Origin of the sequence: Paenibacillus sp. FSL K6-2393, from assembly GCF_038002545.1 — a bacterium.
In the GTDB taxonomy this organism is placed as follows: domain Bacteria; phylum Bacillota; class Bacilli; order Paenibacillales; family Paenibacillaceae; genus Paenibacillus.
On record NZ_JBBOCU010000002.1, the window covers coordinates 519043 to 634385 of the forward strand.

Below are 115343 nucleotides of genomic sequence, written 5' to 3' on the forward strand. Positions count from 1 at the left end.
TCAGGTATGAAAGTAAAACGCGATGCAGCAGGTAATGTGGTTGAGTAATCTTTGAACTTGCGCATACAGCGAAAGAGGCGGACTTAGGTCCCGCCTCTTTACGCGGTTTGCTCTAAAATAATCCCATATTTTGCATTAATTCTACTATAGAAGGATGGTTGTTATGGAACAGACCGAAGGGGGAACGGTAATGAATAACAAGTTGAAACCGCGCCGGCCCTTAAAAGAGAAACATTATTGGGAAGAGTGGACGGGACGGATCTATACGTCGATTTGTGTCGTTTTCCTGATCGTTGTCATGTTTTCCATTGTTTATTTTGTAGCGTCCAAGGGACTATCGACATTTTTCCAAAATGGAATAAGCATAAGTGAATTTCTTGGTGGGAAAACGTGGAATCCAACTGGAGAGCCTGCGTTCTACGGGGCATTGCCGTTCATCACAGGTTCTTTCATTACAACCTTGCTTGCAGCATTGATCGCAAGTCCGCTTGGCCTGTGTGCAGCACTCTTCATGACAGAGATTGTACCGGGTAAAGGGAAAAAAATCTTGCAGCCTGCGATTGAGCTCTTGTCCGGAATTCCATCCGTTGTGTACGGATTTATCGGTCTGAGTGTCATCGTACCTTTGTTGCGCAGTATCTTCGGTGGAACAGGCGTCGGGATTGCAGCCGGATGTCTTGTTCTCGCGGTAATGATACTTCCTACGGTGACAAGTATTATGGCAGATGCCTTGTCCGCGTTGCCAAAAGGATTGCGAGAATCCTCCTACGCACTGGGGGCCACTCGCTGGCAAACCATCTACCGTGTCATTATTCCAACGACTTTGCCAGCTTTGTTGACAGGTGTCGTTTTGGGTATGGCTCGTGCGTTTGGTGAAGCTCTTGCTGTACAGATGGTTATCGGTAATGCACCGCATGTTCCAACATCCTTGCTCGAATCAGCTTCAACATTAACAAGTGTAATTACTCTCAGCATGGGTAACACCACGATGGGTTCTGTTCATAACAATGCACTGTGGAGTATGGCGCTTGTCCTGTTGGTGATGACATTTGTCTTCGTCATTCTGGTTCGCCTGCTTGAAAGGAGAAACCGGGTATGAAAATGAAGGCAAAGACGGTAGATAAAATTGCAACATCCGTTATCGTTGTACTGGCCCTGTTCATTGTTATTCTATTGCTCGGTCTGCTTGGCTTCATCATGTATAGAGGCATTGGACATATTAGCTGGAACTTCCTGACAAGCGCACCACAGTTGCTTAAGGGTGGCGGCGGGATTGGTCCACAGCTCTTCAACTCCGTATTCTTGCTTGTCTTGACCTTGATTGTTACCATCCCACTCGGATGGGGCGGCGGAATTTACATGGCGGAATACGCCAAACCAGGCAAGATTACCAGCTTCATTCGTCTGGTCGTTGAAGTGTTGTCATCATTCCCATCCATCGTTATCGGTTTGTTTGGTCTTTTGCTGCTAGTAAATCAATTTGGTCTTGGTTTCTCCCTGATCTCGGGTGCCTTGGCTCTGGCGATCTTTAACTTGCCACTGATGGTACGGACAACGGAACAGGCCTTCCGGGCCGTTCCGAAGGAACAGAAGGAAGCAGGTCTGGCGCTTGGACTGTCCAAGTGGAAGATTATTACTTCAATTCTGCTACCTGTGGCATTGCCGAGCTTGATTACGGGTACGATCCTAGCATCGGGCCGGATCTTCGGTGAAGCAGCCGCGCTGATGTTCACCGCAGGTATGAGTAGTCCGCCATTGGACTTTACAGATTGGAATCCAACGAGTCCAAGATCACCGCTTAATCCTTTCCGTCCGGCAGAGACACTTGCTGTCCATATCTGGAAAGTGAATAGTGAAGGTATTGGGCCAGATTCCAAAGAAGTGGCAGCAGGGGCGTCCGCCGTGCTTGTCATTCTCGTGCTGGCGTTCAATCTAAGTGCACGCTGGATCGGTCGGGTTGTATTCCGCCGCATGACAGCTTCGAAATAAGGAGGAACCAACATGGCCATACCTTTTGGTACGGAACAGTTAAGCATATATTATGGACATTTCCAGGCAGTCAAGCAGATTAGCCTGACGTTTCCTGAAGCAAGCGTAACGGCTCTTATTGGGCCGTCTGGGTGTGGTAAATCCACGTTCCTCCGGTCGCTGAACCGGATGAACGACGAGATTGCCGGTTCCCGTACAGAGGGACATATCTGGATGGACGGTAACGATCTGAATGAGCCTGGAACCGATGTAATCAAGCTTCGCCAGAAGATTGGCATGGTGTGGCAGAAGCCGAATCCTTTTCATAAGTCCATCTACAACAATATCGCGTTTGGCCCCCGCTACCGCGGTACGAAGAGTAAGAAGGCACTGGATGAAATTGTGGAAAAAAGCTTGCGTCGTGCTGCGCTCTGGGACGAAGTGAAAGACAGGCTGAACGAGTCAGCTCTGTCTCTCTCGGGTGGACAACAGCAGCGTCTGTGTATCGCCCGCGCCCTGTCTGTTGATCCGCAGATTCTGCTGCTCGACGAGCCTGCATCTGCACTTGACCCGGTATCTACGGGTAAAGTTGAAGAGTTGATTACCGAGCTCAAGAAGGAGCTGCGGATTGTTATTGTTACCCATAACATGCAGCAGGCGGCGCGCATCTCGGATTATACAGCTTATTTCTATCTGGGAAGCATGGTTGAGCACGGGGATACAGAGCATATTTTCACGAACCCGGACAATCGTCTGACGCAAGAATACATTATGGGTCGTTTCGGTTAATTGGATCATGGAGTGTAACATAGAGCAATAGACAGAGAGATTAAGAAATAATAGAGACAAAAGAAAGCACAATGCCTGGACGGTTGTTCGGGGGTTGTGCTTTTTTAATTTATAATTTTAGTGGGATTTTCTGTATGCGGGATAAACATTATGCTACGATATTTAGTGTGAAGAGAACGTTTACATGACTTCGAAGGAGATGTTGATAATCACTACGAATCAGATGTCTTACGACCATATGGCAGCTCAGATTATACAGAACTACACTATTGAGAAACCTGTCGTTTCATATATTCGCCACAATGAGAATCTGACATATCATGTCGTCGATGAAGCAAGCGGGAAGAAGTATCTGTTACGTATCCATCAAGCCGCATATACAAGTATGACAGGCATTCAGCATACGCTTCCTGCGCTGAAGGCAGAGATGAACCTGCTTCATGAGTTAAATGCAACGACGGAATTGCGCGTGCAGCATCCGGTACGGAATGTATCGGGAGACTGGGTCACGGTATGGAAAAGTGAAGCGGGTAAAGAAATCTGCTGTACAGTACTGGAGTGGATTGAGGGAAGGGACATCCAGCAGGGAGAACGCCTGACAACAGAGCAGATCTATGATCTTGGGGCACAACTGCAGATGCTTCATCAATATGGGCGTGAGCAGAATCAGACAGATCGAACAAAGGTGCGGCCGGCATATGGCAACATCCATGAGAACTTGGTCATGCTAGGGCAGCTAGAGGAAGGCGTCCGACTGGGGATTTTTACAACGGAAGACTTCGACCTGCTTCGTGAGACGTTTGAGAACATTAATGAACAGTTAGAAACATACCCGCAGCACGCAGGAACATGGGGGATCATTCATGGGGATATTACTCGCAACAATCTGCTGATAACGGATCAGGGCATATCTATGATTGATTTTTGTCTATACGGGTATGGGTACTATCTTTTTGATGCTGGAGGAGCAGCACTTATGTTCAACCGGGAGGAACGAGATATATTCTTATCCGGTTATACCAAACAGATCGCACCACTGACGGATCGTGATATCCGATTAATGGAAGGATTCATGTTGATTTTTACACTGGGTTATTATGCCTTTCAGATGGCGAATGAGTCGAGGCACGAATGGATGAAAGATCGCATGCCGAAGCTATGCAGCAAGTATTGCAGACCTTATGTACAGAACGAGAGCATATTTTATGAACTGTGATTTATAATCCAGATGTGCAGACTCGGATGGGTTAGTGAGCAGTGTGGATCAAAGATTATGGTTGCCTGAATACCCGAACGGTTTCATGGACAATATCATAAATAATAGTAAGCACATCATTGATTGAAGTAGAACGAAATGAGCTGTTTAAAAGATCTTTTTAACGTATTAATGTAATGAAAGCTGACAAAATATTCTGGTTATCATCGCTTCAATAGGAAATGAAGGAAATACACCCAAAGAAATCGTTAAGTTTGTTGACACTGATCTTCCGGTCGATTAATCTTAATGAAGAAGAAATTAATGACTTCCATGACTGTTCTGACATAAGCTCAGAATGGTTCCATATAGCGGATGATAACGAGCGGGAGAGACCTGGGTTAGCCGAGCACAATGGCTAGTATTCAGGCACCGAAGGAGCAAGCTGCTGCGCACCCGGCGCAGTGGTTAATCTCTCAGGTAAATGTACCATCGTTGGACGCAACTCTGGAGAGTGCGCGAACTGCGCCACCCAAGGGGTATATGATCAGTGGGACCGGTGAACTTGTCTGTAATCGCAGGCAATGCACCTTGTCGTGAGACACTGCTGATCGTGAAACTCTCAGGTATCGAGGACAGAGAGAGGGCCTGAGGCCTTCTTCTGTCCTTTTTTGATGTCATCATTCAGTAAATAAGGAACAATATGGATTAGATTCTGGATGGAAATGACGAATACAATTGGAGGGTTATAAAGTGCGATTTAAAGATGTTTTCTCAATTATTGGTCCGTCCATGACAGGGCCTTCAAGTTCACATACAGCTGGAGCGGCAAGGTTAGGGAGAATTGCTCGTCAGTGGCTTGGATGTACGCCAGAACGTGCCCGGCTGACGTTATATGGTTCATTCGCTGACACGTATCAGGGGCACGGAACAGATCTGGCACTGATCGGCGGTCTTTTGGACTATGTCACAGACGATCCACGTATCCCGGATGCAGAGCAATACGCAGAGGAAGCAGGCATGGAGGTTGAGTTTTATACAAGTGGCCTGCCTGCTCCTCATCCAAATACGGTCAAAATTGAGTTATGGCATGGAGAACGTGCCTGCTCCTTAATCGGTGCATCCATTGGTGGTGGCAGTGTATCGGTGCATGCGATGAATGATTTTCGTGTTCAGATTAGTGGTGAGTTTCCAACACTTGTTCTGCGACATGCGGACAAAGCAGGGGTGCTTGCATCTGTAACGTCCACGATCAGTTCATCCGGGGTTAACATCGGGTATATGCAGGTGGACCGGAAAGCCCGTGATGGCGAAGCGCTTACCGCGATGGAAATGGATGGTGTGCCTAATCCCGATATGCTCAGGCGTCTAAGGGAGCTGGACCATGTGCTGGACATTCGTGTTATCGATTTGAAGAGAGGAGTTGATTCGGATGCGGTTTAAACATTTGCACGAACTGAATACGATCTGTACAGCAGAATCCAAAACCATTGCTCAGCTGATGATCGAGGAGCAGGTTCAGGAGACCAATACACCGGAAGCGGATGTTGTGAAACAGATGTCTGAATATTATCAGGTGATGAAGGAAGCGGTACGCAAAGGGTTAACGGAAGATACGACATCACGCAGTGGGTTAACGGGTGGAGACGGTAAAAAAATGGCCGAGTACATTCGCAAGGGTGAGACTTGCTCAGGAGATGCTTCCGCACTTGCCATGGCGTATGCCCTGTGTGTATCTGAAGTGAATGCCTCCATGGGTCGGATCGTGGCAACACCAACAGCCGGTTCCTGCGGCATCATCCCCGGTGTTTTTATTAGCTCACAGGAGCGTTTTGGCTGGACGGACGAACATTTGGTGAACGGGTTGTTCTGTGCGGGAGCGATTGGTTATGTTATTGCCAACAATTCATTTATCTCCGGGGCCGAGGGTGGCTGTCAGGCGGAAGTGGGTTCCGCGATCGGCATGGCTGCGGGTGCCATGGTTGAACTGCGTGGAGGTACACCGGAACAGGTCGTTCATGCCGTTGGTTTGGCGTTAAAAAATACACTGGGCCTTATCTGCGATCCGGTCGCAGGCCTTGTTGAAATCCCGTGCATCGTCCGTAATGGACTGGGTGCGGTTACGGCGCTGGCTGCGGCTGACATGGCCCTGGCCGGAGTGCGTAGTGCCATTCCGTCAGACGAAGTCATCGACGTCATGCTGGAAGTAGGCAGTGCGATGCCGAGCCGCCATCGGGAGACAGCCCAGGGCGGACTGGCCCAGACACCAACCGGCCGCAAAATGATGCAAAAGCTGGCTAAACCAAAGGCAAAGCGTGCCGAGCCTGAGCAGGAGTCGAAGCCAGCGGATTCTGACACAACTACAAGTGGGGTGGACAATGCTCAAGTGGACAAGGATACTCAGGTTTAAGCTGAACCGGGACCACCGATATATAAATCAGTGACATTATTATGTATAACGGCGAATACAAAAATACAAAAACAAGCGTCCGCGAACCCGAATCCGGGTTATGCAGGACGCTTGTTTTATGCTGCCAGATGAAGCGAAGTTAGGATACTTATATCAGATGAATGTGTATTATGACTCTAGTTCTGGCTCACAGCCGTACTCAGTACGGCATATCCATACGCAGGCAGTTCAATGGCGAGTACGCCATCTTCCTTGGCGGTACGATGGTTTCCGCCGAATAACTCGGTCCATTCTTCGTCACCGGCCTCCAGCTCGACAATAGCCGTCTCTTCTGATCGATTGAACAGAACCAGAATGCGTTCCTCCTCATTTTGCCGCTCAAATACCAGTTGGCTGCCATCGGGACGAGCCTGCAGGAAACGAACGGTGCCTTCTGCACGCAGGGCAGGATGAGCATGACGCAGGGAGATTAGTTTCTGATAAAAGTCGAGCAGCTCCCGGTCCTGCTTCGCTTCGTCCCATTCCATGCATTTACGGCAGCCCGGATCATGTTCGCCGTCCATGCCAATCTCGTCTCCGTAATAGATGCACGGAGCACCCATGTAACTGAACTGGAATAACGCAGCCAGCTTCATCTTGCGTTGGTCGCCTTCACACAACGTGAGCAGCCGTGGGGTATCGTGGCTGTCCAGCAAGTTGAACGCCACTTCGCTGGCCTGAAGCGGATAACGGGATAACTGTCGTCCGATGGAGTTCGCGAACTGTTCTGCGTGCATTGTATTTTTCACAAAGAAAGCATTTACGGCATCGGTAAACGGATAGTTCATGGACGCATCGAACTGGTCGCCTTGCAGCCAGGCAGAGGACTCATTCCATACTTCGCCCAGAATATAGGCATCCGGATTAGCCGCTTTGACTACACGGCGGAAATCACGCCAGAATGCATCATCCACTTCGTCTGCCACATCCAGCCGCCATCCGTCCGCACCCACTTCCTTGATCCAGTACTCGGCAACCTCCAGCAGATAGGCCTTAACCTCGGCATTCTCCGTATTCAGCTTTGGCATATGCGCTTCGAATCCGAAGGTCTCATACGTAGGAATGCCGTCCTTCACGTCCAGCGGGTATTCATGTACATGGAACCAGTCCTTATATTTGGATTGTTCTCCGTTCTTCTGCACATCCACAAACGGCGCAAATGTCTTCCCGGAATGGTTAAACACAGCATCCAGAAGTACACGAATTCCACGTGCATGGCATAGCTCGACCAGTCGTTTCACGGTATCTGCGTCACCAAAGTGCCGGTCTACCCGCAGGTAGTCCTCAGTATCGTATTTGTGATTGGTGGTGGCTTCGAAGATGGGTGTGAAGTAGATCGCATTAATGCCAAGATCGCTGATGTAATCCAGATGGTCGATCACGCCCTGAAGGTCACCGCCGAAGAAATTGAAAGGTGTTGGCTCGCCACCCCACGGCTCTACCTTTTCCGGACTAATATCCGGGTTGCCGTTGGCGAATCGTTCGGGAAAAATCTGATAGAACACCGCATCCTTAACCCATGCAGGGGGTGTGAATACAGCTCCGGCATGAATATAAGGGAACTGGAACATACGACCCGGATCGTCCGGCTCTTCTTCCTGGAAGTCCGTCTCGGTCATCCAGATCTGTTCTTCGCCGCTTTTGAGCAGAAAAGAGTATTTGAGTCGGTGGTAGGGAGGTTTCACTTCACCCTCGTAGTAATCGAACATGGAGTCAGAGGTGAACTTGGTTAGGGGAACCAGCGCTTTGGTTGCATCCCACGCATATTTATCCCCGGTCAGGGCATGTACCTCGGTCAGGTCATTCTTTTTGGCACGCAAACGCAGATGGATTGTATCTTGGTCATAGGCATAGGCCCAGTTTCGTTTCGGTTGATGATAGATGGCTTCCAGCAGCATAATGAATTTCCTCCCGTCAGGTGTGGATATAGTATGTACTTGGTAGACTTGATTAATATGACATTCCCCACGTTAATGAATACGCTATAATTAGAATGTGTGGTAACGTAAAGGACTTTAACATTGTTTCAACAAGACATGAATCCATATGTTATAGACATCTTTTACCATGATGATGCTCAGATATATCATTAACCCAATGGGGGCAGAAAGGAAACGAATATTCGGATGAAAACCAAACTGTTATATATTGAAGATGATACGGAAATTGCGACTTGGGTCAGAGCCGATCTGGAGGAGCGCGGTTATGAGGTGGTATGGCTCGGCAGTGGTGAAGGTGCAGCGGAGGCTGCTGTCGGTTGCTCACTCATTATTCTGGATGTCATGCTGCCTGGGCTGGATGGATTTACGGTGGGACAGCGACTGAAAAAAGAACATCCCGCCGTGCCCATTGTCATGCTCTCGGCCAGAACGTCCATTGACGACAAGTTGCACGGTCTTGATTTTGCCGATGACTATGTGACCAAACCATTTCACCCCGATGAACTGGCTGCCCGGATTGAAGTACAACTGCGTAAGGCAGGAACGGCGGTATCCACGGATGCTGCCCTGAAGCTGGATCATCTCTCCATCTATGAGAAGGACAACCGGATCGTCAATGAGGAGACGGGAGATGAGATTATTTTATCGGGAAAACAGTTCCACATCTTCGCCTACCTGCTACGACATATGGGCATGATTCGAACCAAAGAGCAGATCTATGAAGCCGTCTGGAACGAGCCCTATCTGGATGGGGACAAGACTTTAATGGTACATATTCGGCATCTACGCGAAAAGCTGGAGCTTGATCCGGCCAATCCTGTAGTTATTCAGACGGTCCGTGGTGTGGGATATCGTGTGAAGAAGCCATGATTCGGTGGTTCAGAGAACGGAAGATCATGAAGGGAGAACGAAGTATGGATCAAAAGCAATCCGGGCGGCGCAAGCTTCGCTTTGGGCGGTCCTTGATGTCCAGATACATCCTACTGATCTTGGCGGCTGTATTATTTGTGCCCGTTGTCCTTCCGATCATATCCGTTATATATATTGTCGTAGTGAATAACACGAATACGAACCGCGACGCGCCTTACGGTGATGTTACCCGGATCAGTAACCTCTGGTCACGTGAAGCGAAGAACCTGGATGGTGCTTCGGATGAAGAGATTAAGGCCCGGTTGGAGCAATTACATGGCTCGTATCCCAAATCTTCCATGTATCGTGTGAATGTGAGCGGTGAGACCCTCTTTATTCTCGGTGGTGAAGATGTAACGCTTCTGAAATCCACGTCGCCGGATGGCAGAACAGACACGACATTGAGATGGTCACTGGATTCCGGGCAAACGACAGAGACTCATATTCCATCCTTATGGAATGTAAACAATACGGTGCAATTCATGAAAGAAGCCTCCTTTCGCGATCCACTGACCGTAGTTGCATATATTGGCGGAGCTGAGCAGGACAAAGGACAGGGATTCATGATCATTGAAGTGCCGCGGTCACTTCTGCAAATGAATCAGAGTAACTGGCCGATGGAACTCTTGTATCTTGGTATCGTAATGACCCTCATCTTTCTGATCTTCATCATTATGTCGATTCTCTTCTTCGCACGCATTCGCAAACGACTTATTCGTTTGCAGACGGCCATGATGACCACAGGCAAGGAAGGCCTCCCGCTTCCGGTAGATATCCGCCGGTCAGACGAGATTGGTCAACTGGAAGAATCCTTCAATCAGATGGTGCATCAACTGTCCGACAGCCGCCACCGTGAACGAGAGGAAGAACAATTGCGCAAACGTCTCATTGCGGGGCTTTCTCACGATCTGCGTACCCCGCTAACGGTGATTCGTGGACATATGCATGCTTTGCACAAGGAAGAGCTGAGCGAGCAAGGTGACCGTTCATTACATCGCATGGAAGCAAAGATGGAGGACCTCGGTGGGCTCATTGACAACATGTTATCCTACAATTTGCTCACGAGTGGGAAGTATACACTGAAGCTGGAAGAGAAAGATATACTGCGGATCGTCAGGGAAACGGCGGCCGCCTGGTACCCGGTCTGGGAGAAAGAGCAATTTGAGATTGATATTGACCTGCCAGAGGAACCATTGATCTGGCATATGGATGAACAGGGCATGCGCCGTATTCTTGATAATTTGTTCCAAAACGTGATCCGTCATGCCGCCAGCGGGAAATATATTGGTATATCAACTCAGGAGATTCAGGGTGAGACGGCCGTCGTTATTCAGGACCGGGGTCCGGGAATGCAACCGAATTCCGACACAAAAGGCACAGGTCTAGGCTTATCCATTGTAGACCTGTTGATTCGTGAGATGGGTCTGCGCAAGCGGGTAGACAGTTCCGATACGGGTGTCCAGACATATATCTACAGTGGTAAGGGAAACAGGGAAACAACAAACCGCTGAAATAGCTTTTTTAAACTAAACTTAAACTGGAGACTACTTTGGTTTTAACCTTGGAAGGTTACGATAGTTCCGAGGTGATCATACAGTGAGTGAAAATATTATTCAAACGGCGAATTTATGGAAAACATACCGGGACCGTGCAGCGGTCCGTGAACTTGATCTGCATATTAAAAAGGGAGATATCTACGGCTTCCTCGGTCCCAACGGTGCCGGCAAAACAACAACGATTCGCATGCTTCTCGGCTTGATTAAACCAACCAAAGGCGTGATCCGTATCTTCGACAAGGATATCCGCAAGGATCGCATGGATATTTTGCGCCGTGTGGGTTCCTTGGTCGAATACCCGTCCTATTACGGACATCTGAACGCAGTAGAGAATCTGGAAACTTTGCGCCGCATCATCAATGTACCAAAATCAAGAATTGCTGAAGTGCTGTCCATTGTAGATCTGACCAAGGATGCCAAACGTTCAGTGAAGGGATATTCCCTTGGGATGAAGCAACGTCTGGGTATTGCCAGCGCTTTGCTGGGTGAACCGGAACTGCTGATTCTGGACGAACCAACGAATGGTCTTGATCCTGCCGGTATTCAGGAGATTCGGGAACTGATCAAACGCATGCCTCTGGAACATGGCATTACCGTTCTGGTTTCCAGCCACTTGCTGAGTGAAGTCGAACAGATGGCAAGTCGCGTTGGTATTATCCGTGAAGGCAAGATGGTGCTTCAGGATACCATCGCAAGTCTGCATAGTCAGACGGGTAGCTCTATCCGGTTAACGGTTTCCGAGCCGGAAGAGGCTATGAAGCTGGCGAGAGAACAGGGACAATTTGGTCAGCAACAAGGTTCTGCGTTAACGTTCCCTTATATGGATAACAGTTCAGTGGCACTGCTTGTGCGCCGATTAATTGAGCAGGATCATGATGTGTATCGTGTAGAGGAACAGCGTCAGTCGCTGGAAGATCTGTTCATGCGGGTCATTGGCGAGGGGGCTTCCATATGACCGGGCGTGCATTATCATCAGACTGGCTCAAGATTCGGGGGAAAGGGATCTGGTTTCTTGTCTTTCTGGCCCCTCTTGGATTAACAGCGATGCAGGCGCTTAATTTTGGCTTACGGCTGGACTATCTGAAAGAGCAGTATGCAGATAACCTGTGGGGCGGATTGCTGGGCAATGTGGTGGTCTTTGTGCCCTTGTCTCTGATGCTGGGAGCAACCATTCTCAGCTCCATGATCGCTAATGTTGAGCATGAACAGGGATCATGGAAACAGCTGCTCGCGATGCCGATTCCCAGACCAGCCGTGTATTTAGCCAAGTTCCTGCTTGCTTGTGTGCTGCTGGTGATCTCCTGCCTGCTGTTAACCGCAGGAATTGTGGGTCTGGGTCTGATCCTCGGATTCCATGCCAGCGAAATACCTTGGACACATGCGATCAAGCTGGGGCTATTGCCTTTGGCTGGTGCACTTCCCGTGTTGTCACTGGAGTTGTGGCTCACGATGGTTAACAAGAATCAGGCACTTCCCGTCACCCTGGGCATCGTTCTCGCGATAACGGGCATGTTCGCACTCAGTATCTCACCGAACTTTCCACTCGCTTGGGCGCAGATGGCCTGGAATGGACCCAATCCATATCTGTATGCAGGCATGGGGGCAGGTCTAGGGTTATTGATTCTGTTGCTGGGTATGGTGCACTTTAGCCGGAAGGATGTGGCCTGACATGAGCTTTGCGACAACTTACTTCCGAATTTTGTCCGCTGAACGATTGAAAATGGGCAAGTCCCCCATATGGCTTCTGATTCTGCTGAGTCCACTCATTGCGCTGCTCATCGGACTGTTGTCTACTCCATCGGGAAATTGGCAGGTATTGATGAACACGATGGTTTTCCTGCACGGATTGTTATTATTACCGATGCTGACTGGCGTGTTTACGTCCTTTGTCTGCCGTTTTGAACATGCAGGTGGAGGGTGGAAGCAGATGCTGGTTTTACCGCTCACACGTTCAGGCGTATATGCAGGTAAACTGACGATTGTGCTCATGCTTCTGGCGGGTACACAAGTATTATTGCTGATGTCCATTCTGCTGGCAGGCATGATTCACGGCATTACGATGCCTGTACCTTGGGGATTCTTGGCGAGCAAACTGCTGCTTGGGTTGCTAGCTTGTGTACCCTTGGCTGCCCTGCAGATGTTCGTTTCATTGGTGTGGAGCAGCTTTGCCGCACCGCTCGCACTGAATTTTGCACTAACCATACCGAATATTCTCATTGTAAACTCGGCGACATATGGGCCGTATTATCCATGGGCACAACCGATGATTCTGATGACACCCGTGGACGGCGCGGGTTTCGGAGCCTACAACGTGCCACTGATGACGATGCTGGCGGTTGTTGGAGGCAGTGCTGTTATTTTTATTGGAATCGGCATGATGTATTTTGCGAAAAAAGAAATATGAATAATCCGTTACACATTTGGTTATCGTAGATCAAAATCCTCTTTAAGCAAAACATGCAAAGCTCTATTGTATGTATGCTTCAGGAGGATTTTTTCTAATGTCTGACCCACCCATCATGAATGGTCAACTCCCGAATGATTTTGGCTGGTGCCCCGGCTACAAGTGTATTTTCGGGTACATCTTTGGTCACCGTGCTTCCTGCTGCCACAACTGCATTTCTGCCAATGGTCACTCCGGGCAAAATAAGCGCGCCTGTACCAATCCAGGCATTATCTTGAATCACAATCCGCTTGGCAGTCTGGCTCCCGTCATCCAGAGAGTCAATCCGGTGATAGGCACTGTCGAATATGCTAGTTCGAGGACCAATCATGACGTTATTGCCGATGGTCACTTCAACGTTAGCGGCAATCCCGACTCCTGCATTAATCATGACGTCATCGCCAATCGTTAATCGCGCGCCTTTGACTACGGTTAACTGGGTTCCCCATGGTTTGCCTATAATGTTAAGCCGTTTTCCCACCTGCAAGTCACCCAATCTATTCAGATAAACCTTACCCCTGATTCGTGGCAGCAGGCCCATAGCGGGCTGGATTTTACCAAAGATGGCCAAGCCTCTTAGTTTACCGTAAGCAATTTTAACTCTGTTGGGCAGCATGATTCATCCGTCCTCTCCGTAGTTGAAAATCGTTTTTTTAACGATTATAGCCTTTTTGATACAAATTGTATCGTTAATTTTATATCCAGGCATCGCAAGAGCAGATGATCTCTCTTTCCTTGAGAAGATTTGCTTTAGGCGGGGGGCGGGTTTATCCTCTCAACTCCCTAACGAATCTAAGGAGTCTTATTCAAGGATTTGAAGTGATCTCAGAAATCTAAGAAACCTGAGACATGTTATATCCAATGAAACGACCGTTTGCAGCGTTTATGACAGGAGATTATGGGGATTAACGTGTCTGATGTTCTTTAAAATTTAAAAAGGCCACATGGACACCAAATAAGATGTCCTGAGTTCTTTAGAAAATCGTTTAGCCATTCGCCAGAATCAGCTGACTTGGAATTGAACTTTAAGCTTGTTAGAGGCTTACATTGATTCTTGTATAACTTGTCTTTCCTTGAAGACGTCTCCTGCGTAAAATCAAAATTTCCAAGTATTACATCACACATCATGTGAATTGGATCATAGATTGTAAGCAAAATGAGACGAGAATCTGGTAAAATAAAAAAAGCTGTTTCTAGGCTGGCTTACGTGGTTATTCGAGGGTAGGCCCATTTCTGTAAGGGATAATCCATCCCTGTTGTTAGATGAAGATATTGGCTGAGAAAAGAGGGGTAAGCCATGGATATTAATAAAACGGAAACCCTGAAGCGCATTATTTCTGAGGGAAGTTCTTACCAATCACTGTTTTTTAACCATCCGGATGCCATTTATGTGATGGACATCCATGGAAACTATATTGATGCTAATCCCTCGGTAGAGCGGATATCAGGGTATACACTGGATGACTTGATTCGTATGAATCAGAGTGAGATCTGTCCTCCAGACAGTGAAAATTCACGGAAAGAATATATTAAAGAAGTGCTGGCTGGACGTTCAGTCAGTAATTCCATTACTTTTTATCATAAAGATGGTTCCCTGAAACAGGCAGAGATCACGTATGTGCCTATAACGGAGGGAAACGAAGTTGTAGGAATCTATGGTATTGCCAAAGATGTTACCGATATCCTGGAAGTGCAACGTGAGCTTAAGGAGGCACAGGAGAAATATCAGGTGCTGGCTGACCATGCGCAAGATCTGATTACGACTTGTTCTGCGGATGGAGAGTTGTTATATGTCTCCCCTTCCGTGTACGCCTTGCTCGGTTATAAGCCGGAGGAAGTCACGGGCAAGTCCTTCAAGGATTATTGTTATCCGGGAGACTATCCGGACCCTATGGATCTTTCCAAGATCGGCAATGGCTGCAAGATGCGTGTGTTGCACAAGAAGGGACACTATATCTGGATGGAGACATTGGCGAAACCTGTGGCTGGAGAGCGTGGCAAGAGTGTCCAGATTGTAAGCATCAGCAGGGATATCACCCAGCATAAGGATGCGGACAGACGTCTTCGGGAAAGCCGTCAGCGATACAGATCGTTGTTCGAACATAACCCGGCAGCTGTGTATTCATTGAATCTGGAAGGTAAATACAGCGCAGTGAACAGCAAACTGGTGCAAATGCTGGATATTCCGCGAAATAAGCTTATTGGCCAATCTTTTTTATCCAATCTGGATAAATGCGAAGTGCAATACGGCAAACATTATTTTGAAATGGTGAAGCAAGGCGAACCGCAATATTATGAGACACGAATCGTCAATTCAAGTGGTCGGAAGATTGAAGTATCTGTTACGAATGTGCCCATTATTGTGGATAAGGAAATGGTAGGCGTCTATGGGATCGTGTCCGATATTACCGAGCGCAAGGAATATACGGAACGGATTCAGGAGCTTAGCAAGCAACATGAGCTGATTCTCAACACGGTTACGGAAGGAATATTTGGTTTGGATGCGGATGGAATCACCATGTTTATGAATCCAGCAGCAGCTTCGATGTTCGGTTATGAGGCGAAAGAATTCATTGGCAAAAACTCACATCCAATCATCCATCACACCCGTGCAGACGGAAGTCATTTGCCACAAGAAGAGTGCCCGATCCACATGACCGTGTTGGATGGACAGAGACGTTCGATCAAGGAAGATGTGTTCTGGCGTAAAGATGGCAGCAGCTTTCTGGTGCAGTATCAGGTGACGCCGATTATTGAACAGGGACAGATTCAGGGTGCTGTGGTTGTGTTTAATGATGTGACTGGCGAACGTGAAATTGTACGTGCCAAAGAAACAGCTGAGCTGGCAGCTCAGGCCAAGTCAGAATTTCTGTCGATGGTTAGCCATGAGATCCGGACACCGATGAACGGGATCGTGGGGATGACAGAATTGTTGATCGGTACCGATTTATCGGAAGAACAGCGTGAATATGCCGAGATTATTCGAGACAGCGGCGATGCTCTGCTGAACATCCTTAATGATATTTTGGACTTCAGTAAGCTGGAATCCGGGAAAATGGCACTGGCTTATGAACCATTTGCATTACGCAAGATGCTGGAACAGGTTGCCGAGCTGTTTAAACCGCGTGCAGATGAGAAACATCTGGAGATCAGATATCGCCTCAATCCAAGCATCCCTGAGTTCATGGTCGGTGACGCTATACGTATCCGGCAGATTCTGGTGAACTTGGTTGGCAATGCGCTCAAGTTCACAGATCAGGGAAGCATTGATGTTAACGTGGATATTATCAAGGGCAGAAAGCCTGAAGACAGCGTTCTTGATTTTGCGGTGCAAGATACGGGAATTGGCATCCCGGCTGACAAGCTGGATCAGTTGTTTCAGTCCTTCTCTCAACTACACCCGGTGATTAACCGGAAGTATGGTGGTACCGGACTGGGACTGGTCATCTCCAAGCGACTCGTGGAGATCATGGGAGGCAGCATCAGTGTCGAGAGTATAGAAGGGGAGGGCTCAACCTTCCGGTTTGCTGTTCCTGCGGCGAGTGTAGATGCTTCAGCAGAACAGACAGCAAGTCAATTCCATCATGATCGTACACGTCAGAGTGATAAGGTCGCCATGCGTATTCTGGTGGCGGAGGATCATCCGGTGAACCGGAAGATTTTGCGAGAATATCTGGAGAAGCTCGGATACCAGGCAGATGTGTGTACTAATGGCGTGGAGGCAATTGATGCCATCTCTCAGAATGCTTATGATATTGTCCTGATGGATATTCATATGCCTGTGATGGATGGACTGAAGGCGACAGACCTGTTACACCGCCTAATTCCACAGGATCGCATACCTCCAATCATCGCAGTTACAGGCAATGCCAAACGCGAAGATAAGGAAGCTTGTCTGGAGATTGGTATGCGTGACTTCATTAGCAAACCGGTTATGCTGAGTGAGTTGAAGCGGGTGTTACAGCAATGGGGACCAAGGGACGAACCTCAACTTGCACCGAATTGAACAACTACTCAAATCAATTTCATAACTCACTAAAATAGATTTCTGTAACTAAATATAGACAAAATGAACCGTTTTGATCTATATCTAGCCTTGATTGAAGCAGCTGAAGGTATTATGAAATTGATTCATCTGGCTGTGAAAAATAATAAACGTAAACACGCCAATAATCCTCCACTGATGGAGTGTTATTGGCGTGTTTGCGTTGGCAGGCTTTTGAAGTTGAGCCGAAGCATACAAAAGTGGAGTAGTATACAAATGGCTTATACCAGTGTCAGACGATTGATGTTACCAGATAGGATTTCACAGGAATTGTTGAATTTCTCACGTTCCGTTGCATCCAGATTCAATTCGATAATCTCCTGAATGCCATTGCCACCGATGATTGCAGGAACACCGACGCAGACGTTGTGTTGCTCGTACTCTCCGTCCAGAATAGCCGATACGGCGATGATCTTGTGTTCGTCATTGAGGATGGAACGAGTGATGTGCGCGAGGGCATTGCCGATTCCGAATTGGGTAGAACCTTTACGGGTAAAGATTTCCCAACCGGCATCCTTCGTTTTGCGTGCAATATCGTCCAGATCCAGATGTTTGAAGCGCTCCTTGTGCTGATCCATGATGTGCATAATCGGTTTGCCACCGATGGTCACATGAGACCAGGCTACGAACTGGGATTCTCCATGCTCCCCGAGGGCATAACCGTGCACACTGCGTGGATCGATGGAGAAGACTTCAGACAGCAGCGTTTTAAGCCTTGAAGAGTCAATGGACGTTCCTGTGCCGATGACATGCTCACGCGGCAGACCAGATAATTTCCATACCATATAAGTTACTATGTCAACCGGATTGGCAGCGACGACAAAAATCCCGTTAAATCCACTTTTCATGATCGGGACCACGATGTCTTTGGCAATCGATTCCGCTTCCTCCAGAATATCCAGCCGTGTCTGTCCTGGCTTGGGATTCGCTCCGGCAGTTAAGACAATAACATCCATATTGCCACAATCCGCGTACGTGCCTGCATATACCTTGGTGCGGTTATGTGTGAAGTCCATACAATGGGAAAAATCCAATGCCTGTGCTACAGCACGGTCATACGTCCGGTCCACCATCATAATTTCCCTGCATATCGATTGATTAATCATGGAATACGCACAACTCGAACCGACAAGACCCGCCCCGATCACCGCTACTTTGCCTGATTTGCCTAACACTGCCGTTCAGCCCCCATTTAGATTGATATTTATCCGTTACTAATGCGTCCTATGTTAAGTATAGTCCTTTATTTTATGCTGGAATGTACTTCTACGTTACATAAGATAACACATGGAAAAGCTGTGCAGCAATGATATCCGCTATCGCGGGAGCGTATTGGAGTAACGGAGTTAACAAAATTGACATGAATAATTCCTAATCATATGATTTGACGGCGTTTGCAACTGTGTCATTCGACATGACAGCATTCATGCTCATTGTCGGAATGGGGGTTATTTGTGCGGATCATATACCTGACAAAACTTCTTAGGAATCCGCAGAAACAGAACAAAACCGCCAAAGGGATCTGCCGAGAAGCTGACGAATACATACGGACAAGCAAAAGATAAGCCATACTTGATCCATGAGACAGGTTGCCCCGATCCGATGACGGTTCCAAAAAAAAGGAACGCTGAAGCCATAATGTTTTTATCCAAGAATCAATTTCATAACTCACTAAAGGTATTATGAAATTGGTTCCCAAAAGACTTCATTCCGGGAGGGAATTAATGATGATTGAAGAAGCAGGAGCAACGACGGAAACGGCCAAGAGCCTGGGCATAGGTGCCAGTACTCTTCGTAAATATGCGGCGGCACTGGAAGAACAGGGATACCGGTTCGAACGGTCCGCCAACAAATCCAGACTATTCAAGTCCGACGACATCGAGTGCATTGAACGCCTGATGACTGAACTCCGAGAGCATAATCTGCCCCTGGCTGATGCTGTGGTGACTGTATTGGCTCCAGAAGTACCTGTAGCTGCAGTAGAAGTAGATGTACCGGTGATGGGGATTGAAGGTCTGTCAGAGACGGAATGTGCAGCAACATCAATGTCATCCGTATTCCCTGAAGAACCTGAAATAATGGGTAATCTGAGATCCTATGAAGGTCTGGGGCAACTGGTAAGTGAGGTGACTTATGGTGCTGTAGAACAACAGCAGGATGATCGGGTACAGTTGCTGCAACAGCGGGTCGATGAACTGGAGCTGACCCTTCAGCATCTGGCGGAGACACATATGGCGCTCCAGGAACAGATGGAGAAACAGCGCCTGTGGATGAACGAGAAGCTGGAGGAAGAGCGAGATCGCGAACTCGTGACCAACTTGCGCAGCTTCCAGGGAAGAAAACGCAAACCAAAAGGAGTATCCCTGCGTATGTTGTTCGGGTTCCTACCCAAGAAGCATAAGGAAGCTTGAATGACAGGCTCTTGCTCATCGTGATTTTGCATTATGGGCCTGATATAATAAGCTCCATACAACATGAAGACTGGCAGCGGACTGCTCAGTATAGATAAAGACTGAGTGGATCAGGAAGCTGGCGTGGGAGGATCTGTGGAGCTGCGACGAAGTTGGCAAAGATTGCTCGGACTATGGACGGATCGTCCTCGGCGGGAAGGCACGACCATTGCTGAGCGTTATACAATAAAGGAATTGCTGGGTATGGGGAGCTATGGGCTGACATACCTGTGTACAGATGACCAGAATGGCAGGGAAGTGGCGTTGAAGGAGTCCAAACCTAGCAAGGGCAGACTCTCTGCGCACCTGTTGGAGCGGGAGGCGGACGTGATGAGGCGTCTGCATCATCCGGCGATCCCTGATCTATTGGATGTGTTCACATCCGGGAGACGAAGTTATATCGTTACCGAGTATATTCGTGGACAGACGCTGGAAGATTGCATATTTGAGCAAGGTCTTCGATATACGGAGCGGGAATGTCTGGAATTGGCAGGACAACTGCTGGTTCCGGTGGCTCATGTGCATGAGCAGGGATATATTCATGGAGATGTGCGGATTCCCAATGTTATTTTACGTGAAGGGGCGGTACATCTAATTGACTTTGGCCTGGCGAGACGCTTGGGGGAGCCGTTGTTGCCGGAGCTGAAGCGACGTATGCGTGAAGTCCCTGAGCCTGAAGATGAGCGGGCTACACCGGATCATGATTTGCAGGATATCGGCCACTTTCTTCTCTTCATGCTGTATTCGGCTTATGAGCCAGAGAAGGGCCGTGAACCCGCCAGCTGGCAGGAGGAACTTAAGCTTACGCCGGAATTGCACCAGATGCTGGAGCGACTCCTTGGACTCCGTCCAGGTTATGAGGGTGGGGCGACAGAGTTACAGGCGGAGATTGCGAATGTGTTGCTGAAATTACAATGAAATAAGCTCTGTAGGTGGACCTATATTTGTTATCCGTGACCTCTTCGTATGATATCTATAGGGGTCTTTTTCCTTTTTGCTATATAGAAACAAATAAAGGGGTGTTCTGCTGGCCGTAAGTACGGCTAGCGAACACCCCTTTATTACATATTCATTTATTGTAGCGTCTAATAAGCTGGCACGATCATTGCTCTTTAAAAGCAGTCGTGAGAGCAGCTTAGCTGGAGCTGTATTTTCTGCTTTTGTAATAACCGGAGCCACTGCGGCTGTCCCGGTATTTCACATCTGAAGAAGAATAGCGCTTGTAGGAACGCTTGCCTGAAGAACTGCTGTGACGTTTATAGGAGCGCCTGTCCGAGGAGCTGTAACGTTTACGGTGAGATGAAGATTTGGAATCGATAAGTTTGCCGATAATCTTTTTGAACATGAGCTTTCACCCTTTCGACTTCAACTGTTTTAAGCATATACGTGGCTAGATCAGAAGGGGTTTCGATTTTTTCATGGATAATTGTATTCATTGGACAGGCGCTTGGCGTATAATAGGATGTTGCTGATTGCACGGAATTTTTTATTTTGAGTGTTTAGCGTTACAATAGAGGACAGGATAAGATTTTAACGGACAGGAGTAGTTATTATGATTACATTGAAGACCAAAGAACAGATTGAATATATGAAAAAAGCCGGAGAAATTCTCGCCGCATGCCATAGAGAAATTGCAAAGATGATTCGTCCAGGCATTACGACACAGGAGATCGACCAGTTTGCAGAAGCTTTTATGAAGAAAAATGGCGCTACGCCGGAACAAAAGGGATATAACGGATACCAATATGCGACATGTGCGTCGGTTAATGATGTGATCTGTCACGGGTTTCCGGGAAAATATGCACTGAAAGACGGCGATATCGTTACAATCGACATGGTGGTTAATCTAAATGGCTGGCTGGCGGATTCGGCTTGGTCATATGCCGTAGGTGAAGTGACTCCGGAAGCACAACATCTACTGGATGTAACCAAAAACTCTCTGTACAAAGGCATTGAACTTGCCGTGGTGGGCAACCGGATCGGAGATATCTCCAATGCGATTCAAGTCTATGCAGAAGGTGAAGGCCTATCGGTTGTGCGTGAGTTTATCGGACACGGCATTGGTGAGAAGATGCATGAGGAACCACAAGTCCCTCACTACGGTCCGCCTCATCGGGGTCCGCGTCTCAAGGAAGGCATGGTTATTACGATCGAACCAATGCTGAATATTGGTACGTTCCGAAGTAAGCTGGATTCAGATGGATGGACTGCTCGTACTATGGATGGAAGTCTGTCTGCCCAGTATGAACATACGATTGCGATTACGGCGGATGGTCCAGTGATTTTGACAGCACAATAATAGCCAAAAGCAGCTACAATGTGACGATATTTGCATATTTCAAGGCGGCCCACGTTTGTGATCCGCCTGTTTCGGTTTAAACTATTAAGAAGTGATAACACAGAGCCAGTGGTAAGTGATCTCAGCTGACAAGGGTTAACCTTGCGTCCACTTGGCAACAAGGAGGTAATTTTGGTGTCTTTAAATAAACAGATCGTACTTGCGTCTCGTCCCGAAGGTGCCCCTTCCAGAGAGAATTTCAACTTCATTGATGCACCTCTTCCTGAACCGGAAGCTGGGCAAGTTCTGGTACGTACATTATATTTGTCGGTCGATCCGTATATGCGGGGCCGCATGAAAGATACAAAGTCGTATGCTGCACCGTACGCGTTAAATGAAGTGATCAAGGGTGGAGCCATTGGGCAGGTTGTAGAATCTTCGGAACCCAATCTGCGCAAAGGAGATCTCGTATCCGGTATGTGGGGCTGGCAGCAATATGCCGCAGTGAATACGGGGGATCTGTCGCTGATCGATACGGAAGAAGCACCAATCACCGCTTACCTGGGTGCGCTAGGCCTGACGGGTCTGACGGCTTATTTTGGTATGGAGGACATCGGCAAACCGAAGGACGGCGAAACGGTCGTTGTATCGGGAGCAGCCGGAGCGGTAGGCATGATTGCAGGTCAGATTGGTAAAATTGTGGGAGCACGCGTGGTTGGTATTGCAGGCTCTGATGAGAAATGCGCTTATTTGAAAGAAAAGCTGGGCTTCGACGTGGTGTTGAACTACAAGAAGGAGCAGGATATGTCAGCGGCCATTGAACGGGCTTGCCCGGATGGTGTAGATGTCTACTTTGACAATGTGGGCGGTGACATCTCGGATGCAGTCTTGCGCCACATCAATCGGAATGCACGTATTCCGTTATGCGGTCAGATCTCATCCTATAATCTGGAGAAACCGGATATAGGCATGCGTCCACAGACGTTGCTGTTAACAAATACAGCATTAATGAAAGGTTTCCTGCTGGGTGACTATACGAAATCCTTCAAAGAGGGCCGCGCCAAGTTGGCGAAATGGATCAAGGAAGGTCATATCCAGTATGAAGAAAACATTGTTGACGGCTTCGAACAGACGCCGGAAGCATTCATGGGCCTCTTCTCGGGAGATAATCTGGGCAAGCAGCTGGTTAAGGTTGCAGATCCTGAATAGATATTGAATGGTTTACATGTACAATTAGGTTGAAAACGAAAAGACACGTTCTGCACACCGAGGGTGCAGCAGAACGTGTCTTTTTTATCTGTAAATCTGTGCGTGGTCTATGTAGGGTGACTAGTGTTCGGCGACCAGCACTTCTTTGTAGTGTTTGTACATATATACACGCCAGCGTACAATCATGCCAAAAGCCAGCAGGAAAAACAATCCGCCCGTTTGCGGAATACTTACATATCGCTGGATGACTTCATGCAGGATCAGGCGTACGGCCAACAATCCAAGCAAGATAAAAGCAAAGCTGCGAGAACGTGTGGCAAAAATTTCTTCACCTACTCGTTCAAACCGTGTACTGCGAATGAGGGGATAGGAAAAGAGGAACCAGCCCACCAGAAACGCAATGAATGCCCAGAGTAGAGGAACATGAGTCTCAGGTACAACAAACATGAGAAATCCTGTGCTCATGCCGAGCGGAGGAATAAGGATTTTACGAATGGTCACCGGTCTGTGACTGGCTTTCATGCGGATGAAGATGGCAAGCAGTGCCATGACAAGCATGCCCACGGTTGCTCCGATTTGCAGGTAGTACGGACTGATTTGAGCCACGTAGAACTCCCTCTTTCTGGAATAATATGTTATCCGGAGATCCGGAACCCAGTACGAATTGCCGGAATTTTCAGTTCCTATTATATCACAAACGTAGAAAGCCGATAGAAAGCTTAGTGTATCATATACCCGATATGTATTCACAGGGTGTATTTGAAAATTTTGTATTATTGTGCCCGTTGTAAGGCCGTTTATTCGATTAAGGGGAAATCATGCAATGATTGGACAACAATGGATGTATATCAAGCTTATCGGCTCACATCATAGAGGGTGGCTTATGGGTAATACAGATTGGTTAGTACATGTGGTCAGCCTTGTGTGTGCAAGTGTACTAGCTTTTTTGCTGGTTATCTACGGTTACATCTTATGGATGAAATATAGCAGTAGGCGCAGGGAAAAGGTTAAGACAGCACTGATGCAGGAATTACTTTCCGAAGATTCGGTGTTACAGCGGTATTTGGGCCAAGGAGAAGTAAAAGTAGACTTATTGAATATGAGTGGAGATCAACAGAGCGTTTTGCAGCAGCTGTTATTGCAACGGCTTGCTCAAGGTCCGGTAGAGCACGAGACTCTGCGAATTCGTCTGTTATCCTGGCAAGTCTTTGGAAGTTCATACCGGTCGGTTCTGAAGAAGGGAAAGTGGAGTGAACGGGTTAACACGTTGTTATATATTGAACAGTTTCATATGATAGAGCTTCTGCCCAGGTTAGAGGATATGCTGCGGGTTACTTCCTGTACGCCGCTTGAACGCTTCATCATTTTGCGCATATATGCCCGAACCGGTTATTTCAGAATCGTGAAGGAATTGTTGCGTGAGCAATATGTATGGTCCGATTCGCAGTATCTGCAGATTCTGCTGTTGCTTACCGATTCATCCTGGACTCGTCTGAAGGATCATTTCAAGGATGTACCTTATCAGGTCCAGTGTAATATCGTCCATGCCATTCGTATTCGGGATGACCAGACGGAGGGTGCTGTTGTTCTACTGGAGAAGCTCATTCTTGGAGAGGATGCGCTGCTGCGTACCCTCGCTTATCAGGCATTGGCTCAAGTGGGCAGAGGGCGTGAAGAGTTGCTGAAGGGGCTATTGCTGGTATGGAACGAATCTGGTGAGGAAAGGCAACGCTCGGAAAGACTAACAGTGACCCGGCTTATGGGTACTGTTCATGCGGATGCTTTTATTCCTAGACTGAAGATAATGATGGGTGATCCTTCTTTTCAGATCCGACAGGAAGCGGCGAATTCTCTTGCCCGGTACGAGCAGGGACTTGAAGAACTCCGGGAAACGGCTGTAAACCATCCGGATAAATATGCAAGGCAGATAGCGGAGGAAACGCTGGAAAGGATGCAGTATGGACGAAAGATGGATTGAGATGTTGCAGAGTTTTGTTTTGGCATGTTACGAGGGGGTATTTATCTATCTGGTGTTAGCGATTGTGATGTGCAGTGTTCTGGTAGTTGCTGCCGCTCGCACATTGATTCGCCAGAGGGATCTGGACCCGCTGCAATATCATGAGATGTTGGATGAAGAACTGGCTCCTGCGGTATCCCTGCTTGTCCCGATGCGTAATAGAGAGAATACGATCATACAGCGAATTAATTGTCTGCTGGATATTCAGTATGCACGCTATGAGGTTATTATCATTAATGATGGATCAGAGGATGGAACAATGCCACGGTTAATAGAAACCTATGATCTAGTGCCCATTCGGAGTAAAGTTCATTATTCGGGACTCGGCCAGGAGACGGCTCAGATTAAATGTGTCTACCAATCCAGGTTGCATCATCGTCTGATTGTGATCGACAAGGAATATGGAGGACGAATGGACTCCCTGAATGCAGGCCTGAATATCTCGCAATATCCTTATATCGCCTCTGTTGGACCCTGGACAGTTCTGGAACGGGATGCATTGGTGAAGATTATGAAACCCGTTATGGATGCTCTCCCAGGAGAAGAGGTCGTTGCTTGTAGTGGACGATTAGATCTCATGGCCCCCAGAAATACGGATCATGCAGATTTAACGGATAACAGCACAAGACTTACGGGCAGTACGTTGTATGTAATGCAGACCATTGAATACGTGCGTGCTTTTTTGATTAGTGGTGTGGGACTTGTTCGTTACAACATTAATGTGCTTTTATTTACGGCCCAAGTATTCGGTGTATTCAAAAAGAACCGGGTGTTGGAAGTTGGGGGTTACAAGCGCGACGACCAGGTCGCTCACATGGAACTGGTGATGCGGTTACAGAAACATATGAAGCAGATCCGGGAACATGGCCGTATTATATATATTCCCGATCCGATCTGCAGGGTAGAAGTACCCGGTACATGGCGTCAGCTGTGCAGACAGCGTATCGGTTGGCACATGCAGCTTGCAAGCAGTCTATGGACTCAGCGGAGCATGATCTTTAATCCGGCCTATGGCTGGATGGGGATGGTATCCATCCCTTATTTTATTCTGATCGAATTGTTGGGGCCTGTGATGGAACTGGGAGCGATTTTGCTGTTCATTGCAGGCATAGGGCTACAGTTGGTGGATATCAACCTATGCATCATTCTCGCTTTGCTGCTCACGCTCTATGGTTCACTGTTGTCCGCTGGTATGGTAATGTTCGAAGTATGGTGTTCACGCAAAGCGTACACGTCCAGAGCAGTGACGCGTCTGTTATTGTATGCTTGTTCGGAGACGTTCTGGTTCAGACCGCTGAACAATATATTCCGTATGTTTGGCATTTTGCAGGCTATGGGATTGCGGAAGACAGAGGAAAAGGACAGCAGACATGGATTAGGGTAATCTAACGACCGATCCTGACAATACCTTGGAACAGAGCAAGGAGGAATACGCTTTATGAAAAAAAGTTACAGGCCAGCCACGATGTGGACGCTGGCTTGTTTTACAGTGGTATCGGTGGTGCTGGTTGTCCCCTGGATTATGTGGCAATCTCAGGCCCCTGTTCCACTGAACATTATGATTATTGACAAGAGCAGACCGGACTTGTCCTATCAGGGGCACAAGGGATTGGTCTGGCTTTTGAATCAACAGAAGATTGTACAGCACACAGGGGAATACTACTCGTATGAAGAGGATTATTACGGCTATGATCTTCAGGACGGGCTTCCACGAATGAAACAAATGCTGCCTGATGAGGTGACAGACACGGATCTGATCTATTTGACGGCGAATCGCAGTAGTCTGTCTGCACAGAAGAGTGCAGGGAAACAAGGCGGAATCTATGAAGGATTAACGATATATGATGTGCAGAAGATCCGCGAGGCTGCGTATAAAGGGGTAACGATTGTCGCCGAATACAGTGCCTTGGCAAATACGGCTTCGAAGATGACCAGGGAGCAACTTTATCCCAGTTTGGGAGTGAACAGCAGTGGATGGCAAGGGAAATCGGTATCTAATCTGCAAAGTATAGAAGAAGTCCCCCGGTGGGTTCGGGCGAATTATGAGCAGCGGGAGAAGAAGAAATGGTCATATTCCGGAGCGGGTATGCTGCTGATACATATGGATGGACAGGTCATGGTACTGGAGAAAGGTCCGGATGTGAAGACAGGCAATATACAGATTGCATTTACACCGGAAGGCAGCGATTGGAGCGGTATAACCCAGGATATACATTACAATGGCTGGTTCGATATCATTGTGCCGCAACAGAAGAATTCCATACTGGCCTGGTATAAGACGGATTTGACGAAGGCAGGCGAGCAGAAACTGGGGAATGCAGGAATACCCGCGGAATTTGCTGCACTTGTCCGCTACGATGACTATAATCGGTCGTATTACATGGCAGGGTCATTTGGTGAGATGAAGCATTATTCCTTCTGGCGCCGAATCCGGGGATGGGAGGTCGTCCGGTCCAAGCTTACGCCAGATCAGAAAGATATCCCTGACATGTTCTACTGGAAGGTGTACGTGCCCGTGATGAAGCATATTTTGAATGAAGTGCAGGATGGACGGCAGCAATGGCCATAGGGTGGGTGTAAAGAAAAACGTTCGGATGGAGAGCAGGTAGTGAAAGGCCGTTCTTCTGGAGTGAGGACCGGGAGATGTACATATTAGAGAAGCGCGTACATGTGAGGGGCAGGAGTTTTGAGCGGAGCACGATATGTATCAGGCGGAAATTGAATTGCAATGTGTAATGCGATGCCGCTATGGCATCATGAACTGAAGTAACATATGTAGCAGACTCTAACGAACTTAGCACGTCTTAATCGGCCTAATTTGCTACGTTGGTAGATCTAACGAATCACAGACACGTTAAATGACGGAATATGCTCATTTTGTCTGTCCTACTGCCAGTTTTCTGCGAAATAGGATGTGTGGAGTTCGTTAGATTTTTCTATCCGCTCTAATTGGCGTTATAGCGTGTCCTGGGTTCGTTAGATTTTGGCAAGAAGGTGGAACAGCAACGTAAAAAGGACTGCAGAGGATCTGCAGTCCTTTTTCATGATGCAATACGTGCCTTACTAGTCCTGGTGAAGATGCCGGAGTCCGTGCAGAAATGCGGATACGGTCAGACGCAGACTTTCGTCCGGATCAAAGTTCATGCCGAAGCCGCCCTGTGCCTCAATGGAGGCAAATCCATGGCAGAGGCTTCGCAAACCACGAACGGCGTGCAATGCTTCCGCTTCGGTGAGCGGGTAGGGCTGCAAGCTGTGCAGCAGCAACTCCAGCGTGGCTGTGCTGGCCGCGGCGAGCTGTGGCTCCTCGCGGTCCGGGGCATGAAATGAGGCTTCGTAGAGCCCGGGGTGCTCGCGGACGAAGCCAATGTATGCCGCAGCGATGGCCTGGATGGCATCGTCGCCTGTGCGGTCAGCGATAGCCTCGGTTAATGCGCGGCTGAGCTGTTGTACGGACATCAGCGCCATTTCCTGGCGAAGCCCGGGAAGTCCGCTGATGTGGTTGTAGAGCGACGGCGAGCGCACATCCAGCCGCTGTGCCAACGCGGCGAGTGTCAGCGCCTGAAAGCCGTCGCTGTCAGCAAGCTGGATCGCGGCGCTGAGCAGAGCGCCGCGATCCAGCCCTTGCCGGGGGCTCATAGTTGCCCTCCGGCAAGATCAAACCGCTGCTGTGCATCAGCGGTTGCCGCGCGCATGGCGGCAGCGGGCTGGCGCAGCATCCGTCCGTGGCCTACAGCCAGCACGGACGGTTCCAGCTCCGCCAGACGCTTCGCGCTGGCCAGAGCCGCTTCGCGGTTCCACGTCGCCAGCGCGGGGAACGGGAAGAGCGGGCGCACGCGGCCGGATACGGCAAGGCCGCCTTGCAGCTGGTACGCGTCGCCAGCGATGAGCACGCGGCTGCGCGTATTCATGAAGGCCATATGCCCCGGCGTATGGCCTGGTGAGGCAATGGCGACCAGTGACCCAATATGATCACCGTCATCCAGCAAGTGGTTTGGCTGGGTGCGCACCGCTTTGGGCTTAGGCACCCCGCCGCGTACCGGAGTTTGTGGCTCACCGGGAAGAAGGGAAGTATCACCCGCCAATAGCCGGGCATCCCGTCTGGAGATGAAAACCTCGGCTTGGGGCAGTGCCTCTTTGAGACGATCCAATGCACCAATATGGTCGCTATGCGCGTGAGTCAGAATGATCTTGGTAATGGGCTTTCCAAGGGACTGGGCAGTTGCCAAAATCCCCTTAAAACTGAACGGTATTCCGGCATCAATCAGGGTTAATCCATCTTCCTCTTCGACCAGGTATACGTTCACAGGGAAGAGTCTTGGAAAAAACGTAACTTGAACGACATCATATTCTCGGGTAATGCGCATCGTTGAACCCTCCTTAAAACTAATGGTATTAGTATAATAACTAATGTCATTAGTTTTAGCAATACATGTCGTTCATTTTATTCAAATAAAAAAAATTTAAAATAATGATGCACTTTACAAAAAAAGCGTTTTCAAATTGAAGATTACCGATTATAATAATCACGTAAGCCCTTTCATATGTCTATCTTATTGGAGCCCTTCGCGTAGCGAAAGGCTCACTTTTTTGTTCTTTTTGGATTAAATGGAAGACGGGATGTTAATCCTAGCTTAATTGTGTTGATGAGCTGTAAGTATTGGTATAACAGGAAAAATTACGTTTGATCTCCATGCTGGGTGAAAGTTGACAAACATAACTGTTATTCATATAATGACAGTTATACTTACCTTGAGTTGGAGTTCATCGGTGTTGTAAGCCGGGAAGGAGTAAGTTATGAACAGCGAATTTACCATAGCGGTGCATTGTCTTGTTTTTCTGTCGATGAGAGATGAGTGTATGGCCAATAGTGAAGATTTGTCCCAGAGTGTGGGTACACACCCGGCCAGAGTCCGTAAGGTACTTAGTGTTCTGCGCAAGCATGGTTACCTGACGACCAAGGAAGGTGCTCATGGTGGGTACTTGCTTAGCCGTCCAAGTGAAGAGATCAAGCTGGGAGAATTGTACAGACTGGTAGCTGGTGGTTCACTCGGTCCCAACTGGTGCTCAGGGGAGTCCGGTTCATCGTGCGTGGTATCTTCCAATATGCAGGATGTGATGGGGAACATATATAACGGAGGCGAAGAGGCGCTCAGCGCTTATTTTGACCGTATATCCATTCAAGATGTGAAAGAGCGCATAGGTCATGGGGAAGCGATAACCTTGTCGCTAAATGGATTGCCTGCAAAGGAGAAGTCCTGACGGAGTCCACAACGAATGGTCCTTCATGACATGGCCTTGGTTTAGTCAGGCATGGTTGGACAAGTTATGGCATTGGCGTGTGCTCCGGTGAAAGATCCATTGATGTTCTCAGGCGATTCCGGGCATAACGTGAACACAGATGGGGAGAGATCGTCTGCGCTGATGTTATTTTCGGAAGGCAAATCCTTGGTAGAGTATACTTCAAGATCACCTTGCGAAAGTAAAAGAAGTATAAACAAATTAGATTCTGGGGAGTGGAACACATGTCAGGCATTGAAAAAAATGAAACACTTCGCGTTATTAGCGAACGCCATGCTGTCAAAAAGTACGAAAAAGGATTTGAATTGCCTGAAGCTGATCTCAATGCGATTCTGACAGCAGCTGCGGAAGCACCATCTTCATGGAACCTGCAACACTGGAGATTCCTCGTGATTGAATCCGAAGCAGACAAAGCGAAATTGCTGCCAGTTGCTTACGGTCAAAGTCAGATCGTGGAAAGTTCGGTTACGATTGCTGTTCTTGGAGATTTGGAAGCAAACCGTAACACCGTAATCTACGATCAAGCTGTTGAAGCAGGCGCACTGACTGCTGAGGTTCGTGACGCATTGGTTGGACAGATCAACGGTGCTTACCAAAGCCCGCAGATCGCTCGCGATGAAGCGATCCGCAATGCATCTTTTGCTTCCCAAAATATTATGCTTGCTGCACGCTCCCTGGGTTACGATACATGTCCAATCGGTGGATATAATCCACAAAAACTGATCGAAACATTCAACATTCCTGCACGATTTGTGCCTACGTTGTTGATTACTGTAGGTAAAGCTGCACAGCCAGCTCGCCCGTCAGGACGTTTACCGTTGTCTGAGGTTGTTGTTAAAGGTTCTTTCTAAGTTAGAAAGTTAAATCTGATGATTTTGCATCAGTGATATAAGTATAATACAAACAGCCGCACTTTCCTGTTGAGGGAAGGTGCGGCTGTTTGGCATATTGAGGTTGTATGGAAAAGTCCACTAACGGTGACTCCAATCGAGCGGATTCACCACTCAAGTGAGTTCTTAGCTCCTACCATGAAATGATTACTTCTCAGGTGTTTCCGGGATTTGTGGTGCATGGAACGATTCCATGTACTCGATTGCGTTAAACATCATCACTGCTGCTTCAGCGCGAGTAATCGTTTGTTTGGGATTGAAGTTTCCGTCGGCATCCAGTTCATTGATTTTGAGAACGAGTGAACGCTGAATGGCACCTTGATACTCTGGCGTAAGTTCCTGTTCGTCGGTAATGTCCACAGGTTTGATATTAATCATCGGCAGACCGCCTTTGGCCTCGATGCCTTGCATCAGGAACAGTGTGAATTGTTCACGAGTAAGCGGTTTGGATGGATCGATACCCTGTGACATCTGAATGCCATTATATTGCGCGCGGATAAATGCATCACTGTACCATACGCCATCTTTTACAGCAGAGAAGTAGTCACTTGGTACCGGCATTTTGATAAAACGAATCGTGTCCAGATTCAGATTCAGGCCGTCCGCAATCAGTTGAATGCCCTGAGCGGTATTTAACTCCAGTTCAGGTTTGAACAAGCTGTCACTCACGCCTTTGATGAATCCATCTTTATGGAGAGATTCGATTTTGTCAGCTCCTGCGATACCTTGAATATCCGTGAATTGGGCCTGCGCAGCGTTGATCGGGCCTGCACTTAGAGACAGCGTGAGCAGAGCTCCCGCAGTTAATGTAGCTAGTATATTTTTTTTCATGATAGGTTCGCCTCACTTTTCCAGGGAAGATCCCTTTATATAAAAGTTATTTGCCCCTATAGACGACCCTTCTGTTCAAAAGGTTGCTGCAATTTTCCAACTGAATTCATAATCATTTAGAAAGGGCTAAGTGAAGGCACTGCCTCTAACCTTTGGATTTATTTCGATAATCTGTGGGTGAACGTCCCATCATTTTGCTGAACAGACGGGAGAAGTAGTACGGGTCTTTGAATCCAAGCTCGGAACTGATCTGCTTCACGGTCCAATCGGTAAAATCCAGATAGCGGCAGGAATGCTGAATCTTAAGCCGTAGGAAATAATCGATGGGCGAATGCCCCGTAGCTTGCTTGAATAACTGAGAGTAATGAGGGACAGACAGTCGCGCGTGAGACGCCAGTTCCTTGAGGGTGATTCCATTCTCCAGGTGCTCCAGCATATATTGAACGGATTGTTCAGCCGCACGTTTGCTGCTCACGATCCCACCATCTGTTCCTGTCGTCTCCGGTCCATAAGCGAGCATACCAAGCATATAACCGATAATCTGGGAGGCATACGTCATCGTCTGCATGGAGTAACCTGTCTCTAGCGCGCCGTAACATTCATGAAAAAGCTCAAGCCATTTTTGAGCCTTGGCCGGTGGCATGGTAGTAATATGATGGGCTAACAAGGGTTCTATGTAGGATAAAGCGTGTTCCCCGCGCAGATGAATCCAGAAGATGCTCCACGGTTCAGCTGCGTTGGCTCCGTACACATGAGGAACATGTGCAGGCAATATGACGAGGTTTCCCGGGCGGACATCATATGTCTTGCTACCATCCATCGTATACCAGCCTGTACCTTGGGCACAGTACATCAGAATGTGTGATTCACAACCATCGGGACGGTCACGGTAATGATGCTCCGCTTCGTGAAAGTAACCGATATCGGTAACGTATAATCCGGACGTGACCGGATAAGCTGCGGTTTCTTGCAGCAGTGAGTCCGGAAGCACAATGAGTTTTTGCATACGAAATCCGTCAGATTTACGCTGTAGGGGTGGTCTGTTGTTAGGTCTCATACTTTGTATTATGGTGAGAGGGGATAGGGGAGTCAATGCCAGATATGAGAGCGCTCACCGGGGGTTGTTCTCAATATAGAAAGCCACGTTACAGGAAGTGAAGCAGTTGCCCGTGAATTGGGTAAGTACATACCAGTGGGAAGAATCAGACCAATGAATATATAGGATAAGGGAGAGATTAGATATGGAACCAGTCACAACTCAGGAAACACTTTTCTATACAGGTACGTATGCGTCAGCGGATGAACCAGGAATATTCCTATGTGCGTTGAATACGGATTCAGGAGAGATGCGGATCGTCAATCACATGGATGGCGTGGATAATCCGTCTTATCTGGCGTTATGCCCGGATGGAAACTGTCTGTATGTGGCGAGTGAGACGGACGAGGGAGAGGTGTTGGTCTATCGTAGAGATGCAGCAACGAGTGAGCTGCACCTGATGGATCGAAAACAGACCAGAGGGGCTTCTCCATGTTATGTGTCTGTCTCCACGGATGGTCAGTGGGTGTTCTCATCCAACTATAGCAGCGGCAGTGTCAATGTATTCCCGGTTGGCGATCAGGGGACGCTTGGTGAGATGAGTGCATGGGTGGAGCACACGGGAAGTGGAATCAACGAAGAACGGCAGGAAGGGCCGCATGCACACTCCATTCAACCCGATCCGTCCGGGCAGTATGCTGTCGTATGTGACCTCGGTCTGGATCAGATCATTGTGTATCGGTTGGAAGAGGGACGTCTGGTAACCCATCGTGAGATGGATCAGCCACCAGGCGCAGGGCCAAGGCATCTTGTGTTCCATCCCAACTCGAAGTGGGCATATGTAATCAACGAGTTGAACAACACCGTTACGGCATTCCTATATGATGAGCGCAGAGGAGAGTTCACTACGGTGCAGCACATCTCCACACTTCCAGAAGGGCACAAAGGAGAGGGGACGGCTGCAGACATCCGTATATCTCCATGTGGACGTTTCCTGTATGCATCCAATCGGGGAGATGACAGCATCGTCCTTTATCATATTGACCAGGAGAGCGGCGAGTTGGAAGCTGTAGAGTGGACGTCCACGATTGGGCAGACACCGCGTAACTTTAATATTTTGCCTGGTGGGATTCTGGTCGTGGCAAATCAGGACAGTAATAACCTCGTAGGTTTCCAGATCAGTGAAGAAGACGGACGCCTGACGCATAACGGGTTCAAGCTGGAACTGCCTCGTCCGGTATGTATTGCGCCTGTGGTATAAAAGTTGTAATACGGTGAAGAGAACGTGAAATACTACATCTAGAAAGTGGTCAAATAAGCTGTGAAATCATGGAGAAACACATGGTTTTACAGCTTTTTTAGGCTTTTTATGCGATTAACTTGAAAATAGTGGCAATTATCACATTTTTTTATTGACCATCGTTCGAACGTTCATTATGATCAGAATATATAGTGATTAAACCTAAAATCTGGATGTTGCACGAAGGGTGGTGCTTTCCTTGGAACCTGCAAATTCAATTCGGGAGCAATTAACCCAGTTTATCGAAAAGAACAGCATGACGCTCTCCCGATTCTCGGAAGTCTCTGGCATTAATACAGGCACAATTAGTCGTATTTTACATGGGAATCGTCCCATATCCGTGAGTCAGTTGATTGCGATCTCATCAGGAATGGGCGTGGCAGCGGATCATTTTTTTTCCGACTATGTGGAAGAATGTTTTGCTTATTCTGTCTCCATGCGGCGAATCAGACCGTTTATTCTCCGAAGTGCGGAATTGAATCGGCTGGATTGCATTGAGCAGATTCTTTATCGGCTACTGGACGACCTGGATTATGCGACAGAATTATTTGAGATGGCTGAACAATTATTTGAACAAAATCAGCGGTCTGCCGCGGCATTGTTATATAAGAGTGTGAGTGAAGTTGAGAAATATCAGCATTCTGAACGGCTCGCGATGTGTCAGTATCGGTTGTTTTTAATTGGACAAGGAGAGAACCTGGAAGAAAATCTAAGGACAGCTATCTTGTTCGAGCCTTATGTTGACCGGTTGGATGAGGGATACCAACTGGACGCGCTGAAACATTTAATTCATGTGTTTATGGCAGTTCATAAATGGGATAAAGTAGATGGTTTAGCGCAAGAGATGTACAAATTAGCGAAGATTTTCTATGAGTCTAAACACCTTTCTAAACGAAGGGAACACCACCATGAGAATCACACCGAACGCCCACTCTATACTTATATTTTATATGCTTGGTTGATTCGATCCACAGTTTATGAGGAGTATGGAGATTATAAAAAAGCTTTGGAGTTTGTATCGTTGTATGCATACGGACAGGGCTGGTTACAGGAACAGGATGAAGAATCAGAGCGCATACAGCAACAATTTGGGGAATGGGCAACAGCTAATACCTATCTCTACCGAATGTTATCTGGAGAAAGGGAGATTGTTCACGAATACGCGGACTACATCTCGAAGTATCCTGATGAGATTTTTTTAGCTTTACGTTACATGATACAGGCAGCCAATCGGTTTGACTGGAACATTGATGACATTTTGGATCGCTTCTCCGAACATACGCCTTTACGTACCTACAAGACTGAGTTTGGAGATTATAATAAACGTATTATTAATGAAAGTTATGCGCGGTTTTTAAGTGATCTAGGGATGTACCAACTTAAGAGAAATCGTAATGATGCAATGAATCTTATTCTTGAAGGATTGCAAATGTCAGTTAAAATAAATAGTGATCGAAATATTATTACATGTATGACATTATTTGAGCAGTACAGAGATCAAGCTGATCCAGAAGCAAAACAGAAGTTCAAATCCTTATCAAGTGAGGTGCAACGGCTCAATGCGAAAAAAAACGTCTTTCTTGCTAACCATTTTTAGTGTTACAGTTACAATCTGTCCAATCATTCATGCCTTAATGGGCCACGGAGCAGGCGGAGTGTAAATTTATGAATTTATTCAAAAAAGTACGAAGTCGAAGGAGAAATCCTTCGGCTTTTTTATGTGCGAACCTTTAATTACTAAATTAGACCTATAGATGGAATTATATGTTTAATTTAAAATAAATGTATTAAAGCGCTTACATAAAAAGATGGCGCTACAAAGGCATCGGGCTTACCAATACAATTGGGGAGGCAATTGTTTATGGGGAATCGATCATCATTGTGGAAGCGCACATTACGTACAGCGGGAGTATCTCTGCTGAGTTCCGCGCTACTGGTTACTTCGCTTGGATTGGGCAACACGCCGGTAACACATGCAGCAGGTGCAAGACAGATGGAATATCTGGATCGTGGTGTGGTGGCTGTGAAGACCGGGACAGGTGTGTTTGTCAGCTGGCGGCTTCTGGGAACGGAAGGATCGAATGTATCGTTTAATGTCTATCGGGATGGAACCAAGGTGAACGCTACGCCCATAACAAACAGCACCAACCTTCAGGATGCAAGCGGGACAAGCAGTTCCAAATACACGGTTCGCGCTGTAGTGAGTGGAACGGAGCAGGCTGCTTCAGCAGCAGCGAGCGTATGGGGCAACAATTATCTGTCCGTACCGCTTAGTGTACCCGCAGGTGGGACAACGCCTGATGGAGTAGCCTACACTTACAGTGCCAACGATGCCAGTGCAGGTGACCTGGATGGTGATGGTGAGTATGAATTGATCGTGAAGTGGGACCCTTCCAACTCCAAGGATAACTCCCAGAGTGGTTATACCGGGGAAGTGTTTATCGATGCCTACAAATTAAATGGAACACGCCTCTGGCGAATTAGTCTGGGCAAAAATATCCGTGCCGGCGCTCACTACACCCAGTTCATGGTGTATGATCTCGACGGTGACGGTAAAGCCGAGGTTGCGATGAAAACAGCCGATGGCACCAAGGATGGCACTGGCGTGGTCATCGGTGATGCCAGCAAGGATTACCGCAATTCCAGCGGTTATGTATTATCTGGCCCCGAATTCCTGACGGTCTTCAATGGGCAGACTGGCAAAGCGTTATCTACAGTGAACTACGAACCGGCGCGTGGCAATGTGTCTGACTGGGGAGACAACTACGGCAATCGGGTGGACCGATTCCTTGCCGCCATTGCGTATCTGGATGGAGAGCGTCCAAGCCTGGTCATGGCGCGTGGATACTACACCCGTACCGTACTGGTAGCTTATAACTGGCGGAATGGACAGCTGACCAAACAATGGACATTTGATTCCAATACGTCCGGTAACTCAGGTTATGCTGGGCAGGGTAATCACAATCTGAGTGTGGCGGACGTAGACGGAGATGGGAAAGACGAGATTGTCTATGGTGCCATGGCGGTGGATGACAACGGTAAAGGCTTGTACACGACAGGACTTCATCATGGCGATGCGATGCATCTGAGTGACCTCGACCCGGACCGCCCTGGACTTGAGGTATTTCAGGTTCATGAGACACCGTCCAATGCCGGAGTGGAGTTCCGGGATGCAGGCACAGGTCAATTAATCTGGGGAGTCAAAACAACAAAGGATATTGGACGCGGCATGGCGGCAGATATCGATCCAAGATATAAAGGTGCCGAAGTATGGGCAGACGGCAGTCTGTATACGGCCAAAGGGCAGAAACTCGGGACAACCCTGCCTTCCTCCACGAATTTTGGAATCTGGTGGGATGGTGATTTGCTTCGTGAACTGCTGGACAGTAACCGAATCGATAAGTGGAACTATGCCAATAACACAACGGTGAATCTGCTCACTGCATCCGGCGTTTCTTCCAACAACGGGACCAAGTCTACGCCGAATCTGCAGGCCGACCTGTTCGGGGACTGGAGAGAGGAAGTGGTGTGGCGGACCAATGACAGCTCAGCGCTGCGGATCTATACCACAACAGCAGTTACGGACAAACGCATCTATACGCTGATGCATGATCCGGTGTACCGTCTTGGCGTCACTTGGCAAAATGTAGCCTACAATCAACCGCCACACACCGGTTTTTATCTAGGGGAAGGCATGAACACACCACCCGTACCCAATATCCGGTATGCGGGCAGATGAGGAATGGACAAGGTGTGGCTGTCCAATTCCGTTCATGTTTACAATAGCCAGCGAAGCATGGGATTCGCTGAAGGGAACAACGGACGATGGTTCGTTGTTCCTCTTTTTTTGCCAATAGTCCAGAAATCCGGTAAAAATCGGAAAAAACGTTTGACAGGTATATAGACTGCCTTTATTATACGTATATAACTTACTAAACAGGTAGGAATAATAAAAATGAATCTGTTTTCATTGTGAAAGCGGTCATTTGACAGACAGATGCAACAATTGCAACCTGAACAGAATAACGTTCTCACCGTATAGACGGAGGAACACCGCAGCGCATCCTTTCCGGATGAAAGCATACACGGCCTAGGGCCGGCATGACTTTATGGGGAGAAGTGCGCGGGGGTTCCTCCGTCTTCTTGTTTTTTAACGGGGCGTTCGATCCTGTTCAGCCGGCCTGAGGTAGTCATGCAGATCTATATCGGGGGAGTGTTATCTATGAAAAAGAGAATTCACAAGGGTATTCTGGTTGGTCTGGCACTGGTGTTAACAGGGGTACTGGCAGCATGCGGATCGGATAGCGGCGGGTCCAGTGCGGCAGGAACATCGGGCGGAGCGGAAGGCGGCAAGGAAGGGGCTAAGGCCATCGAACTGCTGAATGTTTCCTATGATCCAACGCGGGAACTCTATGAGCAATATAACAAAGCGTTTGCGGCGCATTGGTTGAAAGAGAAGGGCCAGGAAGTGACGATCAAGCAATCCCATGGGGGCTCGGGCAAGCAGAGTCGTTCTGTTATTGACGGATTGGATGCGGACGTGGTCACGCTGGCATTGGGATACGATATTGATGCGATTGAAGATAAAGGTCTGATTAACGAAGGTTGGCAGGACAAATACGAGCATAACAGCTCTCCGTATACCTCTACGATTGTATTCCTTGTACGTAAAGGCAATCCCAAAGGCATCAAGGACTGGGATGATCTGATCAAAGGGGATACCCAAGTCATCACCCCGAATCCCAAAACGTCCGGCGGGGCGCGCTGGAACTATCTGGCGGCATGGGGATATGCCCTTAAGCATAATAACAATGATGAAGAGAAAGCAAAGGCTTTTGTTGGTGAATTATTCAAACATGCGCCTGTACTGGATTCGGGTGCTCGCGGATCTACAACGACGTTTGTGGAACGTGGCATCGGGGATGTGCTGCTTGCCTGGGAGAATGAAGCGTTCCTATCGGTAAAAGAGCTGGGTCCGGACAAATTCGATATTGTCGTGCCATCGGTTAGTATCTTGGCTGAACCACCGGTTGCCATTGTGGACAAAAATGCAGACAAAAAAGGAAGCCGCGACGTGGCGGATGCCTATCTGAAATATTTGTACAGTGAAGAAGGACAGACGATTGCTGCTGAAAATTATTACCGCCCAACGCTGGACAGCGTAAAGGAAAAATTCAAGGATCAGTTCCCGGCGCTTGAACTGTTCACGTTGAAAGATGTATTCGGCACATGGCGAGATACTCAGGCCAAACATTTTAATGACGGTGGTATCTTCGACCAGATCTATGTTCCAGGCAGCTAAGATTGCTCTGTTCATAGAACAACCGATCAATCGCGCTGTAAGCGGCCAACCAGCCTTACCGGCTGAAGGCAGAGAGGATGAACGTGCATGAGCAAGGTGATGGTGGCGCGGAGACGCACATTGCCGGGATTCGGATTAACGATGGGTTACAGTGTGTTCTACCTGAGCCTGGTTGTACTTATTCCACTGGCTGCTCTGTTGTTTAACTCAACAGGGCTGACGTGGGCAACCATGATTGAGGTTGCAACCAATCCCAGGGTGCTGGCTTCCTTCCAGGTCAGCTTTCTGACCGCAGGTGCAGCGGCCCTGATTGATCTCGTGCTGGGGTTACTCCTGGCATGGGTGCTTGTTCGGTATGAGTTTCCTGGCAAAAGACTGTTTGATGCGGTCATTGATCTGCCCTTTGCCTTGCCAACAGCGGTAGCAGGGGTTGCCCTTACGGCGATCTATGCCGGCAATGGCTGGATTGGGCAGTTTGTAGAGCCTTTGGGCATTAAGCTAGCCTATTCACAGGCCGGGATTACGCTGGCGCTGATGTTTATCGGCATTCCGTTCGTGGTTCGTACGGTGCAACCGGTGTTGGAGGAGCTGGAGGCAGAGGTGGAAGAGGCGGCTGCCACACTGGGAGCAGGAAGATGGCGGATATTCCGTACCATTCTGCTGCCGGATCTGATTCCGCCACTGCTGACCGGTTTTGCTCTGGCCTTTGCCCGGGGCATTGGTGAATATGGCTCCGTTGTATTTATCTCAGGTAATATGCCGATGAAAACGGAGATTGCCCCCTTGCTGATCATGGCTAAGCTGGAACAGTTCGATTATGCAGGCGCTACAGCTGTAGCTTTGCTGTTGCTTCTTGTTTCTTTCATCCTGCTATTGATTATTAATTCCTTGCAACGTTGGAGCCGGAAGGCGGGCAGGGCATGAGAATGAAACATGATGCAATAAGGATATTAGAAGACGTCACTCACCCAAACCAAAGGAGGTGCAGCATATGGCAAGTTCTGTCCCACTAAGCCCTGTTCCACCCGTAAAGACCGGGCGTGGAACGAACCGTGCAACAACGGAAGCACCATGGGTCAAATGGTTATTGATTGGATTGGCGAGCCTGATACTCATATGGCTGCTTATTTTGCCACTGGCCATTGTGCTCATGGAGGCGTTGAAGCAGGGCTGGGGTGTATACATCGCGGCTCTTACGGAGCCGGATGCCATGTCTGCACTGAAACTCACGTTATTGGTTGCGGCGATTACAGTGCCGCTGAATACGATATTTGGTGTGGCCGCTGCATGGGTCATTACCAAATTCCAGTTCAAGGGCAAGGGACTCATGATCACGCTGATTGATCTTCCCTTTTCCATCTCGCCTGTGGTTGGCGGGTTGATTTTTGTATTGGTCTTTGGTTCGAATGGGTGGTTTGGGCCGTGGTTGTCGGAGCATGATATCAAAATCATTTTTGCGCTGCCAGGCATTGTCATTGCAACGCTGTTTATTACCTTCCCCTTTGTAGCCAGGGAGTTGATTCCACTCATGGAGGACCAGGGAACCCGGGAAGAGGAAGCGGCGGTTACGCTGGGTGCTTCCGGGTGGCGAATCTTCTGGAGTGTAACCTTGCCCAACATCAAATGGGGGCTGTTGTACGGTATTATTCTGTGTAATGCCCGTGCTATGGGCGAGTTCGGAGCGGTATCTGTAGTCTCCGGACATATCCGCGGAGAGACCAATACACTGCCGCTGCATGTGGAGATTTTGTATAACGAATATCAATTCTCAGCTTCGTTTGCCGTAGCTTCGCTGCTCCTGATTCTGGCTCTTGCCACGTTGCTGCTCAAGAGCTGGCTTGGACACAAAGCCGTTTCAGAAAAGTGATGATGAGAAGAAGAAAATACAGATTGACAGCTACTGGAAGCCCTGCTAATGTATAAACCAAGTATATAGGTTGGATAAGAATGATTTATAAATCCGTTGGATGACAGCGTACTTAGGAATATGGCGGGCAATAGCCCGAGAAGAGGAGGCGGCTCTATGGCTAAGCCGTTAAAAGTGGATGAGGTATGGTTGGACCGAATTGCCGGACAGCTGAATGACATGGAGTTTGGTTCTTTGCATATCGTGGTGCACGAAGGTCAGATTGTGCAGATGGAGCGGACCGAACGCAAGCGTTTTGAAAATACGCCCTCAGGCAGCGCCTCCAAATCCGGAAGCACGGCACGAAGCAGTTCAGCCCGTTCACTACGCGGATCAAATGCAAGTGCGAAGGGATAGAGAGTGACTAGCGTGAGGGAAGCGGGGATCGGTGCATAGGAACACACACGTATATTTTCCAGAAACTACTCATGGGAAATGTATGTTCCATATCGTCCCACCTATTGCGCGTGACTCGGCTCCTTATGCTCGTTATACCAATGATTCGCTTCAAGCAGCACCTGTTGCCCACCTGCATCCATGAATTCTTCCACAAAGGTATCGAAATACCCCACAGGCTGATCGCCGGTGATGATGGAGATGTACGCTCTGTCTCTCATGCGAATCAATTCAGATGAATATTGAATCAGGGCAGGGGTTGCAACCTCCAGGCGATTATAGATACCATTCTCCGTCAACCCTGCAGATGCAGCCCACTGTTCACGTTTATCCGAGGGTGTACCTGGAACCGTCATGCCGATACTTGAGCCGATCATATTAATATAATTCTCCATTCTGTTGTATGGGTAAAGTAAATGGAACGAGTTTGGATCTTCAGCGCTCCAATTCCAGTGTTTTCCTGGAAGGCCATACTCCATTTTGATCTGCTCCTCCGGATCGGGGTTGGCACTTACATAATCGAGTATCTCCAAAATTTTCTCCAGTTTCCCCGGCTCCTTCGCAGCCTCAGCACCTATAGCAATAAAATTCATCAGCAGATTGTTCCCTTTTGAACCGCTATGTCCATCAGGACCAATAACAGGAGAACCAAATACAACCTCTGCAGCTGGATTCTTCTGTAGCAGTTCATTGACATTGAACGAGGGTTCCACCGGGGTTTCCTCGCCATTTTCATTGAGGACACTGTAATCTCCCTCTTGATTCCAATGATAATAGTTGCCCATCGAGGTCATCCCAATTTTTCCATTAATAAAAGCATGGGATAGATGTTTATAACCGCCTTTGTTTTCACCCGTTATGAACTCTGGGTCGATAATCCCGTCCCGATACCATTTTTGCATATAAGTTAGGGCTTTTTTCATCTCCGGCTCCAAAGCACCGACCACGAGTTGGTTGTTTTTTTCATTAAAATACAGTTGCTCGGTGAAAACGGACTGTCCAAAAGCGCCAAACACTACATTTAAGCCCTCTCTGGATAGGCCATACGTATCCTGTTTACCATTTCCGTCCGGATCATCTTTGGCAAAAGCATACATAACCGTTTCAAATTCATCTAATGTCTTCGGGACGTCCAGATCAAGCTGCTTAAGCCAATCCTCTCGGTATACGACTGGAGTTCGATAGATGTTGGTCTGATTAATGGCCGGTATTCCATATAAGGAGCCGTTTATTTTTCCATACTCTAAGTAACGTGAATCATAATCGCGAATCCGCTGTACGATATTTGGCGCATATTGTTCAAGGACTTCCGGGGAGATTTCCGCTAAGACCCCTTGCATTTGATACTTAAGCAGATCATGCGGTTGTCTGATCCGGAACAGATCAGGTATTTTCCCTTGAGCAAGCTCCAGGTCCAGCAGTTCCTCGTACCGCTTGTTCTCAAGATTCCACACCTCCAGATCGACATCAAACCGATCCTCAATATATGCAATCATCTCCGCGTCTTCAGGAACAGGGATATTTTGATGCATGGTCCAGGATATCGTATACTGCGGTGCTGTCTCCTTCTCAGCGCTTGCTAGATGGTCCTGCTGTTGCACTTGTGATCCTTCCCTGTTTAGAAAGGTACAACCGCTCATCAATCCTATAAGAATAGATGTAGCAATCAATAGACATAGCTGTCTTGAAAGGTTGATGTTCATAGCAGCTCCTTTCCTAATTCTAAATTCTAAATAGGTTCAATTTAACAATTACACAATAACGGTGAGGACAGAAAGAACCTGAAGAAGCGAAGCTACAAGTTTTCTGTAGGAAAACTACTTCGAAAGCATACGCTATTCCCGGATTTCCCCTTTTAGAAAAGGGATCAAAGAAATCTGGGAATAACAGCGATCGGAAGGTTGTTCTGTCATCGGAGTGTCCGTGTAAATATTCTTTAATTCAACCTATATAGATCCCTGTTCCATTAGACTGCGCATGAAGTTTTTTGGCGTACAGCCGTGAATTTCTTTGAACTTCTTAATGAAATAGGCAGGGGTACGGTAACCGACCGTACTTGCGACCTGCTCAACCGTAATCTCACGCTGTGTCATGAGTTCCCGTGCGCGTTCCATTCTCTGATTCGTAACATATTCGGAATAAACAATCCCGGTTTCTTCCTTGAACAGTTTACTGAGATATTTAGGGCTGATGAATACTTGCTCTGAGACATGATCCAGTGTTAGATCGCCCGATAAGTGCTCGTGAATGTAGGCTTTGACAGCCGAGATGGTATCCACACTTCGTACCTCGCTGCGCTTCTCCATATGCATCACAAATTTGGTCACGAGATGAATCATCCACTCTGAATAGCGGTTGATATTGTAGAACAATGAAAATTGCTTGTACATACTTAATGAACTCGCCTCGGGGGGTTGCCAACGCACCTGATTAATACACTCAGCGTAAATAGATACCGTTTTTAATAAGATGATCCGACTGTATTCGGCTGAATAGGAGCCTTCCTTTAGTGCCGCGACCAATTCCTGAATGGCCTGAACTGTACCTTGCACATCCCGAGTCTGCAATTTCTTTTCAAAGTTTACGAGGTATGACTCCGGAATCTCCAGACTGCTGGCTTCCCTGTTCAGAAGATTAAGATCCTGAATGGCAGACTGCTCGGGGAAGAAGTAGCTGTATCGAATCAGGGTATTCGCCTGATGATAGCTTGTGTGAATCTTCGTGAAGTGTTCTACCCATCCGCCTAACGATAGTACAAATTCAAGACCAAATCTGCTGCTCGCCTCAGTGTGAATAAAGTCTACAATGTGATCAGAGAGAGGTTCTTCGGGTTGGTTGGTACAGATGATTACGGCTATTTTGTGATCCTGCAATTCCTCTGCCAGCAGTTGAGTTCCATCCATTTCCGCGATCTCCAGTTGCTGGATCATCGTATACAACGTATGCTGCAACTGTCGTGGCTGCAGATCCTTCCACTTCTCATTAACGGGGTCAATGACGATGCAACGGAAGCGAGAGTAGGCCATTGAAATGTGAACAGACTGGAGCTGTTCCGTAAGTTCCTCGGGTGTAAATCGATTATTTAACATATTGAGCATAATACTATGCTTAATCATTCTGTGATTGGCCTGTAAGGTTTCTTCAAGACTATCAACTTTATTGGACAGACTGTTAAACGTTGTATCGATGAACCGATATTCGTCCTGTTTTAAGCTGGTTGGGCTATCCATCCGGCTCTTGATGTTATTCAGGATTCGCTTAAGAGGACTATAGTTGGCCCTGGTAAAGATGGACGACATCGCTATTCCAACCGCAACAGCCAATAAACCGAGAAGAACCGAAATCTCCTTCAAGCTATCCAATTTATAATAGAAGCTTTCATTAGGTGTGGTTGTGTAAATTCTCCATGTATTTCCTTTAAATTGATCTTGGGTAACGACATGAGAGTCATAGTTAAATACAGGTGTGAAGCTCTCATCTGAAGAATGATAGGAAAGGAGCGACTGCGTTAGATTCTCCTCCGTGGAGGTGCCTAGTAACGTTTTGTCCGCTGCAGAAATGACGGTTCCATCCTGATCGATGATTAATGTATTCGCATAGTCAGCAGGGAGCATATTTTTAATGATCTGACTGATCGCTGATTCTTTGATATCAATCGCAATCATGGCCTTGCTGTCCTGTCCAGAAGATTGAAACGGGTAACTGTGGACATAGGAAATTAGAGGGCTCATCTTGCCCTGTTCCCGTGATTCGATATAAACATCCTGAGGCACCATACGAGTCTTCATCCATAAGGAGCTTTCTGGAGTCTCTTTCATTGCAGCAATCCAATCCGACGTATGATCCACACTCGAAGGCGTGTCCTCATAGAGCAATAGCCCATATACAGATGAGACGATGAAGTGGTTCTTCGTATCGTACACATGAATAGCTTCAATGAGATCGGAATAATTTTGCACCATATTTTTGAGGGACTGTTCGATGTCCAGGATTTTGCTATGGTTTCCTTTTAAGCTATCTAAGTCGATACTTGCAGCGTTACCGAGTGCCAGGGACAGATAGACCTGATTCACCTTCTGGATAACGGAGCTCTCAATATAATTAACAGTGCTTTTCAGCGACAATTGATTATTGATTCGGATTTCTTTGCTGTATTGATGGGAGAAGAAGAAATATAAAATGGAGCCGAAAAGAAGCGCAATGACAAGAACAACAGCGAGGTAGGAAAGAACCATCTTGGATCTCACAGACTGAAATGGCTTACGCATTCTTTTTTCCCCCTTCATTTCTCGTTTCTAAACAACTTCATCATTATATAGCAGGCCGAGGACTAGAAATCATGTTGATCGAAATTTAACAAACTCCCACTGAATAATTTACTTTCAGTTAATAAAGCGTTTACAAAAGTAGGTATTTTAATTGATAAATGTAGTATCTAACTCCATTTTTCTTGGCATATAAGCTCCGGAACATACGATTTTGATATAAAACGGAATTTGTTCTATAGATGCTAAACGCTCCCTAATGCTACAGTAACGGCAGATCAGACATCTGTATAGAGTCTTTCTTACTCATTTGCAGATGCAGAAGCAAAAAAATAATTTACCATAACAGGAGCGTGTATTTGCAAGCCATGAGAAAACCACTTAAAAAGTCACTGGCATTACTTCTAATGTTGTCTATGGTAGGTCCGACATTTGCAGAGAAGAGTTTTGCAGCCGATCAGAAGATTCAGTTCTCTGATATTAAGGGACACTGGGCGGAAGCGAATATTCAAGCATGGGGGGATGAAGGATTAATTCGAGGTTACCTGGATCGTTCATTCAAACCGAACACGTATATTACCAGAGCAGAATTTATGAATTTGGTAAACGGTGCTTTTGGATATTCCGGACAAGCTAAAATTACCTTTAACGATGTGTCTGAGAGTGCATGGTATTACGAAGCAATTTCTATTGCAAATGCGAATGGATATATAGATGGATACACCGATGGCACAATGAAGCCGCAAGATCCGATCACCCGTCAAGAAGCAGCTAAAGTGATCGCTGGCATTTTGAATTTGGAGTTAAATGAAACAGCAGCAAATGTATTTAGCGATTCATCGTCTATTGCGGCGTGGAGCAAGGGAGCTGTAGGTGGAGCGGCAGCAGCGAAAATTATCTCTGGTTATGCAGACGGAAGCTTCAAACCGCTTAATTCCATTACTCGTGCCGAAGCGGTGTCTGCGCTCGTTAAGGCGGTGGAAACAGATGCTACTACAGCTGCCAAACCAGCTAAGCCAAAAGGAACGGCAACCGTACTGAATGTTAATCCTCCAGCAGATGAAGCTCGGTTGTCCGCCGTGAAGCACGGAGCCAATGCCGGAGACGACACCTTAAAAAATATTGCGGAAACCAATCCGTTTATTGATATTTTGGACGGTTTTGATCAAGTGTGGTCCATGAACCAAGCGGATTGGAGAGATGGAACAGCGGCAACTAAAATTGGAGCTGACGGAAAAAATGCAAAGTATGGAGATGGACCGTCCCCATATTATGACGGCTTTAAGAATGATCCAACCGTAGCTGTCGCTGATCAGAAAACATATGCAAATGAAGAGATCCGAAACAAAGCAACTTGGGAAGCCAATATCAAATATGTAGAAAAGGTCACGCAAAATCGCACAGGTGAAGAGACATTGGCAGCCTATTATGATGACCAAAGAGATAAGATCTATAGCGTGATGGAGGGCTTTGGTCCGTTGGCTAACACGTATGTAGATATCATCAAGCCAAAGACAAACGTTGAACGAACGGTGGACGAGATGAATGTGGTATTGACCGAAGAAACAGTGGAAGATGAAAGCCAAGGCATTGGAGATTGGGAAGCAAAGACGGAACTTTCAGACTTGGTCCATTTAGTTGATCTGGTTCGATTCAAAATTCCTGCCTCATCTAATCCCTCTAAATATTTCTACTCTTCCCCTAGACCGTGGAGAATGAATTCCAATGGAGAAGTGAAAGAAGTTGTTGACAGCAAGGGACTGCCTGTATGGGAAACCTTGGGCGAAGGTGAGAAAAAAGAAGTACCTTTGGCTTCAGGCGGCACCAAATCAACAGGAGAAAAACATTACCAGCAATACGAAACCAACGTTAAGCTTATTCCTGCGTTAACTTATGTCAAACGAATCGCTGAGGATGGAAGAGGAAAAGATGGTGGATTTCCGAGCGGACATACTAGTGCAGCTTACTTATCCGTATTTCCTTTGGCATACGCTACACCAGAACGATTCACTGAATTGTTAACGAGAGCAGCTCAGTTGGGCGAGAATCGAATCGTAACGGGGATGCACTCACCGCTTGATGTTATAGGTGGAAGAATACAATCCACAGCCATGGCTGCATATGCACTTAATCAGGCTGAGAATAAAGATGTGTTAGAGAAAGGTTATGAGAATGCAGGAGAAGTATTTGGAGCTGCAGCCAAGGAAAAAAATATGAGTCTGTATGAGTATGCACATACCGTAACAGAGGATTACACGTTCAAGAGTGCTTACGATGAACACAAATGGGAAGATCATGATGCCAATAAAGCCTTCTATAGAGAAAAGATGACTTACGGTCTGCCACAAACAGGAACCAAAGGTTTGGCTCCAGTTGTCCCGCAAGGAGCAGAAGCCCTGTTGGAAACACGTCAACCGTATTTAACAGATGAGCAACGCAGACAAGTATTGTATACAACATCCATTGACTCTGGATATCCTGTACTGGATGAATCCAAGGGCTGGGGTAGAATTGATCTGGTCACGGCTGCGGATGGATACGGTGCATTCTTGAACAATGTAACTGTGGATATGGACGCTTCCAAAGGGCGCTTCAATGCACAAGACTGGTGGAGAAATGATATCACCGGTAGTGGAATGCTCACGAAAAAAGGAACAGGAACCCTTACATTGACAGGGAAAAATAGCTACACTGGCGGAACATTGCTGCAAGCAGGAACGCTGGTAGCCGAATCTGCAGCTGCTTTTGGTACAGGTGATCTGTATGTAGAAAATGGAACAGTTGTTGTAAATGTCGATGGAGCATTAACCTTGAATAGAAACTTCACCATGGATAAGGGGACGCTGGAATTGGTTGTCGCTGATGGCAACAGTCAACTGAATGTTGGCAGAAAGCTCTATATTGATGGAGGAAACCTGAATCTGGACTTGTCGAACTATAAGATTGAAGGTTCCAAAGATATTACGTTAATCACGGCTAATGGAATTACAGGTGAATTCGACAGTGTAACGGCAGATGGTTATAACGTGACTGTCACGTACGAAAAGGGCCGCGTCATTGCACATGTTGTAGCCAAATAAATGTGAAGTAATTATCCATGATACAAAGTGAACTAATAAATGTTACACATGCCACTTCGATGACAGGGTAACTTTACGATGATTCTTCGCAAGACAAAATAAGTAATATAGAAAAGAGCTGAAGCTACAATGTAGTTTCAGCCCTTTTTGCGTACAGACTTGCAGAATTTAGAGCGTGACTTCAAACTTACTGAAAGCCGAGGCGCCCTGAACAGGTACGGAGTAAGTAAGCGTACTGCACATTGGATGTTTGAGTAGGGGATCAGGATGCCGCGCGGCTTTACTATTTTCCTCTAACAATGAAATTTCGCTTCGTACGAGAGGGACACGGGGTTGTCCCTCTCAGTCGCGCTTGGAACAGAGCATGAGCAGCGATTGAGCGCTAACGAATCTGAGGCATCTTATTTAAGGATTTGAAGAACCCGCAGAAATCTAAGGAATCTGAGACACGTTATATCGAAATGTACGGCGTTTTAGAGCGTTTTATCGAGCGATTTTGGGAAATAACGTGTCGGAGGTTCTTTACAATTTTGAAAGAGGCTGTAGAGGTAATATAAGACGTCCTGTGTTCCTTAGAAAATCGACAGGCTACTCAATAGGAACAGCCAGACGGGAGCTCGATAATTTTGGGACACTGACATTCATCATCGTATAGCATGCCGAGTAAGGAGACACGACCTGATCGGTGGAAATCCAGCCGAGAGAGGAACGAGTCTCGTATCATCGAGGTGGGTATCTAAGTTTAATCATACGGAAGCGGCTGGATGCGTAGGTTATTCGTCGGTGTTGGTACCAGATGTACGACGTGTATTTCCTTCCATCTCCGCAGAGACTTGCTTCGTTGGTTCCAGATCCGTATGTCCTGCGTAGGGACGGTCACTGCGAGAGCGTGTCCCAGTCAACCCGAAACCTGAAGTAAATATAATCAGCTGTAATCCCAGTGCATAGGGAGCAGCAACGGGTCCAATTAGATGGAGCAAGGAGCATAGCGCGATCAGCAAGGAGAGCAATTTGGTTACTGTACGTGGCCTATCCCGGCGTGGGCTGGCCCAGAGCAGATAACCATATATTATGGTGATAATTAGGGAAACCGCGCGAATCCATGGCAAGATGCTCACCCATGAGTCTACAGGCACGTCCAACATCCGCTGACGAAATAACATATCTGTTACGAGAAACCCTGTGGCCGCCAGTGTGGTTGGTTCGGCTACGGGCCGAAGGATGGTCCAGAGCGCAGTGCCCCAATGATCTGCATGAGTATCCCGGCTGAGTTCATCCGATAATACGGTGCATTCCCGTTCCAGTGCTCTGTGCATCAGTCCAAATCTGGCAGGATCATGATCCTTAATACAGTCACGGATCTGGTCCTGTAGCTGAGGGGATAGGTAAGATGCAGCTTTGCAGGCTAACATTGCTGTTATCAGATCATTATGTTCGTGTTCCGACCGTTCATAATTCCGATTTTCCTGGATGGTAAGTTGTCCCAAGAGGGCTGTACTTATGTATAATGTATCTCGTATCCTTTGCATTCGCCTTTCGTGGCTGCGGCGAACTTCAGTGGCAGACCATATGTATATCCCCAGAAGCAAAGCCATGACTCCAAACAGCACAGCCACAGTGCCTGGGCGCGATGTTAGATCTTCAATCCAACGTTGAAACACTCTTGTTCCTCCTTTGCACCAACTTCATGTATCATGAAACACGCTTCACGTAAGCTTTCTCTCACTATTACACAGGAAGTAGATGAATTCAAGCAGAAAGGGGCACAATTCATGGATCATGTGAATATTGAACACACACCACCCGCAGCAGTGGAGTATCTTGCCTTGCGGCAGATTGCCGGCCTTAGTGCAATGAGCAGGGAAGGGGCGGAGATTGGATTACCGAATAGCCTGTTTGCCGTATGTCTGCGTGAAGAGGATATGCTGATAGGCATGGGGCGAGTGATTGGAGATGGAGGTTGTTTCTTTCAGGTCGTCGATATTGCTGTACACCCGGATGTTCAGGGAATGGGGTATGGAAAACTGATCATGAGCGAGATTATGAATTATCTGCGTAAAGCAGTTCCAGCCCGTGGTTTGGTCAGTCTGCTGGCGGATGTTCCGGCTGATCGGCTGTATGCTCAATTTGGATTTGAATACACCAGCCCAAAATCGGAGGGTATGTGGTGGAGGCAGGGAGACTAGTGAACTAGTTAAATAACATATTCGGCGAACCTTTGGATAAATCCAAAGGTTTTTTGCTTTACAACCAATTATTTACAGGTATAATGTAATTTAAAACCAATTTACGATTTACAAATTACGATATACGCGTGCACTCGTGAAGAATGGAGGAATTAAATATGTACAATGACCAGAAAGCTCAGTTTAACCAGATGGTGAAACGATCTGTGGAGCAGGCGAACAAAAATCTTTCGGGAGCCAAGGGAGTTGTTTCCGTTCGATTAAGTCAGGAAGAGATTGATATCATAGATCAACTTGTATTTCTTGAATTAGCGAAAAACCGTTCTGATGCGACTGCAATGTTAATTAGGGAAGGCATACGAACCCATCAGACCTTATTGAACGAGATACGCGAGTATACGGCTGAACTGGAACGGGTAAAAGCCAAGATACAACAGACCATTCGAGATTCAAGTTTGGTTACGCGTCTGCATCGTATTAGTGATGATGAATCTGTTACGTACGAGGGAGAGGTGCGTGAAAAAGATGAAAAATGAAATTCGCGGCGACAGCTATCGAGCGGTTTTGCGCCTTCCTTCTTTTGTTGTGCTTCTTGTTGGTAGATTGGTTTCTGGCGCAGGTCAGATTTTATTTTCTATGGCGACGATGTGGTATATCCTCCAATTAACAGAGTCGGCACTCGCTGCCGCACTGATTCCGATGCTGCCGTACTTGATCTATGCATTTTTGGGCATTCCCCTGGCTACGATCAGTGATCGCCTGCCCAAAAAGCAACTTTTGATCTGGACAGATATATTGCGTGCAGGCATAGCCTGCATATTGGCACTTTTGTTCATGACAGGATCCATGCTTCCGTGGCATATTTACGCAGCCAATCTGCTCATTGCAATCCTTGGTTTTTTGTTCAATCCGGCAACCCAGACAGTCATCCCCGCTATTTTGCCAGAACCTACAAAACAATTAGCTCCAGCCAATGCACTACTGAACTCTTCCTCCAAAACGATTGAATTGCTTGGATACGCCTTGGGGGGAATATTGATCGCGCTCATCTCCGTTCAGTCCATCCTGTTCATCTATGCCGTTACATTTCTGCTATCCGCCATATCCATTTTCTTTATCCGCATCCCTGTAACCAAAGTAGTGAAACAAAAAGGAGTCTCTGGTTTTGTTAAAGATAGCATGCAGGGAATTACATTCCTGTTTTCCCGTAAAATTTTGGCCTGTTGCATTATCTTTGGAGCTATTATCAATTTTGCGGGGGCGCCACTGCACATTTTCACGCCGATTTTTGCCAATATGGTGCTGCAAGCCGGACCACAAGGCTACGGTCTGCTTCAGTCAGCCTTTGCCGCTGGCAGTATTGCAGGTTCTCTGCTCAGTGGTAAATATGCCAAACGACTCTCGCTCGCTCACTGGTTTTTGATCAGTTATCTCATCTCAGGTACAAGTCTGCTGTTCATGCCGATGTTTCCTAACCTGTATATCGCGATTGCATGTTCATTTTTGTTGATGATGGGACTAGCTCTTGTGAATGTACCATTGGTTACTTCCATTCTTTTATCCACCCCGGAAGAAAAGAGAGGACGTGTCATGAACAGTATGGGTGTTTTGATGAGTGGCATTAGTAATCCGCTTGGGCTGTTGCTGGGAGGGTGGTTCATTGAAACGTACAACCCTTCATGGGTGTACATGGGGATTGGTACATTTGTTATTTGTATGGGCATGGCAAGCCTATTTGTCCGACCTTTCCGTGAAGAACGTAGCAAGCGTACCCAGCGTACCCGGCAACAAACGACCTCGATGTAGTCTGGAATCTGATGTCATATTGCACCTCTTTTTAGTCTGAGGAAACAAGTAATTTGACATGATCAGGCGAAATAAATGGATTAAGTAAATAATTTATGTAAAATAATTCAATTAAAAAGAAGGAATATCAAATTTTATGTAGAATTTGGTTTATAAGAGGGGGAGACAAATGGGAGGTAATATATCATGGAAAACAAGGAAATTTTATCTGTACAGGATTTGATGGCACTAGAGGTTGAAGAGGATAACAACATGTTTGAGGAAACAAGCTTGTGTACAGTGTGCAGCTGGACTAGCTCACAAACAATTGTTGTTGAGAGCTAGGAACTTCTTTACACGCTCTATTCACTGAATCATTTGAAAGATAAGTCTTTGATTTTCGCGCATTACTAAAATAATTGTACCTCCCCCTCTTACTTTATTCAAAAAGGAGTGATTCTCATTGAAATTCGCAAGCGTAACCCCCAAGAAGGACGCCTTTGAGAACGCTTTGGAACATATAATCCGGGAACTTCCCCAATCCATCCAATGGTCGAATGACGGCCATTGGATTTGTTTTAGACCGGAAGAATTAAGGCTTCCCGTACAAGGCTGGAAAATCCATTTATCGGTTATACCTGTGGAAGGAGCTGAATTGCTGCGACGCATTGCACCAGTGCTAACAGAAAATGATGTGCAATGGAAAGTAGTGAGCAGCGGTCTGAAACTGATTGAAACATCTAACGGTTCCATACCTCTCCCTCAGACTGGGAAGTGTGTCACCATCTATGCACGAGACGAAGAGCAATTCTTGAAGTTACTTGAGCTAATGCATTCATGTACAAGCCATCTGAAAGGACCAGCTATTCCGACAGATCGGGCATACCTAGGTAGCCAGTGTGTATTTTATCGTTATGGTGCATTCACTGATCGTTTCTACTATGACCGGTACTCGGGTGCAAAAGTGTATGCCATCCAGAATCCAGAAGGCATGCTGGAGGAGGATCGAAGAACACCTGGCAGGTATAAACCGGAGTGGGTGAATGAACCTGAGGAGTTACTGCGGATTCAAGCTATGGAGAAGAACCAGGCTGCTTCTCGTCACTCCGATTCCAATAACAATGAGTTTGGTATACGAAATATTCGTGTGAGACGTGTTCTCAAGAAGTCCGGCAAGGGAGGAGTATTTCTCATCTCTGGTACATCCTATGAACAGGCTGTCATGAAAGAAGCGGTTTACCGCATGCGTGTAGACGGTGGTGGGCGCTCTGCTCATAACTATTTGGACAATGAATATCGCGTGCTTGATCTGATGAAGGATACGGGGGTTACCCCAAGGCCGCTTGATCTGTTTAGTACTGAAAATAACCGCTATCTGATCCTGGAGTATTTTGAAAGCATCAGCTTGCGTGAATATATCCATCGCAGACATGTAGCCGCAGATTACAACCGGGCGGATATGCATCGGATGGGTATACAAGTTCTCAATATGGTGCAGCAATGTCACGATAAAGGAATTGTGATCAATGATCTGACGCCCAACAATATTGTTGTACTGACGGACGGAAGTGTACGCCTGATTGATCTTGAACTGGCTTATGTCAGAAGTGATGAGAGTCAGGCTGATCCATTGACTGGTCATACTCCGGGCTATGTACCACGGGGACGTGAGCACAGCAGGCGATCCAGTTATGCGGATGATCTGTATGCACTGGGAGGTGTCTTCTATTACATGGCTTCATCCATCGACCCCTATCTGAAATATCGGCAATCCCATCTGGAAGCTGCACAGGCTTATCTGAATCATCAGAGTAATACACAGCTTCGTGGCTTGGGAAGTCTGGGCATCGAGATCATGTCTGGCGGATATGTGGAGTTATCAGAAATTCGTGAAATACTGGTTGCATTGCTGGAGCAGCAAGAGGTCAATTCAGTAGGAAGCATGGATGTAATAGAGAAAAATGAATGCAATATGGAGCCAGAAGAAGTACTCCGTCAGGCCGAGCGTATGGTAAACACATTGTATACTTCTCTTGATTTTAATAGCCCCTTGCAACTGTTCCCGGAAAACAGCATGAGCAAGATGTTTCATCCGGCGAATTTCAACTTTGGCTGGACAGGGATGATCTTTGGTTTTAATCAACTTGGTCAGATTACACAAAACAGACAATACCATCAATATGCACGTGAAGTATTGGAATGGATTTTGACGAATCACCCTTACGTTCCAGATGAGACACCTGTAGCATTATACTTTGGATATGGCGCTGTTCCCTGGGCAATGGCAGAGACGGCTGAACGAATAAATGATCCATCGTTGCTTCGACGTGCAGAGGATCTGGCATTGGAAATCACCCGGCATGAGCCGGTACAGACCAATATTAGTCATGGAGCGGCGGGGTTGGGATTGATGCTGCTTGAGATATACCGTATTGGTGGCCGCCCTGAACTTCTGGCAACAGCAGAGGAACTGGGTGTTTATATTTTGGAACAAGAAGAGCAGACAGATGAATCATTGAGTTTGTGGAAAGTGAAAGATAAATCGGACAAAAAAGGCCATTATTCCCTTGGATTTTCTCATGGCATCGCAGGTATCGGATATTATCTGCTTGCCTTGGCGGAGCGTACAGGAAAGGAAGCGTACTATTCTGCTGTGAAGCGAATTGTAGATACACTTGATCGTACGAGTCATGGAGGACAGAATGGCGTGAGCCTGTGGCCTGCATCCCCCGAAAAACCGGATACACTCTGGGTACATTGGTGCAATGGATCGGCGGGTATTGGGCAATTTTTGATGGCAGCGGCTGATATTTTGCAAGATCCCCTCTGTACCAGACTTGGACTTCAAGCAGCGGATGCAGTGGCACAGGCAACGGTATTTGCTTCTTTTGGGCAGTGTCACGGAATTGCAGGCAATGGAGATTTTCTGCTCTTGGCTAACCGCAAGTTCCCAGGCAGATATGAAACCAAACTAGCGGAGTATACACAGAGCTTGTATGTATTGCGAAGTGATCCACAGGAAGACATATGGATGTGGCCTCTGGAGGACATGGAGTCCTTCTCCCCGGATTATATGACCGGTTATATGGGGATCTATACATTCCTGCTACGCCGGTTTTATCCGTCTTTTGCATCCGAACCACTGGTTTATTCAGGTTTCGATTATAGCAGGGAGGAGAAAGCGTATGATGCTAACATCCATATCTGACATCTTGCCGCAATGCCAGCAAGAATCGGGGAAGACGGGTGATCGCTATTATGCAGTTGAACCTGGAAATGAGGATACCCTATCTTCGTTCATGATGATTGATCAGGGTGAGGGGCAGTACACATTGGATTTATGGAGTGAAGCACATTCCAATCCTTATTGGGGAGATCGGATGTCATCCGTTTTGGATAAAATCACATGGTCCTCTCTATATGCAACTGCTCCTGCCTCATTTCCGTGGGAGAAGCTTGGATACCGGGCGGATGTTCTTGCCCATCGGTATCGATTTTTCGGCAAGTTGAAAGACGTTCCCGTGCCGGCTATGCCTAATGAAGACGCGGTTTGGATGTCTGCGGAGGGGCAGGCGGATTCCCTTGCACACTTGCTCCAGGCCAGTGATCCTACCTGTCCAGGTTGGGAAGCTGCTCGTCAAGCTATCGGAGATATTTATCAAGGGGTATATGGCAAGTTGCTGAAAGGTTCCGGGCTTGTGGAACTGGAGGGAAGTAAGATTGGGGGCTGCCTGTTAAGCGATGAGTTTGGGAGTGTACTCCTTGCTCATATATTCACAATACCAGAAGCGAAACGTCAAGGATGGGCCCGATGGCTTGCTGCATATGGTCTCCATCGGTGCAGTTCAGATCCGGATCAGCGAATTAAAGCTTCACTTGATGCAAACAACCGGGGCAGTTATCAATTGATGACGGCGCTGAATTTACAACAGGTGCCTGAACTTATACACGTATGCCGAATCACGAAAGAGAGTGAACTTTCATGATGCCTGTCTCACTGGAAAGTACGGATTATCATGATCTGAGAAGTAAATGGTTTCGTGTGAGTCATGAACCTGGATTGTTTGTTGTTGAAGGGACATCAGATGTGGTGAAGCATGAAATTCACAAACTGAGAACGCATTGGCAGGATAAGGTTATACAAATTGCGGTTGGTGATCCGTATGCTACTCTCCCGCTGATCTATCAACTAAATCCATTTCAGCCAATAGATGATCTTGTGGCATGTAAAAATGCGTTATTGAGATTCCAAAGATCAGGGTGGACGCCTGGTAATCGGAAATGGGTTCTGGTTGAAGTATCTTCCTACCTTCACCCTGCGGATCTGGGAGCCATCCACTATATCCTGTATCGACAGAAACTAAGGGGAGTAAGTGTAGTGCTTTTTTTTCATCGATATCCAACCATGGCGAATAATCCTGAGGATATACCCAAACTTCCGGTATCTATTGTCAGGGATACGCCCGATCAGACCCGACGTTTGTTGGAAGAACAGCTACAAATGGTAAGCAAGGATAATGGAAAGGAAAAAGAGGCAGCGTTGGCGCTCTACAATAGGCTGGCCTGGGTTTTGTTGTCCAAATCGGCTGATCCGGCCCGTTACAGGTCCTGTTTTCATTTTTTCGACCATAATTCTTTATTTCAACGGTTGTCGGCGACACAGCAGGCAGTACTCTGGTTTGAGTTGGGTCAGCTGTTGACCAAAAACGGGAAGCAGTATACCGAAGCACGACACTGTTATTCGAAAGCTCGGGCAATCATTGACCATGAAGAACTAACTGAAACGTATCGTACTGGGAAATGGGCTGCGCTTGATAATGGTGAGGCATTAATTGAGATGCAGGAGGGCAATGTAGAACGCGCAATTATGCTGGAGCAACAGGCGGGCCAGCGTATACGCCAGCTTTCTGATGGACCCGATAAGCGAGTTTTTCAGATTCAGACGTTACTAAACATTGCGGGCTTGCAGCTCCGGGCGGGTCTCTATGCAGAGGCAGGTAAGACGTTGCTGGCTGCGGAGAAGTTATGTGTTGATGCGTATGTAGATTGGCTGGGGCATGTACTGCAATTAAAAATGGTATTACATCAACAGCTGGGTGAGCAGGAGCAGGAATATGAACTGTTGATTCAGTTGTTACGTATGAAGACAAACACTATCCATTCCAAACTGCTTGGCCGTGCGGTGGAAATCGCTGGTGCGCTGATTACTCAAGGGTTAGAGGAACGGGCATCCCGAGTGTACCGTCTATTGATGATGGGGCTGCCGGTTGCCAGTCTGCCACAGATCAGATTGATTCGGGAAACATTAGGCAGACTGGGGACCGTTACTCCCCTAGATGCATACACGCAGGACCAGTATATTGATAAACTGGAATCGCAATTGGAGGAATGGGAGCAGTTAAAGTGCTGGAATGAGAGGAGGAAATCCGGTTGGGCTATCCATTCCTGACACGAATGAGTGTGAACAAGGAACGAACGAGTATGCTCTTAGGATATGATGACAATACATGCGAATGGTGCAGTCTTGATGATACAGGCCGCATGGATAGCCGTCAGAGCCTTTCCGAACATGGGACAGAGTCAGATCAGCACACGCATCATATTCAGTTTATGGGCAGGAACCGTGTTCTGGTGATCACACAGGACAAGTCGGGGAAATGGCTTCATATATACGAGAATGAGAAGCAAGCAATTCTGGTTCAGAGCCTATTTGTGAAGTTTCCATTTCCTGTGATGCAGGCCGCTTGGCAAGAGGGGCAGTTAATTCTGCTATTTTCCATTAGACGTTCAGGAGCTGTCCGTATAGGTCTTTACGATCCCGAGAAGGATGAGGCGCGATGGGTTACTCCTGATCTGGACAACCCGCAATTTGTATTCTGGTCTGCATCAACACGAGAGGTTGGTGTAAACGTTGGTGGATTCGGAAGAGTGTACTCATATTCCAAAGATATCCTTCCATCATCCGAAATACCCTACACGGAGTATGCCTACCCTGTGATGGATAAGCAGGGGGATCTGATAGCCGTTTCTATTCCTGTGGAAGATGGCTTCCAGCCGGGATGGATCAGGCAGGGAGAGGATCGGGTGCATGAATGTTCAACGGATAGCCAACCCTTCTCTGAAATGATTAGAATGCAACTCGATCTACATCAACAGCTAGTCCTCTGCGAAGGGATAACCTGCGGCAGGTGGCAATATGTTCAATATACATTGGACAGAGAGAAGAGGTATGAGCTGTATGATTATCCGGGAATCTTGACACAGGCTGTGCTCAGCAGGGACAGGCAGGGCTTGATCGGAAAATATGAATCTATCGTAAGTCCTCCGGTGCCGGGGATATACCGGTTTTCGGAACAAACGCGTACGATTACCCGTTTCCCGGTTGAGCGAGATGAGAGAATTGGCAAGCATCCTGACGAGGAACCCGATGTAATCTATGGATGGGTTCGTTATGGACATGAGATGATTCCGTACATGGACATACACCCGGAGGGCGCAGAACACGTGGTCATCTATCTTCATGGCGGACCTCATAATTGCCTGTTTGACAGCTTTAGTCCGGTCATTAGCGGATTATATCAGGCAGGAGTGCGGGTTATCGGGCTGAACTATCCCGGTAGTTCAGGGTTCGGCATGGATTACAGGATGCGCATTCAGAACGATTGGGGCGGCGTGGATGCAGATGTCATCCAGTTCATGCGGGAGCAGATGTTATCTTCCTATTCACACGTGTCTCTCTATGGAGTAAGCTATGGGGCTTATCTGGCATTGCTGGTAGCAGGTAAAGGTCCGGCGTTATGGAGTACTGTGGTTGCCTGTGCACCGTTTACGGATCTGGAAGGACTGTACGCAGGCGGAGGAGCGAAGCTGAGATCATTCTTGGAAACTGAAATCGGTGAGCTTTTGCATGATCATTCTGCCCTGCGGGATAGAAGCCCAACAGCTTATGTATCCGGACTCAGTGAGGTGAATATTCAACTCATTCACGGTCAGGCTGATCAACTGTGTCCCGTAGAACAGACGGAGAGGTTATATCTGGACATCATGGAAAACAAGCAAATGTCTGGTGCTGTAGGCAGGATTGAGCTTCATATCGAGGATATGGCGCATGAAGCTTATTCGGAGCGAATCTGGGCGCAGAAGGCTGTTGATTTTCTAACCTATAGTAGAGTATCCACGTAGAAAAATACGTGATGTTGAAGCCGCAAATGCGGCTTTTTTGGCGATGTTTAAGGTAATGATATGGAAAGGAAAGCAGTGGGGGAAGTATTGTTCGTGGTCTGGTGCATAGTTTGAGAGGTTAAGCGGATGAACATTAACGTTTACAAGATGTCTCATCCGGTTTAAGATGGCGTGAGCCGTTTAAGGTATATAACAATAGGATTAAGTATTAAAATAACGGTAAGTTGATGAGAAGATATCTACAGAAAAGAGGGAATTTATATGAGAGTAGCCATTTTTGGAGCAACCGGAGCGATTGGTAAGACAATACTGTGGGAGCTGATGGATCGTGGGCATGAAGTGACAGCGGTGGTGCGTGACCCGTCCAAAATTGAGATGGTGCATGAGCGTTTGCGTGTACAACAGGGAGATCTGCTTAACCCGGATCAGGTGGCAGATTTTGCAGCGGGTCAGGAAGCGGTTGTGAGTGCATATGGACCGAAGTTTGGTGGAGAAGAAGAGATGCTGGAAGTGACACGTTCGTTAATCGAGGGTGTGCGCCGGGCAAAAGCAGGACGTCTGGTTGTAGTTGGTGGAGCGGGAAGTTTGCTGACCGATTCCGGAGAGATGCTGATGGATACGCCGGGATTCCCGGAAGAAGTTAAGCCACTTGCGAAAGCCCATGCAGAAGCATATGACCTGATTGAAGCGTCAGGTATTCACTGGACCTACATGAGCCCTGCTGCAACAATCACAACAGGACGTAGGACTGGCCAGTTCCGAGTTGGTATGACCCGTGTGATTACAGATGATATCGGGGAAAGCTCAATTTCCGTTGGCGATTTTGCAGCGGCTTTGGTGGACGAACTGGACGATCCGCAGTTTATTCAGGCACGGTTTACGGTAGGTTACTAAGCGTAGACAGGCTTTGGAATGGATAATTTAATCTGAAGGTCTCGTACACGGAATCGATAGAGTTTCCGATGATGTATCGATTGGATTGTGGTAACTGGATGAGGTAAGAGGAAAGATAGCGATACACATATAAGATGCAGAGTTTAGGTGCAAAGTTGCTACTTTAAGTATGAGATGAGCTTGTCACGGGGAGGGATGAACGTTGTTTATCGTAACCGCTGAACAGATGAGAGCTGTGGACGAGTATACCATTCATAAGCTGGGTATTCCTGCTGCCAGTCTAATGGAGAATGCAGGCCACGCCATAGCGGAGGAAGTGATCAAGCTGTGCCGGGAAGGGCAGGCAGAAGGCCGGCTTGCGGATTCAGGGCAGCTTGGCTATAGCAGCAAGGGCTATAGTGGTATGGGAGATGCGAGGCGGGCACACACCGGGCCCGGTGATCGGCAAGGTTATGGTGGCGACATCATCGCCGATCCGGCGCTGGTGATGGAGCGCCCTGGAGATCAGCAGTGGTACATGCTGATCGGCAAGGGCAATAATGGCGGCGATGGGCTGGTGGCCGCGCGCCATTTGGTTGAAGCGGGGCTTGGCGTGACATTAGTTTACGCCGATGCTCCTGAGGCACTGCGGGGTGAAGCCGCAGTGCAACGGGATGCCGCTGCGCAGCTCGGCATCCCTGCCCTTGTCCACGGGCGCGAAGCCGTGGACTTCAGCCGGTGCACAGGCATCGTGGATGCGCTGCTGGGCACCGGCTCGCGGGGGGCGCCGCGGGGAGCTTACGCGGCGCTGATTGAGGCGGCGAACGACAGCGGCAAGCCGGTCGTGTCTGCCGATGTGCCAAGCGGGCTGGACGCCGACACCGGAGAGGTGTACGAGCCCTGCATTCAAGCTCGGGTGACCGTATGTCTCGCGCTGCTTAAGCGCGGGCTGGTGCAGTACCCGGGCGCTTCTGCCGCGGGGCGCATTGTGGTGCGCGCCATCGGCATTCCCGCGCGGCTTGCGCCAGAGCATGGCCCCTCGGTCCGTCTGCTGACGGACGAGGTGCTGCGCGGTGCGCTGCGCGTGGATACAGGCCGTCTCCGGGCACCGGACGGCCATAAGGGCACCTACGGCCACGTGTTGCTGGCCGCAGGAAGTCTGCCGATGAGCGGCGCCGGCCTGCTCTCGGCCAAAGCCGCGCTGCGCGCAGGTTGCGGGCTTGCCACATGGGCGCTGCCCGCGGCACTGTTGCCGCATGTCATCGGCACCGTGCCCGAGCTCATGCTCGCTGCCGCCGCCGATGGCGACAGCGGCGAATGGAACGCGGCTTCCGCGGGCGTCGTGCTGCGTCTCGCGGAGAGCCGCGACGTGCTCGCGACCGGCCCGGGCCTCGGCCGCTTCAAAGGCGACACAGACTGGCTGCGCTGTCTGTGGCAACAAACGGATCGTCCGCTCGTCATCGACGCGGACGCCCTCAACATGCTGGCAGACGCTGGCCCACATGGGCCTCGCGACTGGGGCCAGCGAAGTGCGGCGACAATCCTGACGCCGCACCCTGGCGAAATGGGTCGACTGCTGGGCATGTCGACCCAAGAGGTGCAGCGTGACCGCATTGGACACGCTGCAAAATACGCCCGCGAGCAGGGCGTGACCCTTGTGCTCAAAGGAGCACGAACGGTCATCGCAACGCCATCCGGCGAGGCGTACATCAACACCACCGGGCACGCCGGCATGGCGACTGGCGGTGCCGGGGACGTATTGACCGGCATCATCGCCGGTCTGCTCGCCCAAGGGCTCAGCGCGGAGCAAGCCGCCACGTTCGGCGTATATCTCCACGGACAGGCCGCCGAACGAGCAGCACTGCTGCGCGGTGAGCCATCGTCCCTGCTAGCCGGAGACATCATCGACGCACTGTGAGGATGGGGCAGTGGGAGAAGCTCACGGTTTTGAGCTACGCCTATGACGATTCATTTTCAAACTGCAAGTAATCCAACGAACCAAAGAACCAGCGCACCAGCGCATCAAAAGTAGATGAGTGCACGTTGATCATTGTCCATTATTCAACGATAATCAGTATCAGTACTCAATGTCCAATGCCCAATTGCCCAATGCTCAATGCCCTAACGAACCTGATACACCTTATACCACGGTTTACATCGAGGAGCAAAAGCTAACGAATCTCATCCACGTTATTTCTGCGTATTTCAGAGAAAACACCTGAAAAACCGGACTAAATTAGGAAATAGAGTGCCTGAGATTTGTTAGATTTTATAATCTACAATTAATGGCCCAATAAGGTTTGCACGGTTCGTTAAACGTTTGGATATGAAACGCTGAGACTTGTATCTATATAAGTTGAACTAAAGAATATTTACACTAGACACTCTGTTGACAGAACAACCTTCCGATCGCTGTGATCCCCAGTTTTTTCTTTTATAAATTAGGAAATCCGGGGATAGCGTATGCTTCCGAAGCAGCTTTCTTTCAGAAAGCTTGTAGCTCCGCTTCTTCAGGTTTTTTCTGTCCTCTCCGTTTTTTGTATATGTTTAGTTCAATTTATATACTTTCATATCTTTGAAACGAATTAATTTTTTAGATGAGACGACAACGATCAGTTACTGAAAAGGGGAGCCCTGCCATGATTCATGACGGAGGCTCCCCTTTATTTGTTTGTTTGTATGCTCACGCTGCCTGATCCTGGCTCGGATCTAACCTGCCTATAATCTGCCTGAAATTTGCATCTAACCTGCATCTAATCTGCATCTAAACTACATCCGGCCTACGTCCGTCCCGAATTCTCCTGGCATCCTCCTTACAGTCGGAATCGAAGTAGTTCCTGATGCATCTCTGCACTGATATCACGCAATGACTTCACTTTGATACTTGCATCAGCGAAAGATCGTTGTTGTTCCGACGTGGAGGCGGTAATCTCTTCACTGCTGGCAGCCGACTGCTCGGTGATGGCACTGATATTTTCGATGGCCTGTTGCACCTGTGTACTGAGTTCATTGGAGTGTTGCATGTCCTCAGCAAGCTGATGGATGCCCGTACTAATGCGCTCCACACTTTCACGAATGGCAGAGAAGGATTCGCGAGTCTGGCCAGTGGCTTGTTCTTGTTCACCGAATAACTGCATGCTCTGTGCTACAGAGTTCTTCACCTTGTCCATGGAGGTTGTGATCTCGCCCACAGCCGCGTAGATATGTTTCACCGATTGTGCAGATTGTTCGGCGAGTTTGTTCACCTCGCCTGCAACAACAGCGAAGCCACGTCCGGCTTCTCCAGCGCGAGCAGCTTCAATAGAGGCATTTAACGAGAGCATGGTCGTTTGTTTGGCAATCTCCGATACATATGCCGTCATCGTAGTGATTCGAACCGCGCTTTCTTCCAGTTCCCGCACCGTTTGTTCCACCTCGGACATCGCCATGCGATTCACCTCGGCCAGGCGGAGTTGCTCCGCTACAGCCTTATTACCTTCCTCAACGGTAGTTAATACTTCACGACCATCGATCACCGATTGGGAAGTGGCCTCCAGATTGCTATTGAAAGTAGACTGCATTTTGTCCACAACCATCACCGTCTCACTTAGATCCTCGGCAATCTTTTGACTGCCAATCGAGAGTTCCTCCGTGGTGCGGGATACTTGCTGCACGATCGCTTGGGCTGTATCATTACCGCGGTCAATATCTTGCGCCATCCGATCGACACGATGACCCGCTTCACCAATGGATTGAATAATGCCGCGGATATTATGAGTCATGATACCGAAGGAGCGACTCAGGTCATCGAGTTCATCTTTGCCCCGAGCTTCCGGTAATTGTCCGGTCAGGTCACCGTCCGCAATTTGTCCTGCGGCGTCTTTGAGTGTTCGAATACGCTTGGCGATCTGCCGTGAAGTATACATATTAAACAGCATTACGGCGACGAGCAATACGATGGCTCCTACCAGAGCGGTTTGCCACGTTTGCTGAATGTCATGTTCCAAATCGACGGTGTATTGATCATAACGATCCCGAGTCATCTCATCTAACGAATAGATATCATTCTGTATGCCCCGAACCCGAGTGCTGTAACGTTTCGCTTCCGCACTGTTCATCGCACTCATCGCTTCGGTGGCTCCCTGGTTGAGAGCTTGTAATTTTGTCTCGATGGACTGAATAAGTTGTAACTGCTGATCTGTTTCGAGCAATCCGTCCGTAAGGTCCTGAATCATCGTTTGGCCTTCATCCAGCAAGCGGAGTACTGCATCCTGATTTCCTGCTGTCATGGAGAACGAATAGACATCCAGTGCCTGCTGGGTCTGAATCTGATTAGCATTCAGTTCACTAACCTTGAGCATGGCTGGTACCAGATTTTGATTTTTGGCATTCATACCGAGCAGTTGCATGATGATATAAGCGACCAGCACAAGGCTTAAAAGTAGTGAAATTAGAGCATTAAGTATCAGTTTTCCCTGTAGTTTCATGTGCGTACCTCCTTGTGTCCGATGGGTTATTGATCAAGCTTAATTTTGATTTGACCGGAAGAGATATTTGCCTTCAGATCTTCGAAGGTTTGCTGTTGTTCATCACTGAGCGTGATATTATGTAGAGCAGTCAGACCCACGGCGTTCTCCGCCAGCCCCTCCACGATTTCCTTTTGAGGGAAAGTATGATTGTTTTTAATAAACGTGTTAACGGCATTATAGATAGAGACATCCACATTTTTCAGCATGGACGTAAGAATGGCTTTTTCCGCCAAAAAGAATTGATCGGTATCTACACCGATGGCGTATTTCCCTAATTTCTGAATCTCCGTCAGTGCGCCCACACCTGTGAGACCGGCAGCCACATAGATCACGTCAGCGCCCTTTTCCTGAATCATCTGTGCAGCCAGTTGTTCACCGAGCTCGGCATTACCGAAGTCCCCTGCGTAGACAGCATCAACGGTTGCATCCGGCTTGACAGCCAGAACACCTTGCTTAAAACCCTGCTCGAAATTACGAAGGACCGGTATCTCCATTCCACCAAGGAAGCCGACATGATCTTCCTTTGAAGCCATAGCGGCAATAACACCTGCCAGATAACTCCCTTCTTCGGCCCGGAATGAAATGGAGGCGATGTTAGGCAGTTCGGACTGACTGTCAATCATGAGGAACTGTTGGTCAGGATATTTGGCTGCAACTTTCTCCATATCCGCTTGAACTGTATCACTTAGGCCGATAATCAGATCGAATTTGGCTTCTGAAAACTCCTCAAATGCAGCTTCGGCAGTTAAATTGTCGCCCGGTTCACGATAGTCAAAGACAATGCTTTTCTCATTTCTGGCTTGAACCAGCCCATCAAAAGCAGCATCATTAAAAGAACGGTCACCCAGACCCACTTCCGTAAGCACGATCCCAACCTTTGTTCTTGTGTCTGTTGCCGTTGTTGTATTATTGGCTGAACATGCCCCCAGGATCAGTACCGTCAGGATCATCATTAGGGTGAGACCTAGACCTGCGCGTCTGTTCTTGTTTGTTTTCATGTGTGTTACCCTCATTTCTGTAGTCGCATTTTTCTGTTTTGCATGGTTCCGTAGCTCCAGGGAATGACGTGTACATGATGACACGTATGGTGAGGATTTCCCTTTATCTATATCGGTAAGAAAGGCACTGTGAATTATGGTATGTAGTGAAAAATTACGAAAAAATAAATATTTTTCATGAATTACACATTATTTTTACATTTCTCTGGTTAAAAGGGTACATAAATATCTACAGTAAGTTGTTTACTGACGTTAAAAGTCCCAAAAAGGCACAAGAGAGGTGACATGAATCATCTCTCTTGTGCCATAGAATAGCACCCTATACGGATGATAAGGTGATCATCCTATTATAAAAATGAAGCGAGTTTTACCAAGCCGCAATCGAGCCGTCGGCTCGAGTTTCCGTACCCCCGCATAATACGCCATTGTCCGGGTTGCGCCAGATGATCTGACCACGTCCAAACTGGGATGGATCGAGTGCCACTTGAATATCATGTCCTTTGCGGGCGAGTGCCTGTGCAATGTGCTGTGGAAACCCCGGTTCCACGAGAATTGTTTTGCCCTTCGTCCACTGCCAGCGTGGAGAATCCAAGGCGGCCTGTGGGTTCAGGTGATAATCGATCGTATTCATGACTACCTGTACATGACCTTGCGGCTGCATGAAACCACCCATGACACCGAATGGCCCAACCGCTTCGCTGCCGCGGGTGAGGAACCCCGGAATGATCGTGTGATACGTCCGTTTGCCCGGCTCCAGGGCATTTGCATGATTCGGGTCCAGTGAGAAGTTGTGTCCACGATTCTGCAATGCAATGCCTGTCCCTGGAACAACTAATCCAGACCCGAAGCCCATGTAATTGCTTTGGATAAAGGAAACCATGTTACCTTCACCGTCCGCCGTAGCCAGATAGACCGTTCCACTTGCTCGTGGATCACCTGCCTCAGGTGCACGTGCGGTATCACCAATGAGTTTGCGCCGTTCTTCTGCGTATGCCTCGGATAGCAATTCTTCCACCGTCACGCCCATTTTGCGCTCTTCGGTAATATATTTTTCCCCGTCGGCAAATGCCAGTTTCATGGCTTCGAGCTGCTGATGATACGCCAGAACGGATTCTTTCTCGTCGAATGCGTAACCTTTCAGCAGATTAAGCGCCGCCAGAGCAATCAGTCCTTGTCCATTCGGCGGAATCTCCCACACATCGTATCCGCGATAGGAGACGGAGATGGGATCAACCCACTCGGGCTGGAATGCCGCCAGATCATCTTTGGTCAGATAACCACCGTGTTCTGCCATAAAGGAATGAATGCGCTCTGCCAGTTCTCCTTCGTAAAAGTCTCGCGCTTCGCTCTCGCCAATCTGGCGCAAAGTCGCCGCATGATCCGGCGAGCGCCACAACTCTCCAGCTGCGGGAACACGCCCGCCTGGAGCAAATGTCTCAAACCACGCACGCCCTGCTTCCGCATCACCCTGGCGTGCATAGATCTCGGCTGCCCTTGCCCAGTGGCGGGCCAGCCCAGGCGCAAGCGGGTAACCTTCCTCCGCGTAGCGGATGGCCGGTTCCAGCGCTTCCGCCAGCGTGAGCCGCCCAAAACGGCGGCTCAGCTCAGCCCAACCCGCCGGTGCGCCAGGCACCGTCACCGGAACAACCCCAAGCCTCGGCATCTCCGTATAGCCTGCCGCTTGAAGCGCCTCAATGGATATGCCCTGAGGCGCAGGGCCGCTGGCATTAAGGCCATGCAGTTTGCCCTCGGTCCAGACGAGGGCAAAAGCATCGCCTCCAATGCCATTAGACGTAGGCTCCAGCACGGTGAGTGCTGCCGCAGTTGCAATGGCGGCATCAATGGCGTTGCCGCCTTTTTTCAAAACATCCAGACCGGCTTGTGCAGCCAGTGGCTGAGACGTGGCGACCATGCCTTGCTTGGCATACACAGGCACGCGGTAAGAGGGGTACGGTTGGTAGAGTGGGTCGAAGTTCATCAGGTTGTTCAGCTCCTTGTCGCTAGATGTCAGGCTCCGGCATAACCGGATCATACTCCTAACCCTCTTCGCAACTGGACAACCGATATCCTGCCACACCTGCCAAATCCAACCTGACATCAGCCTAAGTCGTTACCATATCGCCGCCATTTACATGAATGCATTCACCTGTGACGTAGGATGAATCGCGGGAAGCGAGATAAACGTAGGCTGCCGCCAGTTCGTAAGGCTGACCAGCTCGACCCATGGGTGTATCTGTTCCAAATACCTGTACATCCTCAGCGGAGAAACTGGCAGGGATGAGCGGTGTCCAGATGGGTCCCGGGGCGACGGAATTCACACGGATTCCCTGTGCAGCGAGTGATTGGGCGAGTACACGAGTCAGCGATACGACGGCTCCTTTGGTAGAAGAGTAGTCGATCAGTTGGGTATTGCCTTTATATGCTGTAATGGAAGCCGTATTGATAATGGAGGCACCTCTGCACAGATGGGGGAGAGCGGCCTGAATCAGAAAGAAATAAGCGAACACATTGGTCTGAAAGGTGTGATACAGCTGTTCTTCTGTAATATCAACGATGCTTGGCTGCACATACTGTACGCCATGATTGTTGACCAGAATATCGATCTTCCCGTAGGTTTCCATGGTTGTGCGAATGACGGCTTCACAGTTTTTCTTTAAGCGGAGATCAATCTCGATTAAGAGACAGCGCTGTCCCAGCTCTTCGATCCGTTCACGAGTCCTTTCGGCATCTGTCCGTTCATATAGATAAGCAATGACGATATCCGCACCTTCCTTGGCAAAAGCGATGGCGGCCGCCCGGCCGATTCCACTGTCCCCACCCGTAATAATGGCAACTTTACCTTGGAGTTTGCAGCTGCCAATATAGGCAGGATCTTCACTGATCGGTTCAGGCACCATCAGGGTTTCCAGACCAGGTTGCTGGTCCTGATGCTGGGGTGGAAATGCCAGCTTTTGCTCCTTGCATACCGTTTTCTCACCATAAAAAGGATAGACAGGATTCATTCGCTTTACATCCTCCTCGAACGTTCATTGATACGGATAACCTATGCATTCGCCCAGAAGAAGGTGCGGGAGGAAGCAGCAGAGCGGTTGTTTTTTGCACAGAATATACCATAATAAGGATAGATCCTTAAATTGATGGAGGTGTCAGGAGCCACATGAATATTCAAGGAATTAATCATTTGTGCTTTTCCGTATCCAATCTGGAGCGGGCCATTACCTTTTATGAGCAGGCTCTCGGTGCCCGAATTCAGGTGAAAGGACGCAAACTGGCTTATTTTGAGCTTGCCGGTCTGTGGATTGCCCTGAATCAGGAGGATGTTATTCGCAACTATACGGAACGAACCTATACCCATATTGCATTTACCGTTACAGAAGAGGAGTTCGATGCGTCTGTGCAGCAGCTGCGAGCAGCGGGGGCTGACATTCTTCCCGGAAGGCCAAGAGATCCGCGGGATGCATTATCTGTATATTTTACCGATCCGGATGGTCATCTGTTCGAACTGCATACAGGTACGATGAAGCAAAGGCTGGATTATTATCGCGAAGACAAAGCTCATATGACCTTTTATACGTGAGTTTCATGTACAAATCGAGAAAATCTGGAATTATAACTCACATATCTATTGTCTAAACATTGGCATTACCTATAATATGGACAAATGGTACCTTAATTTACCAATGTTAAATTCGTTGGTTCCATTCCAAGGAGGTTTGTCATGATTCAGTTCCCTAAACCGGATGTTGAGCAATATTTTCAGACGTACCGTATTTCGCATTTTGCCGTATCGGCAGACGAGAAACGTTTGTTCATGGACAGCAATCTGAACGGTCAGCCGAATATTTGGGCGATGGATTTGCCTGGAGGATACCCGTATCCTTTAACGTACTTGAATCAGAGCAGTCAATTTATCAAAGCAGACCCGCAAGGACGTCATCTTCTTACCGCATTTGATCGAGATGGAGATGAGAACTATCATCTGTATGCACTTCCACCCGAGGGTGGCGTTCCACTGCCTGTGGTTCCGGCAGAACCAAATGATCGCTGTTATTTCTCTGAGTTGTCCGAGGATGGACAGCGTCTCTATTATGTCACCAGCGCGGGTAATCCGAATTATCTGAATTCACGCCGCATCGATCTGGAGACAGGGGAAGATGAACTGTTATACAGTGGAGAAGAGGTTACGAGCAGCCTGTTTGCTGTAAGCCCTGACGAGAAAAGTTTTGTTATTTTAAAGATGTACTCCAATACGTATCAGACGGCGCATCTGTATCGTAATAATGAAGAAATGGAGATTCTGCCAGCTTCAGAACGTCATAGTCAGGTATCTGATCTGATTTTTGCAGATGACAATCGCCTTCTGTTTATTACCAATGATGACTCCGCATACGCCTATGTGGCTGAGTACCGTATCGATACCCGCGAATTCCGTATATTGTGCAGAATCGAAGGGGAAGATGTGGAGTTTATCCGCTGGCATCAGGCTTCCGAGACCTTATATTTCTGGACACTTACAGGGCCGGAGAATCGTATGTACGTATTGGGTAAAAATGCCGATGAGCCTCGGCGCATAGATATGCCGCTGGATACGATAGAACAGGTGAACGTTACGAAGGCTGGCAATGTATATATCCTCGGACGTGGAGCGATCCAACCGCATAACATTTATCGCAAAATCGCAGGTTCTGAGTCCTGGGAGCCGCTGACTGCCAATCGGGTAACCGGACTGGACCCAAGTGATCTCGTGTACCCTGACGTGATTCGGTATAACTCCTACGACGGACTGGAGATCGAAGCTCTCTTGTTCAAAGCAAAGCCAGAGCAGGCCAATGGCTACACCGTATTTTGGCCTCATGGTGGGCCGCAAGCATCCGAAGCGAAGTTTTTTCGGCCGATGTTCCAGATGATGCTCGCTCAGGGCTATCATGTCTTTGCACCGAATTTCCGGGGCAGTACCGGATATGGTGCGGAATTCGTCAAGATGGTTGAGCGTGATTGGGGTGAGGGTCCAAGGCTGGACTGTGTTTCCGGGATCAACTGGTTGTTTGATCAGGGAATTACATCGCCAGAGCGGTTGTTTGTGGTAGGTGGAAGTTACGGGGGATATATGACCCTGTTATTGGCAGGTCGCCATCCGGAGCTGTTCCGGGCTGCGGTCGATATTTTTGGGCCAAGTAACCTGTTCACATTCCTGGAATCCGTACCGGAAGACTGGAAGCCGATGATGGATAACTGGCTGGGTGACCCGGTCCGTGACCGCGAACGTTTAACGAAGGATTCACCCATTACGTATCTCGATCAGATGGTTAACCCCATGCTGGTCATTCAGGGTGCCAATGATCCAAGGGTCGTGAAGGCCGAATCTGATCAGATTGTGGCTGCGCTCCAGTCCAAGGGAGTTGATGTGGAATACATCGTTCTGGATGATGAGGGTCATGGCTTCTCCAGAAAAACAAACGAGATTCTCGTGTACCGCCGGATGCTGGAGTTTTTGCAGAAACATCAGGAGTCACCCGTCGCACAAGCTTAGTTGAGAGATTCCATCGTTGACTTAAATATAGTGAGATGAGGAAAACCGCCAAAGATCAAGGATGATCTTTGGCGGTTTTATGCGTGCGCCAGGATGTTGGGCGACATATATGGAATGATACATTCTACTAATCTAGCAATGTGACAATCGAATTAATGGACTGCTGCGCCCACTGTGCAAAAGGCAGGTCGGCTGCCCACGTCACTTGTCCTGTCGCTTTGGCTTCCCCCCACCACAAGATACGTTGATAGAGCAGATGCATGCTGAGACGTGTGCGGAAGTGGTGGCATTTCTCCTCATCTGCTGCACAGACCAGATCCCGGTAGCAGCGAAGGAACTGTGCGGCCAGTTCTGGTTGACCCTCACGAACATACCTGGTGGATATTTTGGTTAGGTCAGCTGTGCCGTCTCCGAAATAGGCAGTTGTAAAATCGAACAGACCACTAATTTGCCACCCTGAAGTACGGTCGTCCAGATTTTGAATCAGAACATTCTCGACCTTGAAGTCTCCCATGACAAAACCCGGAACAGCTTTGGAACGAAATGCCGGTTCAGCATTCTGGAATTGCTCGTCCACCCACTGAACATCTTCATCCGTAATTACCGAGTACTGTTCAGCATCATGTAACCAGTGACGAATGGTTCCGTACAACCAGTCCAGATAATCGCCTGCAAAGGAAACAATCTGCTGCGCTACAGGATCATATTCCCCTGCATCAGGAACCTTCCAGCGGTGCAGTTCTGCCAAAGTATGGGCAAACATACAGGCGATCTCTTCCTGATCTTGCTGTGACAGTGAAGCCTGGAATGCTGGATCATACAGGTGATTTCCGGGCAGGCGTGGCATTATGGCATAACTCCAGCCTAGCAGATGGGTATCTTCATGTAATAGATATGGATCAGGGACAGGAATGGACGTATGTTTCGCCAGTTGTTCTACAAAGAACTTTTCTTCCTGTAACTGTCCTGCATATAAAGGATTGCCTTTCAGAATATACTCTCCACGGGAAGAGCGAATGAGCAGTGTCTGACCCATAACACCTTTATCCGTTCGTCGATAATCTTCAAGGGTTCCCAGGTCAAGCTCATTCAGCGCATCCTGCAATGAAACTGCGGCCACTTCGCCCAGTTGATTGGAACCAAAATATATACGGGTTGTCATATGGCCGGACCCTCCTGGATTTTAGTCCTCATTCTCTTCGTCAGACAGGTCATACGTGTCCTCATCGACCAATCCACGGATGAAAGCTTCAAAATTCGGCGCAAGATATGTAATCTCATAATCATTTTCCTGATCCACATGGACTACACAGGGTTCGCCTTCAGGACCACAGAAACGATAATCCAGCATAACGACATCATGACCAGCGGATGGACAATCACAGATCACAATCCCCAGATCGGGGTATCCCCAATCTTCGATCATGAACCGACTTCCCATCTCACCAGAGAGTGCGTATATTTTATCGTGTCCGATTCCCATAATGCTTGAAATGGCTATGTGATCCTCAGCCCAGGAAGTTGCTTCTTTGGTGGGAAATACAGTGAGCGCAGGGATACCGCCGTTCTGCGTATTCATTAGTTGAATATAGGATGCGGGCAGCTTGTAACCTAGTTCTTGCTCAATAGATACAATTTCTTCTTCGTCAAAAGGTTTTGATACATGGTTGTCCAGTGCATAATCGCTCTGTACCCAGAACTTTGCCGGATCATAGGTCCCTGAAGCGGCTCTTAGATGATTCTGTGTACCGCTCTGCTCTAAAGCTGCGATATTCTCCTCATGGCGTTGACGATCCAGCCGCATCTTCTCGGCGAAAGGTCGAATCTGACTTAGAAATTCAAGGGTTGATTCATCATGTGGCTGAAGTTCGTTAGCTCTCTCAAACGCCAATAGTGCTTGTTCATAGTTGGCGATATAACAGTACGCGTACCCTAAGCGATATTGCCAGAGCGGGTCGTTTACCCCTTGCTCCTCGATAGACAACAGTTGTTTAATGGCTTCGCGGTAACGTGCGTCATTATTATAGGCTCTGGCGAGTTGACCAATCAGATCATAATCCCGCTCTGAGACGGGGATCCGTTCAATACGTTTAATAATCAGATTGAATTGGTCCTGCTCATGCCACAAGTTGATTTGTTCCAGCAGTTCTCTTTCCATGAATAGGCCTCACTTCCGTAGAGGGGTATGAATCTCTTTCATTATATAATAAGTGTGTGTTGGTTGGAGAATGTATAAATCAAGCTCTTCGTAGCATACTGTTTAAGTATACTTTAAGTTTAATCTATATAGTTTAAGTTATGTTTAACTTTATTTAAGTATTATGTTGAAAGTTAAACTTTACTATCCTATACTAGGGGTGTGAGGTGAGATGGATATGGGAATCACAAGAGTTGAGAAGAATATATTTAGTCAGAACACGGATGAGATTGCTTCTGAGTTAGTTCAGAGCTTGAGTAATTCGGATAATAGTATTTTACTTTTCAAAGTGCTGGCACTTGCAGTCAAAAATAATGCTGAATTTGTTCGTAGCCTGGATGAATCTATCTTTGAAGATGCTGATATTTTTAGAGAAAAGTATGTTACTCTTCTCAAACACGCGTTAAGTCAAGCAGTGGATGTACCGACAGGAATTACAGACAGTGGTGTTCCTTCTACTGAGGTTGTACGTTCTTATACTCCTAAAGAATTATCTGTGTTTTTTGGAGTGAGTATTACGACGATTTTCAACTGGATTGATCAAGGCCGTTTTATGGGGATTCAAAGAGCCGGGTCCAACAAACATAATCTCATCCCAGACGATACTACATATGTGTATGGATCAGGTAAGAGAACGACGATTAAAGACATTGTGACTATGTGGAAAAAAGAAGAGGCAGAACACCAATCCACAATAGAAGTCAGTGACCTGGATTACCACACGGGGCAAATTGCCTTATATGAAGATAAATACAAAGGGGAATTCGAACGGACACTCGGAACTAAATTGAACTTAACACCTGAAGAAGAAACCGATGCACAAGTTTGGAAACACCATTTGGGGAGGCAGCGTCTTGGCTTTAAAAATACCGAAAAGTAATTTTCGTTTTATTGAGAATGATTTTTCAGATATTATTATGGAGATTCGAGATGGTGCCCAGGGTCTTCCGAGCAGCGCTAGAACTATTCGTAAAACAATTGTCTTTAATGATTTATCGAAGATGTACTGTGTAGAGGAGATAGATCGAAACGGGGGATTCATCGAGTTATATTGGTATGATTGGTATGATGATCAAAAGGAGTTGATTATGAAATTCCATGCTCATTATCATCCTGATGAAACACCCGCTAATATCACGATGTATGACCCGTTTCATATTCATACAGCAAATGAAAGAAGATTGAACAATGAAAAATTTCAAGAATTATATACGATTCTTGAATTTATTAGATTAAGAAATATCTCTATTAAGTTATAATAGTTCAACGCTGATATGATGTTTGTACATACGAATTAAACAACACTCCCTGAACTTAGGCATTATAGCCACAGTTCAGGGAGTGTTGTTTTTATTTATATTCTATTTTTTATTACAAATCGTCAAATCCGTTATCGTCGCCAACTTTACCGTAGTTACGGGATTTAGCTTCGAAGAAGTCGGTTTTGGTTGCATTCAATGCTTCATCGGAGAATGGTTTGATCCAAGGCATGCAGTTTACATCTACACCTTCATATGCTTTTTCCATACCCATCAGACGCAGACGTTTGTTGGCGATGTATTTGATGTAATCTTCCAACTCGTTCAGGTCAATACCACGCACGTTGCTGAGTGTGTAATGTGCCCAGTTGGTTTCAAGCTCAACAGCACGATGGATTGTTTTGTATACATAGTCCATGTTCTCAGGTGTGTTCAGTTCAGGGAAGTCTACCAGCAACTGTTTGTACACTTCAGCGAAGAAGTAACAGTGTTGGTTTTCATCCCGCTGGATATACGAGATCATCTGGCTGGTTGCCATCATTTTCTGGTCACGGGCCAGGTTGTAGAAGAAGGCAAACGTACTATAGAAGAAGATTCCTTCGAGTACCAGATCGGCTACCATAGCCTGGAAGAACGTCTGTGGAGACGGCTCGTCCCGGAAGTTCTGATAGATATCAGCGATGAAACGGTTGCGGTCAAGCAGGACTGGATCATGTTTCCAGTATTCAAAAATTTCCTTTTGCTCCCGATCAGATACGATGGAAGACAGGACGTAGGAGTACGATTGGTTATGAACGACTTCCTGTTGTCCGATAATGGCCGAGATCGCTTCGAGTGAAGAATCGGTAAAGTAACGTTTTACGTCACCAACAAACATCGTCTGCATGGAATCAAGTACCGCGAGCAGGGAGATGTTGATTTTAAATGTGCGTTGCTCTTCCTCGTCCAGTTGAGCAAACTGGGAAGCATCTTTGGACATTGGAATCTCGTCTGCGATCCAGTGGTTGAGCAGCAGTACTTTGTACAATTTGTACATATGAGGCATGCGAATGTCGTTCCAGTTTAGGATACCGGAGCATTCACCTTCAATAATACGGGTTGATTGGTTAGGGGCTTCGGTGTTGAAAATTTTCTGTACTTGCATAGTCCGTTCACTCCTTGAATGAATTTACACTGTATAACTACGATGACAGAACAACCTTACGATCGCTGTTATCCCCTGATTTTTTTGATTCCCTCTTTCAAAGGGGAAAATCCGGTGATAAAGGCGAAGTGTATGCTTCCGAAGTAGCTTTCTTACAGAAAGCTTTTAGCTCCGCTTCTTCAGCTTTTTTCTGTCCTCTTCGTTATCGTGTAATCATTAATTCTTTTATATATTAGGGTTGTATAATGTGGCATCTATATCAACATCTTGCGATGCTGTGATCGTGTTTTAGGCAAAAAAGAACCAGGGCAACGCCATTTTGCAATCAAAACAGGATGCCCTGGTGGTCATCGTGAATCTAGTCAATCTTCTCTATCATGGATAAAACTTAGCTTGCGCAAGAATCACATTCTTCAATGGTTAATGCCCGGCTACGAACGTAATACGTCGATTTCATGCCGGCTCTCCAAGCGTGCAAGTGCAGTTCCAGGAATTCCGTTGCTTTGATATCCGGACGAACATACAGGTTGAAGCTCTGTCCCTGATCGACGTGGCGCTGACGCGCAGCAGCCATATTGATGGAAGCATGTTGATCGACCATGAATGCCGTTTTGTAATACCAGATCGTTTTTTCGGACAGATCAGGTGCCGGATTGGCAATCTTGTATGTTGTTTTCTCTTCATAAGACAACAGCTCATAGAGCGGGTCAATGCTGGCCGTAGAGCCGGCAATGATGGACGTGGAACCGTTTGGTGCAATGGCGAACATCCAAGCATTACGAACACCGTTTTGCTGTACTTGGGTTTGCAGTTCTTTCCACTGTTCGGTTGTTACGAACTCGCCTACGCGCTCACCTGACGTGTACTCGCGTTGGTCGAAGTAGTGACCACTTTCCCAATCGGAACCTTTGAATTTCGGATAATGTCCTTTTTCTTTGGACAGCTCCATGCTGGCTTTCACAAGCAGGTAGTTAATTTTTTCGTACAGATTATCGTTATACGTTACCGCTTCATCAGATTCCCAGCGAATGCCTTCGAGGGCAAGCAAATGGTGAAGTCCGAATGTTCCCAGACCGACTGCGCGATATTGGCTGTTGGTGTATTGGGCTTGCAACACTTCGATGTTGTTAATGTCGATAACGTTGTCTAACATACGCACCTGAATCGGTACCAGACGCTCCAGTACATTGTGAGGCACGGCACGTGCCAAGTGAATGGAGTTCAGGTTGCAGACAACAAAGTCGCCAGGCACTTTGGAAATCACGATGCGAGTTTGTCCATCTTTGGTTACGAGTTCTTCTTTTTCTACCACAGTGGCAGATTGGTTCTGCATGATCTCGGTACAAAGGTTGGAAGAGTAGACCATACCATGTGCACGGTTCGGGTTCGCACGGTTAACGGTATCCCGGTAGAACATGTACGGTGTACCTGTTTCGAGCTGGGATTTCATCACACGTTTCATAATATCAATCGCCTGAACGGTGATACGGGACAACAGCGGGTGGTTAACTGCTTCTTCGTATTTATCACGGAACGCACCTGCACCAAATGACTCATCGTAGAAATCTTCCAGTCCGAGTGGACGACCGTTCTCGTCTTTCCAACCCATCACTTTCTTTGTTTCGTGCGGGCAGAACAAGCTCCATTCGCCGCGGCTAGATACGCGCTCCATGAACAAGTCAGGCAGACAGATCCCGTGGAATACGTCATGTGCACGCATCCGCTCGTCACCGTTGTTCAGCTTCAGATCGAGGAACGCCAGAATGTCTTTGTGGAAGACATCCAGATATACGGCAATCGCACCTTTACGTGTACCAAGCTGGTCTACGCTGACCGCTGTATTGTTCAGTTGGCGAATCCAAGGAATTACACCAGAACTTGTGTTTTTGTGCCCACGGATATCCGATCCACGTGCTCTTACTTTACCGAGGTACACGCCGATGCCGCCGCCCATTTTGCTCAGACGTGCTACATCTGTATTGGAATCGAAGATACCTTCAAGTGAGTCGTCTACGGTATCAATGAAGCAGCTTGAGAGCTGTCCAGCTACTTTTTTACCGGCATTGGACATCGTAGGTGTAGCTGCTGTCATATACATGTTGCTCATCGCCCAGTAAGCTTCCTTAACGAGATCCATACGTTTCTCAGCAGGCTCCTGATGCATCAGGTACATCGCGATAACCATGTAACGCTCTTGAGGCAACTCCATCACTTTTCCGTCAAAATCGTGAGCGAGGTAACGTTCTGCCAGTGTGAGCAAGCCGATGTAATCGAAGAGCAGATCGTTGCGGTAGTCAATGCATTCAGCAAGTTCGTCGATCTGTTCTTTGGTGTAACATTCCAGCAATTCTTCACGGTAGATGCCTTTTTTCACGAGATCTACAAGAAGAGGGTGGAATGCGCCATAAGGCTCGTCCGGATAAGACTTGTATCTGCGGTTGGTAGCCGCTTTTTTGTACAGGGAAGTGAGCAGGGAGCGTGCCGCTGCAAATTTCCAGTTAGGCTCCTCTTTGGTTACCAGTTCCAGTGCGCTCATCATAAAAGCGTTGCTGATTTCGTCTCCGGTAACTTCATCACGACGGAGCTTGCTGTTTACCCCGCGTACCAGACGTTCCTTGTCGAGCATGTCCAGTCCTTCCAGAATACGGTCGGCATATACCGAGATGCGCATATCATCAAAGGCAAGCTGGCGGTTGTTCGGCTTGGTCACAACTTGTGGCATGAATATTCCTCGCTTTCGCATGTTTAAGAGATAAATTGGAGAAATTCTTTATATAAAGAATTGAGTGTCTTCTTACGGTGAGAAAAAGAAATAGGTTACGTTTTGCGGACTGAAACGGCGGTGACAAGTTCATGTCTTAAATCGCTCAACTTGAGGTGCACAAAGCAGCACAATGCAGAACATGCTCATATAAAAAGCATTCTCCCGCCTCGCGGCTGAAAATGCCCATGGATGCTCTGGCTTCCTTACTGTCTTAGAGGTTCAGGATATCGACAGAAAAGAGTGCTTATGTAAGCTTTTGTCTATATGCAGATGTGCCTGTAGTTTGAGGATACCGGATGCAGTCCAAACAGCCCCGTTAACCTCCGTGTCAACTCTGTTTCGAGAAAGCGATTTACACCTACAGGGACGTGCCTTTGGAGGTGATTTCATCCTGTTTTTCGCGAGATTGCAGAAGGTGACTATTAGAAGCGGAGAAATCTAGTGTTACTACATTTTGTAGCTGTCAACATACTGTAACCCAACATATTGTGTTTGTAAAGTGGGCAGAACCAGTAAAACGTAATTCCGAGTATACCATTTAAGCCAGGAATCCGCAAAGGAAAAGGACTGGAAGATTTGAAGATTTATCAAAAAAAATTTTTGAACAATTTGAATGACGTCTTCACGTCAGTTTGAATTGTAACGCATTCAACTGGTAGAATAAAAGTAGTCAAAAATCGACTAAAATCAGCGGCAGCGGTTGTTCACGGGGCCCAGAGGAGGCGGAGCAAAATGGCAATAGCAGAAGTGACTGTAATTCCAATCGGAACGGGTACAACCAGTCTAAGCAGTTATGTGGCGGACATGCAAAAGGTATTGGAACATCAACGGGGCATTACATATCAGCTAACTTCCATGAGCACCATTATTGAGGGACCGCTTAACGAGATCTTTACAGCAATTGCGGCTCTGCATGAAGCACCGTTTTTGTCAGGAGCTCAGCGTGTTTCCACATCCGTCAAAATTGACGACCGTCGTGATAAACCGGATGCCTCAAGTATACAGAAGTTACAATCGGTTCAGGATAAACTGTCGTCACAGCAGGCAAGACCCAATTAGTTCCTAATGTAAATACTTTATATCCCTAAAGCGAATGTCAAAAAGACCAGTCTTTTAAAGAGCTGGCCTTTTTGTATACTCATTTAACATTTTAATTAATCTGCAACTACCAATGAGGCTCCAATTAACGTGGCGTTGGTGTAACCACCGCCAACATTTTCAAAAGAGAAGTTGGTAATTGGAGCACCGATAACAGTGGCATAATCACCATCAAGCAAATCTCCGGTCGTTGCAGGATATAACGCTATAATATCGTTTCCGTTCTCATCCATGACATGAACAATAGAGAAAGTTGCTCCGAGAGAGCTATCTTCTTCAACGGAAATGACTTCCCCGTTAACTTGTACGAAAGTATTGTAATAGTTGGCTACATTTTTATTCAGATGACGGGTCGTTACATTGGAGTCAACGAGCCCCTGTACCTTTTTGCTTAGTTCTGCCGTAATGGCCGGGAATACATCGTTATGTTTACCAAAGAAATCATAAGATGCCTGCTCCATAAAGGCTGTGTCTTCTGTAATGTAGGGAGTTAACTCATTAAAGAAATCCGCAGCTGATGCTGTGGCAGATGTATTTCCAGTCGTTGCAGTTTGCTCCAGAGGAACAGTAATGCTTAGGGAATCCAAGATATCTTTGATCTCATCCTGATTATAAGTATCCTTGGCGTAGGTTAACGTCATGGTATAGAGTTCTGTATTGGTCGGAATCAGATATTGGACAAGGACAACATCTGTACCCGAGGTGTGTTTATAGGCTCCTTCCAAGACACCCGCGCTATATTCTTTATAAGGCTTGTTTGTGTAGCTGGTTTTTTTATAATCGGAAATGCCGATGCTTGAACCGTTTTGTGTGTAATAATCCACTATATTATTGGCGTATTCTTCAGGATTGATTGAACCGGTTGAGCTGGCCTCAATCGTCAGATTCATATTATCTGCAAATGTGGCTGATGAAGATTGGTCTGAAAAAGCAGCTTTAATGGATGGAACATTCATTTGACTTGTATCTACGCTTTTCCAGGATTCAGGATATGCAAAAGAAAATCCTTCTCCACTATATGTAGTGTATTTCGTAGCTTTTGCTTCTGTTGAGACAGTTTCAGTTGCCTTGGATGCTTCGGTCGTTTGGCTATTGGTTGTTGTGTTTGTTTCTGAATTACCACAAGCACTAAGCAATGTGGCTAATGCCAAAATCGTAATAAGTTTCTTCATTATGTCTAATTTCTCCTAATGTGCTTCCCATCGGTTGGGATTTTTTCTAAGGTCATCATTTCGTTTTGGATAATCTAGTTTAGGTCGTGAGCATAGAAACTCCTTTCTACTTTATTAGTAAAATAATAACATAAATAAAGATTTCAGTATTCATAATTACTAAAAAGGTAATTTATCTGTATTTAACAAGTTAGAAGCTAATAATATACCGTATTGGTATCCATTTTGAACGATAGTACATACATTTGATGGATATAACCGTAAGATTTAAGTATGACTTAAATGTATTTGAACATAACTTTCAGACTTAAGAACTGACCCTTTATGTAGGTGCAATTAACGAATCGTCGGTGGAAAAAAACAGCCCATTTTCGACCTGAGCCCGGTCCCATGTGTGATTGGTGCATATAGTGAACTGTACCTCAAATCAAAAGGAGGGGTTTACATGAGTGGAGTAGTAGGTGGATACGGCGGCGCATGGACATCGACTGGCGCGATCTTGGTTCTCTTTATCTTGTTGGTCATCATCTCTAAAGCATTCTTGATCTAATAAACCGCTTGGACCCTAATATATTTGTAAAGGAGGGTTCTGCATGAGCAACGTAGTTGAAGGCGTAGGATACGGCGGCTGGACATCGACTGGAGCAATCCTGGTTCTGTTCATTCTTCTCGTAATCATCACTAAATCATTCTGGGTATAATATGACGAGCTCTGCCGGGCAACCGGTGGGGTTTTTTTTCTGGAGGACAAGCATGGGGGAGAGCCAGGAAGATAAGATAGCGTGTGGTTGAAAGGTAGAATTGGTGGAATTCAAGTAATGGAATGACGGCGTATGCTTGGAAAATGGGGAAGGTACCTAATGGCTAAACGCCCATTTTGTCAAAATGAGGGCGATAGCCCGGTCCAGAGGTAGGCTGAATACATAGCTTAGGGGTGTAGGCAAATGTTAAGGAGGAATGAACAATGAGCGAAGTAAAACCGAATTCACCGAACGGACAGGGACACATATACGGACATATGGGAGGTTATGAGCATATGCAAGGATACCAATACACAGGTCATGAAATGCATGGGTATGGATATGGTTGTGGAACAATGCCAATGGGATATGGCTATGGATACGGACACCATGCCAATCAGGCTCCAATGATGCACGGTTATCAACAGGGTTGTGGAGTATCCTATGGTCATGGCGGCGGAAGCTGGGGTTCGATGGGTACGATCCTCGTACTGTTCATCTTGCTGGTCATTATCTCCAAAACGATGTTTATCTAAGAATTTGTGGGTGCAAGGAGACTTTGCTGATCGTGGATCGTTACGATAGGTGCTCTAAATAAACTCCGAGTTTGAGCTCCATGTTGGGGCATAACGTACCTATGATTCAGAGCGGGACAGCGTAGGATTTCATCCTGCGGTGTCCCTTTTTTACTTCGGGAGTACTTTCTTTAACGAACTCCACAGCCTCTATTCCATGCATTTTTGCCATTTCACAAGTCTAACGAATCGCAGACACCTTATTTCCTCAATCTGGGCATGTTTGGAGCCTATATTCATGAAGTGACATGGATTAACGTGGCTGAGATTCGTTAGATTTTACATAGCACAGAAATCCTCAATATAAGGTGTGCAGGATTCGTTAGCGTCTGGTGAGCGTAAACATTTGCTTTAGAAGCCGAGTTTATTTGCATAAATGGAGAAGTAAGGAAGTAAGGAAGTAAGGAAGTAAGGAAGTAAGTAAGGAAGGAAGGAAGTATCCAGGAGTGCAGTCAGTGGGAGAATGGAAAAGTTTTAAAAGCAGAGCCGAATATATCTGGTTAGTCTGATAAGTGAAAGGAAGACTTTTCCCAATGGTGGGGGCGATTGTCTGTAGATGTTGCTAAATTGAATATGTAGACATGGATAAACACCCGGAACCCAATTCCGGGTGCTTTGTGTATGTTTTCAATCTTCTCAAGAATAAGTGATATCCAAAACAACAAAAGCCCTACCTCTCTTTTGTCCTTGCGGCTCCGATGACCGCGCCAGTGTGAATGGGAACATCTTGTGAAACTCTGTACTACCGGGTTATTGTGATTCAGGTTCTTCAATCTTCATAGGTTAGTTGTGCTTAAAATTCGCTGCGGTCGCAGCATGAAGAAAATATTCCGGGGTTTAAAGAAGACAGAAATCATATGAGGTTGTTTAATACAACTTTTATAGTATACCACAGGTTGTAATTTTCTGCAATAAAAAGGAAAGCGCGACCAGAGCAACTATGTTTTCGGACTGTTTTTAGGTTAGAAAGTGAAAGATTGTTTTGAAAAGATACAGAAAATTTTTCAAACTATTTCTTCATAGGGGTAATCCTCTTCAAAAGATTCTGCGTAGGTTATAATAAGAGGGAAGAAACAGAAAGGGGCCCTCGCATGACTGAATCGATGGAGGACAGCAGGTTAATGCGGCAGATCGCGGAACGTGATGCCTCCGCACTGGAGCTTTTATATGACCGTTATGAGCGAGCGGTGTATTCTTTTGCTTACCGGATCGTTGGTGATCCCATGACGGCAGAAGAGACCGTTCAGGAACTTTTTATGCGGGTCTGGAATAATGCTGAACGTTACGATGCCTCACAGGGGAAGCTGACCACATGGATGTTTGCGATTACGCGTAACATTGCAGTGGACATGCTGAGGCGGAGATCAAAAGGGGCAGCGGCTACTTCAGTTGAACACGAGACACTGGCGGCCTATGCCGATGAAGATACAAACACGGAAGAAGAAGTGCAGCGTAAATGGGAAGGTACCCGGATTAAAGAGGCGTTGTCCCAATTGAACGGTGATCAGCAACAAGTTATTGAATCGATATATTATGCGGGATTAACCCAGCAGGAAGTATCCAGCCGATTCGGGATTCCGCTGGGTACAGTAAAGAGCCGTGTCAGGCTTGCCATGCGACAGCTCCAAAAGTTGCTGGCCGATGCTGAATTGCATCCGGACGCGGGAAGGGAGGGCATACATCCATGATAGAACGACATGAGGAGTGGTCTGATCTGGCACCGATGTATGTGCTGGGCGGACTGGAAGCAGAGGAAGTGGCGGCGTTTGAAGCGCATATGGCAACTTGCGAACCTTGCCGCCAGGAGGTAAGGGAATTGCAGGAAGTGACTGGCTTCCTGCCACTTGCGGCGGAACCTGTAGCACCGCCGCAAGGCATGCGAGCACGTGTGCTGGGCAACGTGCTCGGACATGCGCAGGAGAGCGCCGAGGCGAAGCCAGCGGCTGCTCCTGCGGAGCCTGAAGCACCTGTGGTGCTTCAGGAGGATCTTGCGCCGCAGCACGAACGTGCGGCGCAGCCCGGGCCAGGCCTGCCGCCGGCAACGGCGGTGCCTGCGGCCCGGGTGGAAGAGGCTGCCCAGGCACAGCCATGGCAGCCACAAGCGCGCGCGCGTGCGCGCAGCAGCAGCGCCTGGCGCATAGCCAGTGCCGGCCTTGCGGCCGCGGCACTGTTGCTGGGCGTGTACACGGCGCAGCTGCAGAGCAAGATCGACTCGCTGACGCAGCAAGCGGCGGGCTCGTCGGCTACACAAGAGCAACTGGTGCAGGCACAGGCGCAGAATGCACAGCTGCAAGAGCAGCTGGCATCAGCTCTGAAGCCCGCACAGGGCATGCAGACTGGCGAGGCAGTGAAGCTGAATCCTGCAACGCAGGACATTGTAGCTCAGGGTCTCGCAACCATCGTTATTGACAGCAAAGGCACTCACCTGGTTGTGCAGGCTGAGAACCTGCCGAACCTGGAAGGCAACGAGGCTTTTCAGGTCTGGTTGATCAAAGGAGATACCCCTCAGAATGCGGGTACTTTCCTTAGTCGTGACGGAACGGGAGCGGTATATTACACATTGGATTCGGCCAACGACTATGATACGGTTGCCATCACGCTTGAACCGGATGCAATGGGAGATGAGCCGCGCGGTACAATGATTCTGGCTGCCAAGATTAAAGGATAAATATAGGATATATCACTAAAGGCTGCTCCGTCGTGGAGCAGCCTTTTTGTGTTTTCCAGTTCTGGTGCCCACCCATTGGATTTTATTAATTTTTTTAGTCGGAGCAACCGATAAACAAATAGAAGGCAATACCCTTAATCTCCCTGTGTCTCAAGGGAGAACTGGTTGCACATAGAGAGTGAGGGGTTCAGTTGGAAGCATACCGTTCATTTATCTTTCGCCTGATACGCAATTATCTGATCGGTTCACTGGCAGCTGTTTTTGTTGTCGGTACAGTAGTTATGGTATCTACTCTGCAAATACCCAATATTCAATTTGTTCGACTCATCTTCATTGTACTGATTTCACTCTTGTTCATGCTGGTTGCAGAATTAATTACGCTGTGGGTGCAGCTTGGCCCGATAAGACAATTTTTCACTTCCGAGCATCATGAGAGAGACGAACTGAACCACATGTATGAGAAAATTCATCGTTTCCCGGGACAGACCATATATCGGATCATGGGTCCGCACATGCTTGGTTTTTCACTTCCGGCAGCCGGATTAACAATATGGATGATATCCACAGGGTGGCTTGAATTCCCTTACTTGTATATTGTCGTGGCCGCTGCTTGTGCCTTTCTGATTGCCATCATGCATGCGCTGATAGAGTATTACCTAACGGTGCGGGCGATTAGACCCCTGTTACTTGAGATTCGTCATCGAGGCAAAGTCCAATACGGGATGGAACCTTCACTGGGAGGACGCATTCTCGTATCGATCCAGCGTAAATTTCAGCTAAGTACGGCACTGATTGGCTTATTTCCTCTATTTCTATTTTTCCTGGCTACATATATCCGACTTCAGTATATGGACAGTGAATTTGCGAAAGAGTACATACTGTGGGGAATTCTCATCGTTGTTCTGGGCGCGGGGTTTGCGCTGGTGGGAAGCTGGCTGTTGATTCGTGATGTTCGTGATCCAGTTGCTGAACTGACGCATGAGATGAACCGAATTCAGGGGGGAGATCTTGGCAGACGAGCTCCGGATCTATATGCGGATGAGTTTTCGGCACTGATCTCCGGCTTTAACATGATGATTAATCGGCTGGAGATGAGACAGGAACGCAATCGGCAACTGTTGCAAAGTTATTTTTCTACACTGGCTGCTGCTTTGGACGCCCGAGATAAGTACACGGCAGGACACTCCATGCGTGTGGCAGAGTATTCGCTGATGATTGGCAAGCTGAGCGGAATGAATGAGGAACAGGCGGATTTATTGTACAAATCAGCCCTGCTTCATGATATCGGGAAAATCGGCATACCTGATGAGGTACTGCTGAAGGATGGAAAACTAAGCGATGAGGAATTCGCGATTATTCGCACACATCCCGTGCAGGGAGAGAGTATTTTGTTGCAGATAGAGCCTATTGATGCCATGGCCGACTTTCTGCCAGGTGTACGATCTCACCATGAGAGATATGATGGCAAAGGATACCCGGATGGGATGGCTGGTGATGATATTCCCCTTTTTGGCCGCATCATTGCGGTAGCGGATGCCTTTGATGCCATGACGTCTGATCGACCATATCGGAATGGGATGAGTCACGAGAAAGCGCTAACGATTTTGGAAGAAGGAAAAGGGACCCAATGGGACCCCTATTTTGCAGGTTTGTTTATTGATGAATGGAGACGACAACAGCATCTTCAGAAACCATCGAAGTGAGGGATCAGTTGATCCCCTCTGTCCACTTCGATTCTTTTCTGCGTCTCCGGTGTAGAGCGAGGCCTGTTATGATAGTGAGAACACATTCGCCGAGTATGACTGCACCCAAGGCGTCATAGATCACATGTTGTTTGATCATTAGCGTGGATACGATAATGGTTGCTGCCCCGGCGGCCACCAAAATCTTGATGGGTTTGCGGATGCTTGGAACCGAGAGAACAGCGCGCATAACCAGATAAGAGTGAAGAGAATGAATACTTGGAAAACAATTATAAGGACGATCCTGGCTATAGAGCCATCCGAGAACAGATGCTCCCAGGCCTGTACCCGTCAGTTCCGGGCGCGGTACCATGGTCTGAAAGTTGAAGTAGATCAGATAACAGATCCAGACACAGATATTCATGGATAACAAGACACGGTAGTACGTCAGTCGATCCTTGGCACACAGGTAAGCGAGCACACCGAATACAAACGGGTACCAGCCCAAATATGGAATGGACATGGCAGGTACGTAGGGAATGATCCGGTCGAGCGGCGAATCAAGTACTACGAACCCGCGTTCTGGACTATTAAGAATATCATAGAACAGCCCCATGACGGCCAAAGACAACATTAAACTCAATGACAGCCAATAGGATTTGCTTTTTAACAATTGCACAACATCTTTCTCCTTTCATTCATGTTCCGACGAACATGACCCCAGCAAATAACTATATAAGTTGCACTATACTTTCATTTACACGAGAACGGAGAGGACAGAAATAACCTGAAGAAGCGGAGCTAAAAGCTTTCTGAAAGAAAGCTGCATCGGAAGCATACGCTTCGCCTTTATCCACGGATTTTCCCTTTCACAAAAGGGAATCGAAAAAATCTGGGGATAACAGCGATCAGAATGTTGTTCTGTCATCGGAGTAGCAAGTGTAATTATTCTTTAGTTTAATCTATATAGTAGTTTAAATTTAAACAACAATATATTCTACTACGACCAGCGCATAAATTGAATCCTGATTTGTGTATTTTTGTGTATTTTTTTGACGAAGAAGGAATGCGGAAGTTTCAATGGGCATGATATGATAGAGACAGATACGGACGAAGGCAATTTGGCCAGTAAAGTCGGTACAACAGGAGTGAGTGAATGCAATTTTCAAAAATGTTCGTATTGAATATGGGGATGCTTATTACCATTGCATATCTTGCTAGTGTGTTCTATAAATATGTCGTAATACGTACTTCTTCCCGAGTGAAGCAGATAAGTTCCGTACTTGTCCTTATTTTTGCAGGTTGGATCAGTACGGTTTTTGGGTTTCAACTCACCGATGAAGTGGTCTTTGACCTTCGATATGTTCCTTTAATTGTTGCCGTTCTAACGTATAGACAACCCTATAGCGTAATCATCGTGGGTATTGGAATTGGGCTGTCGCGGCTGACTTTTGGCATCACGGATGCTACATTGGCGGCAGTACTTAACATGTCTATTTTGGGCGTGATATGTGCAGGTCTGAATATATGGATGAGACGCAGCAACTACAGGCTGATTATTAAAGGAATCCTTGTTACAGTTATCGTCAATGTGGTCAATAGTGTAAACATTGCTATCGTTGGTGTAATCCCGGCTACATACTTCTTTTCACATATTATGCCTTATACACTCCCTACAGGCATTTTGCTGAGCCTTATTTTTGCATTTATTTTACGTGATTTTCAGAATGAACAGAATCGAATTTTGCTGATCCAGAGTACAAACCGGCTTTTATCTGTGCAAAAGGAAGAGTTACAGAAAGCCCAGATTGTACTGGAGGATCGAGCGAAACAATTGATGATTGCCTCACAGTACAAATCCGAATTTCTCGCCAATATGTCCCATGAACTGCGTACACCACTGAACAGTGTCATTAACTTTGCCCAGATGATCAGCGAGAATGCGGACACGATGGATCAGGAGGATATTGTACGTTTTGCCAATATGATCGACCACTCCGGGCAGGAACTGCTCACGCTCATTAACGATATTCTGGATCTCTCCAAAGTAGAAGCGGGGCGGCTGGATATTGTACTGGAGGATATCAGTGTCGCACAACTTACAGAAGATGCCATGAGCCACTTTCAGCTCGTTGCCGAGAAAAAAGGTATTCAGTTGGTTCTGGACAAAAAACAGGGACTGCCCGAGACGCTCTGGTCTGATCCCCAGCGGGTTCAACAGATTTTGCGGAATCTGATGTCCAATGCCGTCAAGTTCACGCACCGGGGGAAGGTCACACTGACCGTAAGCACCAAGCAGATTAAGAATGCAGGTATTCAGAATCGATGGCTTATTTTCTCTGTTCAGGACACAGGCATTGGCATTGCTGAGGACAAGCATCATTCCATATTTGAAGCATTTCAGCAGGCTGACGGGTCGATTAGTCGAAAATTTGGCGGTACCGGACTAGGCCTGTCGATCAGTCGGGATTTAGCGAGATTACTGGGGGGATCGATTGAACTGGAGAGCACTGAAGGTAAAGGAAGCACCTTCCATCTCTATCTTCCGTTGGACCGTGAAAAAATGAGTTGACAACCTTCGCGCCGTGAGTAGAATTTGGGATGACAACTAGCATCGACCGGCTTTTGAGACCCGGTCTAAGGAGTGTATCCCCATACAGAAGACGGTCAACGTTAACCCTCCCCCGTTAGCAAGCAAACCACGGCGCAAGGGTTCGACACAACGCACGAATTTATCGATTGCAACATGGGAGGGTGTACCGGCAATTATTTTACAGACCTTGCTGGGCGGCCCGTTTTTAACCGGATTTCTGCTGTACCTTGGGGCCGGGTCGAGACATATCGGCTTTGTGCTCGCGATTACAACATTTGTGAACATTGCCCAGATCGGAGCAGCTTACTGGATGCAGCGTATTCGCAGCCGTAAACGCATGCTGCTGCTGTTCGTGGGCACACATCGTATTTTGTGGAGTGCAACGGGACTGATTCCGTTTATATTCCCCAAAGAGTGGTGGGTAAGTGTATATATTGGCGTGTATACGGTTGCTTTTATATCAAATACCATCGGCGGTATGATCTGGACTTCACTGATTGGCGATATCGTACCTGCCAAGGTGAGAGGGCGTTATTTTGGAATTCGAAATACGATTCTGAATGCTCTTGGAAGCGTATGCTTATTCGCAGGCGGTATTGTTTTGGACCGTTACCCCGGAGAAATGGGCTTTCTGATCCTGTTTATTCCGGTTTGGATCTGTGCCATTGCCAACACAGTCATTTATTTCTTCTATCCGGACGTGCCATTTGAACGTTCTACCGAAAAGGTTTTCTGGCGGATGTTCATCAAGCCGTTCCAGGATCGTTCTTTCCTGAAAGCAACGCTGTTCCTGGCTGTCTGGTTATTGATCCAGACCTTGATTGTTCCGCTCTATTCCTATGTTATGTTGGATCTATTGAATATTAATTATCAGACGGTATCCCTGATCACGGTAGTCCAGACGCTGGTTATGATGGCCGGTTTCTATGTCTGGGGCAATCTGAATGCCAGATTCAGCAACAAAACCCTCCTTTTCTGGACATTGCCAGTCATTGCACTCTCCTGTCTGTCGTGGGGTTTAATGTCGTTCATGCCTGTATTGATCGCGCTATTTCTATCGCATATCTTCCTTGGGATTGGTGTAGGTGGATTCAATCAGCTGGCATTTAACTTTACCATCGGAGACACACCCAAAAGTGAAAGACCGATGTTTGTCGCGGTGTATTCGGCTCTGACCGGAGTCACTTCATTTCTTGGGCCGCTGTTGGGCGGTTGGTTGTATGAAAAGATGGAGACTTGGTCGGATGCGCTGGCTTGGATCTCAGCCTATGGATTTCAGGTGGGGGTTGGTGTCGTGATGCTGATTCTGACATTTACCCTTGGACGTCGTGTACTGTTAAAATAGAAACGATATAATTTCAACTAATGAATATTTACACTGGCACTTCGATGACAGAACAACCTTGTAAATGTTTAGATTGATCATATGTATCTGGTATGACTTCAAAAAAGATGGCGAAGTGGAGGGATGTATTTGAATCGTCTCGAACGGAAAGCCATGGTGATTGGAGCCACGGGGCTTGTAGGCGAATTACTGGTTCATAATCTGCTGGAGCACTCGGCATACAGCCTGGTTCGGGTTCTGGTTAGACGTCCGCTTGAGCTGCAACATCCCAAACTGGAACAGCATGTGGTGGACTGGGAACAGCTGGAGAGCCAAGACCACTTATTCGATGGAATCGATGACCTGTATTGTTGTTTGGGGACAACGATCAAAAAAGCAGGCAGTCAGGACAATTTTCGTCAGGTGGATTATCATTACCCGGTTCGTGCAGCTACTATTGCGAAGCAACAGGGTGTATCACAGATGATGGTGATCTCCTCCATGGGAGCGAGTGCAGATTCCCGGGTCTTTTACAGTCGGACCAAGGGGGAAATGGAGGATGCATTGTCCGATATCGGTTTTTCGTCATTGCATATCTTCCGCCCTTCCTTAATTCTTGGAGATCGAAACGAGAAGCGGTTTGGTGAGCAGATGGCTGCCTATGCCATGAAGTTTCTGGAACGCTGGATGAAAGGCAGAGCGGACAAATACCGGGCGGTCCACGCCGCAACCATTGCACAGGCTATGACCAATATTGCGATGGTGCAAGCCAAGGGAAACCATGTGTATTCAAATGAAGTCATTCATGTCCTTGGTGTGGACGGGGGCTAAGAAACCTTTGAACGAGCTGTTTGCTTCATGTGGCTAGTGAGGAGCGGTTCTCGCTTGAGGTAGATCGTGGTATAATAGGCAACAAAAATGAGTTCGAACCCTGACTCCATGCGGCAGCAGGATAACGAACACAAAGGAGAACTCGTCCATGAAAAAACCAATCTCTACCGATCAGGCGCCAGGCGCCATTGGTCCATACAGTCAAGCCGTTGATGCAGGCGATTTCATCTACACTTCCGGACAGCTTGGTCTGAATCCCCAAACAGGAGAGTTCGGCGCAGATGTAAAGGAGCAGACACGTCTGTCTTTGAGCAATGTGAAGGCTATCCTTGAAGCAGCAGGCACAAGTATGGATAAAATCGTGAAAACGACGGTGTTCCTGAAAGACATGAACGACTTCGTTCCTGTGAATGAAGTGTATAGCACGTTCTTCGAACAGCCGTATCCTGCACGCAGTGCAGTGGAAGTTGCTCGTTTGCCAAAAGATGCACTGGTGGAGATTGAGGTTATTGCCCTGAAATAGGACAACCTTCATTCGCTAAGGTATACATAAAAAGCCGATTTCAGGTCGAATGACCAGGATCGGCTTTTTGCATTTTTGCGTTATATTTAAGCGATATATATGATGGGATTTGCTCAATCGCGATCCTGATTCCGGGCGAAGAACAGCCATACCGCATAGATGGCCAGGACGATCGCAATGATGATTGCCGTATAATATACGGAAGTGACATCCTTTTGTTTAAGTGCAATGGCGATATACGCCCATGTGAATACAAGTGGGTATATGCTATCGCGATAACGGAAGCTAACGAGTACAGCCAGCACCATACCCACAATCAGCATAATGATCGTCCAGGTTGGTTCGCTGATACCAAAACCATCCCAGCCTATTTTATATAACAGCACCGCTGCATTGACAATGGTTGCCACGCTAATCCATCCAAGATAAATGCTGAATGGCAGCTTCACAAGCCAGATCTCAGCAGTGGTTGGCACAGTAATGGTACGTGTTTTTACATACAGCATGATCAGAGACAACAGAAGCAGTACAATAATCAGTAAAGCGAGACCGGTCTGCAAGTTTTGAAAAGCAAAAATCCAGGCTACGTTGAAAGCGCAGCTTGCCAGGAACCAATACCCGAGACGGGTAATCGAGTCCCTTTTCCAGGAAGCGGGCACGAACTGATAGATCACAAACCCTGCTAATAGCAGGTAGATCAGACCCCATATAGAGAAGGCATAGCCAGAAGGTGTGAGCAGCACAGGGTACATATCCGATACTTCCTTATTGGTTCTGCCCCCGATCGGCAGAGCGTTGGAAAGGTAGTTCACGATAATTACAGCGATAAAACCAATGGCGTTTAACCACTTGTACGGATTGTTACGTGACATTGTGTTTCCTCCTTGGTTTAACGAAATGAATGAACCACGGGTCAGTCTACAATGAATATACCCAGTTCTTGCACATTCTAATAACAGCCGCAAAAAATTCACAAGTTGATCTTTCAGATCATTGCGCTCAGCCGCTATGTTGGAACGGTACTCTGTCCCAATGTACGCGAAACGATGCAGAAATATGTCCATGCCCATGATGTCTCACTAATGAGAGGAGGCAGAGAATGCTCACAAGAGAAACGATGGAGAAACAGCAGACTTGGTTCTATGTAGTTGCACTGTTCGTAGGAGCAGCGATAGGGCTGAGTAATCCGGCATGGGGGGATATTTTGGGCTACACCGTGTCTCCGATACTGGCCATGCTGTTATATAGCATGTTCGTACAGATTCCCTTTTTACAGTTAAAAGAGTCCTGGTCGAATCTTCGATTTATGGGTGCGTTACTGGTGGCTAATTTTATCGTTGTACCTGTAGTTGTTTGGTTGCTTACACTGGTCTTTCCGCAATCACCAGGCGTTCTGATCGGAGTTTATCTGGTACTGTTAACACCCTGTATTGATTACGTCATTGTGTTCACACAACTCGGCAGGGGCAATGAAAAACTGATGCTCGCCGCTACACCTCTTTTATTTGTCATACAAATGATCCTGTTGCCGTTTTATTTATGGTTATTGATGGGTGCTGAGGTAGCGCAGGTCATGCAGGTTGGGCCGTTTGTGGAGGCTTTTCTGTTCCTGATCGTTATTCCACTGCTGCTCGCTGTTGTTACACAAGTTTTCTCCAGAGGTACAGTGAGCGGGGATCGGTTCATGAATGCGACGGCATGGCTCCCGGTTCCGATGATGGCACTTGCGCTGATCGTGGTTGTCGCTTCCCAGATTGGCAAAGTCTACAATGATATGGCGATTATCGTGAACGTGATCCCGATCTATGTTGCTTTTCTAATCCTTATGCCTTGGATATCTCGGCTTATTGTTACTTGGTTTGGATTGAATCCAGGCTCCGGGCGGGCGTTGATCTTCAGTTCAGTCACACGGAATTCGCTGGTTGTTCTGCCGCTGGCGCTGGCACTCCCGACAGAATGGGCAACCATAGCTGCAGCAGTTATCGTTACACAGACGATGGTGGAGCTTGCAGGGGAGCTAATCTACATTCGACTTGTACCTGCGGTGATTTTGCGGGATCGATGAGCGGACTAGGACGTATATATGTTATGATATATTACAATTAATAAAACCATTTTTGGTAAATAAAAGGGAGGTGAGAATCCCTATTTATCGGAAGATTATGTTCTACCTGGATATTGTCCTATTACTGTTCAGCCTCATCTATTTCCCCGTAGTGGCTCATAAGACAGGAAATAATATGGCTTATGGATTTATGGCTGTAATTTTTATAGGTACAATCTCTCGGATCGTATCCTATCTCAGAAAAGAAAGAGCCAACAAGTCGTCATGATATAGGCTATTTTCTGTAAAAGTAAAATAAAAAGAGTACTTCCGATGGGTCATGCCGGGAGTACTCTTTTTAATTCGGATCAAATACTCGTTACGTACCTGCCTCCAATAATGTTTTACGATATTCTGCTGGCGTGATGCCCTCCATTTTTTTGAACACTTTGCTGAAATACTTTTCATCCTGGAATCCAACCATCTCCGAGATTTTGGCGACACGCAGGGAAGGGTTTTGCAGTAACAGCTTGGCGTTGTTGATCCGCAGTTTGCCCAAATATTCCGACCAGTTCAGACCAAATTGCTGTTTGAATTTACGGGAGATATACTCCCGGCTCAGATAGAAACGCGCGGCAATCTGCTGTAAGGACAGGTCCTCCTGATAATGGGCGTCCATATAACGTGCAATCTCACTCATGGGATCGGGATTGGCGTGGTGATGAGCGGTGAGCGCCTTTCCTGCGGCAAGCAGTCGTTGTTCCAATAATGAACGAAGCAGGGGGAAGGATAACAGTCCTTCAGCGTCCAAAGGTAACTCGGCAAAGGGAATAGACTGTTCCTCCGTTACTTCTTCCTCTTTGGGTGACGAACCTGCCGTATCATCAAGCCAGCGGCTCAGCATCCATTCCAGCTCGTCGATCCATTGCTGAATCTGCTCAGCACTGACAACTTCAAGATCAGTAATCGGGTCAATCCACTCGGCGACCGCAGCAGATACACTGGAAGACCGGCAGCTCATGGCTGCCATACGCAGGGGTTCTTCATGGGCGGTTAAACGCCTGATTTTCTTCCCATTTGATGATTCCACTGACGCATGGATTGGCTGTTTAATTTGCACAGCATTACGTCTCCACAACCTTGAACTTGCTTCCAGATAGGCCGCTGAGATTCCGCCAGGGTAGGACTCACAGGTGGAGATGCCAAAATGAAGCCTGCGCTGAATCGTCTGCTCCAATCCATGATTGACCTTGTCCAGAATATGTTCCAATGAAGTGGATGAACCCCAATGTAGCAGAACAATCTCGTCCGGTTGATCCAACTGACGAAACATTACACCTTCGTCTGGTGTGGATAACATCTCGGCACAGATATTGAGCACCGAGAACACAAGCAGATCTGGTTGACTACGGTATTTTGCCAGACAATCTGCATCCAGATGGGACAGGCTGGTGACAGCGACACTACAGACAGGGATTAGACAGGGGAGATTTAACTCATCCTGCAATCGCTGCATGTGTGATGGGCTGCTGCCTCTGCCGACGGCAAGTTCGGTGAGCAGACGATCCTGGTAGTGGGGACGCATTCGATTAACGACAATGGATTGCCTGGTGGATTGTATCCGAATGGCGTCTTCCTCTTCCCAAGCTGTAACGGCCTTTAATAGAGATGCATTCAGCTCATCTGCTTCCACAGGTTTCAGGAGGTAGTCCATGCCACCATGCCTGATTGCATGCCTCACGAGTTCAAAATCATCATATCCGCTGATAACCAGCACCTTGCTGTGTGGGGCATGAGTCGATATCCATTCAAGCAATGCCATACCGTCCTTGCCTGGCATACGCATGTCACTGAGTATGATTTGAGGTTGATGTACCGTGATGGCGGCGATGGCTTCATCCCCGTCTGCTGCTTCAAGTAATGTATCAATGCCAAACTCTTCCCAATGACCAAGCAACCTTATGGCATCGCGGACATGTTTTTCATCATCTACAAGCAGTGCCTTCATGTTGTTCACTCTCCCGCGTATAGTTTAACCGTGATCTTCACACCATTGGGTTCCCGATTACTGATCTCAAGCCTGGCTGAGTGACCGGGATGTGAGTTCAATTGAAGTCGGCGTATTACATTTCGTAGACCGATGGATTCAGACTCGTCGGATTCTTGTGTGGATAACCCGGTTGTTGTATGACTTTGATGCAGCCATCCGCGGATCTCCAGTAATTTATCTTCAGGTATGGAGGGGCCGTTATTATTCAGTTCTATTTCAATCCAATGATCGTTGATCCGGCGGCTGGATAGGGATATGTGACCTTTGCCTGGCTGAATATCTGCTCCATGTTTGAAATAGTTTTCAATTAAAGGTTGTAACGTCATTCTTGGCATTTCGACAGACAGGGTATCTTCGGCAAAATCCAAATCCACCTCAAGGCGGTCACCGAACCGCTCCTGCTGCAGTTCCAGATATAATCGGGCATGCTCGGCCTCTTCGCGTAAGGTCACGCGGGTCTGATCCCGCATGCTGTAGCGCAGCATTTTGGACAGGCTAGAGAGTAGTATATACGCCCGTTGTCCCTGCTGTTGAAGGGCAAGTGTACCGATCGATTGCAGTGTGTTATATAGAAAATGCGGATGAATCTGCGCTTGCAACGCTTTGAGCTGATTTGTCTTATTGGCGATTTCGAGTCGATATTCCCGCAAAATAAGATTATTTACCGTATCCATCATATCTCGGAAATGACGAGCGAGCACCCCGAATTCATCGCGACTGGATAGATGGATATCCACATGCAGACGCCCGGCTTGAATCTGGTTCATATACCGCATGAGTTGCTTGAGCGGACCGGTGATTCGGATGGAGATAAACAAGGTTGCAATAATGACTAATACAAGTGCTGCGATGGCAATCATCGCGTTATTCCGCGTAAGTGTGGTGGCTCTGGCATATAACGTCTCATTCGGAATCTGTTTGACGATGGTCCAGTCAGCGTACGTGCTGCCAAGTTGCTGGTATACATACATGGAACGATCCTGTTCAAAATGTCCTGCGACATTCTGGGCTGTACCTGCGCTAGATCGCGCGATATTCAGTTCACCAGCCGTTTCCTCTCGTAGTGCATCCGTATGATTGACCTCGGAACGTCCTTGGTAAATGATCTGATTCTGACCATCCACAACATAGATTTGTTCCTTAGCCGGATCATACAGCCTGCCACAGATTGCTGCAATGGTATTCATATTCAGATCAATGGCGAGTACACCCAGGCGCTCGGTGGACGGAATATCCTTGATCACCCGATGCAGGGTAATGACCGTTCTGGCAGGGTCATCGGGGGAGGCTGCCTTGAATCCGTACGTGTGACTCATATGTGCCGATTCCACCCAGATGTCCGGGCTATCACCGCCTGTTTTTCCATGAAGCGAGCCGGAATAGGCCTGTTTGCGTTCCTCCCGCTTCGGAAAGGGATTTGTAATCAAGGTGGATTGATTGGCGGCAAAAGAGTGCAAATACAGCTGGAATACATCCGGCACAGCCGCGCGTATCGTCTGCAAAGTGGTGTACACCTCGGCAACCGCACGATAATCACCAGGAATTTTTGCCAAGTTGCGCAGAAAGTTCGGGTCATTATACACAGCCAGCGACGCTCTGGCCACGTTATCCACATAGTTGTTGAGATTGGTGGACGCTTGGTAGATCAGGCGTTTGTTCTCTTCAACAGCCTGTTCCCGCAAGGCTGTCTTGGTCTGAATAAACGTCATGCTGATCGAAGCGAGCAGTGGAAGTGTGGTAGCGATGAGCATAAAGGCAATCAATTTGGTGCGTATACTGTAGTATTTGGACATCGGAACACCCCTTCTGGTTGCAGGTTAAGAGAGGACAATATTTTACCCCCAACTGTTCACGAGGGTCGGTGTTTCCCACGGCGATATTGGGGTTTAATAGAAAAAGAGACCAATTTCATCCATCTATAGAAGGGGAGAACGATATGAAGCATCGCAAATCTTCACAGCTGTTACAGCAGCTTGTGTTCGTGGGTCCCTCCATCGTGTTTTTTATTCTCATCATCGTGGTCCCTTTCCTGCTTGGCATGGTGTATTCCTTCACGGATTGGAACGGGGTATCCGAGAACATTAATTGGGTAGGATTCGATAACTTCGTGCATGTTTTTGCGAATGATCCCAAGTTCCAAACGGCATTTTGGTTTACGGTGCGCTTCACCGTGGTTGGTGTAGTACTGACCAATGTGATTGGATTTTTCCTGGCGTATTTCCTAACCAAACCGCTCAAGACGAGAAACATTCTGCGTACGATCTTTTTTATGCCTAACGTGATCGGTGGGTTGTTGCTCGGCTTTATCTGGCAGTTCATATTTGTGAAAGGGTTTTCAGCAGTAGGCGATGTAACAGGATGGTCCTTCTTCAACCTTCCTTGGCTGGGAGATGAACCGACCGCCTTCTGGGGAATCGTGATTGTGTTTGTATGGCAGACCGCAGGATATCTGATGGTCATCTACATCTCATCTCTGACGAATGTATCCCCTGATCTGCTGGAAGCTGCCGAGATTGATGGCGCAAGTCGCTGGCAGGTACTGCGGAGCATCATTCTTCCGCTCATTATGCCGGGTGTAACGATCTGTCTGTTCTTGGCGATCTCTTGGTCGTTCAAAATGTTCGATCTCAATCTGTCACTGACCAAAGGTGGACCATTCGGATCAACAGAGTCGGTTGCACTTAATATTTACAATGAAGCCTTTGTGAATAACAGATATGGCATCGGAACCGCCAAGGCGCTCGTGTTCTTCGTAATCGTTGCCATCATCACCATGATTCAGGTACGTCTGACGAAGAGCAAGGAGGTAGAAGCCTAATGGAGACGACGAAAAATTACCGCTTGAGTACCATTGTAACCGAGATTGTCATGGTACTCCTTGGACTTTTATTCCTGGTTCCGTTTTACTTCCTGTTTGTGAATTCGGTCAAAACATTCGGTGATCTACTTACCAATTCGGCTGCATGGCCGGAAGTATTTCAGTGGGGCAACTATGCGAACGCTTGGGAGAAAATTAACTTCCCGTCGGCGCTGATGAACTCGCTTATCGTTACGGTAGTCAGCAATCTGTTGCTTGTGCTGATCAGTTCCATGGCCGCGTATCGAATGGTCCGCAGTGATACCCGGTTCAACCGGATTTTGTTCGGCATGTTCATTGCCGCTATGGTGATTCCGTTCCAGTCTATCATGATTCCACTCGTTACTGTAACCAGTAATCTGGGATTGATCGACAGCCTTGGCGGCCTCATTATCTGTTATCTCGGTTTCGGGGCACCGATGTCTGTCTTCCTGTTCCACGGGTTTGTAAAATCCGTCCCGCTGGAGATTGAGGAAGCGGCTCGGGTGGATGGAAGCTCTGCCTACGGGGTGTTCTTCCGGATCGTATTTCCACTCATGAAACCGATGTATGTAACCGTCATCATTTTGAACACACTCTGGATCTGGAATGATTATCTGCTCCCATCCCTGATCCTGCAAAGCTCCAACCTGCGTACAATCCCGATTGCGACCTTTGCACTCTTCGGTCAATATACGAAGCAATGGGATCTGGCCTTGCCGGCACTTGTGCTCGGTATCATGCCGATCATTATCTTCTTCCTGCTGATGCAGAAGTATATCATTCAGGGGATTACTGCTGGATCAGTTAAAGGGTGAGTGCGAGTGCAGGTCGCTACCGGGCTCAAGTTGCGCTTTCGGTCGCTGTTGCTCCTCGGTGGCCTGGATGTATTAGGGCAAGGAAGCCACCGAGTATCAAAGGCGAACGCTCCGCTCCTGCAACGCATCCTTGATCCCTTTGCTCCCACCTCGCATGGAGGTGGGCAAAGGGAGTCATGCCCGCATAGCTTGGGCATGACTCCTAGGGAAGAGAAAGCATCGATAATGATAAAAGAGCAATAAAGAGAAAAGACCAAGTAAAAGATTTAAAGATCAGATCGGTGAGGTAGAAGGGAGTGTGCGAGTGCAGGCTCGCTGGCGGGTTCAAGCGGGGAGTGTGAGTGCAGGTCGCTACCGGGCTCAAGTTGCGCTTTCGGTCGCTGTTGCTCCTCGGTGGCCTGAATGTATTAGGGCAAGGAAGCCACCGAGTATCAAAGGCGACGCTCCGCTCCTACAACGCATCCTGATCCCTTTGCTCCCACCTCGCATGGAAGTGTGCAAAGGGAGTCATGCCCGCATAGCTTGGGCATTCTCCTGGGGAAGAGAGCAATAAAGAGAAAAGACCGATAAAAAGAAATGACCAAGAAAGAAGCTTGTATAGCCAGGAACTTCTTCTGCAGAGTGATGGTATGCTCCCTGTTCAAAGCGCTAACGAATCCACCACATCTTAATAGGTGGATAATCAAGGAATACAAATTGTAACGAATCTCAGCAACGTTATTATTCGGGTACAAAACGGCGTCAGAGCCTTGAAATTCGACCAAAACAACGAAATAGCGTCTCTGTGATTCGTTAGGCTGAAGATCTGTGCAAATAGGTGCGAATAACGTGCGCTCATTTCGTTAGATTGAAAACACGTTTCAAGGGAAGGTTATTCTGTCATCGGAGTGCCAGTGTAAATATTCATTAGTGGAACTGTTATACTGAAACTACTATAGGGAGAGTGTATGTATGAAAAGAATGACGAAGTTGACGTTGCTTATGCTGATTGCTTTTTCGGTAATGCTCGCGGGTTGTGGCAATGGGGACAAGAGTGGCAGTCCGGTCAACACGGATGCTCAAGGTGGCGGCGAGGCTGCTGCCGGGGATAAAACCATTAAAATCTTCCAATTCAAAGTCGAGATTGCGGAAGCGCTCAATCGTCTTAAAGCGGAATATGAATCCTCCCATCCAGGCGTCAAGCTGGACATTCAAACTGTAGGTGGCGGCAGTGACTACGGTGCTGCATTAAAAGCCAAGTTTGCCGCTGGCGAACAACCAGACATTTTCAACGTTGGTGGTTATCGTGAATTGGATACATGGCTTGAATATCTGGAAGATCTGTCTGGAGAATCATGGGCCAAGGATGCACTCGAAGTAGCCAAAGAGCCAATGACCAAAGACGGCAAGCTCTACGGACAGCCGCTCGCGCTGGAGGGTTATGGTTTCATTTATAACAAAGACCTCTTCCAAAAAGCAGGTATTACCGAAATTCCAACGACATTGGAACAATTGGATCAAGCTGCACAGAAACTTCAAGCCGCAGGGATTACGCCTTTCTCGAACGGATATCAGGAGTGGTGGGTGCTGGGCAATCATAACGTAAACGTCGCATTTGCAAATCAGGCAGATCCGGTGAAATTCATCCAGGGACTCAACGAAAGTACGGAGAAGATTCCTGGCAACCAAGTGTTCGCCGACTGGATCAACTTGCTCGACTTAACGCTGAAATACAGCAACAAAAACCCGCTGACAACCGACTACAATACGCAAGTTACGTTGTTTGCGAGTGGAGAAGCGGCGATGATGCAGCAAGGGAACTGGACTCAAGTACAGATCGATGGAATTGATCCAGATCTGAATCTGGGTATCCTGCCAATGCCAATTAACAATGAACCAAATGACAAATTGTTTGTCGGTGTGCCAAACTATTGGGTTGTGAACAAGAACTCTCAAGTGAAACCGGAAGCAAAAGAGTTTTTGGAGTGGCTCGTAACTTCGGATATCGGGAAACAATACATGACGAAAGAATTCAAATTCATTCCGGCGTTCAGTTCCATCACGGCATCGGAAGAGGATCTGGGTGACCTAGCAACAGAGATCATGAAGTATAGCCAGGAAAATAAAACACTCAGCTGGAACTTCAACCGTTTCCCTGAAGGGGTTCCACAAGAGTATGGCAGCACGATTCAGGCTTACGTTGCAGGCAAATCGGATAAAGCCGGATTGCTCGACGCATTGCAACAGAACTGGGATAGTCTGAAAAAATAATTCGGATCATGGACGGTATCCACAGGTTACCAAAAACTGTTCAGAAATTTTTGGATAGAAAAGTTAGTCTAATAGATAATTAAGTCAATTGAAACAGGCCAACCAGAAATCTATTTCTGGTTGGCCTGTTTTCGTTTTTCCAAGGAGTCAAAAAGTACTCGCTGGAAAAATGATAGATGGGAATATCCCTGAAATGTGGATAACCCGAAAGCAGTTTAACGATCTCATGACGTATTTAACACAGAGTTAATACTATATGTGGATATCCTGTGTGTATAACACTCTAAATGTGGACAAGTATGGAGTAGTTGGAGTAAGAGATCATCTTTTGTTAACAGAAAAACTTGTTTTTATTTAACTAGTACTATATAGTTCTAAATATGACAAATCAAAAAATGAACACGGGACCTGCCAAATCCAAGAGTTCCAATCCGGTGAACCGGACCAAGGCGGTTGAAGTGGCGGCACAATTATTTCTGCGTCAGGGGTACAGCTACGTCAGCATGGATGAAGTCGTGCGAGTGAGTGGGGTATCGAAGTCGAATATTTATTATCATTTTAAAAACAAGGAGGAACTGCTCCAGTCCGTGGTACAATACTGGATTGCCCAATATGAGTCGGAGCTGTATCTGCTGCTCAGTCAGCGTGAGCGAGGAGTGGAGGAGCGTATCTACTCATTTATGGCATTGCTTTCGGCAGGTATTGAGGGCCGAAATTACGAAGGGAGCTGTCCTTTTGTTACGTTATATATGCAGACACCAGACAGTGCACCCCAAGTGAAGGAAAGCATATCGAGATTTTTTCGTGAGCTTAGACCGATGGTGGAGAAGTTGTTTCAGCAAGGTTTGGATCGCGGTGAATTTCGCAAAGAAATCGAACCGGGACCGGCTGCGTTGTTGTTTATTGCAGCACTGGAAGGTTCACTAATCCTAGCGGGAACTGCCCGTGATGTTGGGATTATAGAACAATCGGCACGTACGTTTTGTCAGATGCTTCGTTAATCGAAGCTCTTTTTTTGAATATAACTAGTACTATATAGTACTAAAAGGAGCCGTAACAGAATGATTGTACATACTAACCGTGTATCCAATGAAGTAAACAGAGCAGCAAATTCAACAAACATGAATCAGGTAATAAGCAAGTCTGATATTGCAGCCACGACCATTTTTATGACAGGAAGCACAGGTTTTATCGGCAAAGAAACGGTCAAACAACTCACGCAGGGAGGCGTAAAATTGCTCTTGCTGGTTCGTTCGGAACAGCGAGCCAGAACTGTGCTGAAGGCTTATGGAGTGAAGGATTTCGACCGAATTACCTTTATTACAGGTGATTTGTCCATGTCGGGTCTTGGCCTTACCCCAGCGGATCGGGAGCGTGCTCTTGAAGCAAATGTGATCATTCATGCGGGAGGAACGATGGACGTCACTTTGGAACGAAAAGTAGCTGAGCAGATATTTATGAACGGGGCCAGAGAAGTCGCACAGCTAGCACAGGAAATCCACCGTACTCATGGATTGAGACACTTTATCCACGTTGTTGGTTATATGAGTCCTTATGGAGAGCGGAATGAACAGGGAAATTATCTACAGGTTGAGCATGTGGATAACAATGAAAGTGCATATGAAGAGATGAAGTTTCATGCCGATCTGCTTATTCGCGAGCATGCAGAACAGCATCACTATCCCTTATCCGTTGTAAATCCGAGCACAGTGGTTGGACCACGTCCCACCGGTGAAACCGAGCAAACGGGTGGAATTGGGCTGCTCATTCAGGCGATTCAGAAAGGACTTATGCTGGTAGTGCCGGGAGGTTCATCCTATTGGTTACCGCTTGTGGAGAATGACATTGTTGCACAGACGCTTGTTTTTCTATCCAGGGAAGCTGCTCCAGTCGGAGGAACTTATCCGCTATTGGCGCGGAGGGAAGACAGTCCCAATATGAAGGAACTGCTGCAACTCTTGGCGCAGCAATTGGACGTACCCAAGCCCAAAGGGGCTGTGCCATTACCATGGATTCAATGGATCATGAAATCAGGTGGTTCACGCATCAGTGGTGTTCCAGCGGAGTCGGTTGCTTTTATTACCAAGAGGTCATTCCCGGTTGAAGAGACGGAGGCTCTGTTTACACGTATGGGGCAATCGTGGCCAGATATCCGGGAACAGCTTCCGCTGGTTACAGCCGATCTGGACTATCGTTTTCGGTACACGCCGTTACCTGAGGGTTTTCCGACAGATTATATTCGGTCGCGGAGCGGAAATATGGCTATCCTTGGTTGGGAGGGTGAGGGAGAGCCTTGGATTATTGTGCATGGTTTGCTTCAATCTGCAGATGAGATGTTACCGTTAGGAAAACAGCTTAGGGACCGGACCGGGAACCCGGTATGGTTAATCGATCTCGCTGGATTCGGACGCTCCCCGGTGCATCAGGGAGATGAAGCGTTTGAAGGTCAGGTGGAAGCGTTGCTTCAGGTGCTCGGTGAGTTTAAAGGTCCGGTGAAGTTGGTGGGGCATTCGATAGGGGCTGCTATTGCAGCTGCGGCACAGATGCGTAGCGGGCGGACAGACATTCGGCTGGGGTTGCTTCAGCCAGTTGCCAACAATTCGAATCCGAATGTGCTGAGATGGATTTCCCGTTTGCCGAGAGGGGTAATGCGCTCCCTGCTGCGTGGCAGATCGGAGAAAAGTTGGAATCAAATGTTCAGTTCACATAGCGGTGTAGGCGACAGCAGTGTTATGGCCGATACCATGGGCAAGAGAATACGCTCCAGTCTCCAGTCCCCTCGCATTGCAGGAACGCATGCAGACTTGTTGCGGTGGATCCACTCGGGTCAGAGGAAAGGCGCCAGATCAACGTTGTGGGCGAAAATGAAAAGTCAGCATTATGCCAAGAATGCATTAGTTGTATGGGCCAATCAAGATCGGGAATATCACTATCCCCAGGATATGAACTCACAGGTCAAACGGATAGATGTACCCTATGGACATTACTTTCCGACGTTTCAGTATAAGGAAACAGCTGCAATCCTCGCCGAATGGGCCGATACCTTGAGGTGAGTTCAGGTTTGGACATGCAGGAATCCCGTGCCAATTGTCGAAAGGGTCAAGTCGACTCTTGAGAGCTGAACCAAAGACAGGAGAGATGAATGTATGAGCAAGCAACGTGTGGAAATCAGTAAAAATGTGCTAACGGAATGTCTCGGACTGCGCAGCGGAGAGAATCTGGTAGTTGTCGCAGACGATATGAAACGGGATCTGGCTGAATCCATCTATGAGGCAGGCAAAGCACTTGGCGCAGAATCAGTCCTGTTAATCATGGAGGAACGCAGCAGATCCGGCGAAGAGCCACCTGCGCCAATTGCAGAGGCCATGATTCGAGCAGATGTAGCCGTGTGTGTAACGCGATATTCATTAACACATACCCAGGCACGCAAAAAAGCCGCTGCTTCAGGGACCCGAGTGGCAACAATGCCTGGCATTACAGAGGATATGTTTGTGAACGGAGCCATTACAGCTGAATATTCGCAAGTAAAGGCGTTGACTGAGAAGGTAACGGCTCTATTAACCGCAGGTCGCCATGTGCGAATAGAGAAGCAGGGCCATAGTCTTTCCTTTTCCATTGAAGATCGTAACGGTGTACCAAGCACAGGTATGTATTTGAACCCTGGTGAATCGGGCAACTTGCCGTCAGGGGAAGCCTATATTGCTCCCGTTGAGGGCAAGGGCGAGGGCAGTATTGTTGTAGATGGTTCCGTTGCTGGAATTGGGGCACTTCGTGAACCGATGTTATTAACCGTTAGTGAAGGACGGTTGGTGTCAGCTGAAGGACCAGATGGGGCTCAGTTACTGGAAACGCTTGGTGAGGGCGATGGTCGTTTTCTCGGCGAATTCGGGATCGGTACCAATAATAAGGCACGAATCACGGGTGTGGTGCTGGAAGATGAGAAGGTGTACGGCACAATTCATGTGGCCTTTGGCAGCAATAACACATTTGGTGGAACGATTGCCGCGGGTGTTCATATTGATGCAGTTGTACAAAAGCCGGACGTGTACATCGATGACAGGCTGATCATGCGTCAGGGTGAATTGGTCGAATAACTACAGCGAAGGAAATTGGGCATGTCCACAACGTGTCCACAGTAATGGATAACTGAAGCGAAAATTCAGATTTTACGTCAGATTTACAAACAAATACACAACATGTCCACATTAAATTAATGAATATCCACATGAAACTCTAAAGATATCCACAACATGTGTGCAATATGTGCACAACTTATCCACAAATCAGGTATAACTCGTGTTTTCATCCGATAAAACAGTTGTTTTGGAGTAATAAAACAAGTTATCCACAGGAATATCGCTTTTTTGTTCCAAGTATTTGAAAACATAGAAACAGATCCATAATATATGGGGATAAAAAAGACCAAAAATCGGCATAAAGCTGATCTTTGGTCTTTTTTTTGAATATAATTTTTCAATCCAATGTCAGGTTACTTACGCTCAATACTAAAACGACTGACTTCCACCACCCTCCATAATAAGGAAAATGAGCAGAGCGGAGACAGCAACCGTAATGCAACGTCTGTTGAAGTTGGCAAAATTGCTCTGAAGCCTAAACATTTGATCAAAAATAACCGATACACCAAAGTAACATCTAATGGGACGAAAGTACCTGTGGTGACTTGGTGAATGCGAACCACAAGCAGGTCACTTAGCCCAAATAAAGTGCTCTTCTTATGGTTTTGTTTTTATATTTTATAATGATCTGATTATACGGAATGAGAGGATATGGGGATAACTATGGACGAGGGAATGCAATATATTAATTTTTCGGTAGGAGACCAGATCTTTGCACTACGAATTGATGAAGTTCATGAGATCATCAGAATGGTGCAGGTAACAACAGTCCCATTTGGAAGCCCGGAGATCCGAGGTTTTGCTTCGTTGTATGGTAAGGTCGTTTCGGTTGTGAGTCTTCGTGTATTGTTAGGCATGCCAGACCAGGAGGATACCTCTTCTACACGTATTATTGTGGTGCCTTACAAAGGTGGATTTGTACCTTTGATCGTAGATATGGTCGATTCTGTCGTAAGTTACGATCGTTTCGAGGAACCAGCTGAGGAACACCGCCGTTTCATGCTTGGCGTTTTTGACAAAATCGGGTTCTGTGCAGATCACCGTGCAGGCATTTTGAACCTGGATGTATTACTGGGCAGCTTGATCAGATCATAGTAGTATAACGGTCCGTAATTCTTTCAATATTCAGTACAATCCTTCGGTTTACCCAAATGTTCCTCATCCGCTTTTCGGGAGAAGGGACATTTTTTTGTGCCGCTAGGGCGTTTTCAGACACGCCCTAACCATCGAAATAACCACTTTTTGTGGGCAAAGGTTTTTAAATCCGGTCATTTTCGTATATGATGGAGAGTAACAATGCGAAGGGATGACGGGAGACTTTAATGATGCAATCGCTGTATGGAGTATGGCTTGGTGACGTATTTTTTTGTTTTTCCGGTGAAACATCGGAACCGCGTGTGGATGCATGGAGCCACGTGGTAAGAAGGTTGAATTTTGGCGACGGGGGTCGTCTGTTTCAGCCTGCCGCTCTGCGTCTTGCGGAGCTGCGCTGGCCGAATCCGCTGAGGAACACGGCTGAAGCCAAGAACACGAAGCGGCGTCAGCTGCTGGGGCGCACATTGGAAGGATTGGCAGTCTCGCCTAAGGATGCCTTCAGGTTGCTGCTGCAATGGGATGACCGTTTGTTAAATGCAGCCGGAATTCAGGTTGGAGAAGAGATGCGTTACTGGATCAAAGCAGCGCAGTTCACACAGGAGCTGCTGTTGCGGGGAGCAATTGCTCCATCGGCTGAATTCGCAGCAAAGACCGGAGCACGGCGACGGACCGGGCAAGAGACATTAACAGGTGTATGGCGGCCACGCTTGCAGCAGGAGGAGGACATCGAACGCTTCCGCGATCTTGCAGAAGCGATGCCTCCAATTGGATTGGCTGCTCCTGGAGCTTATGCTTCATTGGAACCAGAAACGCGTGAAGAAGCAGGGGCTGCGGTATTATTTTCATTCATGAGTGGCATGATTCATGCTGTAGTGACAAGTGAACTGGAGGGCATGGACAGTGAACTGTCCCGTTATCGCACCCCATATCGACGCGGATCTTCGCCAGTAGCCGAACTCTGGTGGAACAGTCTGATCTCGATGTTCCGTCCTGTGACGGTGCAAGGGCCGACGGACGATATGACAGCGTTTATTCATACGCTGCAAGAAGTTGGTGGAACGTCAATGCCAATCGTGGGAGCAGAAGAGATGGCGCCTGCTGAAGGCCAATTGAAGCTGGTGCTCCGCTTGGAGCCTCCACTGGGCGAACATGAAACGATATGGGGAATAAGCTTTTGGGTGGACAGTGAGCAGGAACCAAGCCTGAGGTTGCCTGCACGGACCATCTGGGCACATCCGGAGCGAGATCTGGACCGAGGTAAGGTGTTATATACCTCGGCGGCAGAGCAATTATTGATGGCACTCGGGCAAGCAGCAGAACTGGCACCTGAATTGGAGACGGCGCTGCTTACCGCTCGCCCAGAGGAAATTAAGCTGGAGCAGCAGGGTTTCTTCGAATTTCTCACGCATGCAGTTCCACGTTTGCAGAAGGCTGGGATAACCGTTCTCATGCCTTCAAGGTGGAGTCGTGCCGGGAAACGTCGTGCGGGACTGCGTCTGCAGATGTTGAATAGGGGAACAGAACGGTTGCCTGGAGCCACATCGGCACTGGGCATGGAACAATTGGTTGCTTTCAAAGCGGAGCCTATGCTGGATGGTAAACCGGTCACGGCGGAGGAACTGGCAGCATTGGCTGAATCCACAGTTCCGTATGTCATGTTCCGTGGTGAATGGATTGAAGTGGATACAAAAGAGATTCGCCAAGTCCTGCGTTATATGAAAAAAGAAGAAGAACAATACATGCCTCTCTCCGAATGGCTGCATCTGGCAGCGGATGAAGGGGAGGATTCCGCATGGAAGGGTCTTTCCGTCTTTGGTGCCGAATCTGATGGGATGCTTGCTTTCCTGCTCGATGGACAGGTGCTTCGCAGCATTGAGCCTCGTCAGGTTCCGGCAGAATTGCATGGTGAACTAAGACCTTATCAGGAACGAGGATACCAATGGTTATCCGCCATGCGCGAGTTGGGCTTTGGCGTATGTCTCGCGGACGATATGGGACTTGGGAAGACGATTCAGGTAATTACCTGTCTGCTGGACCGCAAACACGAGGAACGCCAGGCGGCTGAAGAGGAAGCCCGCGAGAATGAGCTGCTGAATGGATCAGATGATTCTTTCCCGGCGGATCAGCACACGAATGAGCAGCCTGTTCATCTGCCTGCACTTATTGTGTGCCCTACCTCGCTGCTTGGAAACTGGCAGCGTGAGCTGAAGCGGTTTGCCCCGGATCTGTCGCTATATATTCATCATGGCGGACAACGGTTGCACGGGAATGATTTTCAGGCAGAAGCGCAGACGCATGACATTGTACTGACGACCTATCATCTGGCAGGCAGAGATGGCCCGGATCTGGCTTCATTGCACTGGTCCACCATTGTGCTGGATGAGGCACAATATATTAAGAACTACCGTACCAAGCAAGCGCAAAGCGTAATGCGCTTGTCTACACTTCATCGTATTGCGATGACGGGAACGCCTGTAGAGAACCGGCTAAGCGAACTTTGGTCGATTTTCCAGTTTCTCAATCCGGGGTATCTGGGCACAGCTTCATCGTTCCGCCAGCGGTATACGGGACTGGGGCCATCCGAAGAAAATGCAGCATCCTTGCGTGAGCTTCATCGACTGGTATCTCCATTCATGCTGCGCAGGCTGAAAAGTGATCCGGATATTCGCAAGGATCTGCCAGAGAAGCTTGAACTGAAATCCTATTGTTCTCTTACGCCGGAGCAGACGGTGTTGTACCAGCGTGTGGTGGATGATCTGATGGGTGGTCTGGACGGCAGAAATGGCATTGCCCGCAAAGGGATTGTTCTGTCCTCCCTGACCAAGCTCAAGCAGATCTGTGATCATCCAGTGCTGGCGGACAGTAATCGGAAAGATCACGGCAAGGCTGAGGCATCTGGTAAGATGGAAAGATTGCTTGAACTGCTGGACGCCATCCGTGATAACGGGGAATCGGCTCTGATCTTCACGCAGTATGTTGCTATGGGAGATCTGCTGGTATCGAGGTTGAAACAGCGATATGAGGAAGAACCGTATTTCCTGCATGGTGGTGTGTCGAAGGCGCAAAGAGATGATATGGTGGAGACTTTCCAAAAAGGAGAGGGGCCGTCCATGTTTGTTCTATCTCTTCGTGCCGGAGGTGTGGGTCTGAATCTGACACGGGCGAGTCATGTCGTTCACTATGATCGGTGGTGGAATCCCGCAGTTGAGAATCAGGCAACGGACCGTGTATTCCGAATCGGGCAGAATCGCAATGTGCAGGTGCATAAGTTGATCTGTCAGGGAACACTGGAAGAACGGATTGATGAGCTGATCGAAAGCAAGAAGGCACTCTCCGAGCAGGTCGTCGGTTCAGGTGAGAACTGGCTGACAGAGATGTCGGATGATGAGCTGCGTGGTCTAATCTCACTTCAGGGTGAGACGTGGCTGTGACCTTGAACATTCAGAGGAATATAGATGTTGAGAAAGGGGGATTATTGTGAGCGAAAAATGGAAGATCGAGCTGCATATGTCCCCCGGTGGATGGACAGCAGAAGTAAATACAGCAGCGGAAGCGGACCGGGAAGTTTCCGTTTCCGCTTCCGCTTCCGCTGCTGAGGGCAAGACCGGATCGGCCGCAGGCATGTTCACGGTCACGGGAACGCCCGCGCGACTGAGCGAAGCCCAGCACGAGGCTGTACTGGCTCAGCTGCGCAAGCGCCCGCTGACGCTGTACGCCCTGCTGCGCGGCGGCCCGGCGCCCGAGGAGCTCGCCGGGCTGTTGCCGGCTGCGCAAGCGCCCGATGGCTCGCCAGGCGCAGCAACGGCCAGCGCGGCCGTGGCGTGCACCTGCGGCCGCACTGGCTGCGCGCATGCCGCGGCCGCTGAGCGCGCCGTAGCCGCGCGCCTCGCGGCCGAGCCGCTGTTGCAGCTGGCGCACGCCGGCCTGCCGCGCGAAGCGCTGCTCGCCGGCGTGCTGGGGGCATGGGCGGAGGAACTCGCCCATGATCCCAGCGGCCCCGGCCGCGCAGCGGAAACGGCTGGCCGCCCGCAAGTGCGGGGCGGCGAAGGCGGCGCGGCCGTCGGCGAGTGGATCGCCGAGGCTGCCGCGGACGGCGCCATGCACCAGCCGGGGCCGGGCTTTGGCGCCGTTGAGGTGCGCCTCGCGCAGCCAGGCAAGCCGCCGGCGTTGCCGGAGCTGACGGCGCTGCTGCCGGGCGTGCCGGCCACCGCAGGGCTGGATTTGATCCGCGAGCGTGTAGCCGCGCGGATGTGGCAGGCTGTCCAGAAGAAGACAGACAGCCCGGCAACCAAATGATGCACCCATCAGAGCGGGGGAGATCTCAGATCACCCCTGCTTGTTTTTATTGCAGCATGTTGCATTATTCGATTTAATTCATTTTCCGGTACAAGATGATTTTTGTCTTTATCCAACAATGCTCATTAGTAAAGTGCATCTCGGTATTATCATTTTTTGCATAATGGATATATGAAGGCATATTCCCATTTCACTTTTATTGTGTACAGCACGGGGATGTTGCTCTAAAAGTCCAAAAAACAATCATACAGGCTGTACAGCCCGTATATGTTCATTCGGATCTCTTCTAAAGGAGGTCTTTACCGGTGGAGCTTCGCTCCCAATTAAGGTATACTGTCGCAGGGAACACTGCACGCAAGAGAACTATATAACATTTATTTTATTGCGATAGGAGTTTTTACATGAAATCAACTACAGGAAGACAGCGCCGCATGGTGGTTATGCTGTCCTCATTGATGATATGCGGAGCATTGCTTGCCGCGTGCCAGAACGGTTCAGGCACAGAGGAGAGCCAGAATCCGAATGGAACAGGTAACACACAACAGGAGACGGACGGCACAACGGTTCATTTTACGGAGGATAAAGGAACGGATGGCGACAATGCTGGCGGCGATGACACATCATCTTCTGGCAACAGCGGTGAAGGCACGGATAGCGAGTCTGGGAATGCTTCAGCGGGCGAAGGGCAGGGCTCTTCGGACAATGGTAACGGGGCGACAGCGGAAGATCCATTGCTGGAGAAACGCAGTATCAGCGCACTGCAAACGACAATTGATGCAAAATCCGTGGTGACCAATGCCGAGTCTATGACCGTTATTGTGAACAAGCAACGGAGTCTGCCTGACGGTTACGAGCCGGACGATCTGGTAGAGCCGAATGTACCGTTCTCCTTCGACGAACCACACGAGAAGCGGCATATGCGCAAGGAAGCAGCCGAGGCACTGGAGAAGTTGTTTGCAGGTGCAAAAGCGGATGGCATTGAGCTTCGTGCGGTGTCCGGTTATCGTTCATATCAGCGTCAGGTATCCATCTATAACAATAATGTCAAAACCAAAGGTCAAGAATACACGGATCGCGTGAGCTCTGTGCCAGGCCGAAGCGAACATCAGACGGGTCTTGCCATTGATGTATCCAGCCCGAGTGTGGGCAATGTGCTGGAAGAGGTATTTGGCACATCGAAGGAAGGTCAGTGGCTGGCTGAACACGCTGCAGAATACGGATATGTCATCCGTTATCTGAAAGGTGAAGAAGATACCACAGGTTACGTCTATGAGCCTTGGCATATTCGGTACATCGGTACCGATTTGGCACCGGATGTGGCGAAGAGTGGGTTAACTCTGGAAGAATACTTCGATGAGGCTAATATCAAGTTGTAATTTGGATGTTTCATCCTTAAAGAAAAGATACTAATTCTCATAAATCCCCGAATGAACCGTCCTTGATCTAACCAATGGGCAGTCATTCAGGGGATTTTTTTCTGTGCAAAAATGTTAATGGAGTTAAGATAGAATTAAACTTGATTCCATTGTCCGAGATGATGGGAGACTGATATAATTCATGTTTAATCCGAAGAAACAAATTCAACCAAAGCGAGGGACAAGAGAATGAGCAGACAGCAGGTATTTACCGGCTCCCCATGGGAACCGTTGGTGGGATATTGCCGTGCCATCCGTGTAGGTAACCGAATTGAAGTGGCGGGTACAACCGCGATGCAAGATGGTGTAGTTGTTGGGGCAGGTGATCCGTATGCACAGACAAGGTTCGTTTTGCAGACGATCGAGAATGCACTGAAAGAACTGGGGGCGGACATGTCGCATGTGGTGAGAACCCGGATGTTTGTGACCGATATCTCCAGATGGGAGGAAGTTGGCAAGGCGCACGGTGAATTTTTTGGACAGATCCAGCCTGTAGCCACCATGGTTGAAGTTAGCGCACTCATTGATCCCTTGTTGATGGTTGAGATTGAAGTGGAAGCGATTGTTGAAGATGAAGTCACAGCCGATTGATTCTGACGGTTATCCGGATGATTTCTAAGGAACCCAGGACGTCTTATTTGGCGATCAGGTCCTCTTTCTAAAATGTAAGGAACATCAGACACGTTATTTCCCAAATTACTCTGATAAAAATGCTATAAACAGCTATTTATTCAAATTAGCGTGCCTGAGATTCCTTAGATTTCTGCGGGTACTTCAAATCCTTGAATAAGACACCTCAGATTCGTTAGCGTTAACTCCGCTTGCTCTTACATTCAGTATGCAACTTATTTCGTATGCAGCGCACATCGCACGTGTCTGCTCCGGACAAGTTTCAGGTACGCTTCGCTTTGAGCAAGTTTGAAGACACAATCTAAAAACTAAAAACTAAAAACTAAAAACTAAAAACTAAAAACTAAAAACCAACAAACCCAAAAAAATAACCTTACCCGTGCTTGTCAGAAGACAAGCGGATAAGGTTATTTTGAATTTACTTCGCCGCCTGGCCGCACGGCTGAGCTCTTGATGCGCCAAACTCATTACACCGCGCGCCAGGAGCTACATGCGGATGGCTGGTCATTATGATGCTCCACACTCATAACCCCGTGCTAAGCGATGCACACGGTCGTCTGCAACAACATGTAACATGTGTTTCAGCCAG

Annotated in this window: 92 protein-coding genes and 2 riboswitches (1 of these 94 running past the window's edge); of the genes, 67 read left to right on the forward strand and 25 right to left on the reverse strand. The window is 47.7% G+C overall.

Annotation, left to right across the window (positions count from 1 at the left end):
- From MHI14_RS29545 to sdaAA, 7 genes are all read left to right on the forward strand, one after another.
- A protein-coding gene (locus MHI14_RS29545) for a phosphate ABC transporter substrate-binding protein (RefSeq protein ID WP_091038188.1) crosses the window boundary here: on the forward strand, positions 1-48 show its 3' end. It extends 879 nt beyond the left edge of the window; 48 of the gene's 927 nt are visible here — the last part of the coding sequence; its start codon lies beyond the left edge, outside the window; it ends in the stop codon at positions 46-48.
- Positions 49-163: 115 nt separating this feature from the next.
- Positions 164-1099 (forward strand): phosphate ABC transporter permease subunit PstC, encoded by a 936-nt coding sequence (gene pstC / locus MHI14_RS29550; RefSeq protein ID WP_017690972.1) that lies wholly within the window; start codon positions 164-166, stop codon positions 1097-1099.
- A gap of 2 nt (positions 1100-1101) precedes the next feature.
- Positions 1102-1989 (forward strand): phosphate ABC transporter permease PstA, encoded by an 888-nt coding sequence (pstA, locus tag MHI14_RS29555; protein WP_026081329.1) that lies wholly within the window; start codon positions 1102-1104, stop codon positions 1987-1989.
- 12 nt (positions 1990-2001) lie between these two features.
- Positions 2002-2757, forward strand: a complete 756-nt coding sequence (pstB, locus tag MHI14_RS29560; RefSeq protein ID WP_091038190.1) for a phosphate ABC transporter ATP-binding protein PstB — start codon at positions 2002-2004, stop codon at positions 2755-2757.
- Positions 2758-2980: 223 nt separating this feature from the next.
- Positions 2981-3973 carry a phosphotransferase enzyme family protein gene (locus MHI14_RS29565; RefSeq protein ID WP_341131910.1) on the forward strand — a complete coding sequence of 331 codons (993 nt, stop codon included), beginning with the start codon at positions 2981-2983 and terminating at the stop codon, positions 3971-3973.
- Positions 3974-4328: 355 nt separating this feature from the next.
- Positions 4329-4453, forward strand: a riboswitch (glycine riboswitch).
- Positions 4454-4457: 4 nt separating this feature from the next.
- Positions 4458-4593: riboswitch (glycine riboswitch) on the forward strand.
- Positions 4594-4705: 112 nt separating this feature from the next.
- Positions 4706-5395, forward strand: a complete 690-nt coding sequence (gene sdaAB, locus MHI14_RS29570; RefSeq protein WP_091038193.1) for an L-serine ammonia-lyase, iron-sulfur-dependent subunit beta — start codon at positions 4706-4708, stop codon at positions 5393-5395.
- Positions 5385-6362 carry an L-serine ammonia-lyase, iron-sulfur-dependent, subunit alpha gene (sdaAA, locus tag MHI14_RS29575; protein ID WP_341131911.1) on the forward strand — a complete coding sequence of 326 codons (978 nt, stop codon included), beginning with the start codon at positions 5385-5387 and terminating at the stop codon, positions 6360-6362. The genes sdaAB and sdaAA overlap by 11 nt, the downstream gene beginning before the upstream one ends.
- 176 nt (positions 6363-6538) lie before the next feature.
- Here the strand turns inward: sdaAA and MHI14_RS29580 are convergent, their stop codons facing one another.
- Positions 6539-8299, reverse strand: coding sequence for an alpha-glycosidase (locus tag MHI14_RS29580; RefSeq protein ID WP_133386921.1), 1761 nt, complete (start codon positions 8297-8299; stop codon positions 6539-6541).
- Between the two features lie 228 nt (positions 8300-8527).
- On the opposite strand from MHI14_RS29580, the gene MHI14_RS29585 reads away from it, so the two are divergent.
- The 5 genes from MHI14_RS29585 to MHI14_RS29605 all read left to right on the forward strand — a co-directional run bounded on the left by MHI14_RS29585 (position 8528) and on the right by MHI14_RS29605 (position 13210).
- Complete coding sequence (locus MHI14_RS29585; protein ID WP_091038197.1) at positions 8528-9211, forward strand: response regulator transcription factor; 684 nt, start codon at positions 8528-8530, stop codon at positions 9209-9211.
- A 44-nt stretch (positions 9212-9255) separates the two neighbouring features.
- Positions 9256-10761, forward strand: a complete 1506-nt coding sequence (locus MHI14_RS29590; protein WP_341131912.1) for a HAMP domain-containing sensor histidine kinase — start codon at positions 9256-9258, stop codon at positions 10759-10761.
- A gap of 85 nt (positions 10762-10846) precedes the next feature.
- On the forward strand, positions 10847-11761 hold the full coding sequence (locus MHI14_RS29595; RefSeq protein WP_124117936.1) for an ABC transporter ATP-binding protein: 915 nt from the start codon (positions 10847-10849) through the stop codon (positions 11759-11761).
- A complete protein-coding gene (locus MHI14_RS29600) occupies positions 11758-12474 on the forward strand; it encodes an ABC transporter permease (RefSeq protein WP_091038202.1) in 717 nt (238 codons plus the stop codon). Before MHI14_RS29595 ends, MHI14_RS29600 begins: the two co-directional genes overlap by 4 nt.
- Position 12475: 1 nt before the next feature.
- Positions 12476-13210 carry an ABC transporter permease gene (locus MHI14_RS29605; protein ID WP_289391001.1) on the forward strand — a complete coding sequence of 245 codons (735 nt, stop codon included), beginning with the start codon at positions 12476-12478 and terminating at the stop codon, positions 13208-13210.
- A 94-nt stretch (positions 13211-13304) separates the two neighbouring features.
- On the opposite strand, the gene MHI14_RS29610 is transcribed toward MHI14_RS29605, so the two are convergent.
- Positions 13305-13865, reverse strand: coding sequence for an acyltransferase (locus MHI14_RS29610; RefSeq protein WP_249913006.1), 561 nt, complete (start codon positions 13863-13865; stop codon positions 13305-13307).
- 681 nt (positions 13866-14546) lie between these two features.
- Between MHI14_RS29610 and MHI14_RS29615 the strand changes: the two genes are divergently transcribed.
- Complete coding sequence (locus tag MHI14_RS29615; RefSeq protein WP_091038207.1) at positions 14547-17255, forward strand: PAS domain S-box protein; 2709 nt, start codon at positions 14547-14549, stop codon at positions 17253-17255.
- Positions 17256-17515: 260 nt separating this feature from the next.
- On the opposite strand, the gene MHI14_RS29620 is transcribed toward MHI14_RS29615, so the two are convergent.
- A complete protein-coding gene (locus MHI14_RS29620) occupies positions 17516-18469 on the reverse strand; it encodes an L-lactate dehydrogenase (RefSeq protein WP_091038209.1) in 954 nt (317 codons plus the stop codon).
- Positions 18470-19018: 549 nt separating this feature from the next.
- On the opposite strand from MHI14_RS29620, the gene MHI14_RS29625 reads away from it, so the two are divergent.
- Positions 19019-19705: a hypothetical protein gene (locus MHI14_RS29625; RefSeq protein ID WP_289391002.1), complete on the forward strand. Its 687-nt coding sequence runs from the start codon at positions 19019-19021 to the stop codon at positions 19703-19705.
- Positions 19706-19810: 105 nt separating this feature from the next.
- Complete coding sequence (locus tag MHI14_RS29630; protein WP_341131913.1) at positions 19811-20662, forward strand: serine/threonine protein kinase; 852 nt, start codon at positions 19811-19813, stop codon at positions 20660-20662.
- A 217-nt stretch (positions 20663-20879) separates the two neighbouring features.
- Here the strand turns inward: MHI14_RS29630 and MHI14_RS29635 are convergent, their stop codons facing one another.
- Positions 20880-21089, reverse strand: coding sequence for a hypothetical protein (locus MHI14_RS29635; protein WP_017690946.1), 210 nt, complete (start codon positions 21087-21089; stop codon positions 20880-20882).
- Positions 21090-21296: 207 nt separating this feature from the next.
- Between MHI14_RS29635 and map the strand changes: the two genes are divergently transcribed.
- Positions 21297-22043, forward strand: coding sequence for a type I methionyl aminopeptidase (gene map / locus MHI14_RS29640; RefSeq protein WP_076215941.1), 747 nt, complete (start codon positions 21297-21299; stop codon positions 22041-22043).
- Between the two features lie 174 nt (positions 22044-22217).
- A complete protein-coding gene (locus MHI14_RS29645; RefSeq protein ID WP_133386915.1) occupies positions 22218-23231 on the forward strand; it encodes an NADP-dependent oxidoreductase in 1014 nt (337 codons plus the stop codon).
- 120 nt (positions 23232-23351) lie between these two features.
- Here MHI14_RS29645 and MHI14_RS29650 read toward each other — a convergent pair whose 3' ends face one another.
- On the reverse strand, positions 23352-23837 hold the full coding sequence (locus MHI14_RS29650; RefSeq protein WP_176873064.1) for a CcdC family protein: 486 nt from the start codon (positions 23835-23837) through the stop codon (positions 23352-23354).
- Between the two features lie 217 nt (positions 23838-24054).
- Between MHI14_RS29650 and MHI14_RS29655 the strand changes: the two genes are divergently transcribed.
- From MHI14_RS29655 to MHI14_RS29665, 3 genes are read left to right on the forward strand one after another with little or no spacing between them, the layout of a single operon-like run.
- On the forward strand, positions 24055-25209 hold the full coding sequence (locus MHI14_RS29655) for a HEAT repeat domain-containing protein (protein WP_341131914.1): 1155 nt from the start codon (positions 24055-24057) through the stop codon (positions 25207-25209).
- Complete coding sequence (locus MHI14_RS29660; RefSeq protein WP_341131915.1) at positions 25190-26632, forward strand: glycosyltransferase family 2 protein; 1443 nt, start codon at positions 25190-25192, stop codon at positions 26630-26632. Before MHI14_RS29655 ends, MHI14_RS29660 begins: the two co-directional genes overlap by 20 nt.
- A gap of 54 nt (positions 26633-26686) precedes the next feature.
- Positions 26687-27817 (forward strand): hypothetical protein, encoded by a 1131-nt coding sequence (locus tag MHI14_RS29665; protein WP_091038222.1) that lies wholly within the window; start codon positions 26687-26689, stop codon positions 27815-27817.
- Between the two features lie 494 nt (positions 27818-28311).
- Here MHI14_RS29665 and MHI14_RS29670 read toward each other — a convergent pair whose 3' ends face one another.
- Together MHI14_RS29670 and MHI14_RS29675 are read right to left on the reverse strand one after the other, a co-directional pair.
- Entirely contained in the window at positions 28312-28884 is a 573-nt protein-coding gene (locus MHI14_RS29670) for a TetR/AcrR family transcriptional regulator (protein WP_341131916.1), read from the reverse strand.
- Complete coding sequence (locus MHI14_RS29675) at positions 28881-29612, reverse strand: MBL fold metallo-hydrolase (protein WP_341131917.1); 732 nt, start codon at positions 29610-29612, stop codon at positions 28881-28883. Before MHI14_RS29675 ends, MHI14_RS29670 begins: the two co-directional genes overlap by 4 nt.
- A 430-nt stretch (positions 29613-30042) precedes the next feature.
- Between MHI14_RS29675 and MHI14_RS29680 the strand changes: the two genes are divergently transcribed.
- Together MHI14_RS29680 and MHI14_RS29685 are read left to right on the forward strand one after the other, a co-directional pair.
- Entirely contained in the window at positions 30043-30507 is a 465-nt protein-coding gene (locus MHI14_RS29680) for an RrF2 family transcriptional regulator (RefSeq protein ID WP_091038227.1), read from the forward strand.
- A 263-nt stretch (positions 30508-30770) separates the two neighbouring features.
- Positions 30771-31397: a nitroreductase family protein gene (locus MHI14_RS29685; RefSeq protein ID WP_076215923.1), complete on the forward strand. Its 627-nt coding sequence runs from the start codon at positions 30771-30773 to the stop codon at positions 31395-31397.
- Positions 31398-31583: 186 nt separating this feature from the next.
- On the opposite strand, the gene MHI14_RS29690 is transcribed toward MHI14_RS29685, so the two are convergent.
- Together MHI14_RS29690 and MHI14_RS29695 are read right to left on the reverse strand one after the other, a co-directional pair.
- A complete protein-coding gene (locus MHI14_RS29690) occupies positions 31584-32267 on the reverse strand; it encodes an S-layer homology domain-containing protein (RefSeq protein WP_341131918.1) in 684 nt (227 codons plus the stop codon).
- Between the two features lie 145 nt (positions 32268-32412).
- Positions 32413-33273 carry an AraC family transcriptional regulator gene (locus MHI14_RS29695; RefSeq protein ID WP_341131919.1) on the reverse strand — a complete coding sequence of 287 codons (861 nt, stop codon included), beginning with the start codon at positions 33271-33273 and terminating at the stop codon, positions 32413-32415.
- Between the two features lie 235 nt (positions 33274-33508).
- Between MHI14_RS29695 and MHI14_RS29700 the strand changes: the two genes are divergently transcribed.
- The 7 genes from MHI14_RS29700 (at position 33509) to MHI14_RS29730 (ending at position 42168) form a co-directional block, all read left to right on the forward strand.
- Positions 33509-34564: a lactonase family protein gene (locus MHI14_RS29700; RefSeq protein WP_339786715.1), complete on the forward strand. Its 1056-nt coding sequence runs from the start codon at positions 33509-33511 to the stop codon at positions 34562-34564.
- Positions 34565-34802: 238 nt separating this feature from the next.
- Positions 34803-36200 carry a helix-turn-helix domain-containing protein gene (locus tag MHI14_RS29705; protein ID WP_341131920.1) on the forward strand — a complete coding sequence of 466 codons (1398 nt, stop codon included), beginning with the start codon at positions 34803-34805 and terminating at the stop codon, positions 36198-36200.
- A 264-nt stretch (positions 36201-36464) separates the two neighbouring features.
- Positions 36465-38342, forward strand: coding sequence for a rhamnogalacturonan lyase (locus tag MHI14_RS29710; RefSeq protein ID WP_341131921.1), 1878 nt, complete (start codon positions 36465-36467; stop codon positions 38340-38342).
- Positions 38343-38825: 483 nt separating this feature from the next.
- Entirely contained in the window at positions 38826-39905 is a 1080-nt protein-coding gene (locus MHI14_RS29715) for a sulfate ABC transporter substrate-binding protein (protein WP_341131922.1), read from the forward strand.
- An 87-nt stretch (positions 39906-39992) separates the two neighbouring features.
- The gene (gene cysT / locus MHI14_RS29720) at positions 39993-40829 is read left to right on the forward strand and encodes a sulfate ABC transporter permease subunit CysT (protein ID WP_017690928.1); all 837 of its coding nucleotides are present in this window, start codon (positions 39993-39995) and stop codon (positions 40827-40829) included.
- A gap of 67 nt (positions 40830-40896) precedes the next feature.
- Positions 40897-41772 carry a sulfate ABC transporter permease subunit CysW gene (gene cysW, locus MHI14_RS29725; RefSeq protein ID WP_341131923.1) on the forward strand — a complete coding sequence of 292 codons (876 nt, stop codon included), beginning with the start codon at positions 40897-40899 and terminating at the stop codon, positions 41770-41772.
- Positions 41773-41928: 156 nt separating this feature from the next.
- A complete protein-coding gene (locus tag MHI14_RS29730) occupies positions 41929-42168 on the forward strand; it encodes a YezD family protein (protein ID WP_036607453.1) in 240 nt (79 codons plus the stop codon).
- Positions 42169-42269: 101 nt separating this feature from the next.
- Here the strand turns inward: MHI14_RS29730 and MHI14_RS29735 are convergent, their stop codons facing one another.
- Together MHI14_RS29735 and MHI14_RS29740 are read right to left on the reverse strand one after the other, a co-directional pair.
- Positions 42270-43910, reverse strand: a complete 1641-nt coding sequence (locus MHI14_RS29735) for an extracellular solute-binding protein (RefSeq protein ID WP_341131924.1) — start codon at positions 43908-43910, stop codon at positions 42270-42272.
- Positions 43911-44153: 243 nt separating this feature from the next.
- Positions 44154-46475, reverse strand: coding sequence for a helix-turn-helix domain-containing protein (locus tag MHI14_RS29740; RefSeq protein WP_341131925.1), 2322 nt, complete (start codon positions 46473-46475; stop codon positions 44154-44156).
- 365 nt (positions 46476-46840) lie between these two features.
- Between MHI14_RS29740 and MHI14_RS29745 the strand changes: the two genes are divergently transcribed.
- Positions 46841-49552, forward strand: a complete 2712-nt coding sequence (locus MHI14_RS29745; protein ID WP_341132039.1) for an S-layer homology domain-containing protein — start codon at positions 46841-46843, stop codon at positions 49550-49552.
- 773 nt (positions 49553-50325) lie between these two features.
- Here MHI14_RS29745 and MHI14_RS29750 read toward each other — a convergent pair.
- Positions 50326-51213, reverse strand: coding sequence for a hypothetical protein (locus MHI14_RS29750; RefSeq protein ID WP_341131926.1), 888 nt, complete (start codon positions 51211-51213; stop codon positions 50326-50328).
- Between the two features lie 111 nt (positions 51214-51324).
- On the opposite strand from MHI14_RS29750, the gene MHI14_RS29755 reads away from it, so the two are divergent.
- The 10 genes from MHI14_RS29755 to MHI14_RS29800 all read left to right on the forward strand — a co-directional run bounded on the left by MHI14_RS29755 (position 51325) and on the right by MHI14_RS29800 (position 63496).
- The gene (locus tag MHI14_RS29755; protein WP_091038243.1) at positions 51325-51738 is read left to right on the forward strand and encodes a GNAT family N-acetyltransferase; all 414 of its coding nucleotides are present in this window, start codon (positions 51325-51327) and stop codon (positions 51736-51738) included.
- 158 nt (positions 51739-51896) lie between these two features.
- A complete protein-coding gene (locus MHI14_RS29760) occupies positions 51897-52274 on the forward strand; it encodes a hypothetical protein (protein WP_341131927.1) in 378 nt (125 codons plus the stop codon).
- Positions 52264-53544: an MFS transporter gene (locus MHI14_RS29765; protein WP_256332437.1), complete on the forward strand. Its 1281-nt coding sequence runs from the start codon at positions 52264-52266 to the stop codon at positions 53542-53544. The genes MHI14_RS29760 and MHI14_RS29765 overlap by 11 nt, the downstream gene beginning before the upstream one ends.
- A 186-nt stretch (positions 53545-53730) precedes the next feature.
- Positions 53731-53868 carry a hypothetical protein gene (locus MHI14_RS29770; RefSeq protein ID WP_161799395.1) on the forward strand — a complete coding sequence of 46 codons (138 nt, stop codon included), beginning with the start codon at positions 53731-53733 and terminating at the stop codon, positions 53866-53868.
- 118 nt (positions 53869-53986) lie between these two features.
- Positions 53987-56731 (forward strand): lanthionine synthetase LanC family protein, encoded by a 2745-nt coding sequence (locus tag MHI14_RS29775; protein WP_341131928.1) that lies wholly within the window; start codon positions 53987-53989, stop codon positions 56729-56731.
- Entirely contained in the window at positions 56709-57509 is an 801-nt protein-coding gene (locus MHI14_RS29780) for a hypothetical protein (protein WP_341131929.1), read from the forward strand. Before MHI14_RS29775 ends, MHI14_RS29780 begins: the two co-directional genes overlap by 23 nt.
- Positions 57506-58972, forward strand: a complete 1467-nt coding sequence (locus MHI14_RS29785; RefSeq protein ID WP_341131930.1) for a tetratricopeptide repeat protein — start codon at positions 57506-57508, stop codon at positions 58970-58972. The genes MHI14_RS29780 and MHI14_RS29785 overlap by 4 nt, the downstream gene beginning before the upstream one ends.
- Positions 58954-60705, forward strand: a complete 1752-nt coding sequence (locus tag MHI14_RS29790) for an alpha/beta hydrolase family protein (RefSeq protein ID WP_341131931.1) — start codon at positions 58954-58956, stop codon at positions 60703-60705. The genes MHI14_RS29785 and MHI14_RS29790 overlap by 19 nt, the downstream gene beginning before the upstream one ends.
- Before the next feature lie 261 nt (positions 60706-60966).
- The gene (locus MHI14_RS29795) at positions 60967-61599 is read left to right on the forward strand and encodes an NAD(P)-dependent oxidoreductase (RefSeq protein ID WP_341131932.1); all 633 of its coding nucleotides are present in this window, start codon (positions 60967-60969) and stop codon (positions 61597-61599) included.
- Positions 61600-61801: 202 nt separating this feature from the next.
- Positions 61802-63496 (forward strand): NAD(P)H-hydrate dehydratase, encoded by a 1695-nt coding sequence (locus tag MHI14_RS29800; protein ID WP_341131933.1) that lies wholly within the window; start codon positions 61802-61804, stop codon positions 63494-63496.
- Between the two features lie 895 nt (positions 63497-64391).
- On the opposite strand, the gene MHI14_RS29805 is transcribed toward MHI14_RS29800, so the two are convergent.
- The 4 genes from MHI14_RS29805 to MHI14_RS29820 all read right to left on the reverse strand — a co-directional run bounded on the left by MHI14_RS29805 (position 64392) and on the right by MHI14_RS29820 (position 70086).
- Positions 64392-66044 (reverse strand): methyl-accepting chemotaxis protein, encoded by a 1653-nt coding sequence (locus tag MHI14_RS29805; RefSeq protein ID WP_133386892.1) that lies wholly within the window; start codon positions 66042-66044, stop codon positions 64392-64394.
- Between the two features lie 26 nt (positions 66045-66070).
- A complete protein-coding gene (locus MHI14_RS29810) occupies positions 66071-67084 on the reverse strand; it encodes a BMP family lipoprotein (RefSeq protein ID WP_133386891.1) in 1014 nt (337 codons plus the stop codon).
- 367 nt (positions 67085-67451) lie between these two features.
- The gene (locus tag MHI14_RS29815; protein WP_341132040.1) at positions 67452-69062 is read right to left on the reverse strand and encodes a gamma-glutamyltransferase family protein; all 1611 of its coding nucleotides are present in this window, start codon (positions 69060-69062) and stop codon (positions 67452-67454) included.
- A gap of 124 nt (positions 69063-69186) precedes the next feature.
- Positions 69187-70086 carry a glucose 1-dehydrogenase gene (locus MHI14_RS29820; RefSeq protein WP_036607429.1) on the reverse strand — a complete coding sequence of 300 codons (900 nt, stop codon included), beginning with the start codon at positions 70084-70086 and terminating at the stop codon, positions 69187-69189.
- A 155-nt stretch (positions 70087-70241) separates the two neighbouring features.
- Between MHI14_RS29820 and fosB the strand changes: the two genes are divergently transcribed.
- Positions 70242-70661 (forward strand): metallothiol transferase FosB, encoded by a 420-nt coding sequence (gene fosB / locus MHI14_RS29825; protein WP_091038258.1) that lies wholly within the window; start codon positions 70242-70244, stop codon positions 70659-70661.
- Positions 70662-70802: 141 nt separating this feature from the next.
- Complete coding sequence (locus MHI14_RS29830; protein WP_341131934.1) at positions 70803-72614, forward strand: S9 family peptidase; 1812 nt, start codon at positions 70803-70805, stop codon at positions 72612-72614.
- Between the two features lie 127 nt (positions 72615-72741).
- Here MHI14_RS29830 and MHI14_RS29835 read toward each other — a convergent pair whose 3' ends face one another.
- On the reverse strand, positions 72742-73776 hold the full coding sequence (locus MHI14_RS29835) for a phosphotransferase family protein (protein ID WP_341131935.1): 1035 nt from the start codon (positions 73774-73776) through the stop codon (positions 72742-72744).
- A 21-nt stretch (positions 73777-73797) separates the two neighbouring features.
- Entirely contained in the window at positions 73798-74772 is a 975-nt protein-coding gene (locus MHI14_RS29840; protein WP_341131936.1) for an SMI1/KNR4 family protein, read from the reverse strand.
- Between the two features lie 211 nt (positions 74773-74983).
- On the opposite strand from MHI14_RS29840, the gene MHI14_RS29845 reads away from it, so the two are divergent.
- Both MHI14_RS29845 and MHI14_RS29850 read left to right on the forward strand, forming a co-directional pair.
- The gene (locus MHI14_RS29845) at positions 74984-75691 is read left to right on the forward strand and encodes a helix-turn-helix domain-containing protein (protein WP_091038267.1); all 708 of its coding nucleotides are present in this window, start codon (positions 74984-74986) and stop codon (positions 75689-75691) included.
- Positions 75666-76070, forward strand: coding sequence for a toxin-antitoxin system TumE family protein (locus MHI14_RS29850; protein WP_051447033.1), 405 nt, complete (start codon positions 75666-75668; stop codon positions 76068-76070). Before MHI14_RS29845 ends, MHI14_RS29850 begins: the two co-directional genes overlap by 26 nt.
- Before the next feature lie 112 nt (positions 76071-76182).
- Here MHI14_RS29850 and MHI14_RS29855 read toward each other — a convergent pair whose 3' ends face one another.
- Positions 76183-77214: a ribonucleotide-diphosphate reductase subunit beta gene (locus MHI14_RS29855; RefSeq protein ID WP_062837278.1), complete on the reverse strand. Its 1032-nt coding sequence runs from the start codon at positions 77212-77214 to the stop codon at positions 76183-76185.
- 388 nt (positions 77215-77602) lie between these two features.
- The gene (locus MHI14_RS29860; RefSeq protein ID WP_133386886.1) at positions 77603-79936 is read right to left on the reverse strand and encodes a ribonucleoside-diphosphate reductase subunit alpha; all 2334 of its coding nucleotides are present in this window, start codon (positions 79934-79936) and stop codon (positions 77603-77605) included.
- Between the two features lie 774 nt (positions 79937-80710).
- Between MHI14_RS29860 and MHI14_RS29865 the strand changes: the two genes are divergently transcribed.
- Entirely contained in the window at positions 80711-81037 is a 327-nt protein-coding gene (locus tag MHI14_RS29865) for an MTH1187 family thiamine-binding protein (protein ID WP_133386885.1), read from the forward strand.
- Positions 81038-81132: 95 nt separating this feature from the next.
- Here the strand turns inward: MHI14_RS29865 and MHI14_RS29870 are convergent, their stop codons facing one another.
- Positions 81133-82248 (reverse strand): PsbP-related protein, encoded by a 1116-nt coding sequence (locus MHI14_RS29870; RefSeq protein WP_133386884.1) that lies wholly within the window; start codon positions 82246-82248, stop codon positions 81133-81135.
- A gap of 445 nt (positions 82249-82693) precedes the next feature.
- Between MHI14_RS29870 and MHI14_RS29875 the strand changes: the two genes are divergently transcribed.
- The 6 genes from MHI14_RS29875 (at position 82694) to MHI14_RS29900 (ending at position 87934) form a co-directional block, all read left to right on the forward strand.
- Positions 82694-82798, forward strand: coding sequence for a hypothetical protein (locus MHI14_RS29875; protein WP_017690880.1), 105 nt, complete (start codon positions 82694-82696; stop codon positions 82796-82798).
- A gap of 43 nt (positions 82799-82841) precedes the next feature.
- On the forward strand, positions 82842-82949 hold the full coding sequence (locus MHI14_RS29880) for a hypothetical protein (protein ID WP_017690879.1): 108 nt from the start codon (positions 82842-82844) through the stop codon (positions 82947-82949).
- A 263-nt stretch (positions 82950-83212) separates the two neighbouring features.
- The gene (locus MHI14_RS29885) at positions 83213-83524 is read left to right on the forward strand and encodes a hypothetical protein (RefSeq protein WP_240768282.1); all 312 of its coding nucleotides are present in this window, start codon (positions 83213-83215) and stop codon (positions 83522-83524) included.
- 1130 nt (positions 83525-84654) lie between these two features.
- The gene (locus tag MHI14_RS29890) at positions 84655-85251 is read left to right on the forward strand and encodes an RNA polymerase sigma factor (protein ID WP_133386883.1); all 597 of its coding nucleotides are present in this window, start codon (positions 84655-84657) and stop codon (positions 85249-85251) included.
- Complete coding sequence (locus MHI14_RS29895) at positions 85248-86231, forward strand: anti-sigma factor (RefSeq protein ID WP_339311981.1); 984 nt, start codon at positions 85248-85250, stop codon at positions 86229-86231. Before MHI14_RS29890 ends, MHI14_RS29895 begins: the two co-directional genes overlap by 4 nt.
- A gap of 191 nt (positions 86232-86422) precedes the next feature.
- Positions 86423-87934 carry an HD domain-containing phosphohydrolase gene (locus tag MHI14_RS29900; protein ID WP_091038281.1) on the forward strand — a complete coding sequence of 504 codons (1512 nt, stop codon included), beginning with the start codon at positions 86423-86425 and terminating at the stop codon, positions 87932-87934.
- Positions 87935-87938: 4 nt separating this feature from the next.
- On the opposite strand, the gene MHI14_RS29905 is transcribed toward MHI14_RS29900, so the two are convergent.
- Positions 87939-88592, reverse strand: coding sequence for a phosphatase PAP2 family protein (locus tag MHI14_RS29905; RefSeq protein ID WP_091038282.1), 654 nt, complete (start codon positions 88590-88592; stop codon positions 87939-87941).
- Between the two features lie 477 nt (positions 88593-89069).
- On the opposite strand from MHI14_RS29905, the gene MHI14_RS29910 reads away from it, so the two are divergent.
- The 4 genes from MHI14_RS29910 (at position 89070) to MHI14_RS29925 (ending at position 93184) form a co-directional block, all read left to right on the forward strand.
- Positions 89070-90485, forward strand: a complete 1416-nt coding sequence (locus tag MHI14_RS29910; RefSeq protein ID WP_091038285.1) for a sensor histidine kinase — start codon at positions 89070-89072, stop codon at positions 90483-90485.
- Between the two features lie 208 nt (positions 90486-90693).
- A complete protein-coding gene (locus MHI14_RS29915; protein WP_197997917.1) occupies positions 90694-91851 on the forward strand; it encodes an MFS transporter in 1158 nt (385 codons plus the stop codon).
- Between the two features lie 123 nt (positions 91852-91974).
- Positions 91975-92661 (forward strand): oxidoreductase, encoded by a 687-nt coding sequence (locus MHI14_RS29920; protein WP_341131937.1) that lies wholly within the window; start codon positions 91975-91977, stop codon positions 92659-92661.
- 148 nt (positions 92662-92809) lie between these two features.
- Positions 92810-93184: a RidA family protein gene (locus MHI14_RS29925; protein WP_341131938.1), complete on the forward strand. Its 375-nt coding sequence runs from the start codon at positions 92810-92812 to the stop codon at positions 93182-93184.
- Positions 93185-93297: 113 nt separating this feature from the next.
- Here MHI14_RS29925 and MHI14_RS29930 read toward each other — a convergent pair whose 3' ends face one another.
- Positions 93298-94056, reverse strand: a complete 759-nt coding sequence (locus MHI14_RS29930; RefSeq protein ID WP_341131939.1) for a tryptophan-rich sensory protein — start codon at positions 94054-94056, stop codon at positions 93298-93300.
- 227 nt (positions 94057-94283) lie between these two features.
- On the opposite strand from MHI14_RS29930, the gene MHI14_RS29935 reads away from it, so the two are divergent.
- Positions 94284-95249, forward strand: a complete 966-nt coding sequence (locus MHI14_RS29935; RefSeq protein WP_341131940.1) for an arsenic resistance protein — start codon at positions 94284-94286, stop codon at positions 95247-95249.
- A 358-nt stretch (positions 95250-95607) separates the two neighbouring features.
- Here the strand turns inward: MHI14_RS29935 and MHI14_RS29940 are convergent, their stop codons facing one another.
- Both MHI14_RS29940 and MHI14_RS29945 read right to left on the reverse strand, forming a co-directional pair.
- Positions 95608-97236 carry a response regulator transcription factor gene (locus tag MHI14_RS29940; RefSeq protein ID WP_341131941.1) on the reverse strand — a complete coding sequence of 543 codons (1629 nt, stop codon included), beginning with the start codon at positions 97234-97236 and terminating at the stop codon, positions 95608-95610.
- Positions 97237-97241: 5 nt separating this feature from the next.
- A complete protein-coding gene (locus MHI14_RS29945; protein WP_341131942.1) occupies positions 97242-99071 on the reverse strand; it encodes a cache domain-containing sensor histidine kinase in 1830 nt (609 codons plus the stop codon).
- 143 nt (positions 99072-99214) lie between these two features.
- Between MHI14_RS29945 and MHI14_RS29950 the strand changes: the two genes are divergently transcribed.
- From MHI14_RS29950 to MHI14_RS30000, 11 genes are all read left to right on the forward strand, one after another.
- Positions 99215-100096 carry a carbohydrate ABC transporter permease gene (locus MHI14_RS29950; RefSeq protein WP_036607341.1) on the forward strand — a complete coding sequence of 294 codons (882 nt, stop codon included), beginning with the start codon at positions 99215-99217 and terminating at the stop codon, positions 100094-100096.
- Positions 100096-100932, forward strand: a complete 837-nt coding sequence (locus MHI14_RS29955; protein ID WP_341131943.1) for a carbohydrate ABC transporter permease — start codon at positions 100096-100098, stop codon at positions 100930-100932. Before MHI14_RS29950 ends, MHI14_RS29955 begins: the two co-directional genes overlap by 1 nt.
- A gap of 951 nt (positions 100933-101883) precedes the next feature.
- Positions 101884-103182, forward strand: coding sequence for an ABC transporter substrate-binding protein (locus tag MHI14_RS29960; protein ID WP_036607334.1), 1299 nt, complete (start codon positions 101884-101886; stop codon positions 103180-103182).
- A 434-nt stretch (positions 103183-103616) separates the two neighbouring features.
- Entirely contained in the window at positions 103617-104183 is a 567-nt protein-coding gene (locus MHI14_RS29965; RefSeq protein WP_341132041.1) for a TetR/AcrR family transcriptional regulator, read from the forward strand.
- A gap of 60 nt (positions 104184-104243) precedes the next feature.
- Positions 104244-106235: an alpha/beta fold hydrolase gene (locus tag MHI14_RS29970; RefSeq protein ID WP_133386874.1), complete on the forward strand. Its 1992-nt coding sequence runs from the start codon at positions 104244-104246 to the stop codon at positions 106233-106235.
- Positions 106236-106328: 93 nt separating this feature from the next.
- Complete coding sequence (locus tag MHI14_RS29975) at positions 106329-107276, forward strand: aminopeptidase (RefSeq protein WP_249913034.1); 948 nt, start codon at positions 106329-106331, stop codon at positions 107274-107276.
- A gap of 717 nt (positions 107277-107993) precedes the next feature.
- Positions 107994-108413, forward strand: a complete 420-nt coding sequence (locus tag MHI14_RS29980) for a chemotaxis protein CheW (RefSeq protein ID WP_249913036.1) — start codon at positions 107994-107996, stop codon at positions 108411-108413.
- 227 nt (positions 108414-108640) lie between these two features.
- The gene (locus tag MHI14_RS29985) at positions 108641-111844 is read left to right on the forward strand and encodes a DEAD/DEAH box helicase (protein WP_249913037.1); all 3204 of its coding nucleotides are present in this window, start codon (positions 108641-108643) and stop codon (positions 111842-111844) included.
- A gap of 46 nt (positions 111845-111890) precedes the next feature.
- Positions 111891-112709, forward strand: coding sequence for a hypothetical protein (locus MHI14_RS29990; protein ID WP_341131944.1), 819 nt, complete (start codon positions 111891-111893; stop codon positions 112707-112709).
- Positions 112710-113110: 401 nt separating this feature from the next.
- Positions 113111-114085 (forward strand): M15 family metallopeptidase, encoded by a 975-nt coding sequence (locus MHI14_RS29995; protein WP_289391040.1) that lies wholly within the window; start codon positions 113111-113113, stop codon positions 114083-114085.
- A gap of 228 nt (positions 114086-114313) precedes the next feature.
- Positions 114314-114715, forward strand: coding sequence for a RidA family protein (locus MHI14_RS30000; RefSeq protein WP_074093334.1), 402 nt, complete (start codon positions 114314-114316; stop codon positions 114713-114715).
- Positions 114716-115343 lie beyond the last annotated feature (628 nt).

What these genes read in the sequence shown, in the direction of transcription:
- MHI14_RS29690 (WP_341131918.1), bottom strand. Translation starts at nt 32,267, where the DNA reads ATGAAAAAAAATATACTAGCTACATTAACTGCGGGAGCTCTGCTCACG.
- MHI14_RS29745 (WP_341132039.1), top strand. Translation starts at nt 46,841, where the DNA reads ATGAGAAAACCACTTAAAAAGTCACTGGCATTACTTCTAATGTTGTCT.
- pstC (WP_017690972.1), top strand. Translation starts at nt 164, where the DNA reads ATGGAACAGACCGAAGGGGGAACGGTAATGAATAACAAGTTGAAACCG.
- MHI14_RS29975 (WP_249913034.1), top strand. Translation starts at nt 106,329, where the DNA reads ATGAGCAAGCAACGTGTGGAAATCAGTAAAAATGTGCTAACGGAATGT.
- MHI14_RS29880 (WP_017690879.1), top strand. Translation starts at nt 82,842, where the DNA reads ATGAGCAACGTAGTTGAAGGCGTAGGATACGGCGGCTGGACATCGACT.
- MHI14_RS29710 (WP_341131921.1), top strand. Translation starts at nt 36,465, where the DNA reads ATGGGGAATCGATCATCATTGTGGAAGCGCACATTACGTACAGCGGGA.
- MHI14_RS29810 (WP_133386891.1), bottom strand. Translation starts at nt 67,084, where the DNA reads ATGAAAACAAACAAGAACAGACGCGCAGGTCTAGGTCTCACCCTAATG.
- MHI14_RS29655 (WP_341131914.1), top strand. Translation starts at nt 24,055, where the DNA reads ATGATTGGACAACAATGGATGTATATCAAGCTTATCGGCTCACATCAT.
- MHI14_RS29670 (WP_341131916.1), bottom strand. Translation starts at nt 28,884, where the DNA reads ATGAGCCCCCGGCAAGGGCTGGATCGCGGCGCTCTGCTCAGCGCCGCG.
- MHI14_RS29950 (WP_036607341.1), top strand. Translation starts at nt 99,215, where the DNA reads ATGAAGCATCGCAAATCTTCACAGCTGTTACAGCAGCTTGTGTTCGTG.
- MHI14_RS29590 (WP_341131912.1), top strand. Translation starts at nt 9,256, where the DNA reads ATGGATCAAAAGCAATCCGGGCGGCGCAAGCTTCGCTTTGGGCGGTCC.
- MHI14_RS29770 (WP_161799395.1), top strand. Translation starts at nt 53,731, where the DNA reads ATGGAAAACAAGGAAATTTTATCTGTACAGGATTTGATGGCACTAGAG.
- fosB (WP_091038258.1), top strand. Translation starts at nt 70,242, where the DNA reads ATGAATATTCAAGGAATTAATCATTTGTGCTTTTCCGTATCCAATCTG.
- MHI14_RS29865 (WP_133386885.1), top strand. Translation starts at nt 80,711, where the DNA reads ATGGCAATAGCAGAAGTGACTGTAATTCCAATCGGAACGGGTACAACC.
- MHI14_RS29930 (WP_341131939.1), bottom strand. Translation starts at nt 94,056, where the DNA reads ATGTCACGTAACAATCCGTACAAGTGGTTAAACGCCATTGGTTTTATC.
- pstB (WP_091038190.1), top strand. Translation starts at nt 2,002, where the DNA reads ATGGCCATACCTTTTGGTACGGAACAGTTAAGCATATATTATGGACAT.
- MHI14_RS29610 (WP_249913006.1), bottom strand. Translation starts at nt 13,865, where the DNA reads ATGCTGCCCAACAGAGTTAAAATTGCTTACGGTAAACTAAGAGGCTTG.
- MHI14_RS29835 (WP_341131935.1), bottom strand. Translation starts at nt 73,776, where the DNA reads ATGACAACCCGTATATATTTTGGTTCCAATCAACTGGGCGAAGTGGCC.
- MHI14_RS29635 (WP_017690946.1), bottom strand. Translation starts at nt 21,089, where the DNA reads ATGTTCAAAAAGATTATCGGCAAACTTATCGATTCCAAATCTTCATCT.
- MHI14_RS29785 (WP_341131930.1), top strand. Translation starts at nt 57,506, where the DNA reads ATGATGCCTGTCTCACTGGAAAGTACGGATTATCATGATCTGAGAAGT.
- MHI14_RS29970 (WP_133386874.1), top strand. Translation starts at nt 104,244, where the DNA reads ATGATTGTACATACTAACCGTGTATCCAATGAAGTAAACAGAGCAGCA.
- MHI14_RS29985 (WP_249913037.1), top strand. Translation starts at nt 108,641, where the DNA reads ATGATGCAATCGCTGTATGGAGTATGGCTTGGTGACGTATTTTTTTGT.
- MHI14_RS29735 (WP_341131924.1), bottom strand. Translation starts at nt 43,910, where the DNA reads ATGAACATCAACCTTTCAAGACAGCTATGTCTATTGATTGCTACATCT.
- MHI14_RS29920 (WP_341131937.1), top strand. Translation starts at nt 91,975, where the DNA reads ATGTATTTGAATCGTCTCGAACGGAAAGCCATGGTGATTGGAGCCACG.
- MHI14_RS29680 (WP_091038227.1), top strand. Translation starts at nt 30,043, where the DNA reads ATGAACAGCGAATTTACCATAGCGGTGCATTGTCTTGTTTTTCTGTCG.
- MHI14_RS29995 (WP_289391040.1), top strand. Translation starts at nt 113,111, where the DNA reads ATGAAATCAACTACAGGAAGACAGCGCCGCATGGTGGTTATGCTGTCC.
- MHI14_RS29565 (WP_341131910.1), top strand. Translation starts at nt 2,981, where the DNA reads ATGTCTTACGACCATATGGCAGCTCAGATTATACAGAACTACACTATT.
- MHI14_RS29935 (WP_341131940.1), top strand. Translation starts at nt 94,284, where the DNA reads ATGCTCACAAGAGAAACGATGGAGAAACAGCAGACTTGGTTCTATGTA.
- MHI14_RS29925 (WP_341131938.1), top strand. Translation starts at nt 92,810, where the DNA reads ATGAAAAAACCAATCTCTACCGATCAGGCGCCAGGCGCCATTGGTCCA.
- MHI14_RS29840 (WP_341131936.1), bottom strand. Translation starts at nt 74,772, where the DNA reads ATGGAAAGAGAACTGCTGGAACAAATCAACTTGTGGCATGAGCAGGAC.
- MHI14_RS29945 (WP_341131942.1), bottom strand. Translation starts at nt 99,071, where the DNA reads ATGTCCAAATACTACAGTATACGCACCAAATTGATTGCCTTTATGCTC.
- MHI14_RS29715 (WP_341131922.1), top strand. Translation starts at nt 38,826, where the DNA reads ATGAAAAAGAGAATTCACAAGGGTATTCTGGTTGGTCTGGCACTGGTG.
- MHI14_RS29600 (WP_091038202.1), top strand. Translation starts at nt 11,758, where the DNA reads ATGACCGGGCGTGCATTATCATCAGACTGGCTCAAGATTCGGGGGAAA.
- MHI14_RS29675 (WP_341131917.1), bottom strand. Translation starts at nt 29,612, where the DNA reads ATGCGCATTACCCGAGAATATGATGTCGTTCAAGTTACGTTTTTTCCA.
- MHI14_RS29695 (WP_341131919.1), bottom strand. Translation starts at nt 33,273, where the DNA reads ATGCAAAAACTCATTGTGCTTCCGGACTCACTGCTGCAAGAAACCGCA.
- MHI14_RS29730 (WP_036607453.1), top strand. Translation starts at nt 41,929, where the DNA reads ATGGCTAAGCCGTTAAAAGTGGATGAGGTATGGTTGGACCGAATTGCC.
- MHI14_RS29585 (WP_091038197.1), top strand. Translation starts at nt 8,528, where the DNA reads ATGAAAACCAAACTGTTATATATTGAAGATGATACGGAAATTGCGACT.
- MHI14_RS29910 (WP_091038285.1), top strand. Translation starts at nt 89,070, where the DNA reads ATGCAATTTTCAAAAATGTTCGTATTGAATATGGGGATGCTTATTACC.
- sdaAA (WP_341131911.1), top strand. Translation starts at nt 5,385, where the DNA reads ATGCGGTTTAAACATTTGCACGAACTGAATACGATCTGTACAGCAGAA.
- MHI14_RS29660 (WP_341131915.1), top strand. Translation starts at nt 25,190, where the DNA reads ATGGACGAAAGATGGATTGAGATGTTGCAGAGTTTTGTTTTGGCATGT.
- MHI14_RS29755 (WP_091038243.1), top strand. Translation starts at nt 51,325, where the DNA reads ATGGATCATGTGAATATTGAACACACACCACCCGCAGCAGTGGAGTAT.
- MHI14_RS29980 (WP_249913036.1), top strand. Translation starts at nt 107,994, where the DNA reads ATGCAATATATTAATTTTTCGGTAGGAGACCAGATCTTTGCACTACGA.
- MHI14_RS29820 (WP_036607429.1), bottom strand. Translation starts at nt 70,086, where the DNA reads ATGAATCCTGTCTATCCTTTTTATGGTGAGAAAACGGTATGCAAGGAG.
- MHI14_RS29700 (WP_339786715.1), top strand. Translation starts at nt 33,509, where the DNA reads ATGGAACCAGTCACAACTCAGGAAACACTTTTCTATACAGGTACGTAT.
- MHI14_RS29765 (WP_256332437.1), top strand. Translation starts at nt 52,264, where the DNA reads ATGAAAAATGAAATTCGCGGCGACAGCTATCGAGCGGTTTTGCGCCTT.
- MHI14_RS29895 (WP_339311981.1), top strand. Translation starts at nt 85,248, where the DNA reads ATGATAGAACGACATGAGGAGTGGTCTGATCTGGCACCGATGTATGTG.
- MHI14_RS29960 (WP_036607334.1), top strand. Translation starts at nt 101,884, where the DNA reads ATGAAAAGAATGACGAAGTTGACGTTGCTTATGCTGATTGCTTTTTCG.
- MHI14_RS29860 (WP_133386886.1), bottom strand. Translation starts at nt 79,936, where the DNA reads ATGCCACAAGTTGTGACCAAGCCGAACAACCGCCAGCTTGCCTTTGAT.
- MHI14_RS29855 (WP_062837278.1), bottom strand. Translation starts at nt 77,214, where the DNA reads ATGCAAGTACAGAAAATTTTCAACACCGAAGCCCCTAACCAATCAACC.
- MHI14_RS29580 (WP_133386921.1), bottom strand. Translation starts at nt 8,299, where the DNA reads ATGCTGCTGGAAGCCATCTATCATCAACCGAAACGAAACTGGGCCTAT.
- MHI14_RS29875 (WP_017690880.1), top strand. Translation starts at nt 82,694, where the DNA reads ATGAGTGGAGTAGTAGGTGGATACGGCGGCGCATGGACATCGACTGGC.
- MHI14_RS29665 (WP_091038222.1), top strand. Translation starts at nt 26,687, where the DNA reads ATGAAAAAAAGTTACAGGCCAGCCACGATGTGGACGCTGGCTTGTTTT.
- cysW (WP_341131923.1), top strand. Translation starts at nt 40,897, where the DNA reads ATGGCAAGTTCTGTCCCACTAAGCCCTGTTCCACCCGTAAAGACCGGG.
- MHI14_RS29830 (WP_341131934.1), top strand. Translation starts at nt 70,803, where the DNA reads ATGATTCAGTTCCCTAAACCGGATGTTGAGCAATATTTTCAGACGTAC.
- MHI14_RS29605 (WP_289391001.1), top strand. Translation starts at nt 12,476, where the DNA reads ATGAGCTTTGCGACAACTTACTTCCGAATTTTGTCCGCTGAACGATTG.
- MHI14_RS29870 (WP_133386884.1), bottom strand. Translation starts at nt 82,248, where the DNA reads ATGAAGAAACTTATTACGATTTTGGCATTAGCCACATTGCTTAGTGCT.
- MHI14_RS29805 (WP_133386892.1), bottom strand. Translation starts at nt 66,044, where the DNA reads ATGAAACTACAGGGAAAACTGATACTTAATGCTCTAATTTCACTACTT.
- pstA (WP_026081329.1), top strand. Translation starts at nt 1,102, where the DNA reads ATGAAGGCAAAGACGGTAGATAAAATTGCAACATCCGTTATCGTTGTA.
- map (WP_076215941.1), top strand. Translation starts at nt 21,297, where the DNA reads ATGATTACATTGAAGACCAAAGAACAGATTGAATATATGAAAAAAGCC.
- MHI14_RS30000 (WP_074093334.1), top strand. Translation starts at nt 114,314, where the DNA reads ATGAGCAGACAGCAGGTATTTACCGGCTCCCCATGGGAACCGTTGGTG.
- MHI14_RS29780 (WP_341131929.1), top strand. Translation starts at nt 56,709, where the DNA reads ATGATGCTAACATCCATATCTGACATCTTGCCGCAATGCCAGCAAGAA.
- MHI14_RS29845 (WP_091038267.1), top strand. Translation starts at nt 74,984, where the DNA reads ATGGATATGGGAATCACAAGAGTTGAGAAGAATATATTTAGTCAGAAC.
- MHI14_RS29740 (WP_341131925.1), bottom strand. Translation starts at nt 46,475, where the DNA reads ATGCGTAAGCCATTTCAGTCTGTGAGATCCAAGATGGTTCTTTCCTAC.
- MHI14_RS29625 (WP_289391002.1), top strand. Translation starts at nt 19,019, where the DNA reads ATGATGATTGAAGAAGCAGGAGCAACGACGGAAACGGCCAAGAGCCTG.
- MHI14_RS29760 (WP_341131927.1), top strand. Translation starts at nt 51,897, where the DNA reads ATGTACAATGACCAGAAAGCTCAGTTTAACCAGATGGTGAAACGATCT.
- MHI14_RS29890 (WP_133386883.1), top strand. Translation starts at nt 84,655, where the DNA reads ATGACTGAATCGATGGAGGACAGCAGGTTAATGCGGCAGATCGCGGAA.
- MHI14_RS29685 (WP_076215923.1), top strand. Translation starts at nt 30,771, where the DNA reads ATGTCAGGCATTGAAAAAAATGAAACACTTCGCGTTATTAGCGAACGC.
- MHI14_RS29955 (WP_341131943.1), top strand. Translation starts at nt 100,096, where the DNA reads ATGGAGACGACGAAAAATTACCGCTTGAGTACCATTGTAACCGAGATT.
- MHI14_RS29885 (WP_240768282.1), top strand. Translation starts at nt 83,213, where the DNA reads ATGAGCGAAGTAAAACCGAATTCACCGAACGGACAGGGACACATATAC.
- MHI14_RS29615 (WP_091038207.1), top strand. Translation starts at nt 14,547, where the DNA reads ATGGATATTAATAAAACGGAAACCCTGAAGCGCATTATTTCTGAGGGA.
- cysT (WP_017690928.1), top strand. Translation starts at nt 39,993, where the DNA reads ATGAGCAAGGTGATGGTGGCGCGGAGACGCACATTGCCGGGATTCGGA.
- MHI14_RS29940 (WP_341131941.1), bottom strand. Translation starts at nt 97,236, where the DNA reads ATGAAGGCACTGCTTGTAGATGATGAAAAACATGTCCGCGATGCCATA.
- MHI14_RS29795 (WP_341131932.1), top strand. Translation starts at nt 60,967, where the DNA reads ATGAGAGTAGCCATTTTTGGAGCAACCGGAGCGATTGGTAAGACAATA.
- MHI14_RS29815 (WP_341132040.1), bottom strand. Translation starts at nt 69,062, where the DNA reads ATGAACTTCGACCCACTCTACCAACCGTACCCCTCTTACCGCGTGCCT.